Consider the following 115,343-nt stretch of genomic DNA (forward strand, 5'->3'; position numbering starts at 1 on the left):
GTCCACCACGCTCTGGTGAATGTGCATGGCGCTGCCCGGCTCGTCGCCGACCGGTTTGGCCATGAAGGTTGCCGCCACGTTGTGCTTGAGCGCCGCTTCACGCATGGTGCGCTTGAACACGGTGATCTGGTCGGCCAGGTCCAGGGCGTTGCCGTGACGGAAGTTGATTTCCATCTGCGCCGGGCCGTCTTCGTGGATCAGGGTGTCGAGGTCCAGGCCTTGCAGTTCGCACCAGTCGTAAACGTCTTCGAACAGCGGGTCGAATTCGTTGGCGGCATCGATGGAGAACGACTGACGACCGCTTTCAGCACGGCCCGAACGGCCCATCGGCGCCTTGAGCGGCAAGTCCGGGTCTTCGCAGCGCTGGGTCAGGTAGAACTCCATTTCCGGCGCCACAATCGGACGCCAGCCTTTGTCGGTGTAGAGCTGCAAGACTTTCTTCAGCACGTTGCGCGGCGACAGCTCGATCGGGTTGCCGAACTTGTCGAAGGTGTCGTGGATCACGATGGCGGTCGGCTCGATGGCCCATGGCACTACATAGACCGCATCGGCGTCCGGCTTGCAGACCATGTCGATGTCGGCGGGGTCGAGCAGGTCGTAGTAGATGTCGTCGTCGACAAAGTCCCCGGTTACCGTTTGCAACAACACACTTTCCGGCAGGCGCATGCCTCGCTCATGCAGGAACTTGTTGGTGGGTGCGATTTTGCCGCGTGCAATGCCGGTCAGGTCGCTGACGACGCACTCGACTTCGGTAATCTTGTGATCTTTCAGCCAAGTGAACAGCTGATCGAAAGGGACATTCATAAAGACCTCGTTATTGGTTTTATTAACGCCAGGAGAGGCCAGTTTCATCCGCCGGACACTTCCCCTGTAGCGCGTTGACGTCTATCTTGGGCGAGCCTCGCCGTTCCATCTATCCACTTTAAGCAGCACAAAGCGCACCAAAAGAGTGCGCAAGGTCGCCCATGACACACTGCAATTCACTACAGGTTCAAGCGTTCAGCACCGCCGATGTCGCCGAGCAAATCCGCGCCACGCCGGGCTGGACCCAGCATTACCAACAGATGTCGCCGGGGCATTTCGCAGGTCTGGTGCGCTATCTGGATTTACAGGGCGTGGAGATTTACGAGGAACACATGAACACCCGGGTCGAGCAGAATTTCAGCGCGCCCCAAGGCTCTCTGGCGTTCTGCTTCGATCGCAGTGACAACGCGCTGTATGTGTTGAATGGTGAAAGCCGCAACATCTGGATCACCCCGGAGAACTATCAGGAAATCGCCGTGGTGTTCGGCCCGGAGTTCGTGCAGCGCAACAGCCTGGACGTGGCTCGGCTGGAAGGGCTGTTCATGGCGCCGCTCAACTCGCAGCAGAACGCATTGTTTTGCCGTTGGCTGAGCGGCACGCTGACGCGTCTGTCGCAGACCTTCGATCCACCGACCCGGGAAGCGCTCACTCAGCAATTGCTCGATGACTGCCTGTTCATTCTCGACAACGCGTGCGTGTGCCTCGATCAAGGCGCGTTGCAACGCCGCGCCGGGGAACGGGCAATCATGAAACGGGTGGGGGAATGGGCGGCAGATACGCCGGAAGAACACCTCAATTTGCTGGAGTTGTCCCTGGTGGCGGGGGTTTCACTGCGCCAGTTGCAGCATGCGTTCAAGACCTACACCGGCATGGCGCCGACGCAATGGCTGCGTCTGCGCCGCCTGAACAGTGCCCGCCGTGAATTACTCAGCCGCACGCCCGCGCAGACCACCGTCGCCGAAGTGGCGATGCATTGGTCGTTCTGGCATTTGGGGAGGTTTTCCAGCAGCTATCGCGCGCTGTTCAAAGAGTTGCCCAGCGATACCCTGAAGCGGGCGAGCGCCGCGCAGCCTGGTGGCCAGCGGCGTTAGAGGGGGCGTCATCAGTGATGCCTTGATCAGCCTCTGACACGAGTGAAGGACAACGAGAGGAGTCTTTTAACCAGTCTTGCCATGGGTTTTTCTATTTCTTTGTGGATGAGGTAAGACACACCGATCATCACGGCGATGGTGCCCCATAGCAACGCGTGCGGGTTTATGGCCGGATAGGCAATGTTGAAAATCATAAAGCCGATCATTTGATGCAACAGGTAAAGCGGGTAAGTCAGCGCGCCTAATGCAGTCCAGTTCAATGCCCCTATGGCGCCGGTTTTGTTCGTCGCGATCAAAAAGAACGTCATGAAAAACAGCATGATCAAACTGCATACGATGAGCGGGCTGTATTCGGTTGAATATTTGCCCTCGAGCAATTCGGCCCATGCAATGGCGGTGTAATTGGCTAACGCCCATGCACCCGCCAATAGAAACACTCGTGTTTTGGTGACGCCCTTGGCCCATATGAGATAGAACGTTGCGCCGGCTATGAAATAAGCCGCGTAATCGGTAATCAGGGTCGAGCGCAGTTTTTCAAACGTGAGTATTTCTGCTGTGGCAGAGATCAGTAGCCAGAACACGAAATAAGTCTCTATTTTTTCTATTTTCTTGAAGCCCAACACAATCGAAATCATCAGATAGAACTGTATTTCTACAAACAGAGACCAGTAAACGCCATCGATCGCCGCAACGCCCAACAAGTCACTGAGAAACGTCATGTTGATCACGTATTGATAAAGGTCAGCCGTATATCGCGGCGGGCCAATGGCAAGCGTGAGCAAAAACGTGATGGTGCAGCACACCCAGAAAGCAGGGCAGAGTCGAACGATGCGGGATATAAAAAATACTTTGAGGTTGTTACTCGAAGCGGTCATCAGAATCACAAAACCGCTGATCATGAAAAACAGTTCGACGCCCAGGTAACCGTATTTGGCAGGCTCGGCCAATAGTGGGTAGGGCATTGTAGACATGTCGCCTTTTGCATAGCCGCGAAAAGCATAGTGAAAGAACACTACGGCAATGGCAGCCACAAAGCGCAGCAAATCCAACTCGTTCAGCCGGCGTTTGATCATTTAAGTGCGCTCCAGATTTGTTAGCGCGGTATGAAAACTAACCTCCCTGCCGATTGAAATGTGCCCCAGGGCGCGCGGCGCATCAGCCGTCGTACCTGATGGACTTCAATTGAAGGTGCAGCGGCACAAGCTTTGGAAACCCCAGCCTGGTGCGGTACTAGCGAGTGCGTTGCCACATGTACATGTAATCGACTTCGAAGGTGGAGGGCAGGTCGGCATCGTCGACCACACCGAACCATTTCCACATGGCCTCGCTGTCGAGGTTCACTTCCATCGGGAAGAAGAAATACAAGTTCTTCGATTCCCTGACCAGCACACCGTCGACGTACCAACGCAAGGTGTCGGGCTGCCAGTCGAAGCCGTAGACATGGAAAGCATCGGCCAGGCGCCATGGACTGATCCAGATGCTGCCATTTTCAATGTGCTCGTTGCTTTGCGGCGTGGCCCACAGGTGGGCATTCATGTTGTACGAGCGGTCTAAGGCGCCGTTTTTGGTCTTGCCGGCGATTTCGAAGATGTCGATTTCGGTGGCATTGTCCGCCATGCCCGTCCACGCCAGCCAGAATGCGCTGGAACCTGCGGAGTTCATGGGTTTGGCGCGCACTTCATAGTAGCCGTAGAACCCGCGTTCATTGGTTCGCACCATCGCTGAGGTGTAGTCCTTGAAGCCGAGTTTTACGTACTTCTGCGGCAAGGTTTCCTTGCGAAAGATAATGTTCAGGTTGCCATTCTCGACGATGGCATTGTCCGGCGTGTACAGCGCCGGTTTGCGTCCAAGCGACTCGTTGCCGATGCCTTGGTTGACGTGCCAGCGTTCGAGGTCGAGGGTGGTGCCGTTGAAGTCATCGGACAGTTTCGTGTTGAGCATCCACTGGCCGGCATTGGCCTGATCGGACAGCGGCAGTCTGGGGTTCATCCGGGTCGGCAAGCTGCCCAGTGGTCCGACACGGGTCCAGGTATCGGCTTGTTTGGGGACGGCAACGGACCATTTATCCGCCAGGTACTGAAAGGCTCGCTGGCGTTCTGCGAGAGAAGCAAATGCACGGTCGTACACCAGCACTTCGGCGATGTCGCCGCGAAAATTATCGGCATTGCCGACGGCGTTGCGCCCGACGGCATACGGACCAATCGGCACATCGTAAAGCTCAAGGACTGAAACGGTCGGCGCATACGCGCTGGTCTGCTCCAGGCTGATGGCGAAATTGGGCAGTACATTATCGTTTTGGGCGGTTTGCGCGCGTGAGCTGAACAAGCGTTGCCAGGGATCAACGTCAGGCTGTCCGGGCAACCGACGAGACACGATCAATACGGTCACAGGGCCTTTGGCGCTGCGGATGGTTTTACCCAGGAGTCCCGATACACCACTGAAACGCACCACCGTATGGCCATTCAGGGCGTTGGTTATCCGCTGTGGCTGCGATGCGCCATCATCGACAGAGGCGTGGTTGGATTTGCCGGATTTGTCGTTCCAGCCCTGGACATGGTTCTGCGCATCCAGGGTCATGGTCGACGCATCCGCCGCATCCAGCCACAGCACCAGCCCGGTGGTGGGAACGCCCGGCACTTGTGCGGCGTTGCAGGCCATCGAAATCGACAGCAGCAGCAAAATCAGCAGGGATCCTTTGACGATCATTTGACTGCAATCAGCGCTGAGATTTCGAATGAAGCTTGATACCCCTGCGGATTGCATGACTGCCACCGCCAGGCATCGACGATCATCTGATGAAGATCGCGTTGCGCGGTCCAGTTCAGCTCCCGCCCGGCCTTGCCGGGATCGGCCCAGCATTGGGCGATGTCACCTTCGCGTCGCGGTGCAAAGCGGTAGGGAATGGTGATGCCGGTGATGTCCTCGAAACTCTGGATGATTTGCAGCACGCTGTAGCCCGTGCCGGTGCCGAGGTTCCAGAAGTTTATGCCGCTGTTGTGCTGCAACACCTGCAGTGCCTTGAGGTGGCCGATGGCGAGGTCGACCACGTGGATGTAGTCGCGTACGCAGGTCCCGTCCGCAGTGGGATAGTCGTTACCGTACACCGTGAGTTCGGGCATCCGGCCAATGGCGACCTGCATCAGGCACGGCAACAGGTTGTTGGGGCGGCCTCTGGGATCTTCACCGATCATGCCGCTTTCATGTGCGCCAATCGGGTTGAAATAGCGCAACAGGCCGATGCTCCAGCGTGGATCGGAGTGGCACAGATCGGTGAGCAATTCTTCGATCATGAGCTTGGTGCGGCCGTAGGGGTTGACCGGTTTGCCGGTGCCGACATCTTCGGCAATGGGTATACGTGTGGGCTCGCCGTACACCGTGGCCGATGAGCTGAACACCAGTTGGAATACGTTATTGCGAGCCATTGCCTGGCACAGATCAAGCGTGCCGGCGACATTGTTGGCGTAGTAGTCCAGCGGTTTGCGCACGCTTTCTGCGACGGATTTGAGGCTGGCGAAATGCACCACGGCATCGATGTCATAGCGTCTGAAAATGTCGTCCAGCAAGTTCGCATCACGAATATCGCCCTTGATGAACTCCACCCGGGTCAGGGTCAGTTGTTCCAGGCGCGAAATGCACTCTCGCGAACTGTTGCACAGGTTGTCGAGCACCAGCACATTGTGCCCGGCATTGATGAGCGCCACGGCGGTATGGGAGCCGATGTAACCGGCCCCGCCAGTAATCAACGTAGTTTTGCGCATGGTGAGACCTTCCTGTTTCAGGGACTGAATTCAGCGGGTGGTAAAAACCGATTTGAATTCTTGCGGCCAGCGCGGGTGCATGACGCTATACGCCACGGCATAGCTCAGCGCGCCAACCACGATGTTGCAGATGAGGTGCAGGTAACCTTGAAAACCTGAGAGCGGTGACACGTACAACACGGTCGCTGCCATGACGAGCGAGGCAATCACACTGCGGTAATTGCAATCGAAGAACCGGCGCCAGCCGTAACCGATAGCCGCGTTGAGGCCGCGGATTTGCAACGGTGTGATGATCAGCATCCGCGCCAGCAAGGCGAGGGCCGCGGCCATGCCGCCATAAACGCTGCCCAGGCCGTAGACCAGTGCCAGCGCCAGCAGCGTGGTGACCACTTCAGCCTTGATGGTGAGGTGGCTGCGGTTGACCGCCACCAGTGCGGTGGTGGCGTACATGGCGGTGTTGCCAATGGCCGCCGCGCAGGCCAGCACTTGCAGCAGGGGAATGGCTTCGGCCCACTTGGCGCCGAAGATCAACAGGATGACGTCGCTGGCCGTGAGCGCGATTCCAAGGAACAGCGGCGTCAACAGAAAGCCGCTGACGGCGGTCGAGTCGTCAATGATCCCGAGCAATCGCGACGGCTCGGCACTGCGCCGGGAGAACGCCGGCAACGCATAGCTCAGCAGGCCGTTATAAATCGCGGTGCGTGGCAGGTCGATGATGCGCATCGCCATGTTGAACATGCCGACCGCGTTGGCGCCGGCCGCCATCCCAAGCACCACGTTGACCCCGCGCTGAAGGGTTTGTGAGCTCAGTGCGTTGATGGCAACCGGTGTACCGGCCCTCAACAGTTCGCGCAAGAACGGGCCGTCAATGTGAAAGGCAATGCGCCGCGGGTCTGCGCGCATCAATACGATGATGGACACTAATTCCATGATCAGCGCCTGGGCAATGACCGCCCACGCCCCGAACCCCCAAAGCGCGACAGCGATGCCGCCAACGCCGCCAAACACCTTGCCCAGTAACGTCCGTGACGCCAGCGTCTTGAAGTCACCGCTGCGGCGCATTTGCGCCACATAGACACGCGCCATCATGGTGAACAGGATTTTCACCGACGCCACCGCCGTCATCCATTGCAGCATCGGCTCGGACGTGTACAGCGTCGCCGCGCCCGAAATGACCACGATCGAAACCAGGCTCACCAGTACCGCCGCCCAGAAGGCGGTGCTGATGTGCTTGTCCTCCAGCCGCTCGAGTCGTACCAGCGGGTCTTCCAGCACCGATGAATAGATCAGCCCGATCAACTCGACGATGGCAATGATGATCGTGCCCACACCCAGCTCTGCCGGAGACAGCAGCCGGGCGTACACGACAAAGGTAATCATCGACAGGAAGATCAGGCCGAACTTCTCGGTGAAGATCCAGCCCAGGGTAGTGAGGCGACGGTTGGCCATGGCGAATACCGGTTCAATGAGCGGTGGTTGACGCCGTTGGCTTGCGCAATGTTTTGGCGCAGGCGTAGAGGTAGCGCAAGGTCGGTTTGCCGTGGTCGAAGAACAGGGTTTGCCAGGAGTGCTTGAACATCCGCTGGTACACGTCGATCACCTCGACATGCTCGCCGCCTCGGGAAAACGTATTGAGAAAGTCGGTGTGATTGGCCAGCACGAATTCGATCTGTTGCTGCTTGCTCAACCGCGCGGCGTAGCGGTCGAGGTACACCTCGATGAACCTGATCTTGTTCTGATAGTGCTTTTTCGGGTTTGCGGTCATGTTGCCGCTGTTGACCGTGCGTTCCAGCAGCACTTGCGGCACCGTGTGGATTTCCCAGTGCTCGGCGATTCGAGTCCACATGAAGCGGTCCTCACAGTAACGCAGGCCCGCATCAAAGCCCCCCAGTTCCATGATCACGTCGCGCTTGACCAGCGCCGCGGAGACGCCATTGAGAACGTTTGCGCGGATGAAATCGTAGAAATGCATGCCGTGCTTGAGCAGGTTGTCCAGTTGCCGCCTGCCGTCGCTGTAGTTGACCTGCGTATAGCAGTCGATCAGCCCGACCTTGCGCCCCTGATGAGTGAGCTCGTCATACAAGGCCAGTTGCAGCTCCAGCTTTTGTGGACGCCATTGATCATCGGCATCGAGCATCGCCACAAACGTCTCTTGAGAGTGCCGCATACCGTGATTGCGAGCGCTGGCCTGGCCTTCGTTGGCTTGCTGCAGCAGCGTCAGGCGAAACGGCGCGGCGAAGTCCCTGACCCGTTGCGGTCCGTCATCGGTGGAACCATCGTCAATAACGATGACGTGGTCGGGCAGGCGGGTTTGCTTGGCCAGGGACACCAGCGTTTGCTCGATGCTGTCGGCGCCGTTGTACATCGGGATGACCACGCACACTGTATGCGCTGAAGCGGGGGCTTGGTTTCGCACGGGTGTTTCTCCTGTTTTAAGCCTTGGGTTACGCCTTGGCGCAATCGCGCGCGAATGCCTGGCCGGACGGACGCTGGCGCAGGGTTGTCGGTGTTGATTCGGGGTAGGGCGCGTAGTGACGCCGAAAGGACAGGGCCAGGGTGCAGAACACCAGGAACTCGGCGGAGCGGTAGTTGGGAATCACGTACGCCACATAATTGGTGACGGCGAACAAGCCGATGATCACCAGGGCGCTGGCGCGAAACTGTGCCGCCTGGTTCGCCGTCACGGCGCGGTATTGCTTGAGCAGCGCCTCGCCCAGCAGCAGCACCAGGGCAATCAGCTGGATGACGCCGCCGCTGAGCAGGGTCTCCATGTAGCCGCTGTGTGCGTTGCCGATATAGCCCCAACGCGTGATGAACGCATCGGCGTCGGAACTGGCCCAGAAGGCGCCGAAGCCGTAGCCCTTGAGCCATTGCTGGTCGACAAAAGGCGCGAGCAGTTCCCAGATAAGCGTGCGGTCCGTCAGTGACGGATCTCGACCGGCCACCTCCAGCAGCCACGCAATGTGGTTGTAGAGCAACAGGCAAGCCAGCAGAAACACCAGCGTGCAGCCGAAGAACAGCCACTGCGAGCGGTTGAGACGCAAGCGGATCAGGGTGAGGAAGTACCAGTAGCTCAACGTACCGGAAACGATCAATGCCACGCCGGTTGCCGACTGGGCGAGCAGAACGGCGATCAGCGAAAAAAACGAGCAGAAGAGGGCCCAGCGGTTGCCCTGGCGAATCATTGGCAACAACAGCAGGATGGCGATCGCGTTGAGCCGTGCGCCGGCGTTTTTTTCGGTAAAGATCCCCTTGAATGCGCCGTCGCGGATACCACCGGATAAAAACGCGGTGCTCGGCATGACCACCGCGAGTATCAAGCCGATCAACGCCGCTACGCCGATGGCACAACCGAGCATGAAGGTGATTTTTTCCAGGGGATAGTTATAGGCAATGAAACCGGCAAAAAACACCACCCCGAGCATCGCGATGAACCGCTTGAAACTCAGCATCGGGTCGTAGGACCAGCCGATCGATGCGATGACACACAGCAAGAACACCAGCAGGAAAAAATTGCTGCGGTAAAAGGTTTTGCTCAGGAATACCTTGTTGCGGATGAAGAAGAACAAAGGCACCAGCAGTGTGATCAGGCCGCAGACCTGGTTGGCGACGTTGCCTTCGAGATCTTTACCGACGTCGCCGAAACCGGCTCCGCCACCCAGGCCGAGCAAAAACGTCAGCACCTGGATGTAAAACAGCACGCCGAACAGTGTGAAGCCATCGCGGAGCGTCGAGTATCTGACCTGGAGTGTGCTCATGATGTTTGGCTCCCGAGCAACGCGGCGAGGTAGGTCTGCACCGCGCTGGCATTCTTGAATCGGGCGGCGGCCTCCAGGCGCTCATGACGTTGCAGGTTGCGCGGAGTGGCGAGTTGTTGGGCAATCGCCTGCGCCAGCGCGATCGGGTCGTCGACGGCAACGAGCGGTGCAACCACACCACCGATCAGGATGTCCTGGGGGCCATGTGGGCAGCGGGTCGCGACCACCGGAGTGCCCGTGGACAAGGCCTCTACCAGCGCATTGGGACTGCCTTCGAAGCGTGACGACAGCACAAAGCAATCGGCCGCCGCCACTTCTGCCAGGGGATCGTGGGTGTAGCCCGGCAGGTCGACGCGATCGGCGACGCCTAATGTGAGTGCCTGTTCAAGCAATCGGACCCTGAGTGCGCCTTCACCAAAAATGATCAGGCGCACGCCCTTGTCCGGTAACGCGGCGAATGCCGTGATCAGGGTGTCGAAGCCTTTCTGCGGCGCCAGGCGACCCACGGCGACAATCACCGCACCGGATTTTTCCAGCAGCCAGCGGTGACTTGGCAGCCCCGGCGTCTTCTCGCGGAAGTTGTCGTCGAGTACCGGGTTGTCGGCCGTGGTCACATCCCGGTGGCGCGCAATGGTGGTATCGACCAGGTCCTGGGCGACACCGCGGGAGACGCAGATCACCGGGTTGGGAATCAGGCGATACAGCAGCGGTGCCACCAGATACGCGACCCGCACCATGAAGTCGGGGTTAACGTGTTTGTCATGGGAGAAGGCATTGCGCTCGCTGACATGCAGCCGTGCCAGGGTGCCGGACAGCATGGCAGCGGCGATCGCCACCACGTTGACGTGGGTGAGGGCCGCCAGTTGCGCATCAAAGCGATTGGCGCGAAGAAACCGCGCCAGTGCCGGCACCGCGCGAGAGGTGCGCGGGCTGCGCAATTCAACTTTTTTGACACGCGGGTCGAGGTGCGCTGCGTTGGGCCCGCCGCCGGTCAGCAGCAACAAGGTCACGTCATTGCCTGCGTCGACCAGTGCTGCGGCCAGGCGCATCATCATTTTTTCAGCCCCGCCGGCGCTGAGATCATGCAGGATAATCAGCAACTTTTTCATTGGTTCCATACCTGGTAATACGCCTGCGCCGCGTGCTGGCTGGTGTAGGGGCGAATGGCGTCGGTGAGCATTTTTTCGCTGGGCGCCACTTGCCCCCTTGATGTCAGGCTTCGCCGCATGCCATCGGCCAATGCCGGTACATCGTTGGCCTTGACCAACAGGCCCAGTTGGCCGTTGTCTAGCAGTTCCCTGGGGCCTGTCTCGCAGTCGCATGCCAGCACCGGCGTACCCAGCGCCAAGGCCTCGATCAGTACGGTCGGCATGCCTTCATGCAGGGAGCTGAGAATGAACAGACGTGCATGCCGGAGCAGGGGATAGGGGTTGCGCAGGAAACCGGTGAAGTGCACCCGCTGCCCGATACCCAGGCGTTGTGCCTGGGCGGTCAGTGCTTCGCGCAACGGGCCGTCGCCGGCGATCACCAGGTCCGGCAGCGCCTGGCGTTGCAGCGCCATGGCGTAGGCATCGAGCAACAGGTGAAAGCCTTTCTGTTGCGTTAGCCTGCCCAGGCCCAACCAGTAATCTGCGGGTAACCCGGCGGGCAGTGGCGCCTGTGCGGCTTGAAACAGCTGCTCGGTGATGACCGCGTTGGGGCAATAGCGCACTCGCTGCCGACCCCACGGCAGCAAGTCGACGAGGGACTGGCGCAAAGCCGTGGAGACTGTCACCACTTTGCCGCTGCCGCAGAGGTACAAGGCGTAGAGCAGGCGCAGGCTTGAGGGGCCGGTTTTCTGCTCGGTGCAATCGAGTGTCACGTGTCGGCTATAGATGACTTTGCAGGCAATGCCCAAGGTGGCAAACCAGGTGCAGACGTTGGCCTGCTCCTTGGCGGAAATGAGGTGGGTGACGCCTTCGTGACGAATCAGCCGGCGCAGTAGAACGATCGACCGGAGCAGGCCGACGATGCCGTTGCCGCCGCCGTTGTTATGGCGTTCTGCACCTGTAGTGTCCGGCGTCTCACCGTTCATGACGAAGAAGCTCACCCGCTGGCCATCCTTGAGAAATTGCTCGGATAACCGCTGCTGCACTCGCTCAACGCCGCCGCCGGAATTGAAATCCTTGAGAATGAACAGAATGTGCATGGTCATTCCCCAACGCTGATGGCGACTTTGTGCCGGGCGAGCATCGCCAGCAGGTGCAGGAAGTTGCTGGGGTAGTCGATGAAGTAGCGTTTGATCGTATGGGGTTCGCGGTACATCCGATAAAACGCGCGCATATGCAGGCGATCGATCACCGCCGGGTAGTATTGCCGCGTGGCCAGGGCTTCCTGGCGAATGAACCCGCCGCAGGTGAACGCCACACCGCGAAAGCCTGCGCGCATCGCGTCCTGTTCGAACTGCTCTTGCAACCCGGCACCCAGCCCGACGATCAGAATGTTTGCCTCGCTGCGGCAGATGTCGGCCTGAATGCCCTCGGCCTGGGACGCATCGAAGTAACCGTTGTGATAGCCGGCGATGGTCAGGTGTGGGTAGAGCGCCTTGATCTTGCTGATGAACAGTTCCAGTTCACTCTGCCGTGCGCCAACGAAATACACGCGTTTGCCCTGTTGCTCGGCGCTGCCGAGTACCTGGTCGGCAATGGACGTGAAGTCAAAGCTGACCCGGCCGATCGTGCGGCCTGTCACCCGCGACATGAACGTCGACATCAGCATGCCGTCGCAAAAGTAGGCGACCGAGCTCGGGGCTTTCTCGAAGAAACTGCCAATGGACGCAAAGTTGATGAAGGAATACGCCTGGTTTGCATCCAGCAGCTTCGGGGAAAATTGCCCGATCAATTCCAGCCTGATCATGGCGCCACTCCTTCTTGAACGACGGAAGGGGTCTGACGGCCCACGGAAATGTAGGTAAAGCCGCGTTTGCTCAAACGCTGCGGGTCGAACAGATTGCGGCCATCGAAGATCAGTGGTTGCTTGAGTTGCCGAGCCAGCAGGTCGAAGTCCGGCGCCCGAAACGATTGCCACTCGGTGACGATGATCAGTGCGTCGGCATTTTTCAGTGACGCTTCCTTGGTGCCCGCCAGTGTCAGGTCATCGCGCGAACCATAAATACGCTGGGCCTCTTCCATGGCTTTGGGGTCGAACGCCTGGACGCGGGCACCGGCCTGCCACAAGGCCTCCATCAGTACCCGGCTGGGGGCTTCGCGCATGTCGTCGGTGTTGGGTTTGAAGCTCAGGCCCCACAGGGCAAAGGTTTTGCCGCGTAGCGCGCCATCGAAGTGATCAAGGATTTTGTTGTACAGGCTGGCTTTCTGTTCCTGGTTGCGTGCCTCGACGGCCTTGAGCAACCGGGCGTCAATGTCGACGCTGGTGGCGGCATGTATCAGCGCCTTCACGTCCTTGGGAAAGCACGAACCTCCGTACCCCAGGCCCGGGTAGATGAACTGATAACCGATGCGTGGATCGGAGCCGATGCCGTGGCGCACCATCTCGATATCGGCGCCCAGCTTTTCGGCGAGGCTGGCCATTTCGTTCATGAAGCTGATCTTCGTCGCCAGCATGCAGTTGGCGGCGTACTTGGTCAGTTCGGCGCTGCGAACGTCCATCACGATGATCTTTTCGCGGCTGCGATTGAACGGTTCGTACAGTTCGCGCATGACCGCTTCGGCGTGCGGGCTGTCGGTGCCGATGATGATCCGGTCGGGGCGCATGCAGTCTTCGACTGCGCAGCCTTCCTTGAGAAATTCCGGATTGGAGACCACGTCGAACGTCAGGTCGCTGCGATCGTTATCGGCCAGTACCTGCTCGATGCGTGCGCGCACCAGGTCACCGGTACCGACCGGCACGGTGGATTTGTCGACGACGATCTGATGACGGTCCATGTTCAGCGCGATGGTCTGCGCCACGCTCAACACGTATTGCAGGTCCGCCGAACCGTCTTCGTCAGGCGGCGTACCGACGGCGATCAACAGCACGTCGCCATGGTGAACAGCGCTGGCCAGGTCTGTGCCGAACCGCAGTCGTCCGCTTTGATAATTTTCGCGCACCAGACTTCTCAAGCCTGGCTCGTAGATCGGCAGCGTGCCTTCCTTCAGCGCCTCCACCCTGGCCGTGTCGACATCGACGCAGAGCACGTTGTGCCCGACTTCTGCCAGTGCGGCGCCTTGTACAAGGCCCACATAGCCAATACCGAATACGCTCACATTCATGGTCAAACCTCAGGTCGTGGTGACAGTGATCTGCGATGGGGCGGGGGGTCAGTAGATGTTTTTCGAGAACAGCGTGAAGGGGGTCTTGATGAGGATTTTGATGTCGAGCCACAGCGACCATTGGTTGATGTAGTTGAGGTCCTGGGCGACGCGCAGCTGCATCTTTTCCACGGTTTCGGTTTCGCCTCGATGCCCGGTGATCTGGGCCAGGCCAGTGATGCCGGGCTTCAGGCGGTGGCGGGCCATGTAGGCGCGCACCTTGCCGGTGTAATAAATGTTGTGGGTCACAGCGTGCGGGCGGGGGCCGACCAGGGCCATCTGGCCGGACAAGACGTTGAACAGCTGTGGCAATTCATCGATGGAACTGCGGCGCAGGAAGCGTCCGAACGGGGTGACGCGATCATCGTCACGAGTGGCCTGGCGCACGTCGCGGTCGTCGTGCACGCGCATCGAACGAAACTTCCAGACCTTGATCACTTCGCCGTTGCAGCCGTGCCGGTTTTGCATGAACAACACGGGGCCGGGAGAGGTCAGCTTGACGGTAATCGCCACCACCAACAGCAACGGGCTGAGGACGAGAATGGCCATGGCCGCCAGGCTGCGTTCGAACAGGTCCTTGCAAAACAGACTGGCGGGGTGCGAGCTGAGCAGGCTCTCGTTGAGATAGATGGCCGGCATTCGCTCTATTTCAGAGATCGAATGGTTGAGCAGCACCATGCTGCCGAAATCCGGGATCCACACCACGTCGACATTCATGTCCAGCAGGTCGATGTAGAGCGCTTCGATGGTGGCGGCATGCTCCATGGTCAGCACGATGTAGACGCGCCGAACCTCCAGGCGCGTGAGGATTTCGCGAATCGCGTCAACGTGGCCGAGCAGCGGCAGGATGCTGGGCGCGGGGCCGCTGTCATGCTCGGTGGCGATGAATCCCAGCGCCAGCGCGCGGTTGGGTCGGGAGAGTTTTTTCGCCAGTTCATGGGCCGTCGGGCAGGTGCCGATGATCACTGAACGACGCCCGTTGCAGATCATCCTCGAGTGCAGTCGAGCGAAGTAATGCAGGGGCAGAAAACTGGCCACCTGGACCAGAAATCCGAGCACCGCCCAGGCCACAATGACCTGGCGCGAGTAAATCGCGCTGGTCTGGGTGATGAAGGCAATGGCCGCCAGAACGGCCAGCAGGATCAACCAGCCGGCCAGCAAACGGCCGATCCCGACCACCAGGCCATGACGTTTGTGGAAGACCTGCATCATGCTGTAGATCGGCACCGAGCCAAGCACCGTCAGGATCATCAGGGTGCGGTATTCGCTGGTCAGGCTGCCAACACGCCAGTGCACGAGCAGCATCAAAAGCGCAATGGTCAGCGTCATCGCACACAGCCACTGGCCCCAGAACGTAAGGCCTCGGCGGTGTGTCATGTGAGCGGTATAGAGCGGTGTCATGGGCTTGACCTCGAGGCAGAATGAATTCATCAGCGCTGATGGAGCGGACACGGCGAGGCTCCCGCAGGCTTTCCGTAGCTCGGCAGAGGTGAAGCGAACTGTTGTGATGGCAGTAAAAGACGTAGCGACAGACCAGGGCGGTCAGGCGTTACCGTGGGGCGAAGTCGTAGTCATAAAACGTTTTGGAATGGTGGTAGCCGTACTTGCGCGCCTTGCGCAGGTCTACCTGGTTGAGGACGGTACCGAACACCGACACCTGGCTTTGCTGCAACATGGCAATGCCTCTCTGCACCTGGCTGATCGGCGTGCTGTCGGCCTTGACCACGTAGATCACCGCATCCGAATGCTTGGCCAGCAACAGCGCGTCGCTGATCATCTCCGCAGGCGGGGAGTCGATAATGATGTGGCGGTAACGCGATTTCAGCGCATCGAGCATGCGCGCCATGCGCGGTGAACTGAGCAGATCCTGCGGCGGAGGCTGGCGTGCCGGGTTGAGAGAGTCAGCCGGGGAAGGCAGGCGCGGCGCAGAGAACAGATCCTGCGAAGGGGGGATGACCATCCCGGCTGGCAGCATGTCCAGATTACCGACCGTAACGATACAGTCTTCGAGCCTTGCGGTGCCGGCAATGACATTGGCCAGGCCCGGGCTGTCGGGTGGAAAGTCAAAGTTCAGCGAAAGGGTTGGCTGGCGCATGTCCGCATCGATCAACAGCACGCGCTCCAGTGAAGCGAGCGAGCTGGCCAGGTTGTTGGCGATGGTGCTTTTACCCTCACCGGCGACGGTCGACGTCACCAGCACTACCTGCGACGGCATTTCGCTGCCTTGCAACATCAGCCAGGTGCGCAGATTGCGAATGGTCTCGCTAAAGCGTGGGTTGTCGTTGTCTTCGAACAAACGTGCCAGTTGCCGACGGCTTTTTTTCCTCACCAACGGCACGACGCTGAGCAGTGGAATGTTAAGCGCGCTCTCAATCGTCTCATCGGTTTTGAAGGTATTGCTCAGGCTTTCGAAGAGCAGGGCCAAGGCCACGCCGATCACCGCAGCGATTAACCCGACGATCCCGACAATCAGTGTTTTACGGGGTTTGCTCGCTTCGGTTGGCACGATGGCCGGGTCGACGATGCGCACTTTTGTCGAGTCCATGTCGGCGGTGGCCGTGGTTTCTTTCAACCGGGTAACGAAGGTTTCATACAACGCGCGGGTGCTGTCGACCTCACGCTGGAACTCGCGCAACTGGAACTCCTTGCGGGCAATGTCCTGGATCTGCGCCTTGTTGCTGTTGAAGGACTGGCGCAGCGAGGCTTCGCTGGCGGAGGCGAGTTGGTATTGCCGTTCGATACCGGCCACCACTTGTTGCACCTGGAGTTGCAGGCTGGTGGTGGCGGTGCGCAGTTCTGACTGCGCGGACACCAGGCTCGGGTGTTTGGGGCCATAGCGCCCCGACAGTTCCTCGACTTTGGCTTGTGCCTTGGCCCGTTCAGCCTGGAATTGCTGGACCAATGGGTTACTCAAGACCGCAGGTACGCTGGAGAGTCGGCTCAGATCACCGTTGCTCAGTGACTTGGCCTGCCGGTACTCGCTTTCCGCTTCTGCGCGGTTGCGACGGGCGTCGACCATGCGATTGCCGGTCATTTCCAGTTCGTTGGCGCTGATGGTTGCGACCCCGCCGACGTCGACCAGGCCTTGCTCTTCCCGATAGCCTTGAAGCTTCTTTTCGGCCGCACGCAAGTTATTGCGCAGTTCCACCAGGCGTGTGTTCATCCAGGCCGTCGTGGTTTGCGAGGATTTCTCGCTGGTGTCGAGCTGGCTGTCGGTAAAGCCCTTTGCCAGCGCGTTGGCCGCCGCTGCTGCCAGAACAGGGTCCGGGAGCTCGACCTCGATTTCCAGCAACTGGCTCTTGCCGACGAACTTCACGCTGGTGTGCAGCATCAGGTTCTGGGTGACGATATTGAAGACGTCCTCTTCAGTTGGTGTTTCCTGCACCGGCATCAACCGCCCCAGTTCCGGAATCCATTGATCAATGTGCAGGTCGGCCAGCCATTTGCGCGGCGTGAACCATGGTTTCGGTTGCTGGCGCGGGTCGGTGATCGGGTTGGTGGTCAGGTCGAGCGTTTTCACCGCGCGTTCGGCGAGATCCCGTGATTGCAGGAGCGCCTGTTGTGTCTGCAAGTAATCGGTGGCGTTGCTGCCTGATTCCTTGACTTGCTGGAAGGACATCAGCGGTGGCGTTTTATCGTTGAACAGCAAGGTGGTGCTACCCACGTATTGCGGCGTGATGTTCGTAACCACGATGATCGCCAGCAAACAGCTGACCAGGACCAGCCATCCGATGCTCCATTTGGCGCGCCAGATCACCCTCCAGAGTTTCAGAAGATCAATCGTGTCCTTGTCTTCGCTGTACTGCTGATGCAGATGCGTTTGCAGAGGACGTTCGACGTAGGTGCTAGGGCTGTTGTCCATGATTAGAAAAAGCCTTGTGCAATGGAAATGGTATCGCCGGGGGCAATCGTGGTGTTGCGTGTCACTTCGTCGGTGAGTGTGGCGGCGCCATCACCGCGCACGATGGTCACGCGTTTGATCGAGGCCCGTTCGGTCAAGCCGCCACCCAGAGCGATGGCTTTCTCCAGGGTCAAGCCGGGTATGAAGGGGTAGTTGCCGGGTTTTTTCACTTCGCCGTTGATGTAGAAAGGGCGGTATTCGATCTGGCTCAAACTGACTTTCGGGTCGATCAGGTAACCTTGTTTCAGTCCGTCGACGATGATCTTTTCCACTTGGCCTGGGGTCAGTCCTTTCGCGGAAATCTCACCCAGAAAAGGGTAGGAAAAGGTGCCGGCATCGCTCAGGCGGATTTTTTTCAGGCTCAACTCCGGCTCGCCAAACACGATGATGCGCAAGACATCGCCGGCGGCCAGCTTGTACTGGGTGCCGGGGTCTGCTGCATAGGTATCGGGAAGAATTGCCAAGGTGAACAACAGGCCAAGAGTGAATGATTTCATGGCGAAACCCTCTTAAAGGCTGACGTTGAAGCTGATCTGAAAAACGTTGCGGGTAAAACTTTCGTTGTCGGCATCCGAGTCGTTATCGCGGTACCGATAGCCCATTTCGATATCCAGCCACCGGCGCATCGCATACACCACGGCCAGGTTGTAATCCTGCCGATCGTCCGTGCGGCTTTGGCCCTCGTAGACGTAACGGCCGAACCCGGCTTGTGCCACGGTGGTGATCCGCTCAGTCCAGCCATGACGCCAACCGACCTGGGTGAAGGTCGACTTCACGGCATCGGCACCGTCGTCGCCCTCGGCCAGGGCCTGACGGGCGACAAAGGTGAAGGTTGAATAGGTACGTGGTTTAAATTGCACATCCACTTGCCACGTGGGGTTGTCGAGGTCTTTGGATTCGCTGCTGTCGAAGTCCTTTTTCTCGTAACCGATGCGCACTTTACCGGTGGTTTTGGCGGTGATGTCCCAGACGGCACCGGCGAGTACGGCATTGGAATTACTGCTGCGCTGGCTGTTGGCTTGCAGGTAATCAAAGTTGGAGTAGTTGTATTCCAACAGGCTGCGGGTGTTACTGCCGATGCGGTGGTACCAGGTGCTGGTGACTGAGGTGGTATCACGTTCCTTGTCATCATTGACGCCATCGCCATTGTCATAGCGAAGCTCTGCGTAGTTAGCGCCGAAATCGATCTGGTTGTCCGCGCTCTTGGCGCCGTAGGTGTAGAGGCCACCGACCCGTTTGTTGTTGAGCTTGTCATTTTCGCCTTCGACCGCCGTCGATTCGGTGCGCTGCCATTTGCGGTATTCGGCTTCGAGGGCCAGGCGATGACGGTCAGTGAACTCCATGACGCTGTCCGCACGCACGCGCTGTGCCGTATTCGAGGCACTCGTATGCTCGTGATAGATGTACCGGGTGGGTTGCCAGGTCAATCGTGTGGCGCTGTTACGGTCTTCAGCCTTCAATTCGAAGGAGGGTGCCAGCTTGGTGATCATGGATTCCTGTACGTTGCTTTCCAACTCACGAAAGTTGTCGTCATAACTTTCTGCAAACAGGAAGGTTGGAGTGAAATCGAACCCATAAACATTAATGGGCTGTGGATTAATACTCCAGGCCATTCCAGGGTATAGAGAGGCCATGATCAGTGCAAAAGGGCAGCGTGACTTCAAGACCATTTTATAGCTCCTGGCGAAAAGCATATACGGCGAGTAATTAGTTATTTATATGAAGTGCGCGGTGTTGACGTTCGACAATGTTCAAGGGCACACAAACAGATTGTTCCCGATTAAGAAACTGCATCAGGATCATCACCCGTTCGGCACCTTGCGGAGCAATGAATACGCCCTCCAGTGGCGACAGCGGACCACTGATGAACTGCAAAGGTTCGCCGGGTTTAAGCGCCTCGTCCGCGCTCGATTCCGAGGACTCGATACAACGCTCACGCAAATGCTCGATGACGTGCTCTGCCACCGTCGCAGGACCATGATTGAATTCGACAATGCGACTGATACCCCGCGTGGAACGTATGGGTGCCCAATTGTCGTGACGGCTGAGTTGAATAAACAAATAGCCGGGGAACAGTGATTCCAGCACCCGCTGGCGTTTCCCGCGGATGACGCGTTCACTCATGAGTTGGGGATGGAAAATCACATAATTCTGCTGAAGCAGATTCAGGTGGGCACGCTCATCCTGGCGTGGCTTACATTGCAAAAGATACCAATTAGGTTGTTCCGGGCTGATAGATGACATGCTGGTAAACTCTGAAGTTGGCGAAGTTTAAACAGGCAGGGACTCTAATAGAGCCTTGAGATGTCAATCAGCAGATATCTGTTCTTATTATGGGGGCACGCAGGTGTGTATCAAAAATGAATCACAAAACGCTTCAGAAGAGTGCGCGACTTTATCGCGTGTCGCTATAAAGCGCATTTATTTGGCATACCCAGGGGTTAGATTTTCAAAGGTCAAAGCTACCGCTCGGTCTGCACATCGGACCGGTGAATAAGGAGTTTTACGAAATGCCTTTGGAACAATGGTCAGCAAGAAAAAGAGAACTCGTGACCTGTTCGAATAGACCTTGATAGTTATCGGCCAGTCTTTGCTGTCTGTCAAACGTTCCCAGTCAAAAAACACGCCATTGATCGACATCTGCTTTTTCAAGCTTGCAAGCTATTGTTTTAAAAGATTATCTTCCGCCCGTCTAATCGATAAAAACTTTTTCCATCGTTTGTAGTCGCTGTTGACGTGCGCACTTCCTTGGTCAATTACCCATAGTTGGGGATTGTTATGAGGTGTGGACCGCTCGCACTCGTAACGCTATAACTGTCCGCCTATCGAGTTGAATTGGAGCAGGGACTATGACCGTTCTTGTGACTGGCGCGGCGGGTTTCATCGGGTATCACACGGTCAAACGGTTATGTCTTGAGGGGCATGAAGTTGTTGGCATCGACAACCTCAACCCTTACTACAGCGTCGAACTCAAAGAGGCACGGCTCAATCAGTTGAGTGAACTGCAAGGTTTCCGTTTCCAGACCATGGACATTGTTGATAAGCCTGGGTTGATGGCGCTGTTCGAAGCCGAGCGGTTCACCGAGGTGGTGCATCTGGCTGCTCAGGCAGGCGTTCGTTATTCGCTGGATAATCCGGATGCTTACGCGCAATCGAACCTGGTCGGGTTTTTGAATGTACTGGAAGCCTGCCGGCATTATCGACCCGCACATCTGATCTACGCGTCGAGCAGTTCGGTGTACGGCGCCAACAGCAAACTGCCGTTCAGCGTCGATGACCCCGTCGAGCATCCGGTTTCCCTGTACGCCGCCACCAAGCGCGCCAACGAATTGCTCGCCGACAGCTACTGCCATCTCTACGGTCTGCAGGCCAGCGGGCTGCGTTTTTTTACCGTTTACGGGCCTTGGGGGCGACCGGACATGGCGTTGTTCAAGTTCACCGAAGCGATCCTCCAGGGCCGGCCGATCGATATTTACAACCATGGTCACATGGCGCGGGACTTCACCTACATCGACGACATTGTCGAGAGCATCGTCCGGTTGTGTCCGAAGCCGCCGGTGCCGGACGCGCAGGCCAAGGGCGTCAACCGGATCTTCAATATAGGGCGTGGCCAACCGATCGCGCTGCTGGATTTTGTCGACTGCCTGGAAGCGGCATTGGGCATGAAAGCCCAGCGTAACTTTTTGCCGATGCAAGCCGGCGATGTCCCGCATACGTGGGCCGATGTTTCGGCGCTGGCAGACTGGGTCGGTTTTTCACCGCACGTTGAGGTTGCAGCCGGCGTGGAGCAATTTGTGCGCTGGTATCGCGACTTTTATCAGGTGTGAGTTTCAGTTCAGAAGGTGGGCGGGGTGATCACCCAGATCACCACTGCATCGACCTCGCCGGGGTTGCCGTAGCGGTGCGGCTCCTGACTGGAGAAGCTGAAACTGTCGCCTTCACTGAGCTGGAAATAGCGTTCGCCAACCCATAACTCGAAGCTCCCCGACAGCAGGTAACCGGCTTCTTCGCCTTCGTGGCTATAGCTTTGCTGGCTGTAGGTGCCCGGTGGGAAACGCGAATGGAGCATTTCCAGCTGTTGGTTGGGTTGCGGCGTAAGTAATTGGTCGACGATGCCGTCTTCGTAATGCACGCTCAGGCGACTGTTCTTGCGCACCACCACGCCGTCATCCTCGGGCGCGGTGTTGGCTTCGCTGGCGAAGAACCACTGGATGGTCACGCCCAGGCTGCGAGCAATGTTGAACAGCGCCGGGATCGACGGGTAGGCGAGGTTACGCTCCAGTTGGCTGATGTAGCCGGCGGTGAGTTCGCTCTGTTGCGCCAGCTCCGCCAGGGTCATGCCCCGACGCTTGCGCAGGCCGCGAATGCGGGTGCCGAGGAAATGCGGTTCGGCGGCGCCGGTTGCGGGCTGTGACTTGCTGTTGTTGCTCATGGAAAATTCCGAACCGGGGGCTGAGCTGCGCCCCTGTAGGAGCTGCCGCAGGCTGCGATCTTTTGATTTTGCTTTTCAAGAACAAGATCAAAAGATCGCAGCCTGCGGCAGCTCCTACAGGGAGCGTTCATTTGAATGCAAAGCCCTGGAGTATAAACAGCCTTAAAGCGCCCACGCGACTTTCAGTCCTTCATAAATCGCTTCTTCGGCAGTGCGGGGCGCCAGGCAGTCGCCGATGCGGCGAAATTCCACCAGTCCTTGCAGCTCGGCACCCAGGGTATCCACCGGCTGATGGCCCTGGCACAACACCAGCGTATCGATATTTTCCAACAGCATCGGCTCGCCACTGGCGGTATGTTGCAGGTACACGGTGTTGTCGTCGCAACCGTACAACCGGGCGTATGGAGTAATCGGGATGCCCAGTTTGTGCAACTCACCCGCCAGTTGATCGCGCACGTACAGCGGCAGGTTTTCCCCGCAATGGGTGCCGTTGACCGCCAGTTGCACCTGATGCCCGGCGCGGGTCAGGCGCTCGGCGATGCCGGGGCCAATCCAGTCGCAGCGCCAGTCGACGACCACCACCGAGCGGCCGATCTGTACCTCGTCCCGCAGCACCTGCCAGGCATCGACCACCTGCAATTCGCCGCCGCGTTCGAACATCGGCCAGTAAGGTTCGGCGCCGGTGGCGATGATCACCATGTCCGGTTTTTCCTGCTCGACCAAGGCGCGGTCGACACGGGTATTGCGCACCACGCGCACCCCGGCCAATTCCATTTCCCGTTGCAGGTTGGTGCTGGCGCCACCGAACTCGCTGCGACGTGGCAGCAATTGCGCGAGCAATACCTGGCCGCCCAGTTGCGAGCTGGCCTCGTACAGCGTCACGTCATGCCCACGTTGTGCGGCGACGGCGGCGGCTTTCATGCCGCCGGGGCCGCCGCCGGCAATCATGATGCGTTTGCGCTGTGTGGTTAGTTGGCGTTCGCCGAAAATCAGCTCGCGACCGGTTTCCGGGTGCTGGATGCAGGAAATCGGCAGGCCCTTGTGGAAGTGCCCGATGCACGCCTGATTGCAGGCGATGCATGCACGAACGTCCTCGGCACGGCCCGTATCGGTTTTGTTGGGCATCTGTGGATCGCAAATCAGCGCGCGGGTCATGCCACAGACGTCGGCCTGGCCCCGGGCCAGAATCAGCTCGGCTTCCTGAGGTTGGTTGATGCGTCCGGTGACGAACAACGGAATGTCCAGACTCGCCTTGAATGTCCCGGCTTCCTTGGCCAGGTACGCCGCCTCAATCGCCATCGGCGGCACGATGTGCACCGCGCCACCCAACGAGGCCGACGTGCCGGCGACGATGTGCACGTAATCCAGTTGCGCCTGCAGCGACTGCACGGCGGCCAGGGATTCGTCTTCGGTCAGGCCCTCTGGGTCGCGCTCATCCGCAGAGATGCGCAAGCCGATGATGAACTGCTCGTCGGTCGCGCCACGCACCGCAGCGATGACCTCCCGCAGAAAACGCAAACGCTGTTCCAGCTCGCCGTTGTAGCCATCGGTGCGACGGTTGACCCGTGGGTTGATGAATTGCGCGGGCAAGTAACCGTGGCTGGCGACCACTTCCACACCATCGATCCCGGCCTGGTGCAGGCGTCGTGCAGCGGCGGCATAGCCGGCAACAATCTCGTCGATCATCGCTTGGTCGAGTGCCCGTGGCATCACCCGAAACCGCTCATTCGGCACATTCGATGCCGAGTAGGCCACGGCCAACAGGCCATCGCTGGACTCCATGATCTCCCGTCCCGGATGAAACACCTGCGACAACACCATGGTGCCGTGGGCGTGGCAGGTTTGCGCCAGTTTGCGATAGCCCTCGATGCATTCATCGTCGGTGGCCATCAACACATGCGAGGTGTACCGCGCACTGTCATGCACGCCGGCGACTTGCAGCACGATCAGCCCGACACCGCCCTCGGCGCGCGCCCGGTGATAGGCGATCAGTTGTTCGTTCACCAGGTTGTCCGTGGGCATCGACGTGTCATGTCCGCTGGACATGATGCGGTTTTTCAGGCGCTTGCCACGGATCTGCAAGGGTTCGAACAGGTGCGCGAAGGCGGGTGTCGGCATGGTGCGATTTACTCCAGGCAGTCTGCTCTTTGCAGGAGCGAGCCTGCTCGTTCCCACAGAGACATCAGGTTTTCGGTTGTTATTATTGGCCTATAGAAATTTACCCGCAGTAAAAAATCAACTTGTTTTTTTTACTTCCCCTTGCAGTAATTTCAGTTCGAGCCCGTTCCTGGGCCAAACCTCACAACAATAAAAAAGGGCTGCTCGGGCCTTGGGTCCGGTGGCACCTGCAAGAGGAACCATTGATGAAATCGCACATGCTCAAGCACGGTTTTTATCCCTTGGTGTTGTCAGTGGCCATGGGCCTTGGCAGCGCTCAGGCAGCATCGGATATGGTGGTGGTCGGCTACGGCGGCGCCGGACAAAAAGCCCAGGACGTGGCGTTCTTCCAGCCGTTCGCCGCGGTGGATCAAAGCAAGGTGATCCAGAGCGAATACAACGGCGAAATGGCCAAAATCAAAGTGATGGTCGACACCGGCAACGTCGATTGGGACGTGGTGCAGATCGAAGGCCCGGACCTGATGCGCGGGTGTGAGGAGGGCATGTACGAGCGGCTGGACTGGAACCGTTTGGGGCATGCCGACCAACTGATCCCGGACGCAGCGCAGGACTGCGGTTCGGCGGCGCTGGTGTGGAGCGTGGCGATAGCCTACGACACCGACAAACTGGCCAAGGCACCGACCTCGTGGGCAGATTTTTGGGACGTGAAGAAAACTCCCGGCAAACGTGGCCTGCGCAAGCGCGCGGTGTACAACCTGGAGTTTGCCTTGCTCGCGGACGGGGTGAAAACCGAGGACGTGTACAAAGTGCTGGGTACGCCGCAGGGGGTTGACCGGGCGTTTGCCAAACTGACTGAGCTCAAGCCATACATCCAGTGGTGGGAAGCGGGCGCGCAACCGCCGCAATGGCTGACGGCCGGTGATGTGGTGATGACGTCGACCTACAGCGGGCGCATCGCCGACGCTGCGCAAAAGGGCAGCCACCTGGGGCTGGTCTGGCCGGGTAGCCTGTACGGCATGGACTACTGGGCGATCATCAAAGGCTCGAAACACGTTGATCAGGCCCAGCGGTTTATCGCTTTCGCCAACCAGCCGGATGCCCAGGTCAAATACGTCGAGCAAATTCCCTACGGCCCGACCAACATGCAGGCTGCCGCACAACTCGATGACAAGCTGGCGCAATGGGTGCCCACGGCGCCGCAGAACCTCAAGGGTGCCTTGTCGATGAACGTGGGTTTCTGGGTCGACCATGGCGAAGAACTGGAAGAGCGTTTCAACGCCTGGGCCAGTAAATAAGCTCAACGTGGCTGGACCCCTCGAGGCGTCCAGCCTTACTGTCCGCCCAGACGACCAGCCTGGAGAACCCTGACAATGAACGAGATCGCGACCCACCTCGCCACCCCTCAACGCAGCGCCACCGAGCAGCGCCTGCGTGAAGAACTGGCGGCTTGTTACCGCTTGATTGCGCATTTCCGCATGACCGATTTGATCTTCACTCACATCTCGGTGCGCATTCCGGGCCCGGAACATCATTTTCTGATCAACCCATATGGGCTGATGTTCGAGGAGATCACCGCGTCGAACCTGGTGAAAATCGAACTCAATGGCCATGCCGTGGAACCGTCGCCGTACCCGGTGAACCCGGCCGGTTTCGTGATTCACAGCGCCATCCACGGCGCGCGTGAAGACGCGCAATGCGTGCTGCACACCCACACCAAATCCGGCTGCGCAGTGGCAGCATTGAAGTGTGGGTTGTTGCCGGTGAATCAGATTTCCATGGAGTTCTACGGTCGCGTCGCTTACCACGACTATGAAGGCGTGGCGCTGGACCTGAGCGAACAGCAGCGGTTAGTCGCGGACTTGGGCGACAAACCGGTATTGATGCTGCGCAACCATGGTTTGCTGACCGTGGGTGAAACCGTGAGCCAGGCGTTTTTGCGCATGTATTACCTGGAAAAGGCCTGTGAAATTCAGCTGGCAGCACAGGCGGCCGGTGAAATTGTTTTGCCGTCACATGAGGTGTGTGCACACACCGAGCGGCAGTTCAATGATCCGGGGCGGCCGTTGGATGACGGCGAGTTGAGCGATCCGGATGCGATGCAATTGGCTTGGGCGGCGTTGTTGCGGTTGTTGGAGCGGGCGGCTCCGGGGTATCGGGATTGATCTGAATTCTCGATAGACTGTGATGGCCAAATCGCTGGCAAGCCAGCTCCCACAGGGTGTGTGGTTGTAAACAAAATCCCCAAGCAACCGAGATCCTGTGGGAGCGGGCGTGCCCGCGATGCAGGCGAGGCGGTTTACCAGACTGACTGGAGATTCTGCCTGCTCTTGCTGTACAGTCGTTCAGCTCGTCGCTTGCCAGCGCGGGCCCTAATGATTGAATCCAGGAGCAGTCGCGATGAATCAGGAAGCCCGTTTTTCCCGCATGGAACCGGAGTTGCGCAAGGCCAACCTGATCGAGGCAACGTTGACGTGCCTCAAGCGCCACGGCTTTCAGGGCGCCTCGATCCGCAAGATTTCCGCTGAGGCCGGTGTTTCGGTCGGTTTGATCAGCCATCACTATTCCGGCAAGGACGAACTGGTTGCCGAGGCCTACATGGCGATCACCGGCCGCGTCATGACGCTGTTGCGCGATGCCATGGAGCAAGCCGCACCCAATGCCCGTGAGCGCCTGTCGGCGTTTTTCCGCGGTTCGTTTTCCGCCGAACTGCTCGACCCGCAACTGATCGACGCATGGCTGGCCTTCTGGGGTGCGGTGAAAACCGCCGAGGCGATCAACAAGGCCCACGATCATTCCTATGGCGAGTATCGCGGCATCTTGCGCAAGGTGCTGATGGAGCTGGCACAAGAGGAACACTGGGAAAACTTCGACGCTGATCTCGCCTCAATCAGTCTCAGCGCGTTGCTCGATGGCTTGTGGCTGGAGTCCGGACTCAATCCCGGCACCTTCACGCCCGAACAGGGCATCCAGATTTGCGAAGCCTGGGTCGACGGTTTGCAGGCCGGTGGCCGCCAGCGTTTTTGCATACAGACGAGTAGCTGTTGATCACCTGTTCAGCAGTGGCTACTCTCTGGCGCAGATGCAGCACCCCTCTAATAAGAAACATGCAGGACACCAGCAATGACTCCTCGGGTACTGATCGTCGATGACGATCCGCTGATTCGCGAACTGTTGCAGGCCTACCTCTCCCAGGAAGGCTACGAGGTGCATAGCGCCGCCACGGCGGAACTGGCCGAAATCTTCCTGGCCAGCCAGAGCGTCGACCTGGTCATGCTCGATATCCGCTTGCCGGGCAAGGACGGCCTGACCCTGACCCGCGAGCTGCGGGTGCGTTCGGAAGTCGGGATCATCCTGATCACCGGGCGCAACGATGAAATCGACCGCATCGTCGGCCTCGAATGTGGCGCCGATGACTATGTGATCAAACCGCTCAACCCGCGCGAACTGGTGTCCCGGGCGAAGAACCTGATTCGCCGGGTACGCCATGCGCAAATTCCGCAGCCGATCGCCGCCGCTTCCAAACCCGTCAAGCAGTTCGCCGATTGGGCGCTCGACACAGACCGCCGACGCCTGATCGATCCCTCCGGCAGTGAAACCCTGCTGACCCACGGCGAATATCAGTTGCTAAGCGTGTTCCTGCGCAACAGCGGCCACACCCTCAGTCGCGACCAGTTGATGGATCAGATCCGCAACCGCGAGTGGGTGCCCAACGATCGCTCCATCGACGTGCTGGTGGGCCGTTTGCGCCGCAAGTTGCACGACGATCCGGCCGAACCGCAACTGATCATCACCATTCACGGCGCCGGCTACCTGTTCACCGCCAGCCTGGCGGCGTGATTGCCTTGAGGCGATGGCTGTTGTTGATGTTGGTGTTGGCGGGCACTGCGCAGGCGGCGGAGAAGGTCCGTTACTGCGATTACCCGGTGTACCCACCGATTTCCTGGAGCGACGGCAAACAGGTTCGTGGTTTGGCGCCGAGCGTGGTGAAAAAACTGTTCGGCCAACTCGGCTACGAGGTCGAAATCGTGGTGCTGGGCAACTGGAAACGCTGCCTGCTGGATGCCGCCGAAGGCCGGGTCGATGTGGTGTTGGCTTACAGCACTGCGCAGCGCGAGCAAAGCATGGTGTTTTCCACGGTGCCGGTGCTGCGCGAAGAAGTGGCGCTGTTCGTCAATCGTCAGCACCCGGTGCAGTTCGAGCGCCTGCAAGACCTGGCCCGTTACCGCGGCGGATTGTTGTTCGGGGAAAGCTACGGCGTGGAGTTCGATCGCATGGTCGCGCAAAACAACAACATCGAATGGGTCTCCGACAGCCGCCAGAATTTCGGCAAGCTGATTCGCGGGCGCATCGATTTCATCACCCAGGAACGCCGCACCGGCCTGCTGTACGTCGAAAGCCTGGCCGGTGCGCAAGACATCGTCGCGTTGCCCACCGCCCTGAGTGTCGACTATCTGCGGGTCGCCGTTTCCCGCCGCTCACCGCTGGCTGAGCGCATGCCGCAGATCGATGCACAACTGCAGCGCATGATCGATGCCGGTGATATCGAGCGCCTGCTTAATGAAAGCGAAGTCACCTATCGCGACATGATCAATCTGCCGGCGAACAGCCGATGATTCGCGTCCGTCCCGGTGGACTGTTGCGGCGCCTGCTGCTGTTCATTCTGCTGTTCAGCCTTTGCTTCACTGTGCTCGCCAGCAGTGTGCAGCTGTACATCGAGTACCGACGTGAGATGCGTGAAATCGACGCGCGCATGGAGTTGATTCGCGCCGGGTACCTGGCGAGCCTGGAGCGCAGCCTGTGGGACCTGAACCAAGAGCAGTTGAATGTGCAATTGCGCGGGCTGGTGGATTTTTCCGACGTCGCACGGGTGCATTTGATCAGTAGCGATTTCGATCTGGTGCAAGGCAATCCGCAGCCGGTAGGGCCACTGCGCATCGAGCGATTCGTCCTGGATTACCAACCGCCGTCCGGCCCATTGCGCCCATTGGGCGAGCTGGAAGTCAGCACCGACCTGGGCGCGGTGTACCAGCGCCTGTACGCCAGCGGCCTGACTAGCCTGTTGTGGATGGGCGCGTTCCTGTGTGGCTTGGCGGTGGCGTTGTCCGGTTTGTTTTATCGTCTGGTGACTCGTCACCTGCAGGTCATGGCCGAATTTGCCCGGCGCATTGCTGGCGGGCAGTGGCAGGAACCGCTGCGCCTGGCCAAGAGCCGTAGCGACAACGAAGATGAAATCGACACGGTGGCCCACGCCCTCGACGACATGCGCCGCGCGATCCTGACGGACATCGAACGCCGGGAAACTGATCGTTTGGCGTTGCAAGACAACCGCGATGAACTGCTGAAGATGGTCGAGCGGCGAACCGCCAGCCTGATGCGCGCCAAGGACGAAGCCGAAGCGGCCAACCTCGCCAAGTCACGTTTCCTGGCGACCATGAGCCATGAATTGCGCACACCGCTCAACGGCATTCTCGGCATGGCTGAACTGCTGCGTGATGCACGCCTGGATGAGCGCGACGGCAAGCGGCTTGATGCCCTGCACAAGGCCGGCGAAGGCTTGCTGACCATCCTCAATGAAGTGCTGTTTTTCGCCAAGCTGGAGGAGGGCGCGAGCGTGCCGGAGCCGGTGGATTTCTCGATTCGCCAATTGCTCGACGAAGTGCTGACCTTGCTGGAACCGAAGGCGTTGGCCAATGACACGCTGCTGCATTGTCGAATCGATCAGCGCGTGGCCGAGCGTTATCACGGCGCCGAACAGTTCTTGCGCCAGGTCTTGAGCAATCTGTTGGCCAACGCGATCAAGTTTACCGAACACGGCGAGGTGAGTGTCGAGGTGGCGCTGCTCACACCGCCTGATGGCAGCCATGCAGACCTCATTCGGGTAAGCGTCACCGACAATGGCATCGGCATTGCGCCGCCAATGCAGGCGAAGATTTTCGAGCGCTTCACCCAGGCCAGCGAAGAAGTGGCGCAGCGCTTTGGCGGCACCGGGCTGGGGTTGGCGATCTGCAAACACCTGGTGGAGCAGATGGGCGGGAACATCGGTGTCACCAGCGAAGTCGCACGCGGCAGTTGTTTCTGGTTTGAGCTGACGCTGCAACCTGCGCTCGGCGTGGCGGCTCAGGTGCCGATGGTGGTGGCGGGACCGGCACTGAAGGTGCTGGTGGTGGAGGATGTGGCGCTCAATCGCGAAGTGGTCCAAGGCCTGTTGCAACGGGATGGCCATCAGGTGTGGCTGGCCGAGGAGGGCGAACAGGCGTTGGCGCAGTGCGCCGCGCAAACATTCGATCTGATCCTGCTCGACGTGCATCTGCCGGGCATGAGTGGTGTGGAGTTGTGCAAACGCATTCGCAGCCTTGACGGGCCGAACCGTACTGCACGTATTTTTGCACTGACCGCCAGCGTGCAGCCGGCGCTGGTGCGCAGCTATCTGGAAGCCGGTATGGATGGCGTGCTGGCCAAACCGTTGAAACTGGACAATCTGCGCCAGGCCCTGAGTGAACAGGCGCAGAGCGCGCCACCGATGCAGGACGACGACACCATGGACTGGCCATTGCTGCAAACCCATCGCGCCTTGCTGGGCGATCAAAAAGTACAGGGGCTTTTGGCGGTACTGCGCGATTCGATCCTGCAACATCGTGAGGCACTGCGCGAAGCCATTGGCGCCGATGACTGGACAGAGGCTGCGCACCTGGCTCATCGATTGGCCGGCAGCTGCGACTCGCTTGGCTTTCGTGCCTTGGCCAATGTGCTGCGTTTGCTTGAGGACGCGGCACGGATCAACGATGAAACCTCGGTGCGCTTGCTCGCGCCGCAGGTCGATGCGCAATGCCAAGGTTCGCTGGACACCCTGGAACACCTGTTGCAGCGCTGACGTACAAGTTTGTTACGACTTTGCACAACTTCGATCTTTACGTACAACGCGACCTTACATGGCTTTCCAATAATCGACGTAACCGCCGCAGCGCGGTCTTCGAAGCTTATTGGAGATAATAATAATGAATTGCCGTAAAGCTGATCCTTCCCCGCGCCGTGACGTCCTGTCATGCGCTGTCCGCCTCACTGACTATTGAGGTGCCGACATGAACGAAAACACTGATCGCAAAGGTATCCAGCTGACCCGCGCCCTCAAGAGCCGGCATATTTTCATGCTGTCGCTGGGCGGCGTGATCGGCACAGGGTTGTTCATGGGCTCCGGCGTGACCATCAATCAGGGCGGCCCGGTCGGGGCGATTCTGGCGTATCTGGTCGCTGGTTTCCTGATGTATCTGGTGATGGTCTGTCTGGGCGAACTGTCGGTACAGATGCCGGTGTCGGGTTCGTTCCAGACCCACGCCACTCAATACATCGGGCCAGCCACCGGGTTCATGATCGGTTGGGTGTACTGGATGAGCTGGGCGACCACCGTCGGCCTGGAGTTCACGGCTGCCGGCATGCTGATGACGCGTTGGTTTCCGGCGGTGCCGATCTGGTATTGGTCGGCGCTGTTCGTGGTGGTGCTGTTCGGCATCAACGCCATGGCGACCCGCGCGTTCGGTGAGGCGGAGTATTGGTTTTCGGGGATCAAGGTGGCGGCGATTCTTGGTTTTATCGTGGTCGGCGTGCTGGTGATTTTCGGCGTGATGCCGCTGAGCAGCGGCGCACCGGCACCGATGGCGAGCAACCTGATTGGCGATTCGTTGTTCCCCAACGGTTTGTCCGCGGTGTTCGCGGTGATGATGACGGTGGTCTACGCGTTCCAGGGTTGCGAGATCATGGGCGTGGCCGCCGGCGAAACCGATCAGCCGGAAAAGAGCATCCCTCGGGCGGTGCGCAACGTGGTGTTTCGCGTGCTGATTTTCTATGTGCTGGCGATCATCGTGCTGTCGGCCATCGTGCCATGGCAGCAAGCGGGGTTGATGGAAAGCCCGTTTGTGCAGGTGTTCGACATGGTCGGCATTCCCTACGCGGCCGACTTGATGAATTTCGTGATCCTCACGGCGATCCTGTCGGTGGGCAACTCCGGCCTATATGCCTCGACGCGCATTCTGTGGGCGATGTCGAAAACCGGCATGGCGCCGAAAAGCCTGTCACCGCTGAGCAAGCGCGGCGTGCCGCTGCGAGCGCTGAGCATTACGTTATGCTTTGCACTGGTGTCGCTGATGACCAGCTTCGTTGCCGCCGATACTTTGTTCATGGTGCTGATGGCGGTGAGCGGGATGTCCGGCACGGTGACCTGGATTGTCATCGCGCTGGCGCAGTACAAGTTCCGCAAGGCGTACCTGCGTGAGGGCGGCAAACTCAGCGACCTGAAATACCGCGCGCCGTGGTTCCCGGTCTTGCCGTTGATGTGCATCACGCTGTGCTGCTCGTTGTTTGTGTTCCTGGCACTGGATGAAACCCAGCGACCATCGCTGTATTGGGGCTTCGGGTTTATTGCGCTGTGCTATGGCGCGTACTTCCTGATCCACCGCAAACGGCAGGGCGTGCTGGCGCCGAGTTTGCCGACCGCGTAATTCCTTCAATCCCGCACATCCTTTGTGGAAGCCAGCCTGCTGGCGATAGCGGTGTATCAGTCAACTGAGATGTTGAATGTGATGCCGTCATCGCCAGCAGGCTGGCTCCCACATTTGTTTTTGTGGTGCCTGTGGGCAGTTGTTCGAAGTTGTAACAGCGTTAGCCGCCGGAACCCTGTCTTTTTATAAAAATCCTTTAAATACAAACTGATAGCTGATTTTTACAGCTGTTACAGCTTATTTCCTCGCGGATTGCCGCCTTACTGAACACTCGTTTAGTATGGCCTCAAGTCGCACCACCTCAGACCAATCACAATAATTCGAGGATTCGCATGACTACTCATGATTCTCTGCTCAGTCAGGTCGAAGCAGGCGTTGCCTGGATCACGCTCAATCGCACCGCTCAGCGCAACGCGCTCGACATTCCGACGCTGAAAAACCTGCATGCGTTGCTCGATACCTTTAACGCCGACCCAGCGGTGCGCGTTGTCGTGTTGACGGGAAGCGGCCGCAGCTTCTGTGCCGGTGCTGACCTCGACGAGTGGGCCGATGCCGAAGCCCGGGGCGCACTGGAAACCTATGGCTGGACCGAAACCGCTCACGCCCTGATGACCCGTCTGCACAGCCTGGAAAAACCGACCATCGCTGCCATCAATGGCACCGCCGTCGGCGCCGGGATGGATCTGACCCTGTGCTGCGACCTGCGTATCGCCGGGCAGTCGGCGCGCTTCAAGGCTGGATACACCAGCATGGCCTACTCGCCGGATGCCGGCGCCAGTTGGCACCTGCCACGGCTGATCGGCAGCGAACAGGCCAAGCGTTTGCTGTTCCTCGATGAGTTGTGGGGCGCCGACCGTGCGCTGGCAGCGGGCCTGGTTGGCGAAGTCTGCGCCGACGATCAATTGCTCACCGTTGCCAACGAACTGGCTGCACGCCTGGCTGCCGGGCCGACTTTCGCTTTCGCCCAGACCAAAAAACTCATGCGCGAAGGCGCCGAACGCAGCCTGCCGGAACAACTGCAAGCCGAACTCGCCGCCGGCCTGCTGTGCGGCCGTAGCGAAGACGGCACCGAAGCCTTGCGCGCCGCCATGGAAAAGCGTCCGGCACGCTTCATTGGCCGCTAAGCCCGCACCCACCTATCAGCACACGAACAACAGGTAGCCGCATGAATTTCCAACTGACCCAAGAACAAGAAATGTTGGTGGACTCGGTACGCAGCTTCGTCGAGAAGGAACTGCTGCCTTATGAAACCGAAGTCGACCGCGCTGATGAGGTTTCCCCGGAGCTGGCTGCGCAGATTCGCGGCAAAGCGATCGCCGCCGGTTTCTACGCCTTCAACATGCCGGAAGAAGTTGGCGGTGGTGGTCTGGATTATCTGTCCCAGGCGCTGATCGAACGTGAATTGTCGAAAGTATCCTGGGCCCTGCACGTGTTCGTCGCGCGGCCTTCGAAAATCCTCATGGCCTGCACTGGTGACCAGATCAACGACTACCTGCTGCCATGTATTCAGGGCGAGAAAATCGACTGCTTCGCGCTGACCGAACCGGGTGCCGGTTCCGATGCCAATGCCATCAAGACCCGCGCCGTACGCGAAGGCGACGACTTCATTCTCAATGGCAGCAAGCATTTCATTAGCCACGCCGGCCACGCCGACTTCGCCATTGTTTTCGCCGTGACCGACACCTACGAACACAACGGCCGCAAACGTAACGCGGTAACCTCGTTCCTGGTCGATCGCAACACCCCGGGCATGACCATTCGCCGTGGACCCAAGTGCGTGAGCAACCGTGGTTATCACACCTTCGAAATGTTCTTCGACGACTGCCGCGTTCCGGCCAACAAAGTACTGGGCGAAGTCGGCAAGGGTTGGGATGTGGCCAACGCCTGGCTGACCGCCGGACGCGTGATGGTCGCAGCCAACTGCGTCGGCCAGGCGCAGCGCGCACTCGACGTATCGCTGCAATGGGCGGCGGACCGCAAGCAATTCGGCCAGGCCATCGGCAACTTCCAGGGTGTGTCGTTCAAGCTCGCCGACATGGCCACGCAAATCCGTGCCGCTGAACTGCTGACCCTGCACACCGCCTGGAAAATGGATCAAGGCACCATGACCGATGGCGAAGCCGGCATGGCCAAGTTGTTCGCCAGTGAAGTGCTCGGTCGTGCGGCTGATGAGGCGGTGCAGATTTTCGGTGGCATGGGCCTGATGGATGAAAGTCCGGTGGAGCGGATTTGGCGTAACGCGCGAATCGAAAGGGTTTGGGAAGGCACTTCGGAAATCCAGCGCCACATCATTTCCCGCGAATTGCTGCGGCCACTGTTGCGCTGATCCGTCCGGAGAATGTCCATGTCCCAAACCATTCGCGACAACCTCAAGCGCATGCTCGCGCCGCAACACGTGGCGTTCGTGGGCGGCCGCAGCATGGCGCGCGCCCTCAAGCGCTGTGCCGAGGGCGGCTACCAAGGGCAAATGTGGCTGGTCAACCCGCAACACGACAGCCTGGAAGGCGTGCCGTGCGTGCGCAGCATTGCCGATTTGCCTTGTGGGCCGGACGCGGTGTTCATCGCCACCAACCGCGATTTGACCCTGACCTGCGTCGCCGAACTGGCCGCGATCGATGCTGGCGGTGCGATTTGCTACGCCTCGGGGTTCGCCGAAACCGGCGCCGAAGGCCAGGCGCTGCAACAACAATTGCTTGAAGCCGCAGGCACCATGGCCTTGCTCGGCCCCAACTGCTACGGCTTGCTGGATTACCTGCACAGCTCCGCGCTGTGGCCGGTGGCCCATGGCGGCAAAGCGGTTGAGAAGGGCGTGGCGGTGCTGACCCAGAGTGGCAACTTCGCTTACAACCTGTCGATGAGCGACCGCTCGCTGCCGGTAGCCTACATGGCTTCGGTCGGCAACCAGGCACAACTGGGCGTGGCGGAACTGATGGACGTGTTGCTCGACGAACCTCGGGTAACCGCCATCGGCCTGCACCTTGAAGGCCTGAAAAACGTTCCGGGTTTTGCCCGAGCTGCGCACAAGGCGTTGGAAAAGGGCATTCCGATCATCGCCCTGAAAACCGGTGTGTCGCAGATCGGTGCCGAACTGGCCTTGAGTCACACCAGTTCGCTGTCCGGTTCGGATGCGTTGTACGACGCGCTGTTCGACCGCCTCGGCGTGATCCGCGTCAGTGGCCCGGTGAGTTTTGTTGAAACCCTAAAAGCCGCGGCGTGCGGCAACTTGCCGGCGGGCAACAGCCTGATCGCGCTGGCCTGTTCCGGCGGCGATGCCGGGCTGATTGCCGACTACGCCGAACGCAATGAACTGAGCCTGCCGAAGCTCGACCAAGGGCAGGTCGGCGAACTCGCGCAAGTGCTGCCGAGCTACGCCAACCTGGTCAATCCGCTGGATTTCACCACGGCGATCTGGGGCGATGGCGAGGCGTTGAACCGCATGCTCGACAGCGCGCTGCGCACCGAGGCCGATGCCGCGATGCTGGTGCTCGACTATCCCGCTGAGTTCACTGGCGAGCGCAAGGAATGCGACCTGCTGCTGGAGTTGTATTGCGCAGCATTGAAGCGTCACGGCAAGAGCGGTTTTGTCACCTCGGCGTTCCCCGAATTGCTGCCGGCCCACGCACGCGAACGTCTGCACGCCCAAGGCGTGGCGGCCTTGCAAGGTGTTGAGGATGGTTTGGCCGCGTGGGGCCGCATCGCCGGTTACCAGCGTAATCGTCAAGCCTTGCTGGACTTGGGCGAATCGGCGCTGGTGCCGCTGTGCCCGCAAGCGTTGACCGCTGAAGGTGAGTTGCTCAATGAATGGGATTCCAAACAGGCATTGAAAGCGTTCGGCCTGCCAATCCCCAACGGTGTATTGAGTACGCCGGACAAGGCCCTTCAAGACGCCGAATCCCTGGGATATCCGCTGGTGGTGAAAGCCGTCAGCGCGCAGTTGCCACACAAGACCGAAGCCGGTGCCGTGGCACTGAACCTCAAGGATGGCGCTGCATTAAGCGCTGCACTGGAAAAAATGAGCGCAAGCATCGCCGCTTATGCGCCGGGCGTACCTTTCGATCAATTGCTGTTGGAGCCGATGGCCAAAGCGCCGTTGGCCGAGCTGATTGTCGGCATCAAGCGCGAAAACGATTTTGGCCTGGCGCTGGTGATTGGCGCTGGCGGGATTCTGGTTGAGTTACTCAAGGACAGTCGCAGCCTGTTGCTGCCGACCACCGACGGCGCCATCCGCAATGCCGTGCTCAGCCTGCGCAGTGCCCCGTTGCTGCAAGGTTTTCGCGGTCGTGAAGCGGCGGACCTGGAAGCGCTGGTCGCCGCCATTCGTGCGGTCGCCGATTACGCCTGCGAAAACGCCGCGCAATTGCTTGAACTCGATGTGAACCCATTGTTGGTCGGTGCCGATGGCACGACTGCGGTCGATGCGTTAATTCGTCTCGGCCATGCGTGAGGACCTGAACATGCAAAGCAAAACCTTGACCGGTGGCCAGGCGCTGGTGCGTCTGCTGGCCAATTACGGCGTCGATACCGTGTTCGGCATTCCGGGCGTACACACGCTGGAGCTCTATCGCGGCTTGCCCGGCAGTGGCATCCGCCACGTGCTGACACGTCACGAACAGGGCGCCAGTTTCATGGCCGACGGCTATGCGCGGGTCAGCGGGAAACCTGGTGTGTGCTTCGTCATCACCGGCCCCGGTGTGACCAACGCCGCCACCGGCATCGGCCAGGCGTACGCCGACTCGATCCCGATGCTGGTGATTTCCAGCGTCAACCACACCGCCAGCCTCGGCAAGGGTTGGGGCATCCTTCACGAGTGTCAGGATCAGCGCGCGATGACCGCGCCGATCACCGCTTTCTCCGCCGTGGCGCTGACTGCCGAAGACCTCCCGGAACTCGTCGCCCGTGCCTACGCAGTGTTCGACAGCGAGCGCCCGCGCCCGGTGCACATTTCGGTGCCGTTGGACGTGTTGGCAGCCCCGATTACCCGGGACTGGAGCAACGACGTGGTGCGCCGTCCGGGGCGTGGCCCGGCAGCCGCCACGGTGCTCGATGAAGCGGTGGCCAAACTCAACAGTGCAAAACGGCCAATGATCATCGCCGGTGGCGGTGCGCTGAATGCTGTTTCGCAGCTGCAAGAAATCAGCAGCCGATTGGCCGCGCCGCTGTTCACCAGCGTCGCCGGCAAAGGCTTGCTGCCTCCGGACGCGCCACTCAACGCCGGTTCATCGCTGTGCGTGGAGCCGGGCTGGAACTTGATTGCCGAAGCCGACGTGGTACTGGCCGTCGGCACCGAAATGGCCGACACCGATTACTGGCGCGAGCGCCTGCCGCTCAATGCTGAACTGTTGCGGGTGGACATCGATCCGCGCAAGTTCAACGACTTCTATCCGTGCGCCGTGGCATTGCATGGCGACGCGCAACAAACCCTCAGTGGCTTGCTTGAGCGCCTGCCGTCCAACGTGCGTGATGCCAGCGCCGCGATTGCCTCGGTGGCCGCGCTGCGTGAAGCGGTCAAGGCCAGTCACGGCCCATTGCAGTCGATCCACCAATCGATTCTCGAGCGCATCGCCGCCGAGCTGCCGGACAACGCCTTCATCAGCACCGACATGACTCAACTGGCCTACACCGGCAACTACGCCTTCGACAGCCTGGCGATCCGCAGTTGGTTGCACCCGACTGGCTACGGCACTTTGGGCTACGGCTTGCCGGCCGGCATCGGCGCCAAGTTCGGTGCGCCGCAGCGTCCGGGCCTGGTGTTGGTGGGCGATGGCGGTTTCCTCTACACCGCCCAGGAACTGGCCACCGCCGTGGAAGAGCTGGACAGCCCACTGGTGGTATTGCTGTGGAACAACGACGCGCTCGGGCAAATCCGCGACGACATGCTCGGCCTCGATATCGAACCGATCGGCGTACTGCCACGCAATCCGGATTTCGCTGCCCTGGCCCGTGCGTTCGGTTGCACCGTGAGCCAGCCGCAAAGTTTGGCCGAATTGCAAACCGACCTGCGCCACGGCTTCAAGCGCAACGGCGTGACCCTGATCGAACTCAAGCATGCCTGCGTTCGCTGAAATAACGTGACACCAGAATCTGTAGCAGCTGCCGAGGTACGAGGCTGCGTCGGGCTGCGAAGCGGCCCCCGAGGGCGGTCCTGCGGACACGCAACGCAGCCTCGTACCTCGGCAGCTGCTACAGGGATCCTGTTTATAGGAGCAAAGCCATGCGCTTTTCCGATCTGACTCAACGTATTGCCGGTGACGGCGCCGCCGCGTGGGACATTCATTACCGCGCCCTGGCGCTGCGCGAACAGGGCGAAGACATTTTGCTGCTGTCCGTGGGCGATCCGGATTTCGACACGCCGCAACCCATCGTGCAGAGCGCCATCGACAGCCTGCTGAACGGCAACACGCACTACGCCGAGGTGCGCGGCAAGCGTGCCCTGCGTGAAGCCATCGCCAAGCGTCATCAACAACGCAGCGGCCAATCCGTTTCGGCGGATCAGGTCACCGTACTGGCCGGGGCGCAGTGCGCGCTGTTCAGCGTGGCCCAGTGCGTACTCAATCCCGGTGACGAAGTGATCGTCGCCGAGCCGATGTACGTCACTTACGAAGCCGTGTTTGGTGCTTGCGGTGCTGTGGTCGTGCCGGTGCCGGTGCGTTCGGAAAACGGTTTTCGCGTGTTGCCCGAAGACGTGGCTGCGCGCATCACACCGCGCACCCGGGCGCTGGCCTTGAACAGTCCGCACAACCCGTCGGGCGCGAGTTTGCCACGCAACACTTGGGCTGCTTTGGCTGAGCTGTGCATCGGTCACGACCTGTGGCTGATTTCCGATGAGGTCTACAGCGAACTGCTGTTTGAAGGCGAGCATGTCAGCCCGGCGAGTTTGCCCGGTATGGCCGAGCGCACGGCGACCCTCAACAGTCTGTCGAAATCCCACGCCATGACCGGTTGGCGCGTCGGTTGGGTGGTGGCGCCGCCATCGCTGGCCGCGCACCTGGAAAACCTTGCGCTGTGCATGCTCTACGGTTCGCCGGACTTCATTCAGGACGCCGCCGTGGTGGCGCTGGAAAGCAACCTGCCGGAACTGGAAGCGATGCGTGAGGCCTATCGCCAGCGCCGTGATCTGGTGTGTGACTCCCTCGCTGATTGCCCCGGCATCCGCGCGCTGAAACCCGATGGCGGGATGTTCGTGATGGTCGACATCCGCGAAACCGGGCTCAGCGCCCAGGCGTTTGCCGATCGCCTGCTTGATCGCCACGGTGTTTCGGTGCTGGCCGGCGAAGCCTTTGGCCCAAGCGCCGCCGGGCACATTCGCCTGGGGCTGGTGGTCGGTGCTGAACCGTTGCGCGATGCCTGCCAGCGCATTGCCCATTGTGCCCACGAATTGATGGAGGCCCAGCTTCATGCTTAACCACAAGACACTGTTTATTGATGGCCGTTGGCAAACTCCGTCAGGGAAGGGGACTGCCGAGGTGATCAATCCGGCCACCGAAGAAGTCGCCGGGAGCGTGCCGCTGGGCGATGAGCGCGACGTCAACAACGCGGTCGCCGCCGCGCGCAAGGCCTTCGAATCCTGGTCGCGCACCCCCGCCAGCGTGCGCGCCGGCTACATCCGCGCACTGGCCGAGCAACTGCGCAATCGTGCCGACGAGATGGCATCGGTCATCACCGCTGAATTGGGCATGCCGGTGCAGTGGTGCCGCTCGGTGCAAGTGGACGGTCCGATCATCGGCCTTGAGCAATACGTCGAACTGGCCCACCTGATGGATGAAGTGCGCGAAGTCGGAAACTCGCTGGTGATCCGCGAAGCCGTCGGCGTCTGTGCCTTCATCAACCCGTGGAATTACCCGCTGCATCAATTGATCGGCAAACTCGCCCCGGCGTTGGCCGCCGGTTGCACAGTGGTGGTCAAGCCGAGTCAGGAAACACCGCTGCACGCGTTTTTGCTCGCGCAGATGATCGAAGCCATCGGCCTGCCGGCCGGCGTGTTCAACCTGGTCAGCGGGCCAGGTTCGAAAGTTGGTGAAGCACTGGCCAAACACCCCGACGTCGACATGGTTTCGTTCACCGGCTCCACCGGCGCTGGCGTGCGCGTGGCGCAAGCGGCGGCGCCTTCGGTGAAAAGGGTGTGCCTGGAACTCGGCGGCAAGTCGCCGCTGCTGATCGCTGAGGATGCCGACCTGGCTGCGGCGGTGCGCTACGGCGTGCAGGACGTGATGATCAATTCCGGACAAACCTGCACCGCGTTGACTCGCATGCTGCTGCCGGCCAATCGTTATGCCGAAGCCGTTGAATTGGCGCTCACTGAAACCCTGAGCCTGCGCATGGGCGATCCACTCGACCCGCAAAGTTTCCTCGGCCCGATGTGTTCGGCCGGGCAAAAACGCACCGTGCTCGATTACATCAAGGTCGGTCAGCAGGAAGGTGCGCGTCTGCTGTGCGGCGGTGACACGCCGGCAGCGTTTGAGCGCGGCTTTTATGTCAGCCCGACGCTGTTTGCCGACGTCGACAACCGCATGCGCATCGCCCAGGAAGAGGTCTTCGGCCCGGTGCTGTGCCTGATTCCGTACAGCGATGAAGCGCAGGCGATCCAGATCGCCAACGACTCGCCATTCGGCCTGTCCAGCGGTGTGTGGGCCGGCAGTGCCGAGCGGGCCTTGCACCTGGGACGGCAGCTGCGCGCCGGCCAGTGCTTTCTCAATGGCGCGGCGTTCAATTATCAGGCGCCGTTCGGTGGCTACAAACAATCGGGCAATGGCCGGGAGTGGGGGGAAGAAGGGCTGAATGAATTCGTTGAAGTGAAGGCGATCCAGGTGTGACCGTTGGCGATTCAAACGTTGTACGCACCGGGCCATGGCCCGGTGCTTTGCGTGGCTTTGAATTGGTATTCCATTAGCGTTTGATCAGGGGCAATGCAATGAGCGATAACAAAAACAAGATTACTCAAGCGAACCATGAACTCAGCTTCCCGCGCAGAGACTTCCTGAAGTACAGCGCGACAGCGGCTGCGGTGGCCGGGGCGTTCTCCATGGGCCTGCCGTTTGGCGCGTTCGCCGGCGAAGCCACCCCCAAACCTGGCGGCGTCCTGCGCCTGGGTCTGGCTGGGGGCAGCACCACGGATTCCAGGGACCCGGGCTCGTGGGCCGACACCTTCACCTTCGTCGGTTTCTCGGCGGTCTATAACACCCTCACCGAAATTGCCGTCGACGGCACGGCGATCCCCGAACTGGCCGAGAGCTGGACCTCAACGCCCGATGCACGTATCTGGACCTTCAAAATCCGGCCCGGCGTGACCTTCCACAACGGCAAAACCCTGGACGCCAATGACGTGGTGGCGTCGATCCAGCATCACCTGGGCGAACAATCCACCTCGGCGGCCAAAACCGTGCTCGGCGATGTCGCCAAGGTCAGCGCCAGTGGCAGCGACAGCGTGGTGTTCGAACTGAAGTCGGGCAACGCCGATTTCTCCTATGTGGTCGCCGATTATCACCTGGCGATCATGCCGAGCAAGGACGGCGTGCCTGACTGGAAGGCCGGCGTCGGCACCGGCGGTTATCGCCTCAAGGACTTCGAACCGGGCGTGCGCATGACCCTGGAACGCAGCCCGGACTACTGGAAACCGGGGCGCGCGCATTTCGCCAGCGCCGAACTGATCGCCATTGCCGACGGTGCAGCGCGGGTCAACGCGCTGGTCACCGGGCAAGTGGACGTGATCAACAAGGTCGACCTGAAAACCGTGGCGTTGCTCAAGCGCAACCCGAACCTGGTGATCGAAGAAACCAAAGGCGCGCAGCACTACACCTTCCCGATGCTGACCGACAGCCAGGTGTTCCAGAACAACGACGTACGCCTGGCGATGAAGCACGCAATCAACCGCGAAACCCTGTTGGCGTCGGTGCTTCACGGCTATGGCCTGGTGGGCAACGACCACCCGATCCAGCCGGGCAGCCGCTTCATCAACACGGCGCTGGAGCAGCGCACCTACGATCCGGACAAGTCGCGTTTCTACCTGAAAAAGGCCGGTATGGATTCGCTCAAGGTCCGCCTGCAAGCCTCCGACGCGGCGTATACCGGCGCGGTTGACGCTTCGGTGCTGTTCAAGGAGCAAGCGCGCGCGGCCGGGATCGACATCGACGTGGTGCGTGAACCGGCCGATGGGTTCTTCTCCAATGTGTGGATGAAGCAACCGTTCACCACCTCGTTCTGGTACAGCAGCCTGACGGCCGACCGCATGTTCAGCATCGGTTACGCCAAAGGCGCGGCGTGGAACGAAACCCATTGGGACAATCCGCGTTTTAACCAATTGCTCAACGCCGCCCGTGGCGAGATGAACGAACCGCTGCGCCGCGAGATGTACAACGAAATGCAGGGGCTGTGCCGCGACGAGGGCGGGGCGATTGTTCCGTTGTTTGCCAGCTCTGTGGCAGCGCGATCCAACCGCGTGGTGCACGGCGGGCAGACGGCGCCGTATGGCGAGCTGGATGGGTTGCGGGTGATTGAGCGGTGGTGGCAGGCGTGAAACTTCGACCTATCAACCCATGAAGATCCCTGTGGGAGCGGGCTTGCCCGCGATGGCGTCGTATCAGTCGACATAGATGTTGGCTGACCTATCGCTATCGCTGGCAAGCCAGCTCCCACAGTGGAATTTGCAATCTTCACCAGCGTGCCCAATTCAAGGAACCGCACGATGAGAAGTATTTTCAAGCTGTTAGGGCAGCGCTTGGCCTTGGGCCTGCTGTCGCTGTTCGCCGTATCGGTGATTATCTTTCTCGCCGTCGGCCTGCTCCCGGGCGATATCGCCCAGGCCATGCTCGGCCAGTCGGCCACCCCAGAAACAGTGGCAGCTTATCGCGCGCAACTGGGCCTGGATTTGCCGCCGCTGACCCGTTTCGGCCACTGGATCTGGCAATTGCTGCACGGCGATCTCGGCGTATCACTGGCCAACCAGCGGCCCATCGCCGAACTGGTTGCCAGCCGCTTGGGCAACACCTTCAGCCTCGCCTTGTTGGCGGCGCTGGTGTCCGTGCCATTGGCGTTGCTGCTGGGCATGCTCGCCGCGTTGTACCGCAACAGTTGGTTCGACCGCTTGCTCAACACCTCGGCCCTGAGCGCGGTGTCGTTCCCCGAGTTCTTTGTCGCTTACATCTTGATTTTGGTGTTCGCGGTGAAGGTCAACTGGTTCCCGAGCATTTCCAACCTGGCACCGGACGCCTCGCTGGGCACGATACTGGAACGCTCGGTATTGCCGGTGGCGACCCTCAGCCTGGTGGTGATTGCACAGATGATGCGCATGACCCGCGCTTCCCTGATCAACCTGCTGGCCAGCCCCTACATCGAAATGGCCCGGCTCAAAGGCATCAGCCAGTCGCGGATCATCTTCCGCCACGCGCTGCCCAACGCGTTGGCGCCGATCGTCAACGTCGTCGCATTGAACCTGGCGTATCTGGTGGTCGGCGTGGTGGTGGTCGAGGTGGTGTTCGTGTATCCGGGGCTTGGCCAGTTGCTGGTCGACTCGGTCGCCAAACGCGACATCCCGGTGGTGCAGGCGTGCAGCCTGATCTTCGCCGCGACTTACATCCTGCTCAATACCAGCGCCGACGTGCTGTCGATTGCCAGCAATCCACGCTTGATGCATCCGAAGGGGTAAGACCATGGGCCTGTTGAAACAGTTGTGGCGGGCGCCACTGAGCGCCAAGTTCGGGTTACTGATCATTGTGTTGTACATCCTGGTGGCACTGTTCGCGCCGGTGCTGGCGCCGTTCGGGGAAACCCAGGTGGTGGGTGAGGGCTTTGCGCCCTGGGGCGGTCAGTTCCTTTTAGGCACCGATAACCTGGGGCGCGACATGTTCAGCCGTTTGGTCTACGGCGCACGCAATACCCTGGGCATTGCGTTCCTGACCACGGTGCTGGCGTTCTTGCTTGGCGGCACGTGCGGTTTGATCGCGGCGATCAAGGGCGGTTGGGTTGATCAAGGGTTGTCGCGGGTGGTGGACATCCTGATGGCGATCCCGCAACTGATCTTCGCCTTGCTGATCCTCAGCGTGGTCGGCACCACGGCGACATCGCTGGTGCTGGTGATTGCGCTGCTGGATGCAACACGGGTGTTTCGCCTGTCCCGCGCCGTGGCGATGAACGTGGTGGTGCAGGACTTCGTCGAAGCCGCCCGGCTGCGCGGTGAAGGCCTGTATTGGCTGGTCACCCGCGAAGTACTGCCAAACGCAGCGGCGCCGTTGATTGCCGAATTCGGCTTGCGCTTCTGCTTCGTGTTCCTGTTCATCAGTGCGCTGTCGTTTCTCGGCCTGGGCATTCAACCGCCGACTGCCGACTGGGGCAGCATGGTGCGTGACAACGCCGTACTGATCACCTTCGGTGACATCAGCCCGTTGCTGCCCGCCCTGGCCGTGGCGTTGATCACGGTCAGCGTCAACTTCGTCGTCGACTGGATGCTGCACAAATCCAGCGGACTCAAGGAATGCTGAACATGACAACTTCAAAACCTTTGCTGGAAATCCGTGACCTGCACATCGAAGGTCATTACGAAGACGCCTGGCATCCGCTGATCAAGGGCATCGACCTGACCTTGCAACGCGGAGAGGTGCTTGGGTTGATCGGTGAGTCTGGCGCGGGCAAGTCGACGCTTGGCTTGTCGGCTATGGGCTACACCCGTGACGGTTGCCGGATCACCGGAGGCTCGGTGCATTTCGACGGCATCGATTTGCTCAAGGCCAAACCCGATGCCCTGCGCAAATTGCGCGGTTTGCGCATTGCCTATGTGGCACAGAGCGCAGCGGCCTCGTTCAACCCGGCCCATCGGCTGATCGATCAACACGTGGAAACCGCCGTCAAGAACGGCGGCATGAGCCGTGAACAGGCCATGCGCGAAGCGGTGGAACTGTACCGCGTGCTGCGCCTGCCCAATCCCGAAACCATCGGCCAACGCTATCCGCATCAGGTCTCCGGCGGCCAGTTGCAGCGGGTGATGACCGCGATGGCCATGGCCTGCCACCCGGACCTGATCATCTTCGACGAACCGACCACCGCGCTCGACGTCACCACGCAGATCGAAGTGCTGGCGGCGATACGCGATGCGGTGGCCACCTACGGCAGCGCCGCGATCTACATCAGCCATGACCTGGCGGTGGTCGCGCAAATGGCCGACCGGATCATGGTGTTGCGCCACGGCAAACTGGTCGAAGAGGCCGAAACCCGCAAGATGCTCGGCGACCCGCAGGAGGATTACACCAAGTCGCTGTGGGCGGTGCGCAGCTTCCGCACCGAGCCCAAGGCATTGCCACAGCAGGAACAGCCGCTACTGGAATTGCGCAAGAGTTGCGCCAGTTACGGCCACCAACCGGTGCTGCATGATGTTTCGCTGAAGCTTTATCGCGGGCAGACCCTGGCAGTGATCGGCGAGTCCGGCAGTGGCAAGAGCTCTACGGCGCGCTTGATCACCGGCTTGCTGCCACCGACGTATGGCGAGGTACTGTATGACGGCCACCCGTTGCCCGCGGACTTTCGTCAGCGCAGCAAGGAGCAACTGCGGCGCATCCAGATGATTTACCAGATCCCGGACACGGCATTGAACCCGCGCCAACGCATCGTCGATATCATCGGTCGCCCGCTGACCTTTTATCTGGGCCTCAAAGGCAAGGCCATGCGCGCCCGGGTCGCCGAGTTGCTGGAGATGATTGAACTGGACCCGGCAACGTTCATGGAGCGTCAGCCCCGGGAGTTGTCCGGCGGACAGAAACAACGCATCTGCATTGCCAGGGCACTGGCGGCCGACCCACAATTGATCATCTGCGATGAAGTGACCTCTGCCCTCGACCAACTGGTGGCTGAAGGTGTGCTCAAGTTGCTCAACCGCATTCAACAACAGCTTGGCGTTGCCTACCTGTTCATCACCCATGACGTCGCCACGGTGCGGGCGATTGCCGATGAAGTGCTGGTGATGCAACGGGGCAGGGTGGTCGACCACGGCTCGCGCAGCCAGATTTTCACGCCACCGCATCAGGACTACACCGGACTGCTGTTCTCCTCCGAACCGCAAATGGACCCGGACTGGCTCGACCGCTTGTTGGCCAGCCGCGGCACGAATTCAAACCCTACGCTGGAAAAAGTCTAAGGAGCCACCATGAAAGTATTGATCGTCCACGCTCACCCGGAACCAAAGTCCTTCACCGCTGCACTGCGCGATCAGGCGGTCGCCACCCTTGAAGCCCAAGGCCATGAAGTGCAGGTCAGCGATCTGTACAAAATGAACTGGAACCCGGTGGCCAGCGACGCGGACTTCTCGAATCGGGAGAATCCTGAGTACCTGGTCTATGCGCTGGAACAGCGTCTGGGCGTGAAAAGCCAATCGCTGGCTGCCGACATCCAGGCTGAACTGGATAAGCTGCTGTGGGCCGACCTGCTGATCCTCAACTTTCCGATCTTCTGGTTCTCCGCCCCGGCCATGCTCAAGGGCTGGATCGACCGAGTGCTGGTGTCAGGTATCTGTTATGGCGGCAAGCGTTTCTACGATCAGGGTGGTTTGGCCGGCAAGAAAGCGCTGGTGACAGTAACCTTGGGCGGGCGCGAACACATGTTTGGCGACGGCGCGATTCATGGTCCGTTGGAGGACATGTTGCGGCCGATTTTGCGTGGTACTTTGGCTTATGTTGGTTTCGATGTGCTGGAACCGTTCGTGGCCTGGCATGTGCCCTACATCACTGAAGAGGCGCGCCAGCAATTTCTGGTCGATTACGCCCACCGGCTGCAGCATCTGAGTGATGACCAGCCGCTGGCGTTTCCGAAACTGGCGCAGTTCGACGACAAGCTCTATCCACTGACCACAGCCTGACCGATCCACACCCCCTGTAGGAGCTGCCGAAGGCTGCGATCTTTTGACTTTGTTTTTAAAGCAAGATCACAAGATCGCAGCCTTCGGCAGCTCCTACGGGGTTGGGCGGTGTTTCCATCTCTGGTGTCACACCACAAATCCATGTGGGAGCTTTGCTGCAAATCCCCCACCATTGTTCTGAATACGCAAACACTGAAGTCGCCGAGAATGGAATTGTTGGTGCAGTGGCTGGCTTGTAGCCTCCATTACGCCGAACACCACGATCCGCCAACGGTCGGGTGGTGAACTACAATCTTTCAGGCGTGAATCACGCTCATTGCGGAGGTCATCATGAAAAGGTTGCCACCCATCGGCCTGTGCGTCGCTTTGTCGCTTTTCAGTGCCCAAGGCTGGGCACAATCGGTGGTGCCGATGAAAGGCCAGAGTTCGCAACAGACCCAGACAGACATCACCGAGTGCAATAACATCGCCGCCAGCCAAACGTCCTCGACCTCGTCGACACCGTCCGGCGGTCGAATCAAGGGCGCCGCGGCGGGCGCTGCTGCCGGCGCGACCGCCGCGCAGGTACGCGGGCGTCAGCATGACGAGTTTTATGATCGCGTCGATGACGACAACAAACAGGATTATCGCCAGGACCGCGCAAAACAAACCGCCGCTGCTGGCGCAGTGGTTGGCGGTTCTCGCCAGCGCCAGGACCGCCGCGAGCAGGAGAAAACCAACACCGCCAATACCGCCACGGCTTACTCCAGCTGCCTGCAAGGCAAGGGCTATCAAGTCAATCCCTGACAAAACAAGCCCTGTAACAGCTGGCGCAAGATCACACGATGCGGTGTATCAGTTTCATCGCGAGTGCAAGGTTTACGACTGCTCCACAGCCGAACGCAGGCTACGCCAGCTGCTACGAAAGCCAGCGCCTATCTTGTAGCAGCTGCCGAAGGCTGCGTTCGGCTGCGAAGCAGACGCCATCGGTGGCTGGACCATACGACTGCTCCGCAGCCGGACGCAGGCTGCTACGAAACTGTGTAGGAACGGGTTCGTTGTTCCAACAGATAGACCATCAGGCACGCATACAGCGTTACACCGATAAACAGCGCCATGCGGACCGCGAATGCAGTCTGTACGTCTTTGCCTGAGGTACTGTCCTGCACCGATTGGCCCAGCAGGATAATCAGGGTCATCAGGCTGTTGAGCGAGAACCCCGGGCTCAGGCGTCCGGGCTTCAGGCCGTAGAGCTTGCGCGCCACGATCAGTGCGAACAGCAGCATCCATAAAAAGAACATCCACAGGTGCACGAACAGGCTCAGCGCGTTCCAGAACAGGAAGGCCAGCAGGCCGCCGAGCAGGGTCGAACCGATTAGCTCGCGGGCGGCGTTGCGCGCGCTGGTCGTCTCGCTCTGCTGTCCGAGGTTGACGGCCTTGAGCACGATCGGCAGGTACGTGGTCGGATCGATCAATGCCAGCAAGAAGGCCGGGATTACGATCAGCGTGGCACGCAATGCCACCCGGTCGACTTCGCTCGCTGGAAAAATCGGCGGGGCGGGCGGCGGTGGGGCGTTGGCCGGTTCAGGGAATAGCCAATGGCTGAACATGCCGACGACCACGGCGAGAATCAGCCCTGCCACCATGGCCTTGATGACCATCACCGCAAGACCAAAATCAGCCACGCCCGCCGAAGAGATCATGGTCAGGCCGATCACCAGAAACGTCACGATCAGGTTACTGCCGCCGCGCAAGCCAAACCGAAAAACCACAAATAAACATAGGCCGATGACCAGCACCCCGCTGTTGGGGTAGTACCGTAGCAGCGGGATCATCAGCAGGCCGGTGCCGGTGGTCAGCATCGCCGCCAGCGCCAACACCACCGCGGCCTTGAGCGGTAGCGGGCGATTGGCGGACGCCAGCACCAGCGCGCACAACACCGGCGCCAGAAACGGGATCGGCAGCGCCAGGCCAAAACTGACCGCCAGGCACACGGCCGTGCCAGTGGCCAGGCGCAATGCACGCTGCGCCCTCGGCGTGCGTTGTGGCCTAGTAAACATACGACAGCCAGCTCATCAGTCGCAGGAACACCCGGCCCAGCGGGTTCAACAGGTTGCCTTCGGAAGGAAACGCCATCACTTCCGCCTGACCGCCCGCGCGAATGCCGCGGTTGTCACGCAGCATCGCCAGCGACTCCGGGGAAAACTCGATGATCACGGGAAAACGCTGGGCCGGACGCAGCCAGTCACGGCTGTTCTGCACGGTCGGCAGGCTGCCGGGCGCGGCGGGTTGGCCAACGCTGACGCCGTAGCCGATGCTGCGGATACGCCCCTGGAACACTTCGCCGGGCAGGGCATCGAGCACAATCGACACTGGCGTTTCGGGCTTGACCAGACCGAGATTGTTTTCGGTCATGTCGGCGCTGATCCACACATCGTGGATGGCAATCAGGGTCATGACCGGGTTGCCGGCAGCGGCAAACTGGCCGACGTCGGTGCGCAAGTCGGTGATCAGACCGGCCGAGCGGGCGTGGATCTGTGTATTGGAAAGGTCCAGCTCGGCTTTCGACAGCGCGGTGGCGGCGCTGCGCAACTGGGCGTTGTCTTCCTCGCTGCCGCCTTCGGTTTCACGGGCACGCTGGACCTCGGCGCGGGCGGCGGCAACCTTGCTGACGGCGGCTTCGCGGTTGGCGCGGGAGACTTCCAGCAGGCGCACGGAAATGGTCCCCGGGTCTTCGCGATACAACCCTTCAAGCCGTTGATTGTCCTGGCGCGCCTTGAGCTCATTGGCCTGCGCCGCGCGCAAATTGGCCTGGGCCGAGGCAATACCGGCAGTGCTCGCGCCGATCTTCCGGCGGGTGGACTCAAGGTCGGCACGGGCGCGGTCGACGGCAATCTGATAAGGCTGCGGGTCGATCTCGAAAATCACTTCCCCGGCCTTGACGTCCTGATTGTTGCGCACGTTGACGCGGACCACCCGGCCCGAGACTTCCGCCGCCACCGGGATCACGAAGGCACCCACCCGCGCTTGTTGGGTATACGGCGTGAAGCGGTCGGCCAGCAGATACCACGCCAGGCTCACGGCGATCAGCAGCAGCACCCACTTGATGCCTTTTTTGGTGGGGTCGGCGACCGGTTCGGCGGGCGGCGGGGAGGGCGCGTCGGGAGCAACGGGCGCGGCTTCACTCATGGGCTTTTACCTGATTGGGCAAAGGGGAGACGGGCTGGTCAGCGGAGGGTTCATTCAGCAGATCGCCCCAGTCGGTGCGTTGCTCCATTTGCTTGCGCGTGGTGGAGTCGACTTTGGCTTGTGCGCTGTACCAACCGCCGCCAAGCGCCTTGTATAGGGCAATCACGTTGCTCACCGCATCACCGCGACTGAGCAAGTAACTGTCCTGAAGTTCGAGCAGCGCGCGTTGTGCGTCGAGTACGCGCTGGAAATCCGAATAGCCTTCGCGGTACAGCGCGTTGGCCAGTTCCAGTGAACGTTTGGCGGCGCCTTCGGCTTCGCGCAGGATGCGTTCGCGCTGCAACGAGCGGGTCAAACCATTGGCCGCGTCATCCGCCTCGCGCGCGGCTTGACGGACCTTGTCGCGGTAGGACTCGATCAATTGCTGCAAGCGCGCATCCTGCACGCGCACGTTGTTGCTGATGCGGCCATAGTCGAACACGTTCCAGCGCAGGCTGGGGCCGCCGACCAGATCGAGGCTGCGCGAGGTGCCGCTCAAGGTGTCGGCGGACCAGACGATGCTGCCCAGTAATGTCAGCGACGGGTAGAAATCGGTTTCGGCGACGCCAATCAATGCCGACTGGGCGGCGACATTCAGTTCGGCGGCGCGCACATCAGGCCGTCGCAACAGCAGATTGGCCGGGACATCCTGCAGCACGGCGCGGTCTACCAGCGGGATCAGCCCGATGTTTTCCGCCATCAGCGGCAGCGCGCCAGGCGGGCGGCCGATCAACACCGCCAGCGCATTGCGGATACGTCCGATCTGGTCCTCAAGCACGGGGATGGTGCTCAAGGTGCCCAGGTATTGAGTCTTGGCTTGTTGCAGGTCGAGTTCCGGGGTCTGGCCGCTGTGGAACAGCTTCTCGGTGATTTCGTAATTGCGCTGTTGCTGGCGGGCGTTTTCCCGGGCCACCCGTAAGCGCGCCTCGGTGGTACGCAGGGAGAAATAAGTGTCGGCCACCTGTGCCCGCAGCAAGACCAGCGCATCTTCATAGTTGGCTTCGGCCGCGAAGTAGCTGGCATCGGAAGACTCGATTGCACGGCTGAACCGTCCCCAGAAATCCAGCTCCCACCCGACATCGAACCCGCCGCTGTGCTGCCAGAAATGGCTGTCGACCGGATTATTGCCGCCGTACTGCCGGCGATTGACATACAAGCTGTCAACGCTGACCTGTTGCAATTGCGGGTAGAGACCGCTTTGAGCGATACCCAATTGCGCCCGGGCTTCCATGACGCGCAATCCGGCGATTTTCAGGCTGGAATTGTGGGCATCGGATTCGGCGATCAACTGGTCCAGCGCCGGGTCGGAAAACACGTGCCACCATTGGCGGATGTCCGGGTAAACCGCGCGTTGGCTGGCATGTTCAAGGGCCGGGGTGTTCCAGTGATCGATCCACGGCTCACCGGGCGATTGAAAGTCCGGCCCCAACCGTACGCAACCGCCCAAGACGAGCAGGGCGGTGAGCGACAGTTGGCGGGTTCCTGAATGCATCGCGCGTTTTCCGACCAAGAAACATCACAGCAGCATAGACGCCTGAAAGGCAGCCGTTCTGATTCCATGCAGCGCTGCGCAAAAACGCCACCACTGTCGTAAAAACGACCTGTTTACGCTGAACGCGAACCCCCGTGACTTTTCTGTTGAACGAGTGTTCAGCTTGGTCTATGTTCGTTCCACCTTCTTTCCCGGCTGGTTGCGGGCTTGCGTTTCTTCTATTTGAACGAGGCACTGGCATGCGGTTTTCACCCTTTGTTGAGCGGATCTCAGGACAAGGCGTTGCCGCCTGGGATATTCACAATGCGGCGTTCGAAGCCCGCCGCAATGGTGAGGATGTGATCATTCTCAGCGTCGGCGACCCGGATTTCCCCACCCCGGATTTCATCACCGATGCCGCCATCCAGGCGCTGCGCGAAGGCGACACTCACTACACCGAAATCGCTGGCCGCCTGGCATTGCGCGAAGCCATCGCCGCGCGCTACGCCAAGCTGTTCGGGCGCGAGGTGCAAGCTGAAAACGTGATCACCGTGGCCGGGGCGCAGAACGCTCTGTTCGTGACGTCGATGTGCCTGCTCAGTGCGGGTGACGAGGTGATTGCTCTCGATCCGATGTACGTGACCTACGAAGCAACCCTCAAAGGTTCTGGCGCCACGCTGGTGCGGGTACCGTGCTCGGCGATGGATGACTTCCGTCTCGATGCCGCCGTGCTGGCCAAGGCCATTACCCCGCGAACCCGGGCTATTTTCCTGTCCAACCCGAACAACCCCACTGGCGTGGTGCTCAATCGCGAAGAGCTGCAGGCCATTGCAGACCTGGCGATCGCCCATGACCTGTGGGTGGTCGTCGACGAGGTCTACGAGAGCCTGTCTTTCGAACGCGAACACCTGAGCCTGGCAGCATTGCCCGGCATGGCCGAACGTTGCGTGGTCATCGGCAGCCTGTCGAAATCCCACGCCATGACCGGTTGGCGAATTGGCTGGATTGTTGCCGATCCTGCGCTCATTGCGCATGCCGAAACCCTGGTGCTGAGCATGCTCTACGGCTTGCCGGGGTTCGTCATGGAAGCCGCGCTCAAGGCGGTCGAGGCCCACGCCGAGGTGACCCACGGCATGCGCGACATTTATCGTCGTCGCCGCGATCTGGTGGTTGATGGCTTGGCCGACTGCCCGGGCATTGCTGTGCTCAAGCCTGATGCCGGCATGTTCGTGCTGGTGGACGTGCGTGGCACGGGTCTGACATCGCTGGAGTTCGCCTGGCGTCTGTTGCGTGAAGCGCGGGTTTCGGTACTCGATGCGGCGGCGTTTGGCGAGCCGGCGCAAGGTTTCGTACGACTGTCCTTTACCCTCGGTGAAGAACGACTGGCTGAGGCCTGTCAGCGCATTCGTGATTTCGTCCTGGTGTTGAAGGGCGAAGCACCACGGCCGGTGATCACCAGCGTAGCGACTGAGGCACAGGCCGAACCGAGCGCCGCGCGGACCATGATCGAAGTCGATCAGTTGCATAAACGCTTCGGCAATATCGAGGTGCTCAAGGGCGTGTCCCTGACCGCTCGCGAAGGTGAAGTGATCTCGCTGATCGGTGCCAGCGGCTCGGGTAAAAGTACGCTGCTGCGCTGCATCAACATGCTCGAAGTGCCGGATCAGGGGCGGATCCTGGTCGACGGCGAAAGCATTCATCTCAACCACACCCGCCCCGGCGCGCCGCTGGTGTCCGACACCCGGCAACTGGTGCGCATTCGTTCCAGCCTGGGCATGGTGTTCCAGAACTTCAACCTCTGGCCCCATCGCACGGTGCTGGAAAACCTCATCGAAGCGCCGACCCAAGTCCTGCGCGAAAGCAAGGCGGAAGCCACCGAACGGGCCGAAGCCTTGCTTGAGCGCGTCGGGCTGGCGGCCAAGCGCAACGAGTACCCGGCGTTTCTCTCCGGGGGACAGCAACAGCGGGTGGCCATCGCCCGGGCCCTGGCCATGCGGCCCAAGGTCATGCTGTTCGATGAACCCACCTCGGCACTCGACCCGGAACTGGTTGGGGAAGTGCTGCGGGTGATCCGCTCTCTCGCCGAAGAAGGCCGGACCATGATCCTGGTGACCCATGAAATGGCCTTCGCACGCGATGTTTCTTCCAAAGTCGCCTTTTTGCATCAAGGGCTGATCGAGGAAACCGGTTCGCCGGACGAAGTGTTCGTACACCCACGCAGCGAGCGTTGCCGGCAATTCGTCAACGCTCATCAAACTCGCTAACGCCTCATAAAAAGACGGGAAAACAACATGGGAAATCGACGTTTTGCAAACTGGTTGACCGGTGCAGCCTGCGTCATGCTGGCCGGTATGAGTGCGGCCCAGGCGCAGCCGATTCGCTTCGCGGTCGCTGCCGAACCGTATCCGCCGTACACCGAGAAACAAGCCAACGGTGAATGGAAAGGCTTTGAAGTCGACCTGATCCACAAGCTGTGCAGCGAAATGAAAGCCGAGTGCGAGATCAAGGAAGTGGCGTGGGACGGAATCATTCCGTCGCTGCTGGCGAAGAAGATCGACGTGATTTTCTCCTCGATGTCGGTGACCGAAGAACGCGAAAAACAGATCGCTTTCAGCAAGGCGTATTACGACTCGGTGATCGCGGTGGTGGGGCCCAAGGACGCTTCAGTGAAGAAATTCCCGGATGACCTCAAGGGCAAGACCATCGGCGTGCAGAACTCAACGGTGAGCGCCAGCTATCTGAAGACCTACTACGAAAAAATCGCCGACGTGAAGTACTACGACACCCAGGACTCGGCCAACGCTGACCTGATTGCCGGCCGCATCGACCTGATGATGGCCGACGGCACGGCCATGGCCGCTTTCGTCAAGACGCCGGATGCGAAAGACCTGGCTTACCTCGGCGCGGTGCCTTACGACCCGATCTTCGGCAAAGGTGTTGGCGCGGGCATGCGCAAGGGCGACACCGAACTCAAGGCCAAGCTCGACAAAGCCATCCAGGAACTGCTGGCGAGCAAGGACTATGACGACCTGTCGCAAAGCTATTTCGGCACGAGCGTGAAACCAGCGTTCTGATAACCAAGGCTGTACACAGACCCTGTAGCAGTGAGCCTGTTCGCGATGAGGCCATGACAGTCGACGTTGCTGTTGACTGAACCACCGCAATCGCGAGCAGGCTCGCTCCTTCAAAGGGCGGCGGCGCCTTCTGCCCGCCAACTGGAGACTGAAATGCCGGCAATGTTCGATTTGATCAATTTCAGCGAGCAAGGATGGGGCGGGGCGCTGCTCAAGGGGCTCTGGATGACCCTGCAGATTTCGGCCGGGGCCTTTGTGCTCGGGCTGGCGATCGGTTTGGTGGTGGCCTGCCTCAAGTTGGGTGCGCCAAAACCGATTGCGGCACTGGCTCGCGGCTACACCACGTTGTTTCGCGCGGTGCCGGAGTTGTTGCTGATCCTGTTGCTGTATTACGTCGGTTCCATGCTGCTCAATTCGCTGATGACTTCGCTCGGTTACGAGGTGGTCAATGTCAGCGGTCCGCTGGCGGCAATCGTGGTGCTGGGGCTGGTGCAGGGTGCCTACGCCTCGGAGATTTTTCGCGCGGCGATCCAGGCGATTCCCTATGGCCAGATCGAAGCGGCCAAGGCTTTCGGCCTGCACGGTTTCGGCCTGTTCCGTCGGGTCACGCTGCCGATCATGGCGCCCTACGCAATGGCGGGGATGGCCAACCTGTGGATCAACCTGATCAAGGACAGCGCCCTGATCAGCGTGGTCGGCACCAACGAGTTGTTGTACACCGCCAAACAAGCGGCGGGGTCGACGCGTCACTATCTGTTGTTCTACCTCACGGCCGCGGCGCTGTATTACGCGGTGACGCTGGTGTCCAACTACCTGTCGGGACGGCTTGAGCGACGCATTCGTCGCTGGATGCCCCTTGCTGACTAAACCGGCTGAGTAAATGAAATGATTCCAGCGTGGACAGTTGAATACGGATCGCTGTTGATCAGGGGGCTGCAAACGACCCTGTTGATCCTGTTGATTTCCAGCGTGTTGGGTTTCCTCCTGGCGATTTTGGTGGCGCTGGCGCGGATCTCGAAGAACAAAGTGATCGCCCGGGTCAGCCTGTTTTACACCAGCGTGACCCGCGGCACGCCGTTACTGATTCAGATCTACATCTTCTATTACGGGCTCGGCAGCCTGTTTGCGCAGTTCCCGCTGATTCGCGGCAGTTTCCTCTGGCCGTACTTGCGTGATGGTTACTGGTACATCGTGTTTGCCCTGGTGGTGTCGGTAGGTGCCTACGTCGGCGAAGTGATTCGCGGCGGCTTGCTGGCTGTGCCTAAAGGCGAGATGGAAGCAGCCTCGGCGTTTGGCATGACAGCCCGTCAATCGCTGTTGCGCGTGCGTTTGCCACGGGCGCTGCGTTTGCTGTTGCCAACCCTGGCCGGGGAAACCGTGATGTTGCTCAAGTCCACGGCGCTGGCCTCGACCATCGCTGTCATCGATTTGCTGGGGGCGGCCAACGTGGTCCGGGCGCAAACCCTGCAAGTGTACGAACCGTTGTTGTTGGTGGCCGGTGTCTACGTCTGCCTGACGTTCCTGATCGAAGCCTTGTTTGCCTTTGTTGAACGCCGGGGAACCCCGGTGCGCAGGTCTGCATGATGAATAAACCGTTGGTTGACCGCTCGCTACAAGGCATTGGCCTGTGCACGCTGGGCTACGCGTTCCTGTCGTTGCAGGACGCCGGCATCAAGTGGCTGGTGGCCGATTATTCGGTGGTCACCATTTTGTTCTGGCGTGCGCTGGTGGTCGCGGTGGCGTGTTTGCTGATCGGGCGTTTGTCACTGGTGCGCCGTGCGTGGCGCTCGTCCAGTCGTCGGCTGCTGGTCGTGCGCGGGTTGCTGTCGATTGCGGCGTGGCTGCTGTATTACACGGCGGCCCGTGACCTGACACTCGCGGAAATGACCACCCTGTATTTTTCGGCACCGATCATGGTCACGGTACTGGCCACGGCGATTCTCAAGGAACGCGTCACCGGTTGGCAGTGGTTCACCCTGATCATCGGTTTTGTCGGCGTGGTGATTGCCTGTCGCCCCAACAACCTGGCCGATCCCGTGCCGATTGTCCTGACGTTGCTGGCGGCGATGTGCTGGGCGTTCACCTATATCCAGTTGCGCCAGGTGGATGAACAGACGTCAGTGCTGGAGCAGATGCTGATCACCAACGTGGTGTTCGTGCTGTGCATGGCGGTCGCCTTGCCCTGGACCCACACCCCGACACCGACGCCGGCCTGGCTCGGCATGTTGGGGGCGGGATTGTTGGGTGGCATTGGTCAGTTCTTGCTGTTCGCCAGTTTCCAGCGCGCCACCGCAACCGTGTTGGCGCCGTTCGAATACACCGGGCTGATCTGGGCGTTTCTGTTGTCGAGCCTGATCTGGGGCACGCTCATGGATGTGTCGCTGATGATCGGCGCCGGCCTGATTGCAGTCAGTGGCACGCTGGCGATGATTTTCGGTCGGCACCCGTCACAGGACGTCGTCGGTGCTGAATGCTCCGTGTCGCAGCCCCTTTATCCAGCAACGGCAGATGTGGAGCCCGTTGGCCGGGGTGAAGGTCTCGGGGTTGAGGCACCACTCGATCCAGAGGCCGTCGAGCATCGCCGATAGACCGATGGCCGCCAGCCGCGTGTCGTGGATCACGAAACCTTCGCTGACCGCCAGGTCGCCGAGCAACTGGCGAAGCAGGTCGAGGTAGGCGCGATAGCTTTTTTCGTGGGATTGGCTGACGTGTTCGGAGTGTCGGATCAGGCTCCAGAACACCACCCACACGCCGAGCAATTGCGGGTCCATGACCCGCGAAGAAAAGGACCCGACCAGAAACGCATCGAGCTTTTCTGCCGGTGTGCCGGCCTGGCCAATTTCATGGAGCAGGGCGGTAGTGAGTTCGCTGGCGATTTTTTGGTATGTGTCGGCGATCAGGGCATCGATGCTGCCGAAATGGTGATTGAGCAGGCCAACGGACACACCGGCCTCGGTCGCAATACGCCGCACCGAAATGCCGGCGTGACCATCGCGGGCCAGGCAGCGAAGGGTGGCAGCAACCAGCAGTTCGCGGCGTTCATCAGGTTCAGCGCGACGGTTTTTCGGGGCGATGGTGGTCACAAAGAAGTCCTTGGCGGTGGTCCACGTGGGCGGAGCTTAGTTGAACGTGTGTTCAATCTCCAGCCTCGGCATTTCGGTTTTTACGTTCACGACGGGAGGACAATGGCATGGCGCAGGATATTTCGTTCAACGTTCGCAACAACAATGGCGACCCGGTGCAGGTTAGCGCCTGGCGTTTCGAAGGTGCCAGCGGTGGGCCGAAAGTGCACTTGCAGGCCGGGGTGCATGCCGATGAAATTGCCGGGATGCTGGTTCTGCACCGGTTGATGCAACGTTTGGCGGTGGCCGAGGCCGCGGGGCAGCTCAAGGGCACGGTGACTGTGGTGCCACAGGCCAACCCGCTGGGCATCGGCCAGTTTCGCCAAGGGCGGATCCTTGGACGTTTTCACGATGCCACCGGGCATAACTTCAACCGCGGTTTCGACCAGTCGGCTGCAATGGAGCAGCCGTCGACCAACGTCCAGGCGTGGCAAAAACAACTCGTGCATCTGGCTGCCCCGGCCGACGTGGTGCTCGACCTGCACACCGATGACGAAGCGCTGCCCTACATCTACGTGCACCGCAGCTTCTGGCCCCGTGGCCGAGAACTGGCAGCGGCGATGAAAATGGACGTGGCGATTATCTGGGATGACGGCGGCGACGGCTCTTTCGAGGAAACCATCATTGCCCCGTGGCTGCGTGAAGGAACGACCCAGGGCCGGATGGCCGCGACCCTGGAGCTGCGTGGGCAGGGCGACGTCAATGACCGTTTTGCCGAACAGGACGCCGATGGGCTGTATGCCTGGCTGTGCCGATACGGCGTTATCGACGAAGCGATGCCGGCGGCCGAGTGGCCCGTCGAGGTCAAGGACATGGCGCAGATGGAGACCATTCTCGCGCCGCAACCCGGTGTGCTGATCTTTGAAAAGAACCTTGGTGATGTCGTGGAGCAAGGCCAGCGATTTGCGCGAATCCTGCGCCGGCCCGGTGATCCGTCGTCGGAAGTGGTGTTGGTGGCCGAGCAAACCGGGCGCATGGTCACCCGCTATCGCGATCGATTGATTCCGCAGGGGGCCGTGGTGGCGAAGTTCACCGGCAGCCAAGAGTCGCGTAACTGGAGTGGCGGGTTGCTGGATCCGAACTAGATGACGCTCCCCGCTGTTTACGTTGATCAGCACCGGCACTCGCTGCGAATGCCGGTTAAGGGCATCTGACAACCGTTCATCGGTGAACTACGCTGCGATACGTACCCTTGGTGTGAATCATGTGAAGTAAGGATCTGACACATGCGGAGCAGGCTGCTCGCTGTATTGTTTACTGTTTTCGGCATGCTCTGGTCGCTGCAATTGTGGGCCGAAGACCCGCCAAAAGCGCCGGATACGCCCGCCGAGCTGAAGGTTGCCAACCGCAGCATCATGCTGTTTCGCGCGACCATCCTCGGTGAAGGCCCTGCATCGCGGGTCAAGCGTGCCAAAGCCGTCATCAGCGAAGCGCTCGATGATGCCGACGACCTCACCGTCACCCTCGAACCGATCGTCAAAAGCTACATGGTGCTGCTGGGTAGCCGGCGAGCCTTTATCGTCTCGCCAAAGGATTTTGACCCGACCCAATTCGACTCGGTACAGCAGGCTGCCGAAGCGGCGGCTGAAAAGTTGCGTCAGGTGGTGGCCGAAACCCAGGAGGCTCGCAGTCTGCGTTTGATCATCCGATCGATCGTTGCGGCACTGATCGCCACCGGCATTTATATCGGCTTGTTGCTGGGCATGTCCTATCTGCGGCGCAGACTGCTCAAGAAGCTGCCCGAGCTGATGCATCGCCACACTCAGGCCTTGAAGGTCGGGCGGGTGCCGCTGCTGGATGCCAATTACTTGTATCCGCTGGCCAGCCGCTTGCTGGAGTTACTGCGTTGGGCCGTCGTGTTATTGCTGACATATGAGTGGCTCGGCTTTGTCCTGTCGCGCTTTCCCTACACACGGCCGTGGGGTGAAAGCCTCAATAACTATTTATTGGAAGTTGCCGACTACTTGCTGCAAGGGATTGTTGGCGCGATTCCGGGGCTGGGTGTGGCGTTGGCGATTTTCTTTATCGCCCGTGGCGCCACCGTGTTCATGCGCCGGATTTTGCGGCGCATGGCCATGCCAGGCACCCTGAGCTGGCTGAACCATGAAACCCTGCAACCGACCCAGCGCCTGACATCCCTGGCGATCTGGCTGTTTGCCCTGGCCATGGCCTACCCCTATCTGCCCGGTGCGGGCACCGACGCTTTTAAAGGATTGTCGGTGTTGATCGGCCTGATGATTTCCCTCGGTGCCACCAGTGTGGTGGGGCAGGCGGCGGCGGGTCTGATCCTGACTTACACCCGAACCCTGCGCCCCGGCGAATTCGTACGCATTGGCGACTATGAAGGCACGGTGACCGAACTCGGCATGTTCACCACCAGCATTCGCACCGGTCTCGGCGAGGTGCTGACCTTGCCCAACTCAATGATCACCGGCACGGTCACCAAAAACTACTCGCGCACCGTGCAAGGCCCCGGCTATGTGGTCGACACCGTGGTGACCATTGGCTACGACACGCCATGGCGCCAGGTGGAGGCAATGTTGCTGGAAGCGGCCCAACGCACGCCGGGCATTCTCGAAGTGCCGCCGGCACAGGTGTTCCAGACCGCGCTGTCGGATTTTTATCCTGAATATCGACTGGTGGCCCAGGCCATCCCGAGCCAGCCACGCCCGCGCGCCGTGCTGCTGAGCATGCTCCACGCCAACATTCAGGATGTGTTCAACGAGTACGGCGTGCAGATCATGTCGCCGCATTATCTGGGCGATCCGCAACAAGAGAAGTGGGTGCCCCAAGACAAGTGGTACCCGGCACCTGCGCAAGAACCAAAGGAACCTTGATTCCGCCTGGACGGGAGTCCGCATCATGCTTGAGTTTGTGCTCCACGCGTTGCGGGCCGACCCGGAAATTGCGGTATTCCTGGCCATCGCACTGGGCGTTTTCATCGGCCGTATCCGCATAGGCAGTTTTCACCTCGGGTCGGTGGCCGGGGCGCTGTTGATGGGGTTGCTGATCGGCCAGATCGGCCTGGAAGTGCCGACCGGATTGAAATCGGTGTTTTTCGTGATGTTCATCTATGCCGTCGGTTTCAAGAGCGGGCCGGAGTTTTTCGGCAGCCTCAATCGCGGCACGCTGAAACTGGTGGTGCTGTCGGTGGTGCTGTGCGCGACGGCGCTGGGTTCGATCCTGCTGATGAACGCGATCTTCGATTTTGATGCCGGTTTTACTGCCGGGCTTGGTGCCGGTGCGTTGACCGACACGGCGATCATGGGCACCGCCACCAGTGCGATCAATCAATTGGCGATCGACACCGCCGCCAAGGCCGAACTCAATAGCCACATGGCGATTGCTTATGCGATCACCTACCTGTTCGGCACGATTGGCCTGATTGTTTTCGTCGGCAGCATTGCCCCGAAACTGCTGGGCGTCGACCTCAAGGCGTCGGCCCGCGAACTGGAACTGGAGCTGGGCATTGCCAAGGAAGAAGACGCGATCACCGTGCCCTATACCCGGATTGTCGTGCGCGCCCATCAGGTGGCGGACAACGGTCCGGCGGCGGGCCAGCGCATTGTTGACATCGAAGGCCAACACGAGTCACTGACGATCGAGCGCGTGGTGCGCGCCGGCCAGATCATCGAACGCGATGAAGGCTTCACTCTCATGGCCGGGGACATCGTCGGGGTATACGCCTTGCGCGAGGCCGTCGGCACGTTGACCCAATGGGTGGGACCGGAGATCGATCACCCCGAATCGCTGTCGTTTCCCACCCGGCAGGTGGACATTGTGCTGACCTCGCCGGAGTTCGCCGGCAAGACCATTCACGCCGCCCGAGACCGATTGGCCAACACCCGGCGCCTGGGTTGCTTCATCAACACCATTAGTCGCCAGGGCTATGAGCTGCCGTTACTGCCCAATACCGTTTTACGCCGGGGCGATGTGATCACCCTGACCGGGCGCACAGCCAGCGTCGACGCCGTGGCCAAGCGCCTGGGGCGGATTCGCGAGAACAATTACAAAAGCGACATTGCCGTGCATACGCTGGGCATGGTGCTGGGGTCGTTGCTGGGTTTGCTGTCGACCCACATTGGCATGATTCCGGTAGAACTGGGCATTGGTGGCGGGGTGCTGGTTGCGGCGCTGGTGATCGGTTGGTACAACTCACGCCACCCCGAAGTCGGCGCACTGCCACCGGCCGCGCAATGGGCGTTTTCCGAATTCGGCCTGACGGCGTTCGGGGCAGTGGTGGGGCTATTGGCAGGACCAGCGGCGTTCGCCGCCATGAAAGAACAAGGCCTGGCGCTGCTGCTGTCCGGTGCCGTAGTGACAATCTTGCCGCCACTGGTGGCGCTGTACTTCGGCCGTTACGTGCTGCGCCTGCACCCGATGATCCTCTTCGGCGCCCTGGCCGGAGCACAGACCGAAGCGGCGTCGATGAACAAGATCATCGAACAATCGGGCAGCAATACACCGGTGATTGGCTTTACCGTGTGTTATGCGATTTCCAATGTGCTGCTGGCGGTGTGCGGGCCGATCATCATTTTTGTGGTGGCGGGGTAGTCGCTCTTTACCACCCATCGCCCGTTGCTTACCAACCCACGTATTGGCGGGAAAAATCGACAACGGGTATCAACAGCGCTGCTTTCAAAACCCGCTTTCCCGCATGAACACCGCCAGCACATGCGTCGCACCATCGGCCAGCAGGCTACGGCGCTCTCCCTCTATTTTCAGATGACCACGGGTTTCTCGCTGGTTCGGCAGCGGTGCGTCCAGTTGAATCAACACCTGGAACACCGCTGTGCTGGGGATCAAGGCGTGTTCGGCCTGGGTGGTCGGCACCGGGCCGCCGAAGCGCGAGGACAACATGCGGTGCGACAACTGGCTGGCACGGGTGCTGCCGATTTGCACGACGCGGCCGCTGAGCGGGGTGGTCTGGCCGTCGGGGTAGAAACGCACAGTGTCGCCGGTTGCCATGCGGTGCACCTGGTCCTGTGCGACATAAGCATCGACCTGCCAACTGCGCGGATCGATCAGGATGCCCAGGGATTCCTGGCGACCGACCCATTGGCCTGGCTTCCAGTCCGGGTTGACGTCCATCCATAGTCCGGCAAACGGTGTTTGCAGGTTGAGCCGGGCGATTTCCGAACGCGCGGCGCGGGCTTCTTCGAATTGCACATTCAGGCGTTGGCGAGTCACCGCGTCTTCTGCCAGGCCGGAAGGGTCGGCTAGCAAGCCGGACAAGCGTGCTTCATAGCTGCGGGCATTCGCTTCGCTGCTGAGCACGCGAGAGGCGATGTCCGGTTCGTCGAGGACGATAAGGGTTTCCCCGGCCTTGACCGCACCTTCGGCGTGAATCGATTGCAGGCGCGCCGGGTAGGGCGCATAGACGCGCAGTTGGTGTTCGGCCCGCGCCACGCCGACGGCATCGATCTGCGTCCGCCAGGGAATCGCCAGCCCCGCCAGTAGCACCGCGAGCAACCCGTAGAACAGCAGTTTGCGCCGAGCCGGTACAGCCGCGCGATGTTGCCACCAGTGTTTCAACTCACGCACCACCGGCATGGCGATAAACCAGGACAGTTCGACCATGAACAGGATGATCCCCAGCAATTTGAAGAAGAACAGATAGACCGCCAGCGCGATCCCCAGAAACAGCACCAGCCGATACAGCCAAGTGATGATTGCGAACGTCACCAGCAAACGCCGTTGTCCGATCGGGAATGACTCCGGCCAGTCTTCCTGCAAGCCCAGCAAATTGCGCCGCAATGTGACCCTGGCCAGCGCCGAGGCGCGTTCATGCAGGTTGGGGAAGTCCAGCAGGTCGGAGAGGATGAAGTAGCCGTCAAACCGCATGAACGGGCTGGCGTTCAGGGCCAATGACAACAGCCAACTGGTGGTCGCCAAGTAGAGCAGGGCATTGCGCAATGCGCCCGGGTCACACAGCGCCCAGCCCAGGGTCGACAGCCCGGCCAGGGACAACTCGGTGACGATGCCGGCGGAGGCGATGGCCAGACGTTGCTGCGAACGGCTGAGTTTCCAGCTTTCGCCAGTGTCGGTGTAGAGCATCGGCCACAACACCACGAAGGCGATGCCCATGTGCCCGACCCGCAGGCCCAATCGGGTCGCGACCAAGGCGTGCCCGAGTTCATGCAGGGTCTTGGCGACAATCAGTGCGAGGGCGAAGCTGAACAGGCCTTCGGTGGAAAACGATTCCACAACGGCACTGGTAAAGGTGTCCCACTGTTGCAGGACCAGAATCACCCCGAGCAGGCTCAGGCAAAACACCAAGATCCCGGTGAGCGGGTGAAACAGCCAACCCAGTGCCCGGGCCAGATGCTGTAACGGCTGTTGTGGTCGCAGCAGTGGGATGCGGAAAAACAGGTAATGATGCAACCACCAGCGCCAACTCAGCCAACTGCCTTCTTCACCCTTGGCTTGCAACCGTGCGAGTGCCGCTGGTCCAGCTCGCAACAACTGGTGTTGTTCAAGGAACTGTTGAAAATCGAGGATCTGCTCGACGTCTGGCTTGAGCGCCGTGCGTTCGGCAATTTGCTGGCTGATCTGTCGAGGAGACTGTCCCCAGCGCAGCAGGCATTCGAACTCCAGCCAGCCAATGCGGTAGAAACGGTTGATCACCGTGTCCTGGATGACCCAGGCCGGTTCGCCGTTGCTGCCGTGGGCGGCTTCGCTCAGGCGCAAGTCTTCGCGTAACGGCGGCAGAGGCAGATCGGCCGGATCGAGCATTACCAGCCACTCCAGGCCCGCAGCGTCGCCAAGGGTCGGCGCAGCAAGTAATAACCGAGCATCACCCGGCCGCCATACAGCTTCGCGGTGCCGTGCAAGCCCAGCCGGGCATGTTCCGGTGTGCCGTCGATACTCGCCAGCAAGCGGTAGGCAACCACGCCTTCATCGCTGGGGCGGGCCTGGTAGCTGGTTTCGAGGATCTTGCCCTTGAGCGGCGTCAGCGGGTATGCCGTGAGAAACAGCGTCACTTCGGCACCGGGTTCTAGCGCGATGGCATCCGCCACGGCCAACTGAATCAGCATGGCCGGTTGGCTCGGGTCCGCCACCTGCATGATGCGCTCGCCAGTGACTACCGGTTTGCCCAGCCAATCGTTGGGGTCGCTGAACACTGCCACGCCACCCCGAGGCGAGAGAACTTTGGTGCGTTTGAGCTGCGCCTGCACCGCTGCGAGTTCAGCGCGACGTTGCTGGGCGCGGCCTTCGAGCAGGGTGAGTTCGCTTTTGCTTTGCGGGTTATCGAATGCCCGCTGGCTGGCAGCCTGCAATTCCGCATCGGCCACGGCCACTTCCTTGCCCAGCACTTCGGCGCGGCTGCGCAGGGTGGTTTCGTCCAGTGCAAACAGTGGCGTGCCCGAGTCGACGGGCTGATTGGGCCGGACCTGTATCTTTTCGATCACCCCATCGATGGGCGAACTGATGATTTGCGCCTGACGGGAGACGATTTCCGTGGGTGCCAGCGCGGTTTGCCGCACCGGCAGCAACAGCAGGGCACCGAGCACGATCAAGCCCAGCAGCCATTGCTTGCGATTGGGCCGCCAGCGACTGAAGCGCCGATGCCGGGTCAACGCTGCCCAGCAGTAACCCCAAGTGCTGACCAGGCCTTTGAGGTGCTGCCACAACACTGCGGGGGGCTCCTGATCGAGCAACAGAATCAACAAGCCCAGACGTTGCCCGTCACGGTTGTTGATCGGCACGCACCACAACCCCGACGGCCACCATTCGCCCCAGCCTTCGGCAATGTCCGCCGGTGCCCCGGACGTATCCTGCGCCAGCCACACCGGTTCGCTGTCGACCACTTGCGTGGCCACCCACCGGCTGGCACGCCGTAGCCAAACCAGGTACGGCGAGTCTTCACTGGGCCGCGACAAGCCGGACACGTTCAACAGCCCCAGTGACGACTCCCGTTGGGCAAAGACCAACGCCTGATGGAAGGCGAGTAGCGGATACAGATCGTTGGCCATGCTGAATGCCAGAGCGTTGAGCGAGTCAGCCGCCATCGCCTTGTCACGCAGGGCGTCGAGTTCGAGCAGTAAATGAGGGTGGGGCAGCGGCTCATTCATTGTCATGGTTGAGCACTGGTCTGGGCATTGTCCTGATTGAAGCGCGCAGTGCCGCTCATGCCGGCCATCAGGTCCGGGAATTTCTCATCGAGCCGGGCTTCCAGTTCAACGGTCTGGGCCACCGCGTCGACCCGCGAGTTGATCGCACTGACGTGGGCCGGGTAGGTGTTGCCGGTTTCATGAATGTTCACTTGCAATGGCAGGCCAGGCTTGAGGGACTTGAGCAGGTTGGACGGCACGTTCAGGCGAACTTTCAAGGCGCCGTCGCTGACCAGGTCGAACAGCGGCGTACCGGCTGTCACGGTCTGGTACGGTTTGACGTAGACCTTGGCCACGCGCCCGGAAAACGGCGCAAGTACCTGGCAGTAACCGCTTTGGGCCACGCCCATGGCACGGGCACCGTCGGCTTTCTGCACTTCGGTGTTGGCCATCGAGACCTCGATGTCACCGACCGCATTGAGCTGACGCAGCTGTTTTTTAGCCTCCAGGTTCTGTTTGGCCATGGCCAGTTCGGCGACGGCCACTTTGCTCCGGGCCTCGGCTTCGTTGCAGTTGAAACGGGCCAGCACATCACCTTTCTTCACTTGCTCGCCAAAACCGGTTTTCAGTTCGCCAAGGGTGCCGCTCATTTGGCTCGACAGCGTCGTTTCCAGTTCGGCGGCGAGCAATACGCGGATTGCGCTGGCGCTTTCAAGGGAGGGCGCCGAAGGTGCGTCTTCGGCATTGACCGGCAAGATCAGACAGGCCAACAACAGGGCCCGGGTACGGGACTCACGGGCGGTTTTGCGCATTCGGCATTCCTTGCTGAGAGATGAGCAGGCGCTGCTGCTCTTGTTGGTTCAAGGTGCGCTGGATTTCGCGGGCCAGAGTCTTGATGTCGTGTTGTTCGATTTCTGTCGGCAGGACATCCAGCCCCACGGAGTTGTACAAACGGCCCCATGCCGCCTGTGCGCTGGAGAACGCCGCTTCACGCTGGTAGCGTGAAAGCAGATAACGGCCCTCGGATCGAATCACCTCAAGCTCCGAACCCAATGCCCCGGTTTTAGCAGCCACGGCGTAGTCCAGCAGGCTGTGATCGACGCGAAGACTGTCTTCGGCGAACTGAACTTCCTGACGCGCCAGTTGGTAGCGCAGGGTACCGACCCGTACCTGCGTCAGGATCGCCATGGACAACGCCACGCGCCGGGTGTCGTCGGTTTCGCTCTGGGATTTTTCCGCCGCGTTGAGTGCCGGCAGTTGCAGCAAGCGCAGCAGGTTCATCGACACTTGCAGGCCGGTGCCCATCCAGTCGCTGTTATAGAGGTACTTGTTGGAATCGTACTTGTAGCCGAAATCCACGCTGACGTTAGGCCACAATTGCGCCTTGGCGATGTCCAGGTCTTTCTGATTGACCCGTTTGCGATACCACTCTTCCATGATTTCCGGGCGATGCTCCAGTGACAGCTGTTCGAGCTGCGCCATGCTTTGACGCACTTCCGGCAACGGCGGATCGGGCATCTCGGCCAAGACCATTTTCGACCCCGGAGGCAGCGACATCAGCGCGGCCAGTTCCGCCTGGGCGAATTCCAGGTCCTGGCGGCGCACGGTCAACAGGTAGATCGAGTCGAGGAGGGCGCGCTGGTAAGCGAGAATCTCCTGACGGGGCAACAGCCCACGCTGCTCCGCTTCCCGGGCAGAGGTCAGCGCGGTGTGGGTGCGCATCAACAGCTTGTCGACTTCGGGCATCAACCGTTGCGCGCCGAGCGCTCGCCAGTAGGCGTTACGTACGTCCTGCAGAACGTTTTGCGCCACTTTGCGTCGGCGTTCCTCGGCCATCAGGATCTGATCGGATTTTTGCTGGGTCCGGTAATAGGCCACGCCAAAATCCAGCAGGCTCCAGCTCAAGCCCAAGCCATACAGTTCGCGATAGCGTTCTTCGGAGGTCGAAGGGCGCAAGCTGACCTGGCGGTCCTCGATGCCGATTGACGTGCCACCGGAATCGTTGTTTCGCCCAGCGTAACCGGCCGAGGCCACCAGCCGCGGCAGCATCTCGTGGCTGGACACATCGCGCAGGTCGGAGGCCAGGGCGCTTTCCATCAGTTTGAGGCGGTAATCGAGGTTGTATTTCAATGCCCGGGCCGCGGCTTCATAAAACGTGATCGGCGCCGTGACGGGTTCCTGGCCGGAGTACATGCGTGTCTGGTCGGCAATGATGCGCTGGCGATTTTCTTCATCGGTCGACGGCTTGGGCTCCAGCGATGAGCACGCGCTGAGCAGCACGGCAGAGGCCAGGGCGGTACTGAGGAATCGGGTCGCGTTTTTCCGCATGTTCAATCCTTTGTGTTCTTCTAAATTATTCGGTTCGACCACTTCAGTTCCCCCGGTTACCCGTGTGCAAGCGTTGGGCGGCATTGCGCAATTGCGCACTGAACCCCCTCGGCGCGGGGCGTTGCTCATGATGTGCTTCAGTTTGTGCGGGGCCATGGGTCAGGTCGGCCGCGCCAGTGGCGAACAAGGACGGGTCGCTCAACAAGCCGTCGGCCGTCAGGCTGGTGCGACCCTGGCGACCGAGGATCCACAGCAGGTCGAGATCGCTTTCCAGTCGGCTTTCGCGCACGGCTTGGGCGACGAATTGTCCGGGAACCAGACCCAAACCATTGCCCAGCGAATCGCTGTTGAGTTCACCGACGGCGGCCAGCCGCAGATTGCTGCCGTCGACACCCCAGGTCGAAAGCTCGTTGATCTGCGCCGCGCGCTCGACCACGGGCGTGATGAAGATCGCCGGTTGTGGATCGGGGATCAGCAGGTTCCGCGCCTGGCTATTCGGGTCACGCTCGAAGTTATTGCCGCCCGGCGCAGGAATGAACGGCGTGGCGACGTCCAGATTGATCAGCAGCTCGGCCTGATCACTGGCGCCGTTGATGTCGTTGATCGTGTAAGTAAAGACATCCTGAAGGACTTGCCCCAAACCGGCGGCGGCCAACACCAGCGGGTTGTTCTGGTCGATGGTGTAGGTGAAGGCGCCGTCGGCGTTGAGCACCAGGGTGCCGTAGAGGCCGATGATCGGCTGACCGATCACGCCTGCCGTGCCACTTCCGCCTTCGGCCCCGGTGCGCACGGCCACCACTTGCAGGTTGTCGTTGGCGTCCACATCACCGTCGTTGGGCAATACATTCCCGGTGGCTTGCGGCGCAGGCGTCTGGTCGCTGGCGGTGACGCTGTCGTTCTGCGCCACGGGCGCGTCGTTGGCGCCCTGGATGACCACGGTCAACCGCGCATCCGACGTCGCCCCCGCCGTATCGGCCATGCGGTAGGTGAACGTTTCGCTGAGGGTGTCGCCAGCGGTGCGCAAGGCCTGGACCGTTGGGTTGCTGTTGTCGATCCGGTAGGTGTAGCTGCCATCGGCGTTGAGCACCAATTGCCCGTAACGCCCGATCAGCACCTGGCCGACCGCACTGGACTGGCCGGTTTCGCTGGTGACGCTCAACACCTGTTTGCTTTCGCCGTTGGCCACGCTGTCGACGTCGGTATCGTTGGCCAGCACGTTGCCCGTGGCATCGGTGCCCGGCGTGCTGTTGGCCACGCCGCCGGCTTCGAGTGCCGTGGAGCCATCGTCTTGAGCATTTGGTGTGTCATTGCGGCCATCGACGGTGATACGTAACTCGGCGAGGCTGGTGGCGCCCCAAAAGTCGACCACGGTGTAGCTGAACACTTCGTTGAGGGTCTGTCCGCTCTGGCGCAGGGCTTGAACCACTGCGAGGCTGTTATCGACGGTGTAGGTGTAGCTGCCGTCGGCATTGATCAACAGATCGCCATAAAGCCCACGCAATGCAGTCCCCACGGCACCGACCGTGCCGGTGTCGGCGAGGGTGCCAGTGCGGATGCCGATGATGTGCAGCGCGTCACCTTCATTGTCGGTGTCGTTGTCGAGCACGTTGCCACCGGGATCGATGCCCGGCTGTGTGTTGTTGACACCCCCGGCTTCGACGGCGGTGGCTTCATCAGGGCTGGGGATCGGCGCTGTGTTGCGCCCGCGGACAATAATGTGAATCTCTGCCAGATCGGTTTGCCCGCCACGGTCGGTGACCTGATAAGTGAAGCGCTCGTTGAGCAACTGCAACGGCCCCAAGGCCACTACCGTCGGATTGCTGGAGTCGACGTTGTAGGTGAAATTGCCATCGGCACCGATGATCAACTGCCCATACAAGCCATTGATCACGGTGCCATTGGTGTTGTCGGTGTTTGCGTTCACGGTAGACAGCGCCACGCCCGCATCTTCCCTGCCAAAGCGAATACCGGTGACTTGCAGGGTGTCGCCCTGGTCGACATCGGTGTCGTTGGGCAGCACATTGCGAATCGGATTGACGCCGTTACCGGAGCCGTCGTCGGCAACCGCAACGGCGGTATCGTTGCTGGCCACGGGGGCATCCCAGGCGCCGTCGATACGGATGCTCAACTGCGCGGCGTCGCTCGCACCCGCTGTGTCGCGCATCCGGTAGGTAAAGGTTTCCACTAGTGAATCGCCAACTTTCAGGGCTTGCACCGCTGCGAGGTTATTGTTCAGCACGTAGCTGTAGGTGCCGTTGGCGTTGATGGTCAGTGTGCCGTAGAGGCCGTTGAAAGTTTGCGTGACGCCGACGGCGGTGAAGGTGCCACCGGCCGCTTCAGTCCCACTGCGAATGTCGGTGACGATTTTGATGTCGCCGGCATCGACGTCGTTGTCGTTGGTCAGCACATTCCCAGCCGGATTGACGCCTGCCGTGCCATTGGCGGTGCCGCCGGCTTCCACGGCCACCGTGCTGTCATCGACCGCCAGCGGGTTGTCGTTGGTGCCGCGAATGGTAATGGTCAGGGTGGCGGTGCTGACCGCACCGGCTAGGTCGCGGATCTGATAAGTGAACGTTTCAGTCAGCGTGTCGACGTTGGTGCGCAAAGCCTGGACTTGCGCATTGGCGTTATCGACCACGTAGGTGTAGTTGCCGTCCGCGCCCAGGGTCAACGTGCCGTAAGCACCGGCGAAACCGCTGCCGATAACGCCTACCGCACTCCCTTGGCTGAGCCCGCTCACACTGATGACTTCACCATTGCCATCGACGTCGCTGTCGTTGGCCAGCACGTTACCGCTTGGGTTGATGCCCGGCGTGGCATTGGCCAGGCCACCGGCCTCGACGGCAGTGTTAATGTCATTTTGCGCGACAGGGGTGTCATTACGGCCCTGGATGCTGATGTTCAACGTGGCGCGATCAGTGGTCGCGGCGGCATCGATCACCTCATAGCTGAAGCTGTCGATCAGGCTGTTGCCGGCACGCAGGGCTTGAACTTCGGCCATGGTGTTGTCGAGCCGGTAGCTGTAGCTGCCATCGGCATTGAGGGTCAGCCAACCGTAGGTGCCACGCAATTCACTGCCCAGGATTCCCGCTGTACCGGTGCCGGCTTCAGTGCCGGTACGCACCGACGATACGGCGCGGGTTTCGCCATAATTAAAATCAGGTAAGTCGCTTGGCACCTCGCCGCCATCGACGTCTGTGTCGTTGTCCAGCACGTTACCGACGGGGTCCTGGCCTGGCTGATTGTTATTCAAACCACCAGCCTCGATGGCGGTACCGCTGTCATCGTTGGCGATCGGGTTGTCGTTCTGGCCTCTGATCAGCACGATGATTTCTGCGGTGTCGGTTTCCGGGGTCGCGCCAACGCCATCACTGACGGTGTAGGTGAATCGCTCCGACAACAGATCGACGCTGCGACGCAGCGCCTGTACGTCGGGATTGCTGTTGTCCACTTCGTACACATAGCTGCCGTCAGGGAAAATCGTCAGCGTCCCATAGAGCCCGGCCAGCACAGTACCGCCGAGGTTGACCGCGATAGGGGTGCCGGGATCTCCGGTAGCACCGACCTTGATCAGCGTGACGGTCAACGGGTCGCCATCAGGATCGGTGTCATTGGCCGTCACATCGCCTGAAGGATTATTACCCGGTGTGTGGTTATCGATGCCGCCCGCTTCGGTGGCGACGGCGATCACGTTTTGCGCCACGGGTGGATCGTTGACGCCGTGGACGGTGATGACCAGTTGCGCAGTGTCGGTCAGGCCCTTGGTGTCGGTGATTCGGTAAGTAAAGAACTCGCTCAGGGTCTGACCCGGCGCCAGTGCCTGAACGGCAGCGTTGGTGCTGTCGACGTCGTAGAAGAACGAACCGTCGGCGCCGATCCGCAGCGTGCCGTACAGGCCGACCACCACCGTACCGTTGGCTGAAGTCGTACCCGTGCTGACACCACTCAAGACATCGACAGCAGGGTTGTAGGCGGCTTCGCTTTTGTTGATCACACCATTGACCAGGAGTTGACTGCTGGGTTGATCGGCGGCGTCCACGTCCTGATCAACGCCATTACCGCCAGGCTGAGTGATCGGCCCGGGGCGGCTCGGGAACTGCACGACGTTGCCGGTCGGGTTGCTTTCCGAAGCCGTGCCATTGGTTGAAGCGGCTTGGGCCGAAGCTGCATCATCGCTGGCCACCGGGTTGTCGTTGGCCCCCTGAACCACGATGCGCAGTTGCGCGACATCATCCAGGCCACCGGCGTCGGTGACCCGATAGCTGAAGAACTCAATCAATTGTTCCCCGGCACTCAAGCGCTGCACCGTGGTGCTGCTGTTATCAATGACGTAGGTGTAAGTGCCATCGGGGTTGATGGTCAGCGTGCCGTAGAGCCCGGTCACGTTGGTGGCGCCGGCCACCGGAGTGAACGGTGCGGTACCGGCTTCGGCCACCGGGCGTATACCGGTGACGGTTTTGCTTTCGCCGTTGGCGAGGCTGTCCACGTCCGTGTCGTTGGCCAATACGTTACCGGTGGCGTCGCTGCCCGGCGTGCCGTCCGCGATGCCACCGGCCTCAACTGCAACGCCGTTATCATCCACGCCTTGCGGCGTATCGTTGGCGCCCTGAATGGTCACGGTCAAGGTCGCCCCGGAATGGGCGCCGCCCAGGTCGCTGAGGGTGTAGTCGAAACGGTCGGTCAACGTCTGGCCCGACAGGCGCAACGCCTGCACGGTCGCGTTGTTGTTGTCGACCACGTATTCATAGGCCCCGTTGCTGCCGATCAGCAACTGCCCATACTGGCCGTTAATCACCACCGCGCCGGTAATCGCTGTCTGGATGCCTGAGGCAGGGCCGACCGACACCAGATTCAACCGGTCGGCATTGGTGGCGATGTCGACGTCGGTATCGTTGGCCAGCACATTGCCGCGCGGGTCGATGCCGATCGAGGCGTTGTTGGTGCCACCGGCCTCGACGGCGATGGCCGTGTCGTTGACGCCAACCGGCGTGTCGTTGACCGCCGCCAGGATGATTTGCAGGGTGTCAGTGTCGATCAGTGCGTCGGTCGCCGTACCCGGAAGGCCATCGCCATCGGCGTCGCCATAATTGCCCAGGTCATTGCTGATGACGGTCAGTGTGTCGGTGCCGTTGAAGTTGGCGTTGCCCAGATAGCGCAGGCTGGCCAATGCCGTGTTGATGTCGGCGAAGTTGCCGGTCAGGGTCAGGTTCGCCGTATTGGCGCCGCTGACCGTAACACCTGGCACCGCGGCGCCGAGAAACAGCGTGCCACTGTTGACGCGCAAGATGACGCTGAGGGTGCGGTCGTTGACGTTCGGATCTCGGTCGACATCCACATCGGCAACGCTGATGCCGCCGATGTTCAGCACAATGTCCTCCTGGCCTTGCTGGGTGCCGGGGAGGGTATTGACTGGTGCGTCGTTCTGCTCGACATAACCGGCATTGGCCGCTTGCGTATCGGCATCGCCCAGGGTGATGGTGATCTGGCCCAACGTGCCAGCATCGGTATCGACCCGCACGCGCAAATCCCCCAGCGGCTGCGGGTAGCTGATCAGGCCGGCCGGTACGTCGATGCGGAACACACCCAGCGGCAACACGCCAAAACGGTACTGGCCGTTGGCATCGGTCACCGTGGTGAATTGCAGGTTGTCAGCCGTGGTGTCGAGCAAACCGTCGGCACCGGCCCAGGTGAGGGTCACGGTCTGGCCGGCCAGGCCTGCACCGTCGGGCGTGGCGCTGGTGGTCGGTGTCGAGGTGTCGTTCCACAAGGTGCCGGTGATGACGCCGAGCCCGGCGTTGTCGCGCAGGATGTACTGGTTCGGACCGACCGTGCTGCCGGTGCGCTCGCCATCGACCGCGCCGTCGGTGCCGACGCTGTTGCCGCCCCAACTGGTGAAGTCTTCGGGCAGGCTGCTCCAGGTCAGCGTCGCGTTGCTGCTGGCGACAATGCTGTCATTGGGCAGGGTGACCTGATAGCGGACTTGAATCTGCGCACCCACGTCCAATTGATCGAAATTGACGCTCAAGCCACCGGTGGTGCTGAAGCTGATACCGGCAGGCAGATTGCCCGGGCCGTACGTGGTGCCATTGAGGGTCACGCTGACCAATGTGTAATTGCTGCCACCGGCAAAGCTGTCGCTGACCTGCGCGTCGAACGCAGGCAGGCCGCCGTTCTGGGTGAAGCTGAGTTGTACTGTCGCTTGGCCTGCGGTGCCGGCAGGATTGGGGTTGAAGGCGACGATCTGTTTGTCCAGACCGCTGAAGCTCGGCTCGACGATACGCTCGAACACGGTATCGCTGACGGCTCGCCCAGCGCCACCGACAATCTCCAGCGCCGTGACACCCAGTTGTGCACCGGCAATGTTGCTGGCGACGTTGGTGACCCGAACGTTGAACTCGATGGAGATGCCTTCCAGGTCGTCGTCATTGCCGTTGCCGTTGACCACGTTACCAAGGTTGAAGGTCACCACCTGGCTGCCATCGGGGTTGGTGATGACGGTCAGGCGGCTTGGGTCGAACACGCCATTAGGTGCAAGCCCCGACAGGTCGGGCGTGATAGGCAGGGCCTCGGAGCTGTTTTCATTGCCGTCGATGTCCAGGGTGCCACCGACGATCAAGTTGGCGTCGCTGGTCAGCCCGCCATTGGAAATGAACGCGATGCGCAGCGCATTCACCAGCGCGTCTGGAGAAATGAACTGCAGGCCGTTCGCCAGGGTGATCTGGATCTGGTAGTTGGGGTTGTTGCCCTCCGGCACCAGAACAACGACCCGATAGCGGATCACTTCACCGACGGTCACCTGTTCCACCACCGCTGTGGTCGGCGCCGGAGCGGGGCTGTCCGGCAGGCCGCCGACCCGGGAGATTTCTATGGCCTGGGCTACCGGCACCACCAAGGTGGAAAGGTTGCGGTAATCGTTGAGGCTGCCGCCATTGAGCGTGCCGTCGACGCCCGTGCGCTCGCCGCTTTGTGTGCCGTCGAGGCTGGTCCACTCCACCGCGGCTACGTTGGCGAAGTTGGACTGGGAGGCCGCGGTGGCATTTACCACCCCGGTGATGCTCAGGACAATGCTGCCGCCCTTGGCGATGTCGATGTTGGCCCCACTGGCGGTACGCAACTGGCCGCCGACCAGCTCGAAGTCGACACCGCCATTGTTGGTGGCGCCGTTCTGATACAACACGCCGACCAGCGTTACGCCACTGAGTTGGGTCGGCAGGTTGTCGAGGAAACTGATGTCGAAGGCATTGAAGTCACTGCCGCCATTACCATTGCTGATGGTAATGGTGAAGCTGACGGTGTCGCCCTGGTCGTAGCCGCCGGTGCCGGCTGTGGAGGTCAGTACCTGAGTGACCTGCAAGGTCGGCTCGCGAACGGTCACGGTCGGCAGGCCGCCACTGGCGCCGATGTTGCGGTCCACAGCAACGTTGCCGTTAGGGGTATCGGAATCCGGGTCGCTGAAGGTCAATTGCGCATTGTTTTGCAGCAATACATTCGCCTGGTTGCTGATGACGTTATTGGCCACCAGTTGCAGGCGAATCACGAAGGTGTTGTTGCCGGCCTGGTTATCGGCGGAAACGCTGGACACACTGAACGTCCAGCGCGCATCGACACCATCGGCGCCGAGCGCGCCACCGACACCGGCAAAACCGCTGATCAGCACGCTGCCGGCGAAATCTGCACCCAATGCGCCGCTGCCGGCACGAGTGGTGATGATCTGGTAACCCAGGCCGCTGTTGAAACTGGTGTCCAGGCGCATGCCGGGCGGGATCAGATCATTGATGCTCAACGTCTGCGTGGTGCCCTCCGGCAAGGTGACCACGATGTCATAGCGCATGCTTTCGCCAATCACCAGATCGCTGCCAGTGGTGTGGGTGACGCTGGAGTCGCCGTTGTCCAGCGTGCCGTCGGCGAAGACTTTAGTGATGACCGGCGCGGCCACCTGCTGGTTGGCCAGGTCGGTGAGGTCGACGGGTGTGAAGTCGGTGCCGCTGTCGACGCTCGCGTAATTGCTCAGGGTGGCTGTGGATTGCAGCGTACGGCTGGCTTCAATCGAGCTGCTGACCACCACGTCGTAACTGATGACCACCACATTGGCGCCACTGGTGTCCGCTGTCGTGCCGCTGCGGCCGGCGAGGAGGGTGGCCTGGCCTCCAGCGTCGAGGAAGGTGACCTGGTTGCCGGTCACGCTGTAATCGGTGCCCAGCACCAGCAACGTGCCGTCCCCGCGATAAATTTGCAGGTTGGCTGCCGCCAGACTGCCGCCGACGAAGCTCAGGCCAGAGGGCAGGGTGATGCTGGTGCTGACATCGAATGCACCGCCACCGCCGGTGTTCTCAATGGCGGTGACCATCCGCAGGCTGTCACCCCCATCGATGTTGATGATGTTGCCGTCCACCGCCGACAGGTCGGTGACGCTGCCATTGAACGGCACGCCGCTGCTGCCCGGCGGATTCCAGCTGCCGGTGGTATTGCTGACCGTGCCGTTGGATCCCGAGACCACGCCGTGCTTGATGTTCAGCACAGGTTCGGCCACCGAGACAATGGCCACCACGTCGGAAGAAATCAGCGTGCGGTCGGTGAGGGTGGTTTGTTGGGTCGATTGCGCCAACACATCCAGGGAACGCTGGTCGGCAAACGGCTGGTCGCCGACTCTCACGGTAAAACGGACGACGATGCGACTGCCGGTCGTGGTGTTTGTGGCAAAGCTGCCGAAATCGAACACCACCGCGTTGCCATCGGCACTGGTGACACTGACGACCCCGCCGGCATTGGTGTTGCCGGAGCCAAGCTGCCACTGACCGACGTCACTGCCCGAGCCCCACGTCACGCCGGTCACGTTGAACAACGGCAACGGCAAGTAGGCGGTCAGTTTGAATTGCTCGTAATCGCCAGTGACCAAGTCATAACTGAGTTCGAAGGTCACTTCATCGCCGGGCCGCAGTTCGCCATTGGCCGGTGGTGTGCCGTTGTTGACCTCCACCAATTGAATGTCGACGTTGCTGGTGGGTATCGCACTGGTGGTGGCCGAATTATCGGTTTCGCTTTGGCCGGTGAGGTTGAAGATGTCTTGCAGCAACGTGCCGTCCACCGTGGCGGTGTTGCCCAGTTCGTCACCTTCGTTGATGTCCGAATGTGGGTCGCCCGATGGCGGTTTATAGGTTTGGCCAACGATGGCCGAATAACTGAGCACCGCCAGTACAGCGCCTTGCAGCGTGTCATCGAACGCCAGGTCACCGTTGAGCCAGCCACGAATGTTTGAAAACGCATTGCGCAACGACTGGGCAATGTCGAAAGCCATCGACGTGGTGCCATCGGCGTTGTTCACCACGGTGGTCACCAGCGTAATGGTCTGGGTCACACCGTTGATCGTCACGGTCAGGGTCGGGGTGCCGGTGAGTGCCTGGCCATCGCTGAGCTGATCGCGAATGATCAACTGGCCTTCGTTGAAGAAGTCCTTGCCGAAAGCGAAGTAGTCGGAAATCGCCAGGTTGAGGGTGTATTGCAGGGTATCGCCCGGCGTGATGCCGCTATGACCGATGTCCGTTTGCAGCGTCGCGGTCTTGAGCAGCGTGATCGACTTGGCGACGAACTCCGTGGTGAGGCCGGTACCGCTGAAATCGATGGTGGTGTTCGGTGCAGTGAGGTCGCGTGGGTCCAGCGGAACCCATTGGCCGGAGGCCGTTGGCGCGCCGAGGGTGATGGTGACGGCGTCACCGGTGACCGGATTGATGATCGGCTGGCCATTGGCGTCCACTTCCGGCACATAGAAAGCCACGACGGTATCGGTCGCGGCCGCCAGGTTGGCGTATTCCACCGTAAACGAGTTGATGTAAACGTCGTTGGCGGCAATCAGCACGGCGATTTGGGCGGCGTTGGTCACCACCGTGCCGTCGTGCAGGGTGATCGAGGTCAGCCGGCCACCGGCACCGGGCGTGATGGCGGTGACTTGTATGTTGTCCGGCAGCGGCTGGGTGACGATGACGTTGGAGAGCGTCTGGCCGGGTGCCGGGGTGACCGTCACCGTCAATGTGCGGCCGTAATTCGGCCCGGTCGCGGTTTCACCTTCCGGCGTGCTCAGCGTCTCATTGAAGGTAATGACTGTCGGATGCACCACGAAGGCGGCGGTCCCGGCCTGAATCAGGCTGGGATCGTTGGTCGGGTTATCCAGGGCATCGTTGCCAAACTGGAAGCCGCCGCTGGCCCGAAGGGTCAAGTCCGGGCTGCCGTCGGAAAAATTGGTGTCTGCCAGGTTGCTCAGGCTGGCGGTGATTTGAACCCCGATGACCGGCTGCTGATTGGTGACGCTGGCGAACGGCAATTCGATCACCACCAGTTTGTCGCCGGCACGCATGCCGTAGGCCGACGCGTTGATGATCAGGAAATTGCCATTGGCGTCCTTGGCCAAGGGATGAGTGGCGTTGCCGGCGGCATCGAATGTCACCGTGTGGCTGATCAGATTCTGCCCAAGATAACTGGCGGAGATGAAACCCACGCCGTCATCGCCATCCTTGCCGGTGGCGGGTATCGCCAGGTTGATAAAGGGCGCAAAACCCGTCTGCCCCGAGGTGTTGCTGAAATTTACTGTGAAATTGAAGCGATCGCCGAGCAACACATCGCTGCCTGCCGTGGGCAGGGTCACTGTAGGTGCAGCATCAGCCAGCAGGCCGTCGAAACTGGCCATGGCCGCGCTGCTGATGGCGATGGCCTTGTCGATATCGCCGACCCGGGTCTCCAGCGCCCAGTCACCGCCGGCCGTGGTGCTGCCGGTGTCATTGCTGGAGGCCGCGACATCGGCGCCGGTCCAGCGAGCCAGTTCGGTGACCAGGGTTTTACCGGCCACGCCGGCACCGATATCGCAGCCGTAGAGCTGGATGTCCGCGCCTTGGGTCAGGTTGTTGCGCCACTGTTCGAGGGTCTGGCCGAGTTGGTCTACGTTGTCCGAAGTAATCGTGCGATTGCCCAGGGTGAACTGCCCGGCAGCGCCGTGCGACATGACCTGAATCGAGTCTACCTTGCCCAGTTGCGCCAACGCTGCCGAAATGGCCGCCAGGCCGTCTTCACCGACATTGACCACAATGGCCGTCACGTTGCCGGGGAGTTGCGCCAGGAGCTGGTCGCGGTTTTCGATACGGCTGTCGAGCACCAATAACGTCCGGGCAGCCGATGGCGCCTGCTCGGTGGCCGCGTGGCCCTCCGTCGGGGTAGCGTGGGGGACTGCTGCATCAGCAGGCGCTGAAGCGGCCGGGTCACTTTGGTGCTGATCGGCGGCTGCGGAAGCAGCCGCTCCGTCGAACAGAATCCTCGGTTCCAGCGCAAGCGCCTGGCGCTGAGGGCGCAAATGGGAACCGAAAGCCGCAAACCGTGACTCTTGCATAGTGAGGCCCTCTGACTACGCGGTGAACCATTCCGTTGATACACAAGCCCACTACTGGACAGACTTAGCGTAGGAGTTTTCTTAGGGATTTCCAGAACCTGGAAGAACTTGCGGGAGAAAGGCCGAGGTTGGGTGATGGCACAGGACAAAGGCAAAAAGCCACTTTTGCGTGGGTGGATGATGGCCTCGACAAACCGATACGGGGGCTGTCCAGTAAAATGAGGGGCTTACTAACAGCCAAGGCGGACAAAGTCCGCCTTGGCCAATAAATCCGGCTCGAAGAGCCTGAAGTACGTGACGTCTGCAGCGATTGATTAACTACTTGGCTGTAATCACCGAAAGCTTGCTAATCCCGGCGCGCTCAATGGACGCCATGGCGCGGGCCACTTCGCCATAATTCACACCGTTGTCAGCCTGCAATTGCACACGCACTTCGGCGTCTTTGGTCTTGGCCGCTTTAAGGTTGGTCTCCAGCAAATCCGGCTGGATCTCGTCCTTGTTGATGAACACCTTGCCCTTGTCGTCGATGCTCACCACCAGCGGATCCTTCTGTTCCACCGGCGCCACCGCTTCGGTCTTCGGCAAGTTGATCGGAATCGAGTTGGTCAGCAGCGGCGCGGTAACGATGAACACCACCAGCAGCACCAACATGACGTCCACCAGCGGCGTGACGTTGATCTCGCTGAGCACTTCATCGCTGTCTTGAGTAGAGAAGGCCATGTCAGGAGGCCTCCTTGACTTTGTGCCCGGCGCCGGTGGTGCCGGTTTTAACGGGTACCGCCTGCAACTGGACACGGAATGCGTGTTTCTGCGCCAGGCTGTAGAAGTCGTGGGCAAAGTCATCCAGATCGGCGGCGGTCAGTTTCAGGCGACGCAGGAAGTAGTTGTAAACCAGCACTGCCGGCACCGCGACGGCAATACCGACGCCCGTAGCGACCAGGGCTGCGCCGATCGGCCCGGCCACGGTTTCCAGGCTCGCCGAGCCCGCCGCACTGATGCCTTTCAACGCCGACATGATCCCCCAGACCGTACCGAACAGGCCGATAAACGGCGACGTACTGCCAATGCTGGCGAGGATCGCCAGGCCTGTTTCCAGGGAACGTCGCTCACGCACAATCTGCTGGCGCAGGGCGCGCTCGAGACGGTCCTGATGATTGATCGACTGGCTGAGGTCGTTGGCCGGGTTGTCACCGACCTGAATCGCCGCATAACCGGCCAGTGCGACGCGAGCCGCCGCCCCCGGCTGGTTGTTGGCGAACTCGGCGGCTGATTCAAGGCTGGAAGCGGCCCAGAATTGCCGGTGGAATTTGCGGTCCTGCGCCTTCAGCCGGACGAACTGCAAGCCTTTGAGCAACGCCAGGCCCCAGGTTGCAACGGAGAAGAGGATCAACAGCCAGATAACGGCATGTTCGATGGATTCAAAGGGCGATGCGATAAGGTTCATGGTCTGTATTCTCTGATAGAGGGTGCTAAGTGGCGGTGCTCCTTTTGTGGGGTGGCCCGCTGTTGCCAGGTGTTTGGAATGCTGGTTGCTATTTGATCTTGAAGTCGATGGGCACGCTGACCCAGCCGTCCAGGGCGACGTCGCCTTGTTTGGCCGGGACGAAACTCCAGCGTTTGACCGCTGCCAGTGCGGCGTCATCGAGTTGATCGCGGCCGCTGCTTTTCTGGATCTGGATTTCACCGGGTTTGCCGTTGGCCAACACATGCACCCTCAGCAACACCGTGCCTTGCCAGCCACGACGCATCGCCACTGACGGGTATTCCGGCGCCGGGTTATGCAGGTAGCCGGCGTTAGCCGATGCCGGGGTAATCGGTTGCGGGGCAGGAGGGGCCGCAGGCGCAGGCGCGGCAACCGGTTGTGGCGGTGCAGGCGGTGCGGGTGGCTGCTCCACCGGTTTGGCCACCGGTTTCGGCGCGGGCTTGACCACCGGCTTGGGCTTGGGAATCGGTTTGGGCGGTGGTGGTTTCACGGCCAGTTCATCCTCCACTGGCGGTGGTGGTTCGACCACCGGCTGTAGAATCGGCTCGGGTGGTGGCGGGACCACCACCGGCGGTGCCGGCTGCGAGAACTCGATGGTCATCGGCGGAATCTCCGGTGGCACCACCGGCAGTGGTGGCGTCGGTGTCTGATTGACCCAGACAATCACCGCGCCATGCAGCACCAGCGCGAAAATCCCCAGCAGGACGACTTCGCGCCGACTCAACACACGCGTGGGCGTGCTGTGCAGACGCGACAACGCCAAGGGTTCCCGGAAGAGCCGCCCAAGGTTGAGCAATTCGCCGGGCCCTGGGCTCTGGAATGCCCGCGGTAGAATGGCGGGGCTCTGGACATTGCCCATTTACGTACTCCTGTAATTCTTCAGTTTTGTCACGTTTCGACGGATAACGTTGGCGCTCAATGCCCCACCAGTTCCTCTAGCAATTGCTCCTTGTAGCCTTGCAATACGCTTGAAGAACGGTCCCGTGGATGAGGCAAGTCGACGTTGATTTCGTGTTTGATCCGTCCCGGGTGAGCGTCCATGACAATCACTCGGTCTCCCAGGTACAACGCTTCTTCAATGTCGTGGGTGACCATGATCACCGTGCAGCGTTGCTGCACCCAGATGCGTTGCAACTCGTGCTGCAGGCGTACCCGGGTCAGCGCGTCGAGGGCGCCGAGGGGTTCGTCGAGCAACAGCACTTTGGGTTTGTTGATCAGCGCACGGGCAATCGCGGCACGTTGCGCCATGCCGCCGGACAGTTGGTGCGGGTAGGCGTTTTCGAAGCCTTCAAGGTTGACCAGGGCAATGTGCTCGGCCACCAGGCGATTCTTCTCGGCTGCGGACAACGGATGGTTTTTCAAGGCCAGGGCGATGTTCTGGCTCAGGGTCATCCACGGAAACAAGCGATGGTCCTGAAACACGATCCCGCGCTCCAGGCTGGTGGCGACGACACGTTTGCCGTCCAGCAAAATGTCGCCTTCATAATCGGCTTCCAGTCCGACGATCAGCCGCAGCAACGTTGATTTGCCGCAACCGCTGGCACCGACGATGCTGACGAACTCGCCGGGGCGAACGTCGAGGTTGATGTTGTGTAATACCGGCAGAGGATGGCCCTCGATCCGGTAAGCCTTGCTCAGGCCGCGAATGTGCAGCGCACCCGACTGCAATGGCGTGCTGTGGAGCGGGGCATGTTGGGCGATTGCGTTCATGGAATGGCCTTTCAACGAGTGTTGCGCCAGCGCAGCAAATGGCGGCTAAGAAGGGTGAATAGCAGGGTCATCAGGTAGCCACAGAGGCCGATGCACAGCACGCTGAGGACGATGACCTCCATGCGGGAGCCGGCTTCGGCGTTCATCATCAGGTTGCCCAGGCCGGCGCCGGAAGACAGAAACAACTCGCTGCCCACGGCCGTGACCCAGGCAAATGCGAGTGCGTGCAATACACCGGTGGCAATGCTTGGCAGGGCCGCCGGCAGCAGCACATGCCGGAACCGTTGCCAACGGCTCAGGACCAGCACCTGGCCGACTTCACGGTAACGCTGCTCGACATGGCTGAAGCCTTGATACGTGTTGAGGACCATCGGATAAAACGCCGCCAGGCTCACGATCAGCACCTTGGAGAACTCACCGTTGCCGAACCACATGGCGATCAGCGGAATCCAGCCGAGCATCGGCACCTGGCGGATTGAATGGAACAGTGGCCCTATCAACCGATTGGCCACGGCTGATAGCGCCATCAACACGCCCAGCAACACGCCGAAGAAGATGCCCAGCGCCAGGCCGGTGCTGGTGCGGGCCAGACTGGCCAACAGATTCACCAGCAGCTCGCCGTTGGCCAGCAATTCAATCAACGCCGAGCCAATCGCCGACAACGGCACAAATGCGTAAGCCCCGGCGGCGCCCTGGCGTGACAGATATTCCCAGGCGGCGATCAACAACAGTGGCAACAGCAAGCCGCGGGAATTGGCAAATAGTCGAGACATCAGCGGCTCCTAGCGGGTCTGCCAGCGGAACATCCGCTGTTCGAGTTGGCGAAAACTGAAGTCGAGTACGAAACCGATCACGCCTGTGACGACCACACCGACCATCACCACATCGATGCGCAACATTTGTCGGCTCATTTCAATCATTTGCCCCAGGCCACTGTCGGCGGCCAGCAACTCGGTGGCCACCAGCACCACCCAGGCGCGGGTCAGGCTGATGCGGAACCCGATGATGATCGGTGGCGCGGCAGCAGGCAGGGCAATCTCGCGGACGAACGTCGGCCAGCGCAGTCGATAGACGTCTGCCACTTCGAAGTAGCTGCGCGGAATGCCTTTGACACCTTCGCTGGCGGCCAGCGCCACCGGGAAGAACGCGGTCTTGGCGACGATGATGATCTTGAAGGTTTCATCGATACCGAACAGCAGCACGAACATCGGGATCAAGGCGATGCTGGGAATCTGGCGCAGGGTGTGGAACAGCGGCGAGCAGTAGATCTGGACGTTTTTCGAGAGCGCCATGAGCACGCCGAAAGCCACGCCCGACAGTGAGCCGATAGCGAACCCCAGACCAAGGCGCGACAGGCTGTTGAGCAGGTGTTCGAGCAACTCACCGCTGGCCGACAAGTCTTCGAAGGTTCGCCACACCTGCGCGGGAGGAACCAACAGGTTGCGCGGAAAAATTCCGGCCTCGGCCACCACCGCCCAGAGCAACAGCAGGGCAGCGGGGGAGAGGAGCCAGGTCAGGGAGGACAACAGTCGTTGGGTACGCATGGCAGGTCTTATGTCGGCGAAGTACGCAGGGGGTATCGCAAGAGCTGTGCCAGCCACGGTAGATATTGCCTGGACGTGATGACGCCATCGCTGGCAGGCCAGCTCCCACAGGACGGTGCAGGACCTGTGGGCGCCGGCCTGCCGGCGATGGCGTCGCCACGAAAACCGCGGATTGATGCCTGGTCAGCACCCACTGCTGCCAGAGCAACACCCCTCCAGCAACCTCATCAGAAGTCGTAGCTGACGCTGGTGTAATAGAAAGCGCCTTGCGCGCCTTCAGGGCTGGTGATCGAGTACTTCGGTACGCCGTACAGTTGCGCACCGTCAGCCTTGTCCGGATGGGTATCGAACAGGTTGATCGCCCCCAGCGACACCTTCAGGGTTTTGTTGAAGGTGTACGACAGGTCCAGGTCGGTCACCCATTGCGGGCTGTAGGTCTGGTCCAGGGCAGGGTTGGTCGAGTTGAGGCTTTTCCATTCGCCATACCGGCGCTGGGCAACCGTGACGCCCCAGCCGTCATACAGCCAGTTGGCACTCAGGATCAGCTTGGTTTCAGGTGTACCGTCTTCGATCAGGCCTTGGGTGGTGCGGCCGACAATCTGCGAACCCTTGATGTTGCCGACATCGCGCAGGGCGGTAATTTTGGTGTTGTTCTGGCTCACGCCGGCGTTCAGGTTCAGTTGGCCCCATTGCTGTAGGTCCAGCTGATAGTTGCTGGCAAGCTCTATCCCATCGGTGCGAGTGTCGGCGACGTTGGTGTAGAAGGCCGCACTCTGAATGTTTGCGTAGGGCGTACCGGCGAAAATGGGCGAGACCACTGACGCGGGCAATTGGTCGGAGAGCGTGATGCGGTTGTCGATATCGATGCGGTAGGCGTCCAGCGTCACCGAGGCATTGGCCAACGGGCGCCAGACCAGGCCCAGGGAATAGCTGGTGGATTCTTCGGGTTTGAGCGACTGGCCGCCCAGTAGCGCTGCCTCCGGGCTGTCCGCACGCAGGGTGCGTTGCTGCACTTCGACAAAGTTGCCACTGCCGGGTGGTTGCTCCACCACCTGCACGCTGAACGACGACAAACCGCTCTGAACCAGCGACGGCGCGCGATAGCCGGTGCTGGCCGTGGCTCGGGCGGCAATCTGCGGGGTGAAGTCATAGCGCAGGGATAGCTTGCCGTTGGTGGTGTCGCCGAAGTCCGAATAGTGCTCGGTGCGCACCGCGACGCCGGCCTGGAATTTTTCGGTGATCTGGCCTTCGACATCGATGTAGGCACCCAAGACATTGCGGTCCAGCGAGGCCGCATCGACCTGGGTGATGCCCGAGTAGTAACCCGGAATGCGCCGCCGCGTGACCGGGTCGACGGTATTGAAGAGCGGGCCGTTCTGCAATCCCGCGGCTTCACCTTCGCTCAGTTCATAGTTCTCCTGACGCCAGGCCAGGCCGGCTGACAGTGTCAGCGGCTTGAACAGCAGGTCGGTGGGGAAATCCCGCACCCAGTCCAGGGTCACGTTGGTCTGGTCGGCCTCACGTCTGCCGGTGTAGATTTTTTCCGGGCTGTCGGCACCCCAGCTGGGGTTGATCGCGTTACGGTCGGTGGAATCCAGGGTGTTGTCGCCATGGTTCACGGCGAAGTCGAACTTGCCCAACTGTTCGTCTTCGTAACGCACGCCGCCGGTCAATGCATAGTCTTCCAGCGAATAGCGCGTGATGGGCAGGCGTCCGTCCGGGAAGCGTTGCAATGCCGTGCTGCTGTAGTTGTTGCGCAAGGTGGTGGGCGGATCAAAGAAGCCTTCGGCGTCGGTGTTTTTGTGGGAGTAGGTGGCAAAGCCATAGGCGGTCAGACCTTCGCCGATGCCAACCTCACTGTTCAGCGCAAAGTTGTACTGGTCCGAGACATTGCCCGAGCCCCAGCGCCAGGTGCGATAGCGATTGTTTTGCTCGCGGGGCGTGTTGATGCTGGTGGAACCGGGATAAAAGATCCGGTTGTCCGGGTTGGTGTCACTGGCCGGGTCTTGGCTGCCGGCGTCGAAGCCCAGGGTCAGGAAGCCGTCGTTGGGCAGGGCGATGCCTTTCCAGCCGCTGAGTTTGCGCTGGATGCCGTCGCCCTTGTCGTAGCCGCCGAAGCGGTATCCGACGTTGCCTCCGTCGTCCTTTTCCTTGAGCACGATGTTGATCACACCGGCGATGGCGTCTGAGCCGTATTGGGCTGCGGCACCGTCGCGAAGGATTTCCACGCGCTGAATCGAGCTCAGGGGAATCAGGCTCAAATCGACGGCCGCCGCGCCACGGCCATTGACCAGGCTTTGGCGGGTGACGTTGGCGCTGGTGTGGCGACGTTTGCCGTTGACCAGCACCAGCACCTGATCAGACGCCAGGCCGCGCAACGATGCGCCTTGGGCGATGGAACCTGCAAAGGCCCCTTGGGGCGATTGCGGATACGTGAACGAGGGCGACAGTGCGGTGAGTGCGCCGGACAGATCGCTGGCGCCGGTCTGTTCCAGCTGCTCGCCGGACAGGACATCGATCGGCGCGGCGCTTTCCAGTGCGGTGACGTCGCTTCGGCGGGTACCGAGTACGACCACGGTGTCCAGGTGTTCGCTACTTGCGCCGGGTTGAGCGTCGGCAGCCATGACGGGCATGGCAAGGCTGCCAATGACCAGCGCGATAGCGCCGGCCAACGGGGTGTGATGGAACATGGGTAAATTCCTTTAAGGCGTATGAACACCTTGTAGGAGCTGCCGCAGGCTGCGATCTTTTGATTCACATCAAGATCAAAAGATCGCAGCCTGCGGCAGTTCCTACAAAGTTTGGCGTGGAGGCAGGATCAGAAGCGGCTGGTGACGCTCAGGCCTACGGTGCGCGGGTCGCCGTAGGTGATGACGTATTGGCCCAGGGTGCCGTTCGGACGACCATGCACCTGGTAGCGACGGTCGGTGACGTTGTTCACAAACCCCGTGACGCTGAGTTTTTCATCCGGGCTGAACCAGGTCAGACGAGTGTTGGCCAGCGTGTAGTGCGGTTGGCTGAGGGTCTTGTCGGCACTGCTCTGGCGATCGGCGAGGAAGTATTCCTTGTCCCGATAACTGACATCGCCACCGGCGACGAGCTTGCCCCCGATTTCCAGCGGGAACGTGTAATCGGCACCGAGCGCCACCACGTTGCGCGGTGAACGCACGAAGCTGTTGCCGCTGTAATCACCGGTCACGACACCGGTATTGGGGTTGGTGTTCTTGAAGTCGGTGTATTCGGTGTCGAGGAACGATACCGCCGCACGCAAGTGCAGGTAGTCGGTCGGCTGGGCTTCCAGTTCCAGCTCGGCGCCCTTGACCGTGCCCTTGGCGCCGTTGGTCAGCGCCGTGGTAAGCACGCCGTTGTTGACCGTCAGCAGGTTCACCTGAATGTCCGAGTAGTCGTAATAGAAAATGTTGGCGTTGGCCGTCAGACGGTGGTCGAACCATTCGGACTTGAGGCCGATTTCGTAGGCGTCGAGTTGTTCCGGATCCACCGTGGTCAGCTGCGAAAGGCTGGTGGACAGGCCGGTGTTGAAACCGCCGGAACGGAAACCGTGGGCATAGCGAAAGAACACGCGCACGTTGTCGTTGATCCGGTATTCCGGCGTCAGGTCATAGGTCCAGGCTTCCCAGGTCTTGTCTTCCTGACGATTGCCATTGGTGCCGACACCGGCCAGTGGCACCAGTGGGCCGTTAGCGGTGATGCGGGTCAGTTGGGTCAGGTCGAGGTCGATGTCTTTCTTTTCCTGGGTCCAGCGCAGGCCACCGGTCACGGAGAAGTTATCGGTGAAGTCGTAGGTCAGGTTGCCGAACAACGCGTAACTGTCGGTGGTGTGGTCGTAGCTCAAGTCACGAAAGTCAGTGGCGCCGCCAGTCTGGTTCGAGCCGGTGCCGTTTGGCGTCGGGCCTGGTGTAATCAGGCGCTGTGCCGAGCTGTCGAGGTCTTCGTGGAAGTAGTGCGCACCCAGCAGCCAGCGCAAGGTTTCCTGCTGCGGCGAGGCCAGGCGCAGTTCCTGGGAATACTGCGAGTATTTGTTGTCGGAGATTGCCGCGCCGTTGACCTCATAAGGCGTGTAGTCGGCGTCGCTGGTGGACTGCCCGCGAATGTAGTCGTAGGCACTGATGGACGTGAGGGTGTAATCGCCCAGATGCCAGTTCAGAGTCAGCGAAGTGCCGTCGTGATTGAGCTTGGAGTCTTCATTGACGTTGATGGCGATATCGCGCCCGCTGGGTCTTTGATAGCCAACATTGTAATAGCGTCCCTCGGTCAGCGAACCGTTGCTGCCATCACCTTTGTATTCTCGACTGTGGACCTTCAGCAACGCCTCAAGGTCGTCATTGACCTGAGCAAGAAACTGCAGGCGCACGGCTTTTTTGTTGACGTCGCCGTAGGTGTTACCGTCGACCAGGTTGTCCTGGAAGCCATCACGCTCTTCGGAATACAACGAGACCCGAGCGGCGAGTTTGTCATCCACCAGCGCTCCCCCCAGAGCGCCGCTGACGATGCGTTCGTTCTTGGTGCCAAACCCGATCGTGCCGAAGCCGTCCGTGTCGAAAGTCGGCTTTTTCGAGATGACGTTGACCGCGCCCGCGGTGGTGTTCTTGCCGTACAGCGTGCCTTGCGGCCCGCGCAGGATTTCGATGCGCTCCAGGTCGAACAGCGGACCGCCGCCGGCAATCGGCGCGTTCAGGTACACGTCGTCGGCGTAGATGCCCACCGGGTACACGGTCGCGGCGCCGGTATCACCGGTACCCAGACCGCGGATGTACCAACGTGGTCGTCCGTCGCCATCCGGGTTCTTGGCCGATGCGTTTGGTACGAAGGTGGTGATGTCGCCCATGTTACGCACGCCATCGGCAACCAGGGCGGTGCCCTGAACTGCCGACACTGCCACCGGAACCTCTTGCAGGGTTTCTTCGCGGTGCTGAGCGGTGACGGTCACGGTCTTGAGTGACGGTTCGGTGGTGGTTTTACTGCTGTCGGCTTCAGTGGTGTCTGCTGCCAGCACCCCCTCGCTGACGCCCCCGGCCAGTAACAAGGCAAGCCAGATACTCTTGGTGATCGGATTAAGTTTATGCATTTAAGTCTCCCCCAATAAAGTTTCACTAATGGGGATAGAGCAGAGATCGTGCCAAGAGATTTTTCTGGAGCGTTAGTTTTGTTATGTGGCTGTTTATAAAGGGTTTTAATGTTATTGAAAGTTCGGCTTCATCAGGTTTTTCAAGGGTTTTGTTAGTTGGATCCAGTCCGGACTAAAGCGCCTGCCAGACATTCAGCAGAAGTTGCTTGGCGAGTGTTGCTGTAGCAGCAGGAAGGGGGCGAGAGGGTGTTGCCAGGCAAGCAGTGTGTTTGTCTTTCGAACGCCATCGCCAGCAAGCCGGCTCCTACAAGGTTTGCGCATGACCTGAAGGAGCCGGCTTGCTGGCGATGGCGGTATTGCTGACGAAGAAGAACTCAAACCGCCAGGCGAGAGGTAGAGCCGATGACGTTTTCCAGTACGCTGAAATCGATCCAGTCGCGCACATCGAATCGCCGCGGGATAAAGTCCCAGCGATGCAGAAAATCGGTGAAATCCTGCAGCGCCTCGATGGAGCGGGTATCGAGGGTCGTGCGCAAACGCCTGTGAGCATCCTCACCGTAGGCCGCAGCTACCCAGTACTCGCTGGTGTTCAGCTCACGGGCCAGAAAACGCCGGGTTTCATCCGGATTGGCCCATGCCCATTGCTCTGTGCGCAGCACGGTATCGACGATTTTCACGCTGGCGTCGAAATGCTCATGCAACAGGTGAGTATCAACGGTCAGCGTCCGCGGCGTGCCGTTGTTCGAGCGAATCAGCGGGTCGGGGTGCGAGCCGGTATCGATCACCACCTGCAAACCGAATTCGTTAGCCAAGTGCACAGCGTGGGCGCCCTTGAGGAAAATCGCATCGATGTCGCCGCGCAACAGGCCGATCAGTTCGTTGTTGCGACGGCTGAAGCGCGTTACGCCGAGGCTGACTTCCGAGCCGTAGACATGCTGTTTCTGGTCATCGCTGTAGGTGCCGCCATAGGGGTAGTCCACCAGCTCAACATCCGACACCTCGAGGCCTTCGAGCTTGAGAGCGTTTTCCAGCCCGCGCAGGGCTTGGGCGCGGGTGAAGTCGATCTGCACGTTGGCCCATTTAGGCACGCCGAAGCGCCGGTTTTTCAGGTCGCGAACACTCTTCACGCCGCTTTCTGCGGTGGTCAGGATCAACTGCACCTCGTCGCTCCACGACAGCCCCAGCACTCGGGTCTGTACGCCGCTGGCGTAGGCCCAGATGGCCGGGATATTACCGCCATGACGCACGGAGTTTTTCAGGTGATGGTCGTAATGTGCTTCGCGAACTTCCCGTTCGCTGGACTCGCGCAGGGATTGAATATTGGTGCCGAACGGCAGAAAGGCTTCCGCCAGTCGACCGGATTGCACAGCGATGCCCAATCCCGTGGGAACAGGGCTGTGGGTGTACCAAAGCGTATCGAGTGGTTTGCTCATAAAGGCCTTCAGTTCGAGTCCATGAAACCTGGCGGGTTAGCCCGCCAGCGCGGTGTGTGTTTGCAGCAGCGCGTCCAGTGGGCGAGGGTCGATCCAGTCGCGCACGTCGAAACTTTGCGGGATGAAGCGCCAGCGATGCAGGAAGTGGGTGAAGTCTTGCAATGCAGCAATCGCTTGTTCATCCAGTTCGGTGCGCAGGCGCAGGTGAGCGTCGTTGCCATAAGCGGCGCTGACCCAGTATTCGCTGCTGTTGGTTTCGCGGGCCAGGTAGCGGCGCGTGTCTTCTGGATGGGTGTGAGCCCAATGTTCGGCGCGGCGTACGGAATCGAGAATGCCGGTGGCGATGTCGAAGTGGTTGTCCAGCAGGTTCAGGTCTACTGCCAATGTGCGAGGGGTGCCGTTGTTGCTGCGAATCAGCGGCTCGGGGTGCGAGCCGGTGTCGATCACCGTATGCAGGCCGAATTCATGGGCCTGGCGAGCGGCGCTGGCGCCTTTGAGGAAAATCGCATCGACCTCGCCGCGCAGCAGGCCGACCAATTCCAGGTTGCGTCCCTCGACCCGCTGCGCGCTGACCGGCGTGCCGTTCACAGTACTGACCTGCGGGTCGCTGAAGGTGCCTTCATAGCGGTAGTTCACCAATTGCACGTCACCGACCTGCAAGCCTTCCAGAATCAGGGCGTTTTCCAGCCCGCGCAGGGCTTGGGCGCGGGTGAAATCGATCTGCGCACCGGCCCAGTCGGGCAAGCCGAAACGGCGTCCCTTCAGGTCCTTGACGGTTTTGATGCCGCTGCCTGGAAGGGTCAGGATCAGTTGCACTTCATCGGCCCATGACAGACCAATAACGCGTGTCTCCCGTCCTTGGGCACGCGCCCAGATCGCCGGAATATTGCCGCCATGGCGCACGGAATTGCGCAGCGTGTGATCGAAATGCGATTCCCGCACCGCCTTGTCGGTGGATTCACGCAATGACTGCACCTGTGTGCCCAATGCGCCAACGGTGTCTTGCAGCCAGCCTTTTTGCACGGCAATGCCAAGCCCGGTGGGAACCGGACAGCGGGTGTACCACAGGGTGTCGAGGGGTTGAGTCATCAGAAATTCTCCCGCAGCGCTCAGGCGCTGGCCTTCAATTGAGTTGCCGTCTGGACGGCAGGGCGTTGGTGCACCAGCGGCAGGACTTCCTGCCCAATGCGCAGTGCTTCTTCCAGGTGTGGGTTGCCGGCGAGGATGAAGGTTGAGAAACCCGCGTCGCGGTATTCCACCAGGCGTTCGGCGATGTTCTCGTGGCTGCCCACCAGACCCACGGTCGGCCCCGGTTTAGCCTTGGCGAAACCCGCCCACAGGTTCGGGCCGATGATCAGGTCGTCGAAGCGGTCGATGTTCTGGTGGTAGGCGGTCTGGCGTGCGCCACCGACCGAATCGGAGCCGCTGGTGAAACCCTTGGCGACCACGCTGCTCTTGCCTTCGAGCTTGTCGAACTGGCGACGCAGATCTTTCCAAGCCAACTCTTCGGTTTCCCGGGCGAACAGGTCGACCCGCAGACCGAAGCGCACGCTGCGCCCCTGTTTGTCTGCCAGCTCACGTACGCGTTCGATGTGCGGCTTGAGCTTGTCGATGGGCTCGGCCCAGTTCAGGTAAACATCGGCGTGTTTGGCGGCCACATCCAGCGCAGCATCGGAGAACCCGGAAAAGTACACGCCGGGTTTGCGTTCGTTTTGCAGGCCGTGGGGCAGGGCACCGTTCTCCAGTTGATAGATATCGCCGTCATAGGAGAAGCGCTCGTTCTGCCAGAGGCCCTGAATGATGTCGAGGAATTCGCCCGTGCGCTTGTAGCGCAGGTCATGTTCCAGGTAGTCGCCGTTGGCCCGCTGACTGGCGGGGTTGCCACCGGTGATGATGTTCCACTCCAGGCGCCCGCGACTGAGGTTTTGCAGGATGGCGGCTTGTTGCGCGGCGTAGGCCGGCAGGGTCCAGGTCGCCTGGAAGGCGATGAGAAATTTGATCCGACGGGTTTCCCGGGCCAGTGCTGCTGCGGCGATCCATGGTTCTGGCCCGGTGGGCAGCAAGGCACCTTCGAAACCGGCCAGTTCTGCGGCTTTGGCGACTTGGGCGATGTAGTCGATGTAGGTGAAGTCGTCGGGTTCACCGTTGGGCAAGCGCCCGGGTGCGATGTTGCCGGGACGATAATGCGGGTTGCCGCGGTTGTGCTTGTCGGTGGTCAGTTGCGGACCATCGGTGCCCAGCGGCAGGCGCCAGAAAAACTCAGTGCTCATGGGGTGCTCCTGATTCAAGTACGCGTTGCGTCGCGCAGGTGCGAGGACGCCTTGTCAGGGTGGTTGCAACGGACATGCCATGCTCGGCGAGCCGGGTGATCGCCAACAGGGCTGGGGCTTTGACGGGGAATCGGGGAGAGATGGAAGGCGAGGGTGCTTCTGTAGCAGCAGTCCGTCAGCAATGGTTGCTCGGCGTGCAACAAGGAGCGTTCATCGCACGCGCATTTGTAGGAGCCGGCCTGCCGGCGATGAGGCCGCTGGTTTCTGCGCGGTTTTTGAGGACGCCATGGCTAGCAAGTCAGCTCCTACAAGGCGGTGTTGTGAACCCGATTCTGTGGGAGCCGGCCTGCCGGCGATGGCGGTTTCGATCACGCTGAAGCAGTGGCGACAATCTCATCAATGGACGAACCCGCCTCGGCACTGCGAAGGTACGTCTGGTACAACGCCGCATAAGCCCCACCTTGATCGATCAGTTGGCTGTGCGGCCCTTGCTCGACCAGGCGCCCCTGACGAATGACCGCGATACGGTCGGCATCGCGAATGGTCGCCAGGCGATGGGCGATGATGATGGCGGTGCGACCTTCGCAGAGCCGGCGAAACGCTCGCTGTATTCGGCGCTCGGTGTGGATGTCAACGGCTGAGGTCGCTTCGTCGAGCACCAGCACTGCCGGATCTGCGAGATAGGCGCGCACCAGGCAAACCAACTGCCGTTGGCCATGGCTCAAGTGCCCGCCCAGAGGCCCGACTTCGGTCTGGTACTGGTGTGGCAAACGTTCCAGCACTTCGTCCGCGCCCAGCTCCCGGGCCGCTGCAATCAGGCTTGCATCGTCAGCGTGGGGCGCTGCCAGACGCAGGTTGTCGAGGATGCTGCCGCTGAACAACACATTGTCCTGCAAGACCACGCCGACGTTACGCCGCAACTCATGCTGGGACAGGTTGCGAACATCAATGCCATCCAGCCTGACGGCACCCGACTGCACCTCATAGAAGCGCGTCAACAACTGCACCAGCGTGCTCTTGCCATGGCCTGAGGGGCCGACTATCGCCAACACCTCACCGGCAGGAATGTGCAGATCAAGATCGTTAATCACCGGCGATGCACTGTTGGCATCGTAGCTGAACCGCACTTGTTCAAAACTCACTTCGCCGCGGGCTTTGCCTATCCGTTGTGGCGCAGCGCTGTCATTGATTTCCGGGCGGGTGTCGAGCAGCAGGAAGATGCGCTGCGCCGAAGCCGAACCCGTGGCGTAGCGTTCGAACAGGTCCGATAGCTCCTGCAACGGCCCGAGGAACAGGAACACATAAAACAGGCTCTCCGCGATCTGACCCACGGTCACATCGGCCTGCGCCAAGCCGTAAGCGCCCACCAGCAACAGCACTGCCATGCCCGCCGAACTGAGCAAGGCGGTAAAGGGCGCGAACCAACCAGACCGCAAGCTGCCGCGAATCAGCGCGTGATTAAAGTCATCCAACAGTCCGCGATAGCGCCGCAGGTTGGGCGATTGCTGGGCACACTGCTGCAACATGCGCGCGCCGCTGACGCTCTCCACCAAATGCGCAGTGAAACGACTGCGGTTCTCCGCGACCTTGGCCCAGTTGCGCTGGGAGATGCGTTTGAAACTCCAGGTCGCCAGCACCAGCAAAGGCACGGTCGCGGCCAGGCTCAGAAAAAACCGTGGATCGATGCGCCAGAGCATCACCGACGCCAGTGCGCAGCGCAGCAAAGCCCCCAGCAGTTCGGGAGGCCCCTGAATCAGTAGCGGTTCGAGTGCATCGACGTCGCGGTCGACACGGGAAATGATCCGACCGGCCTTGGTCCGGTCGAAATAGCTGACGCTCAGGCTCTGGACGTGCGCAAACACCCGCACTCGAAGGTCATTCAGCACCCGGATCGCCGCACTGCCGGCCACGAACTGGGAGACCCCGGCGAGCAGGAATCGCCCCAGCCAACTGGCTGCCAGACCCAAGCCAAGCCAAAGCACGAGACGCTCATCGAGCAACCAGTGGTCGTTCTGTTGAATCAACCCACGGTCAAGCAATTCACGGACGAACCAAGGCCGAAGGAACACCGTGAATACCAGCAAAAGCTCAATGCCGATGACACCGGCAATGTGTCGGCGAATCGGTTTGAGCAGCGGCAACAGCCGACTGAACATGCTGCGGTCGAGGGCTTTTTTGGCCAGCATTTCTTCAATTTCGATATCGCTCAAGGCTTTGCCGGCGATTGGGTTAGCCATGGTCGATCCCTAGCAGGTCGCGATAATCAGTAGAGGTTTTCAACAGTTCGGCATGGGTACCGCTGGCGGCGATCCGACCGTCCTGAAGCATCAGCACGCGGTCCGCCAGGAGGATGGTCGAGAGCTTGCTGGAGATCACCAGCAAGGTGGTGGCCCGCCCCCGATCACGGCGCAGCTGACGAATGTTGTTCAGCACCTGGCGCTCGCTGATGGCATCCAGTGCGCTGGTGGCATCGTCCAGGCACAGGATGTCCGGCGCGCCAAGTAACGCGCGGGCCAGGCTCAGGCGTTGGCGCTGTCCACCCGACAGTGTCACGCCACGGTCCCCGAGTGGCGTGGCCAAACCTAGGGGCAGACGTTCAAGCACATCTTCAGCGGCCGCCAGGCGCAAACCATGACGTAACTGTTGATCGCTGGCGTACGGTGCCGTCAGGCGCAGATTGGCCGCGAGCGTGTCGGAAAACAAAAAGCTTTCTTGCGGCACCACATGCACCCGGCGCCGCAGTTCGTCGAGGTTCAACTGACGAATGTCCTGCCAGCCAGTCGTGTCAGAGCCGATCAGCAAGCGGCCGGAACTGATATCGCTCAGACGCGGCAACAGGCTTGCCAGCAGGCTTTTGCCGGTGCCGGTCGCACCCACCAGAGCAACGATCTCCCCCGGCTGCAACGTCAGCGAACAGTCACGCAGAATCTCTCTTCCGCCACCGGGAGCACTGACGCTGACGTGCTCCAGTTTCAGCCCCAGCGGCGAATCGGGCAGGTTGTAATCACCGCTGCGAATCGCGGCGGGTTCGTCCAGCAGTTGCCAGATACGTTCGGCACTGGAGCGGGCATCTGCAAAGGTTTGCATGACGCGGCCGATGCCTTCGATGCGAAACACCAGGGTGGTGGCGATCAGCAGTGAAGTGACCAGTTCACCGATGCCTAACCGGCCGGCCGCCACCAGATGAGCGCCGTACACCAGTATCCATACGTGTCCCAATGCAACGACGGCCTGGGGCAGGGGGATGCGCGAGCTGGAGTAGGCAAGGGCGTCGCGGGCGTGGTTGGCGAACACCGAGACTTGCGAGGCGAAGCGCTGAATCCGGCTGTGTTCCAGGCCAAACGATTTGATTACCCGCACTCCGCTGATGCCTTCGCTGAGGTCCTGATTGACCCGGTCATAGGCTTCGCCAACCGCTCGATCAAGCGTGACCAGACGCTCGGTCTGGCGTACGAAAATCCACAGGCCAAACACCGTCAGCAACAACGGAACCAGGCCCAGTAGCGGGTTGTACCAACTCAGCAGGCCGACGGTTGCCAGCACCACCAGTGGCGTCTCTACCACTTGGCGCCAGAAGCTGATGAGCGCATCACGCACCTTGTCGGCATCACGGGTGGTGCGCGTGATCATTTCACCCATGCCGTGCTGCCAGTGATAACCCAGGTGCAGCGTTTGTACCTGTTGCAGGATGCGCTCGCGCAGACGCGTCAGCAGTTCCTGGCTGAGCACCAGCGACAACACGCTGGCGGCGTATTGCAAGGCGCCACGGCCTACGGCCACCGCGAGCATCAGCCACAACCAGTACCAGCCGAGGCCGGCATCCAGGCTGCCATCGGCTTGGCGGATCACCGCGCGACCGGCGCTGACATCGTTGACCGCATGCCCGATCAGCCATTGCTGCCAGACCAACCCAAGGTTCACAGCAATGAACAGCGCCGCTACCAACGTGAAACGCCAGGGCATTTCCCGGTAAATCGCCAGGCTGCGCAATAGGGGGTGTTTTTCGATCATTTAATTGCTCTGAGATAGGTGCGACACCCGACAAACCTGTAGAAGCCGGCTTGCCAGCTCCCACAGGTTTGTCGGTGTTTTCAAATTCCGTTTGCAGGAGCCGCGTGAACCCGACTCATCGCCCAGGGCTGGTGGCACCCTGTTTTTCCTTGGCGTTGAGGATTGCGGTGTATTCGCCCGGATCGACACCATTGAGGTAGTAATTGCCGACGTGATGCAGGCGCCAGCGGATCGGGTCGTGGGTGGTGTGGACACGGGCATTGCGCCAGAAGCGATCGAGGTTCCATTTGCTCAGTGACGAGCTGGCGCCGAGCAGGGAAAAAATGTCGCTGGAGATCTTCAGCGAGGCCGCATCGGAATGGGCACGCGCGGTGGCCACCGAGAGAATCAGTTCGTCTTGCAGTGCCTTGTTGTCCGGGTCCAGTTCGTGTTGGTCGAACACCCGTGCCGCATCCCGCAGCAAGGATTGCGCGCCCCGCAAGGCCACGGCGTATTCGCCGATCTGTTTGATGATGTGCGGTTCCTGGTTGGCGTGATCGACGCCGCTTTCCACCCAGGGGCGGGCGTGGTGATTGAGGTATTGCACGGCGGCCGACAACGCGCCCTCGGCAATGCCGGTGTCGATGGCTGCGTGGAGAATCTGCGGGAAGGTCAGGCCTGTGCGTTTCATCGGTCCTTTGCGCTGCGAGACGAAGCCTTCGTCGAGTTCGATGTTGTCGAAGATCACCGTGCCGCTCACCGAGTTCTTCTGGCCGAAGGCTTCCCAGTCATCGACCAGGGTCAGGCCTGGGGTATTGCGGTTGAGCAGTACCCCGGCGCCGCCGTCGTCGCTGGCGGCGGTCAGGGAAATCCACTCGGCCAGGTAGGAACCGGTGGAGTAGAACTTGCTGCCATTGAGGATCAGCTTGCCATCGGCGCGACGCTCGACCCGGGTCTTGAGTGCGAACTTGTTCTTGCCGCCCACTTCAGCCAAGGCATTGCCGAAACGCTTGCCGGCCAACACGTCGCGGATCAGTCGGTCGCGAATCTCATCGGAGTACCCGGTGAAAATGCCCCGCAGCATGACGTTATGGATTTGCAGCAGCTGACCGACGCCACCGTCGGCAACGGAAATGAGCCGCACGGTTTCAACGATGGTTTCCACTGAAGCACCGAGCCCGCCAAACGCCTTGGGAACGCCAATCGCCGTCAGGCCGCTTTCGGACAACAGTTGCGCCTGGCGCTCGGGCAGTTGGCCGTTCCGGGTGGCATCGGCAGCGATTTCAGCAATCTCCAGAGCGATTTCCCTGGCCACGGCGATGGCCTGGGCTTCGCTTTGCAGCAATCGGATCGGGGCTTGCTCCTGGATGAGTTGGCCGGTGGGCTGATGTTCAACATTGCTCATTGCAGTACCTCTGATTATTGATCTGATGACCGTTTGCCCCCCTGTGGGAGCTGGCCTGCCGGCGATGGCATCGTCGAGAGCGGCGCAAGGCTCGATGACCAATCGCTGGCAGGCCAGCTCCCACTGGTTCGTCGGTGTTCCTCGGATGTTGAATGGGCCTTGAGCAAGTTCTGCGCCAAGGGCTTTAAAACCCGTGCGGTGCTGGGTCTGGCGCGGTGAAGGCGCGTCAGGTGCTGCTGGAGAAGCAGCGCGATGGCGGCGATTGCTCGACCAGCAGCAGTCGTCGCGCAACGCTGCTGGCAGGCCAGCAATTGAGAGGCCGGCATTTGCGCACGAAGGCCTGAAACCCTTTAAAACCAAGGCTTTCAGCTTTTGGCACGGGCACTGCAATAGCTCTGGCAACAGTCACCGCGACTGACTTCTAACCAGATGGAGCTGCCCATGACGCTTGCTGCCAAACAAACCCGACCCGATACCCAGGCTGAGCTGGATCAGATCTGGTTCACCCGATGCCCGGTGCCGACGGCCTCCGGAATCGCTTACAAACTCGGCTGGCTCAGCGATGAGTTCGCCGCCGATGGCCTGCCGGTTTCGACCTTGCAGGAGACCCGTCAACTGGGTCATCACCACTACGATCACGAACTGCCGGGGCTGTTTCGCGAAGGCGGAAACGTACCGGCACTGGCGGCGCGGGCGGCTGGTGCGCCAAGTCGTTTGATCGGCCTGACCTGGATCGAAGAATGGCAAACCATTCTGGTTCGTCCGGACTCCGGCATCAGCCGGCCGCAGGATCTAAAAGGCAAGCGTCTGGCGCTGCCCGCCTGGGGCGAGAGCCGTCCGGGGAGCATCGCTCGGGCCATGAGTCTGCACGGCTATAAAGGCGCGCTGAGCCTGGCCGGGCTGGGCTTCGATGATGTCGAACTGGTGGAAGTCGCCCTTCAGGATCAGGAGCGAGCGGCGAACCCACAGGAGGGTTTGCAACGACTGTGGTCGGGGCTCGATTACCTGGTACGCGGTGAGGTAGACGCGGTTTACGTCAAAGGCGCTTCCGCCGCCGACGCTGCACGTCGTCTCGGGCTGGTGGTAGGCATCGACCTGGACCTGATCGCCGAGCCGCGCTATCGCATCAACAACGGTACGCCGCGTCCGATCACCGTCCACCAAAGCCTGCTCGACAACCACTTCGACCTGGTGGTGCGGTTTCTCGCTCAAACCCTCAATGCCGCTGACTGGGCCGCCAATAACCGCGAGGCACTGAACGCCATTCTGGAAGAAGAAACCCGCGCCGGCAGCGCTGGGGTCGCAGAGGCCTATCGCGGTGAATTCCACACCACGCTGGCGCCAGATCTGTCTTCGCAGCGCCTTGAGTTTCTCGATACCCAGAAAGATTTTCTTTATCTGCACGGCTTCCTTGAACGCGACTTTTCGATCGCCGACTGGGTCGATCCGCGCCCGTTGCAAGCCGCCCATGAACTGCTGGCCAAGCGCCGCGCCTGAATCCGGAGAAATGCCATGACCATTCTCGTCAACGAAAAGCCAATCAACGAACAATTGATCAGCGAAGAACTTAAGAACTTTATCGACAAGGTGCTGATCGAGGCTGAAGAAGCCTTCACCGTGTTCCGTGAAACCAACACCATTACGGCCAATGGCACCGTCGGTTTCATCGAGCGAGTGCCGGGTCAGGAACTGCTGGTGTCGGTTAACTACGGCGGCCCATGGAATTACCGTAAACCGCTGCAAGCGACGGTCACCGATTTTGAAGGCAAGGTGATTTACGGCAAAGGCAAGGGCGGTTTGGGGCGATACACCAAGCTGTTCCAACAGCATGCCGACATCACCACCGTGTCCCATGTGCATTCGCCATACCTCGGTGCCTGGGCGCAGACCCATCGCACCCTGCCATTTCACTACGTGCCGGTGCAGCGCTATCAACTGGCCCGCGAGCTGCCGGTGTACATCGACCGGCGTCAGCCGGAAGTCGATTTCATCCTCGACAAGATCAAAGAGAACCCTTTCAACCTGGCCATTCTGGAAGCCAACGGCGGCTCCACCGTATGGGGCAAGCAAGGCTTGCGCGCCACCGCTGAATTCATCCTGTTGCTGGAAGAGGGCGCGCAACTGCAATTGCTCGCCGACGCCTTGGGCGGGTCCCGTCCTTATGGGCCGGGCGTTCTGACCCAGCAATGGAAAATGAGCGGCCTGTACGAACACGCCACCGAACTGGGCCTGGTACCCGCCATCGACCGCCGCGCCTGACCCGCCAATCCCCCGGTCAACACACCCTGTGGGAGCTGGCCTGCCAGCGATGGCGGCCTCAAGAATACCGCCATGTTTGCCGGCCTCATCGCTGGCAAGCCAGCTCCTACAGGGATCGGGTTTACGGCGGCCGATCGGTCGACACATAAACAAGGAACACGCCCATGGCTGTAAAAATTCTCTGGTACCTCACCACCCCCGACGGGCCTTACCCGTGGGAGCCGGAAGGCCGCTGGAAAACCGATTTCGAACATCTGAAGCAACTCGCCGTGGCCAGCGATCGCCTGGGGTATTACGGATCACTGCTGGGTTCCAGCCCCAACGAAAGCCTGGCGGTTTCCGCTGCGTTGATCGATGCCACCCAGCGCCTGCGTTTTCTGGTGGCGCAACACCCCGGCGAATTATCACCAGCGGTATTGGCCAAGTGGGCGCTGACATTCGATCAATTCTCCAACGGTCGCCTGTTGTTCAACGTCGTCAACGGCAACGACGCCGGCCTGGCAACACTTGGTGTGCATTACCCACACGATGAGCGCTATGACTTCAGCCTCGAATACTGGCGCGCCTTCCAGAGCTTCTACGCTGGCGACACCTCGGGTTATGACGGTCAATACGTCAAGCTTGCCCCTCGCGCACCAGCCGCTGCGCACCATCCACTGGGCGGTTGGCACTCACCCAAACAGAAACCAGGCATTCCGTTGTGGGGTGCCGGCACCTCAGGCCCCGGCGTTGCCCATTCGGTGCAGTTGCTCGACGTCTACCTGAGCTTCGCCAACACGCCCCCCAAACTTGGCGAGAAGTTTCGCAAAGTGGCGGCAGAGGCCGCGAAAATCGGCCGCGAACTGACCTTCGGCACGCGCCTGCAAATCATTGTCCGTGAAACCGAAGAAGAAGCCTGGGCCCACGCCGAAAAACTCTTGCAACGCACCTCGCTGCAAACCGCGCGCACGGCCATCGAACGGCAACTGCCCCCCGGCGAAACCCTGGACAACTTCCACAGCGACGACCCGCAAATCCAGCGCAACGTCGAGGCCATTCGTGCAGGTCGTCTGCCCACGGCAAGGGACCTGGAGATCTACCCCAACGTCTGGCTCGGTCCGAGCCTGTTCGGTTTCAACATCCTCGGCCCGGCCGCGGGTACTTATCTGGTGGGCAGCGCCGAGCAAGTCGCCGAGCGCATTCGTGAATACGAAGCCCAAGGCACGTCGGCATTCATTCTCTCCGGTTTCCCGCTGATCGATGAAGCGCACCGGGTCGCGGATCTTCTGTTCCCGTTGCTCGACCTGGATCACGGTTTCGAGGTGCCGCGCCTACGGGCCGATGCGCCTGCGCCACAACGCGCCAACGTGGTCGAGCGGGCCTGAGGAGTCAGTCATGAGCGAAGGATTTTCCCGGCGTACATTTCTCGGTAACGGCCTGGCGGTCGGTGGCGGCCTGATACTTGGCAGCAGTCTGCTCAGCGGTTGCGACAGTGGAGCAGCCGTCAGTGGCGCAGCAGCGTTGTCCAGCACGCCGGTGCAGGGCGGTCGTCTTCGGGTCGGCATTATCGATGGCGACCAGTCCGGCAACCTCGACGCGCACAAACCGGTGGGCGGCGGGATCATTCGCGGCTGGGCGTTGTACAGCAAGTTCTGGGAGTGGAACACCGATGTCAGCACGCGTCTGGCCCTGGCGGAATTTGCCGAGCCCAACGCGGATGCCAGCGCCTGGATCATTCGCATCAAGCCGGGGCTGGAGTTTCACCACGGCAAGAGCATTGGCGCCGACGACATGCTGTTCTCGATCTTGCGCCTGACCGACCCGAAACTGGCTTCGCCCTTTGCCGGACTGGTGGGGGCGATCGACCGAAATGCCCTGCGCAAACTGGACGAGCGCACCATTGAAATACGTTTCAAGGAAGGACAAAGTTTCTATCCGCTGGATGAGACCCTGATCAGTTTCGGCGGCATTGTCCCCACCGATTACGACCCGATCAGCAATCCGGTGGGTGCCGGGCCGTACAAGCTCAAGAGTTTCATTCCGGGCCAGCGTTCGCTCTACCAGCGCTTCGAAAACTACTACAAACCCGGCCAACCCTATGCCGATGAACTGGAAATCATCGAGTTCAAGGATCAGGTGTCCCGCGCTGCGGCGTTGCGTGCCGGGCAAATCGATGTCGCCAGCGGCGTGCAGGCCGAGCACAGTGCGCTGCTCAAGGCTGATTCGCGACTGAAGTTGTATGCGTCGCCGAGCACGTCGTTTACCGGGTTCAACTTGAACCTGGCCAAAGCGCCGTTTCAGGATCAGCGCGTGCGTCAGGCGTTTCGGCTATTGGCCGACCGTCGCGAACTGGTCGACCGTGGGCTCAATGGCTTCGGGCGGATCGCCAATGACCTGTATTCGCCCCACGACCCGACCTACAACCACAGCATTGCCCAGCGTCCGTACGATCTGGAACAAGCGCGATCACTCTTGCGTCAGGCGGGACAGGACGACCTGCGGGTGGAACTGACCACCACGCCGGGGCCGGGCGTCAATGCGGCGCTGGTGTTTGCCCAGCAAGCGAAAAAAGCCGGGGTCGAGATCAAGGTCACCCAGGTCGACGGCTCGGTGTTCAACGGCCCGCAACGGGAAAACTGGTTGATGTCGCCGGGCTCGACACCGGCACGCGGCTTTCTGGCGTCGGCGCTGCACAACGACGCGCCACAGGCCATTTACAACCGCAGCAATTTCCATGATGAGCGTTTCACTTCGCTGTACCGACAGGCACTGGCGCAGCCCGACCTGGCACAACGCAAGGTTCTGGTGCACGAGGCGCAAAGTATTCAACACGAGCGCGGCGGCTTGCTGATCTGGGGCTTCAACGACGTGCTGGATGCAGCCTCCGTCCGGGTCGGTGGACTAGCCCCGGAGCAGACGACGTTCGCCTCATGGCGCTTCGACGAAATGTGGGTGAACCATGCCTGAGCCGTCCTGCAAAACCCCGCGCACGCCGGCCTGGTTTTCCTGGTTCATCGGACGATTGGGCTACGGCCTGCTGACCGCCTGGGTGATCAGTCTGGTGGTGTTCATTGCCACGCAGGCACTGCCCTCGGACCCGGCGCGAGTGATTCTCGGCCCGGACGCGCCACTGGAAAGCATCCTCACGCTGCAAAAACAGTTAGGCCTGGATCGGCCGATTCTGGAGCAATACCTGCGCTGGCTCGGCCATGCGTTAAGCGGCGAGCTGGGGGTGTCGCTTGATTCCAATGCGCCGGTCGGCAGCATTCTGTTCGGTCGTTTCGGCTACACGTTGGCGCTGTTGGCAGGCGTGATTGCAGTGGTGGTGCCCGCGGCGTTATTGCTTGGCGTGTCGCTGGCCTTGCGGCGTGACAGTCGGCTGGATCGCTGGAGCCTGTCGCTGTTGATTTTCCTCAAGGCGACCCCGGGTTTTCTCTTGGCCATCGGTCTGGTGTTGCTGTTTTCCATGCCGCACATAGACGTGCTCCCGGCGGTGTCGATTCTCGATCCGGACAAATCACTGCTGCGCCAATTGCAATTTCTGGTGCTGCCGGTGCTGGCCCTGAGTCTCTCGGCCTTGCCGTACCTGACGCGCATGGTGCGGGCGTCGATGATCGAAGCGCTGGAGTCCGATTACGTTGTCGCCGCCCGGCTACGGGGGATTCCCGAGTGGCGAATCGTTTGGCGGCACACGTTGCCCAATGCATTGATTCCGGCGATCCAGGGCGTGGCCCTGACTTTGCGTACGTTGATCGGTGGTGCTTTGTTGGCGGAGGTGATCTTCAGCTATCCGGGCATTGGCACCTCGTTGAACTCGGCGATTCAAATGCGCGATTTGCCGATGGTTCAGGCCATCGTGTTGGTGATCACCCTGGGCGTGGTGCTGATCAACCTGTTCGCCGATCTGCTGACGGTGTTGCTGACTCCCAAACTACGGACCGCACGCCGGGTAACCATGATTCGGCGCAATCGCCGGGGCATCCAGCCCTGGTGGCGTCGCTCCCCATCCAAGGCGCCTTGAGAGGTGATGCATGAATGACTCCCGACGCTTGCGCTGGCAACCGTGGCTGGCGGAACCGCAAACCCGCAAGGGCACACTGATCACCCTGGCGGTGGTGATGCTGGCACTGCTTGGGCCATTACTGGCGCCGCACAGTCCAACGGCAATGGTCGGCTCGGTGTATGGCGCGCCGGTGGGTGCTGCATGGTTGGGCTATGACTTCCTCGGCCACGACGTGTTGTCGCGCCTGCTCAGCGGTGGCCTCTCAGTGCTGTGGATGTCGGTGGCGGCGGCTTCGATCGCATTGTTGACCGGCAGCACGCTGGGGTTGTTGGCGGGGTTTTCCCGACGGCGGCTGGATCAGTTGATCACCTGGTTGGCGGACGTGTCACTGGCTTTTCCCGACCTGATTCTGGTGCTGTTGATTGTCTCGATGCTGGGACGCGCGCCTTGGCTGATTGTGCTGACCGTGTCCATCGCTTTCACGCCGGGGGTGATTCGTCTGGCCCGTGGCAGCGCGGTGGCCGTGGCGGGGCAGGAGTTTGTCGAGGCCGCGCAGATGATGGGGTATTCGAGGCGGCGAATTCTGTTCAAGGAAATCCTGCCGAACATCCTTACGCCGCTGCTGGTGCACTTCGGCAACATGCTGACCTGGGGCGTGGGCATGCTCTCGGGCTTGAGTTTTCTCGGTTACGGCGTGGCGCCACCCACCGCTGATTGGGGGCTGATGATCAACGAAAATCAGGCGGGTTTGCTGGTACAGCCGTGGGCGGTATTGGCCCCGGCGATCCTGATCGGCATTTTTGCTTATGGCACCAATATTCTGGCTGAAGGCATCGGCCGCAGCAGTTCAAGGATCGGAGAGAAACAGCCATGAACGCCATTGCCGGGATCGAATCCCGTGGCCCTGTACTGACGAAGCAAGTGTTGCAGGTTCGCGATTTGCGGGTCGAGTTGCCGGGACAGATCGACGTGTTGTCCGGCGTCACTTTTGATCTTGAACGCGGAGAAATTCTTGGATTGGTCGGAGAGTCCGGTTCCGGCAAGACCACTCTGGCCACCGCCTTGCTGGCCCATGCCCGAAGGGGCGCGCGGATTGTTGGCGGGCAGGTCGAAGTGTCTGGTCGATCACTGTTGACGCTGGCGGGTGAAGACCTGCGTCGGGCTCGGGGCAGCCTGATCGGTTACGTGGCCCAGGACCCGGCGACCGCGCTGAATCCGGCACTGCGCATCGGCAGTCTGTTGCGGGAAACCCTCAGCGTTCACCAGGTCGAACTGGACCGCGCCGCGCAACAGCAGCGCATCGTCGAGACTTTGCGCGATGTCGGGCTGCCCGATGACGCAGCTTTTTTGCGACGCTTTCCCCATCAATTATCCGGAGGGCAGCAGCAACGGGTGATGCTGGCGTTGGCTTTTGTCTTGCGTCCGGTACTGATCGTCCTCGATGAGCCGACGACAGCGCTGGACGTGACCACCCAGGCCCACATCCTGGCGACGTTGCGTCGGTTGTGCAAAAGCCTGGGTGTGGCGGCGGTGTATGTGTCCCATGACCTGGCGGTGATCAAGGATCTGGTGGACCGGGTGATGGTCATGTACGCCGGGCGTATCGTCGAGGTGGCGCAGCGTGAAGTGCTGTTCCATCAACCGGCTCATCCCTATACCCGTGGCTTACTGGCGGCGATTCCCGATGTGTCGCAACGACGGGATTTACTGGCGATTCCCGGGCATGCACCGGCACCGGGACAGCGACCGCAAGGTTGTGCCTTCGCGCCCCGGTGTGGGCGTCGCGTTGCGGCGTGCTCGGTGCTCGAACCGCCATTGCAGGACCTCTCTACAGAGCAGCGTGTGGCCTGTCTGGCGCCGCATCTTCAGGCCTTGCAGCTGCGCGGCCAAACCTCGGTGTCGACAGCCATCGAGGCGTTGGAGCGCACGCCACTGCTGGAGATCAAAGACCTGAACGTGGCCTATGACCGTCAGGTTCTGTTCGATGTGTCGCTGCGTGTGGCTGCCGGGGAATGCCTGGCGCTGGTGGGTGAGTCCGGTTCGGGCAAGACCAGCCTGGCCCGTGCCATTGCTGGCCTGGGAGAAAACGCCGAAGGCGAGGTGCACTACGCGGGCGAGTTATTGAGCCTGTCGGCGCGACAACGTGACGGAGGGCAACGGCACCAGATTCAGTACATCTTCCAGAACCCGTATCGGGCACTGAATCCGCGGCAAACGGTTTACCAAACCTTGAGTGCGCCACTGGAGCACTTCTTCGGCATCAAGGGCACAGCCGCGCGGCAAAAGGTGGAAGCGGTGCTCAAGCGTGTGTCACTGCCGACCTCCGTGGCAGAGCAGTACCCTCACAGCCTGTCCGGTGGTGAGCGTCAGCGCGTGGCGATCGCACGGGCGTTGGTTTGCGAGCCAAAACTGTTGATCTGCGACGAAATCACTTCGGCACTCGACGTGTCGGTACAGGCGTCGATTCTGGCGTTGTTGCGGCAATTGCAAGGTGAGGGGCTGACGCTGCTGTTCGTCACCCATGACCTGGGCGTGGTTCGCGCCATTGCCGACCGGGTATTGGTGTTGAAATTGGGTCGTGTGGTGGAGCAGGGAAGGGTCGATCAGGTCCTGGACCAACCGCAGGCGGCATACACACGATCGTTGCTGGAAAATTCGCCGACGTTGTGGTGACGTCGACCTGCGAAGTGCCGGCCATGCAACAGCAAGATCGAAAGATCGCAGCCTACAGATGACTGTGTTCCCCTGTAGGAACTGCCGAAGGCTGCGATCTTTTGATTTACCGGCCTTACGCCACCCGCGCCTGACGACGGCGTGCTTCTTCGCGCACGGCCGGGATGATCCAGCGTCCGTAATCCACGGTGTCGTAGAGCGGGTCGTACCCTCGGTTAAGGAACGTCGTCACTCCCAGATCGACGTAATCGAGCAACGCCTGGGCCACGGTTTCCGGGGTGCCGACCAACGCGGTGGTGTCGCCGTAGGCACCGACGGCAGTGGCGGTGGGCATCCAGAGCGCACGGTCATGACGATCGCCCAGCGCTGCTGCGGCGAGCAGGCGTTCGGATCCGGTGCCCTTGATGCGTTTCTGCCAGGGGCTGCCGGCCGCAAACTGCGGGTTGGCCTTGATCTGTTCAAGGATTTGATGGGCGCGTTGCCACGCCAATTCCTCGGTCGCACCCAGAATCAATCGTACGGACAGACTGACACGCGGTGCCTCGACACCCGCTGCACTGGCGGCCGCGCGCAGCTTGCCGATCTGTTCGGCCACGCCGCTCAATGGCTCACCCCACAACGCATACAGGTCCGCATGTTTCACTGCGATCTGATAGGCAATGTCCGAAGACCCGCCAAAGGAAATCGGAATGTGCGGCTGCTGCAACGGTTTGACCGGTGAGAACGCGCCCTTGATGTTGAAGTATTTCCCTTCGAAGTCGAAAGGCTCCTCGGCGGTCCACGTCCGGCGGACGATTTCCAGGTATTCATCCGTACGTTTATAGCGTTCGGTCTTGTCCAGCAGGAAGTCACCTTCCTGAGGTTCGGCAGTGATCCCGGTGATGGCATGCAGGCGAATCCGGCCACCGCCGGTGGTGTGATCCAGTGTCGCGAAAGACCGGGCCGCGACTGTTGGGGCGGTGAGCCCCGGACGGTGAGCGATCATGAACCCCAACCGTTCGGTGTGAGCGGCGGCGTAGGCGGCGATCTGCAAACTGTCGGCGCTGCCCGGCCCGCTGGCAATCAGCACCCGGTCGAACCCTGCATGCTCATGGGCGCGGGCATGGTGACGAATGAACGCCAGATCGAAATCCGGACTGCGCACGCCCCGGGTCTCGGACCACTGGCGGGGGAAAATCATGCCGACGAATTCAATGGACATTGGAACACTCCTGTTGGCGGCCAGTGGTTTGGCCGCGGGCTTAGAACTGGTAATCCACCTGGGCCAGCAAGGTGCGGCCTGGCATGGGTTGCAGGAAGGTATTGGTAGACCCGGCCAGGCCGCTGACGAAGTTCAGCTCGTTGGTCAAGTTGAGCACGCGCAAAGTGGTGCTCCACTGCGGCTGGCGGTAGTACAGGGCCAGGTCGAGGTTGTATTCGTCGGGGATCTTTACGGTCTTGCTCAGGTTCAGATACCAACTGCTGGTCCACCAGCCGGACAGTTCGGCGCCGAAACCTGAATCGAAGCGGTAGTCGACGTAACCACTGGCGGTGTACTCGGGAATCTGTACTGCGTCGAAGCGTCCGGACGGCCGCTGGTTGAGGCTGTTGTTGTCGCCGAACACCGTGCCGTTGTCGGGAATGAAGCCTGCCGAGGCGAAACCGGCCTGGGAGGCAAATTCGTTGTAGGCGGTGAGTTTCGAAAGGTTCAGCGCTGTGCGCAGGTGATCGTCAGGCTGGTAACGAATGGTCGACTCCACGCCCTTGATCACCAGTCGCGCAATGTTGTTATTGCTGTCGGGGGATTGATCCCGTTCCTGCTTGAATGCCGCCAGGGTCATGAACAGTTGGTTGGGCACGGCTTCGACTTTCAACCCGACTTCGTGCAATACGCTCAGGCTTTCGAACGCCAGCGGGTTGAGCAGGTTGGCACCGGCACCGCTGCCCCAGCCCAGGCCGTTGGAGAAGAACCCGGTGTTGACCGCCAGCGAGCGATCGAAGGTGTAGTACAGCGTGCTGTTCTCGGTGGGCTTGATGTACGGACTGACCTGAAAGGCAAACAGTCGGTAGTTGTCACTGTCCTTGCGCGGGTTGCCACCGGCGAGCACGAACGGGTTTTCGATTTCAGCGTCGATCCAGCTGCGGCTGGCACCGATGTTCAGGCCGACACGCTCGCCCAGTTTCAGGTTGTGCTGGGTAAACAATGTCCGCGTGGTCCAGGTGCCTTCAGCGGTGTAAGGCGCGACGGATTCGGCATAGAGCCCGTGACCGGCCGGGTACATCGCCGGCAGATTCAGCCAGCCGTAGTAGTTGGAAAATTGCGGCACACCGGGCTGGCCGATCCAGGCACCGTTGCCACCGGCCGGGTTGGAACCGGTCAGCCCCAGCAGATCCCCTGGATTCTTGCCCGATGGGTCCTGAGTCAGGTCATAGGCGTTGATGGTCGAACCGAAGTTGTTGTTGGCAGCGATCGACTGGTTGAACTCGCGGCGGTAAATCAGCCCGGTATTGCTGTCATCCCGCAAGGTCAAACCGCCCAACTGCACTTCGTTACGCGAGCGAAACTCGAAGCGATTATCGAAAATATTGTCCTTGGACTGCACCTGGAAAGAACCGACGGCGTCGGTCATGTCCCGCGAGCGCTGGTAAAACGTGCTGTTGGCCAAGGTGATGGTCGGCGTCAGATCGGCTTCTACCCGCAGTTGCGTGGTGAAGCGCCGCGAGCTGTTTTCATCCTCGTCGCGCTGACCGGTTTGCGAGGACAGCGAGGTCAGGCCATTTCCGGCGAGCGACGGGTCATACACCCAGCCCCGCAGGCTGCCCGGGTTGGCGCGTGTGTTCGGCGAAGCGGACTGGAAACTGCCATCGACCACGCTGTATTGGCCCTGCGCGTTACGTTGGCGTTTGACCCAGCCAAGGGTCGGCGCATCCGCCGCACCGGACGCGAGTACCGGCGACCACAGGGTGTTGCCGTTCTGAATGATCGGCGTCGCGCGCCCGGCGTAATATTTGCCGCTGTCCACCAGCTCCTGGTTGGCGCGGTTCCAGCCGTGGGTGATGTTGTAGTCGTAGTAGTCGTCGTAACTGGCATTCCAGTCGACGCGCACGTTGTCGTTGCGCCAGGCGAGGGCGCCGTAGAACGCGTCGAAGTTGTTGTCGACGTTGTCGTAGAAATCTTCCTGGCGCTGCTTGGTAATGCTGATCCGGTAGGCCAGGTTGTCACTTAGCGGGCCGGTGTTATCAACGCTGAATTTGCTGGAATCACGGGATTCACCGTCCGGCACCCACGTGCCCAACTCACCGCTGAGTCTGGTTTTGAACTCATTGAAGTTTGGTTTTTTGCTCAGGTAATTGACGTAGCCACCACTACCGGACACCGAACCATAGGTCACTGAAGAGGGACCTGCGACGATGTCGGCACCTTCATAGGCGTTGAAGTTGGCCGGGTGCCGCACACCGTAAGCGCGCTGGCCGTCCTGGAAAACTTCAGAACCCTGGGCGCGAAATTGTGGGGCGATCCCGGCGTTCTGGCCGCCACCGCGGGTAATGCCCGGCGCGTATTTGACCAGGTCGTCAGCGCTGCGGATCGGGTCGTTCGCCAGTTGTTCGGCATTGACCTGCGTGATCGAGCGCGGGGTGTCGAGCACCTTGGCTTCGATGCCGCCGTAGACCGAAGACACAGGACGGGTGGGCAGGGCGTCATCGTCGGAATCGCCAGCACTGGCTTGAACAGTGACGGTTTGCAGTTGAGTGTCGGCGGCGAAGGTGGGTATTGAAAATGCCGATACCACCGCCATGGCCAGGGCGGAGCGTTTTACAGGCAAACGAAAGGCGATAGAGGGCATGACGAATGGGCCTCGCAAAAAAATGTAATGGGTATGGCAATGTCCCTGACACCCGGCAAAACCTGTGGGAACTGGCCTGCCGGCTCCCACAGGTAGCGGTGTCAGGCCGTGTCTTTCAACCAGAGCTTTTCAAAGCGCCAGGTGCTGAACAGCGACTCCTCGGCCTCCGCGCCGCCTACGCGGTTGGCCACACTGTCGAGCAGATCGGCGTAGCCCCAGATCAACATGCCGCCGCGTTCGTACTGGATCTGCTGGACCTGGTGGACCAGCGCCTTGCGTTTCTCCAGGTCGGGTTGGGCCATGGCCGCCAGAAACAGCTCGCTGAATTGCGGATCGTTGAAATGGGTCTTGTTCGACACGGCAAAAGGCGCGTCGGTGTGAATCGCACTGGCCAGGAATGGCGCGCCGATGCTGCCGCCAGTGCTCAGTGTCCAGTCGGTGCGCAGCGGGCCCTGGAACGTGGCCAGGTCGACTTGTTTGACCTTGAGCGTGACACCAATGCGCTTGGCCTGTTCGGCCAGCACCAAGGCTGAGGTCAGCCCCGGACCAGGTGTTGTCACCAGTTCCAGTTCAAGATTTTCATGCCCGGCTTCCTTGAGCAGTTGCGCCGCACGTTGTGGGTCATGAGGTCGCGGCCCCAGCGTGTGGTTGAAGGTCGGATCGCTCGGCGCATAAAGGTCGTTGGCTACTCGGCCCTGACCGTTGAGCGCCCGACGCACCAGTTCTTCGCGGTCGGCCAGCAGGCGAAATGCCTCGCGCACCCGTGGATCGCTGAACGGCGGTTTGTCGAGGTTCATGTCGAACGACAACCAGTTGCCGGTTACCGATTTGAGTACGGTGAGCCTTGGATCGCGCTGCAGCACTTGCAATTGCTCGGTGGGCATCACGTTGGCCATGTCGATTTGCCCGGATCGCAGGGCGGCCAGGCGCGAAACCTGATCCTTGAAATCGATGATTTCCAACTCGTCGGCGTAAGGTTTTCCGTCCTTGTAGTAGTTCTCGAAACGCGTGAACAACGAACGCTGGCCGGGAGTGAAACTTTTCAGTTTGTACGGGCCGGCGCCCACCGGGTTGGTCACCGGGTGATAGTCCACCGGCACGATCCCGCCAAAGTTGACCCAGGTTTCCGCCAGCGGCATGTAGCTGCGGCCTTCACGAAAGTTAAGGCGCACGGTGCGCGAGTCGAGTTTGACCAGGTTGTCGCGGTCCACCCAGTGCAACAGCGCGGCGTAGGGCGAGGCCAGTTGTGGATCGGTGAGACGGCGAATGGAGAACATCAGGTCATCGGCGTCGATGGTTTTGCCATGGTGAAACTCCAGGTCTGGACGCAGGCGAAGCGTCCAGCTGCTGGCATCGGCGTTCGGCTCGGCGAATTCAGCCAGGGCCAGGCGCGGCTGCATTTGCTCGTCCCATTCCCACAACTTGCTGTAGAGCGCAAAGCCGCGAACGATGCCGCTGCCGATGGGTTTGTGCGCGTCGAGGTTGCCGCTCTGGTTACCGTCGAGAATCCCCAGGCGCAGACGTCCGCCATAGCGCGGATGATTGTTAGCCGTGGTGCTGACGCTTGGCTTTTCGCTGCTCGGGCCGCAGCCAGCGAGCAGGCCGCCACCGAGCAGCAAACCGCCGCCAAGCAGCGCGCTGTGGCCGAGAAAACCCCGACGGCTGAACAATGAGTGATCGTCGCTCATGGCATCAGGCTCCGGCCGGACCGTTGGCGGAGCGCAACTCCAGCGGTGCCGGGGCAGGGCGGATCAGTTCGGCGCGCTCACTGCGAAAGTGCGGCAGGATGTGCTCGCCCAGGCGGTAGGCTTCTTCCAGATGCGGGTAGCCCGCGAGGAAGAACAGATCAATGCCGATGGCGTTGTATTCGCGTATCCGCGCCACGACATTTTCATAACTGCCCACCAGCGCGCAGCCCGGCGGAATACCGATGTAGCCGAAACCGGTCCAGACGTTAGGGTGAATGAAGAAATCATCGAAGCTTTGGGTCTCGGCCTTTTCTGCAAACCCGGTTTCGTAACTGAGTTTGCGCGCGGTGCGCAACCCGGCATGCGCCGCGACTGCCTTGACCGCGCCCCTGGCGATGCCTTCATCGAAGAAACGTTTAGCTTCAGTGCGAGCCAGTTCCTCGGTCTCCCGGGTGATCACATCGATCGACAAGCCAAAACGAATGTCGGTGCGCCCGTACTTCAGTGCACGCTCGCGGATATCGGCAATCAGCGCGGCAATTTCATCGGGATGCTCGGCGCGCATCAGGTAGAAGTCGGCGTGCTTGGCCGCGAACTCCCTGGCCGGGATCGATGAACCGGCGGTGCAGATCAGTGGCAGCTCGGCCTTCTTCAACGGCCCGCGCAAACCACCGCCTTCGGCCTTGTAAAATTTACCTTCGTAGTGGAAGTTCTCGTTATGCCAATAGCCCTTGACCACGTCCATGAACTCGATGGCGCGCTCATAGCGCTCATCGTGATCGCTAAAGTCACCGACCTGGCGCTGAATCGCATCCGAACCGCCGTTGATGATGTTCCACACCAAGCGATTGCCAGTGGCGCGCTGATAGGTTGCGGCTTGCTGAACCGCCACCCACGGCGTGTAGTGGTAGGGCTGGAATGCCGTGACGAATTTCAGCGTACGGGTTTCCCGGGCGAGCAGTGAGCAGACGGTCCAGGGTTCTTCACCCGAAGGGGCGTTGACCATCAGTGCACCGCCGAAGCCGTTGATCTCAGCGGCCTTGGCGATCTGCCCCAGGTAGTCGATGTAGGTGAAGTGGTCGCCCACGCTGAACGCCGAGACAGCGCCGGTGCTAGGGCCCCCGCGATGCCAGTCGCCACGGTTGCGCGGATCACCGGGGAGGAACTGGGTTTCGCCGTGAAGCGGCAGGCGCGTGAAGAATTCAATGCTCATGTCGAAGGCTCCGTTTCACTGCACGTTAGGGCTGCAGATCGGGGTGATCGGCTGGTCGTTGATGACCTTGTGCGCGAAAGGCACCGAGTCCTTGAGGGAGGCGTTGACCGTTTCGCTATGCCCCAGCCCTTTATAGAGATGGCCCTCAACCACGGAGCCGGTTTTGCAGGCGTCTTGCATCAGCGCGACCTGGGTCGAGGCTGCCGGGGTTTTATCTTCAGCGCCGGTGCCGATGAAAATCGGTTGGGCCAGTTTCAGCGTCGGGTAAGACACTTGCTTCTGCCACGCCGCGAGCTGGTCACCCTTGTAGTCCTTTTTGGCGTTTGCCGGGGTCAGGCCGACACCCACCACATCGCTGACCAGCGCCGCCAGGCAACTGGTGCGGGCCTGCTCGAACAGAGGCAGTGCTTTGTCGGTGTAGAAGTCCTTGGGGTTGATGCTCGGGTCGTACTGCTGCGCCGCTAGCAACGTGTAGAAGCCATAGGCGAGGGACGCGTCGACTTTGTTGACGTCCTGCTCACCGACGTTTTTCGCACCCACGGTGTAAATCACGCCGGTGCCGATGCTGCCTTTGACGCCGAGGTCCGGCGCATAAGTCGGCGCATAGGCCGCCGAAGCGAAGGCGCCGGCGCCCCCTTGGGACTGACCGACGATCAGCACTTTGTTCGCAAGCCCCGGAA

At 60.7% G+C, this 115,343-nt stretch carries 81 protein-coding genes and 1 pseudogene (2 of these 82 cut by a window edge); 36 read left to right on the forward strand and 46 right to left on the reverse strand.

The annotated features are described in order from the left end of the window. Positions 1–804 carry the 5' portion of a glutamine synthetase family protein gene (locus KVG88_RS01845; protein WP_150700350.1) on the reverse strand. The gene continues 555 nt to the left of window position 1, outside the view, so 804 of the gene's 1,359 nt are visible here — the first part of the coding sequence; its start codon is at positions 802–804; its stop codon lies off the left edge, out of view. 161 nt (positions 805–965) lie between these two features. On the opposite strand from KVG88_RS01845, the gene KVG88_RS01850 reads away from it, so the two are divergent. Continuing rightward, positions 966–1,895 (forward strand): helix-turn-helix domain-containing protein, encoded by a 930-nt coding sequence (locus tag KVG88_RS01850; RefSeq protein ID WP_217870116.1) that lies wholly within the window; start codon positions 966–968, stop codon positions 1,893–1,895. A 26-nt stretch (positions 1,896–1,921) separates the two neighbouring features. On the opposite strand, the gene KVG88_RS01855 is transcribed toward KVG88_RS01850, so the two are convergent. The 15 genes from KVG88_RS01855 to rfaH all read right to left on the reverse strand — a co-directional run bounded on the left by KVG88_RS01855 (position 1,922) and on the right by rfaH (position 19,845). Beyond that, positions 1,922–2,968 carry an acyltransferase family protein gene (locus KVG88_RS01855; RefSeq protein WP_150700352.1) on the reverse strand — a complete coding sequence of 349 codons (1,047 nt, stop codon included), beginning with the start codon at positions 2,966–2,968 and terminating at the stop codon, positions 1,922–1,924. Between the two features lie 157 nt (positions 2,969–3,125). Then, positions 3,126–4,601 carry a family 16 glycosylhydrolase gene (locus tag KVG88_RS01860; protein WP_217870117.1) on the reverse strand — a complete coding sequence of 492 codons (1,476 nt, stop codon included), beginning with the start codon at positions 4,599–4,601 and terminating at the stop codon, positions 3,126–3,128. Then, the gene (gene galE / locus KVG88_RS01865) at positions 4,598–5,653 is read right to left on the reverse strand and encodes a UDP-glucose 4-epimerase GalE (RefSeq protein ID WP_217870118.1); all 1,056 of its coding nucleotides are present in this window, start codon (positions 5,651–5,653) and stop codon (positions 4,598–4,600) included. Before galE ends, KVG88_RS01860 begins: the two co-directional genes overlap by 4 nt. Before the next feature lie 30 nt (positions 5,654–5,683). Continuing rightward, positions 5,684–7,102 carry an oligosaccharide flippase family protein gene (locus KVG88_RS01870; RefSeq protein WP_217870119.1) on the reverse strand — a complete coding sequence of 473 codons (1,419 nt, stop codon included), beginning with the start codon at positions 7,100–7,102 and terminating at the stop codon, positions 5,684–5,686. Positions 7,103–7,115: 13 nt separating this feature from the next. Further along, positions 7,116–8,069, reverse strand: a complete 954-nt coding sequence (locus tag KVG88_RS01875; RefSeq protein ID WP_150700356.1) for a glycosyltransferase family 2 protein — start codon at positions 8,067–8,069, stop codon at positions 7,116–7,118. Between the two features lie 28 nt (positions 8,070–8,097). Then, positions 8,098–9,411 carry an O-antigen ligase family protein gene (locus KVG88_RS01880; protein ID WP_217870120.1) on the reverse strand — a complete coding sequence of 438 codons (1,314 nt, stop codon included), beginning with the start codon at positions 9,409–9,411 and terminating at the stop codon, positions 8,098–8,100. Next, positions 9,408–10,520: a glycosyltransferase gene (locus KVG88_RS01885; protein ID WP_217870121.1), complete on the reverse strand. Its 1,113-nt coding sequence runs from the start codon at positions 10,518–10,520 to the stop codon at positions 9,408–9,410. Before KVG88_RS01885 ends, KVG88_RS01880 begins: the two co-directional genes overlap by 4 nt. Continuing rightward, positions 10,517–11,599: a glycosyltransferase gene (locus tag KVG88_RS01890; RefSeq protein WP_217870122.1), complete on the reverse strand. Its 1,083-nt coding sequence runs from the start codon at positions 11,597–11,599 to the stop codon at positions 10,517–10,519. The genes KVG88_RS01885 and KVG88_RS01890 overlap by 4 nt, the downstream gene beginning before the upstream one ends. 2 nt (positions 11,600–11,601) lie before the next feature. Further along, positions 11,602–12,306, reverse strand: a complete 705-nt coding sequence (locus KVG88_RS01895) for a WecB/TagA/CpsF family glycosyltransferase (protein ID WP_150700360.1) — start codon at positions 12,304–12,306, stop codon at positions 11,602–11,604. After that, on the reverse strand, positions 12,303–13,661 hold the full coding sequence (locus tag KVG88_RS01900; protein ID WP_150700361.1) for a UDP-glucose dehydrogenase family protein: 1,359 nt from the start codon (positions 13,659–13,661) through the stop codon (positions 12,303–12,305). Before KVG88_RS01900 ends, KVG88_RS01895 begins: the two co-directional genes overlap by 4 nt. Positions 13,662–13,709: 48 nt before the next feature. After that, positions 13,710–15,101 carry an undecaprenyl-phosphate glucose phosphotransferase gene (locus KVG88_RS01905; RefSeq protein WP_150700362.1) on the reverse strand — a complete coding sequence of 464 codons (1,392 nt, stop codon included), beginning with the start codon at positions 15,099–15,101 and terminating at the stop codon, positions 13,710–13,712. 148 nt (positions 15,102–15,249) lie between these two features. Next, positions 15,250–17,562, reverse strand: coding sequence for a GumC family protein (locus tag KVG88_RS01910; RefSeq protein ID WP_150700363.1), 2,313 nt, complete (start codon positions 17,560–17,562; stop codon positions 15,250–15,252). Between the two features lie 2 nt (positions 17,563–17,564). Further along, positions 17,565–18,098 (reverse strand): polysaccharide biosynthesis/export family protein, encoded by a 534-nt coding sequence (locus KVG88_RS01915; protein WP_150700364.1) that lies wholly within the window; start codon positions 18,096–18,098, stop codon positions 17,565–17,567. A gap of 12 nt (positions 18,099–18,110) precedes the next feature. Continuing rightward, the gene (locus tag KVG88_RS01920) at positions 18,111–19,295 is read right to left on the reverse strand and encodes an outer membrane beta-barrel protein (RefSeq protein ID WP_367616823.1); all 1,185 of its coding nucleotides are present in this window, start codon (positions 19,293–19,295) and stop codon (positions 18,111–18,113) included. A 13-nt stretch (positions 19,296–19,308) separates the two neighbouring features. Further along, positions 19,309–19,845 (reverse strand): transcription/translation regulatory transformer protein RfaH, encoded by a 537-nt coding sequence (gene rfaH / locus KVG88_RS01925; protein ID WP_150700366.1) that lies wholly within the window; start codon positions 19,843–19,845, stop codon positions 19,309–19,311. Between the two features lie 605 nt (positions 19,846–20,450). Here rfaH and KVG88_RS01930 point away from each other — a divergent pair. Beyond that, positions 20,451–21,428, forward strand: coding sequence for an NAD-dependent epimerase (locus tag KVG88_RS01930; RefSeq protein WP_217870124.1), 978 nt, complete (start codon positions 20,451–20,453; stop codon positions 21,426–21,428). A gap of 8 nt (positions 21,429–21,436) precedes the next feature. On the opposite strand, the gene KVG88_RS01935 is transcribed toward KVG88_RS01930, so the two are convergent. Beyond that, positions 21,437–22,033 carry a cupin domain-containing protein gene (locus tag KVG88_RS01935; protein WP_150700368.1) on the reverse strand — a complete coding sequence of 199 codons (597 nt, stop codon included), beginning with the start codon at positions 22,031–22,033 and terminating at the stop codon, positions 21,437–21,439. A 162-nt stretch (positions 22,034–22,195) separates the two neighbouring features. Beyond that, positions 22,196–24,151, reverse strand: coding sequence for an oxidoreductase (locus KVG88_RS01940; RefSeq protein WP_217870125.1), 1,956 nt, complete (start codon positions 24,149–24,151; stop codon positions 22,196–22,198). A gap of 245 nt (positions 24,152–24,396) precedes the next feature. On the opposite strand from KVG88_RS01940, the gene KVG88_RS01945 reads away from it, so the two are divergent. The 19 genes from KVG88_RS01945 to KVG88_RS02035 all read left to right on the forward strand — a co-directional run bounded on the left by KVG88_RS01945 (position 24,397) and on the right by KVG88_RS02035 (position 48,262). Further along, complete coding sequence (locus KVG88_RS01945; protein ID WP_217870126.1) at positions 24,397–25,446, forward strand: ABC transporter substrate-binding protein; 1,050 nt, start codon at positions 24,397–24,399, stop codon at positions 25,444–25,446. Between the two features lie 75 nt (positions 25,447–25,521). Beyond that, positions 25,522–26,313: a class II aldolase/adducin family protein gene (locus KVG88_RS01950; protein WP_217870127.1), complete on the forward strand. Its 792-nt coding sequence runs from the start codon at positions 25,522–25,524 to the stop codon at positions 26,311–26,313. Between the two features lie 235 nt (positions 26,314–26,548). Next, positions 26,549–27,196: a TetR family transcriptional regulator C-terminal domain-containing protein gene (locus KVG88_RS01955; RefSeq protein WP_150700372.1), complete on the forward strand. Its 648-nt coding sequence runs from the start codon at positions 26,549–26,551 to the stop codon at positions 27,194–27,196. 75 nt (positions 27,197–27,271) lie between these two features. Beyond that, entirely contained in the window at positions 27,272–27,988 is a 717-nt protein-coding gene (locus KVG88_RS01960) for a response regulator (protein WP_217870128.1), read from the forward strand. 5 nt (positions 27,989–27,993) lie between these two features. Next, complete coding sequence (locus KVG88_RS01965) at positions 27,994–28,764, forward strand: substrate-binding periplasmic protein (protein WP_217870129.1); 771 nt, start codon at positions 27,994–27,996, stop codon at positions 28,762–28,764. Continuing rightward, a complete protein-coding gene (locus KVG88_RS01970; protein WP_217870130.1) occupies positions 28,761–31,022 on the forward strand; it encodes an ATP-binding protein in 2,262 nt (753 codons plus the stop codon). The genes KVG88_RS01965 and KVG88_RS01970 overlap by 4 nt, the downstream gene beginning before the upstream one ends. Positions 31,023–31,230: 208 nt before the next feature. Beyond that, positions 31,231–32,643 (forward strand): amino acid permease, encoded by a 1,413-nt coding sequence (locus KVG88_RS01975; protein ID WP_217870131.1) that lies wholly within the window; start codon positions 31,231–31,233, stop codon positions 32,641–32,643. Between the two features lie 332 nt (positions 32,644–32,975). Continuing rightward, positions 32,976–33,767: an enoyl-CoA hydratase/isomerase family protein gene (locus tag KVG88_RS01980; protein ID WP_217870132.1), complete on the forward strand. Its 792-nt coding sequence runs from the start codon at positions 32,976–32,978 to the stop codon at positions 33,765–33,767. A gap of 41 nt (positions 33,768–33,808) precedes the next feature. Further along, complete coding sequence (locus KVG88_RS01985; protein WP_150700378.1) at positions 33,809–34,969, forward strand: acyl-CoA dehydrogenase family protein; 1,161 nt, start codon at positions 33,809–33,811, stop codon at positions 34,967–34,969. An 18-nt stretch (positions 34,970–34,987) separates the two neighbouring features. Beyond that, the gene (locus KVG88_RS01990) at positions 34,988–37,087 is read left to right on the forward strand and encodes an acetate--CoA ligase family protein (RefSeq protein WP_217870133.1); all 2,100 of its coding nucleotides are present in this window, start codon (positions 34,988–34,990) and stop codon (positions 37,085–37,087) included. Positions 37,088–37,097: 10 nt separating this feature from the next. After that, entirely contained in the window at positions 37,098–38,705 is a 1,608-nt protein-coding gene (locus KVG88_RS01995; protein WP_217870134.1) for a 5-guanidino-2-oxopentanoate decarboxylase, read from the forward strand. Positions 38,706–38,854: 149 nt separating this feature from the next. Then, entirely contained in the window at positions 38,855–40,045 is a 1,191-nt protein-coding gene (locus KVG88_RS02000; protein ID WP_217870135.1) for a pyridoxal phosphate-dependent aminotransferase, read from the forward strand. Further along, positions 40,038–41,453: an aldehyde dehydrogenase family protein gene (locus KVG88_RS02005; RefSeq protein WP_217870136.1), complete on the forward strand. Its 1,416-nt coding sequence runs from the start codon at positions 40,038–40,040 to the stop codon at positions 41,451–41,453. Before KVG88_RS02000 ends, KVG88_RS02005 begins: the two co-directional genes overlap by 8 nt. A gap of 98 nt (positions 41,454–41,551) precedes the next feature. Further along, a complete protein-coding gene (locus tag KVG88_RS02010) occupies positions 41,552–43,153 on the forward strand; it encodes an ABC transporter substrate-binding protein (protein WP_217870137.1) in 1,602 nt (533 codons plus the stop codon). Positions 43,154–43,321: 168 nt separating this feature from the next. After that, positions 43,322–44,281: an ABC transporter permease gene (locus KVG88_RS02015; protein WP_217870138.1), complete on the forward strand. Its 960-nt coding sequence runs from the start codon at positions 43,322–43,324 to the stop codon at positions 44,279–44,281. A 4-nt stretch (positions 44,282–44,285) separates the two neighbouring features. Beyond that, the gene (locus KVG88_RS02020) at positions 44,286–45,113 is read left to right on the forward strand and encodes an ABC transporter permease (protein ID WP_150700385.1); all 828 of its coding nucleotides are present in this window, start codon (positions 44,286–44,288) and stop codon (positions 45,111–45,113) included. Positions 45,114–45,115: 2 nt separating this feature from the next. Next, positions 45,116–46,759: an ABC transporter ATP-binding protein gene (locus tag KVG88_RS02025; protein ID WP_217870139.1), complete on the forward strand. Its 1,644-nt coding sequence runs from the start codon at positions 45,116–45,118 to the stop codon at positions 46,757–46,759. Positions 46,760–46,768: 9 nt separating this feature from the next. Next, a complete protein-coding gene (locus KVG88_RS02030) occupies positions 46,769–47,476 on the forward strand; it encodes an NAD(P)H-dependent oxidoreductase (RefSeq protein WP_217870140.1) in 708 nt (235 codons plus the stop codon). 330 nt (positions 47,477–47,806) lie between these two features. Further along, the gene (locus KVG88_RS02035) at positions 47,807–48,262 is read left to right on the forward strand and encodes a YMGG-like glycine zipper-containing protein (RefSeq protein WP_217870141.1); all 456 of its coding nucleotides are present in this window, start codon (positions 47,807–47,809) and stop codon (positions 48,260–48,262) included. 224 nt (positions 48,263–48,486) lie between these two features. Here the strand turns inward: KVG88_RS02035 and KVG88_RS02040 are convergent, their stop codons facing one another. From KVG88_RS02040 to KVG88_RS02050, 3 genes are read right to left on the reverse strand one after another with little or no spacing between them, the layout of a single operon-like run. Further along, positions 48,487–49,515 carry a DUF2955 domain-containing protein gene (locus KVG88_RS02040; protein WP_217870142.1) on the reverse strand — a complete coding sequence of 343 codons (1,029 nt, stop codon included), beginning with the start codon at positions 49,513–49,515 and terminating at the stop codon, positions 48,487–48,489. Beyond that, complete coding sequence (locus KVG88_RS02045; RefSeq protein ID WP_217870143.1) at positions 49,505–50,644, reverse strand: HlyD family secretion protein; 1,140 nt, start codon at positions 50,642–50,644, stop codon at positions 49,505–49,507. Before KVG88_RS02045 ends, KVG88_RS02040 begins: the two co-directional genes overlap by 11 nt. Next, positions 50,637–52,175 (reverse strand): efflux transporter outer membrane subunit, encoded by a 1,539-nt coding sequence (locus tag KVG88_RS02050; RefSeq protein WP_217870144.1) that lies wholly within the window; start codon positions 52,173–52,175, stop codon positions 50,637–50,639. The genes KVG88_RS02045 and KVG88_RS02050 overlap by 8 nt, the downstream gene beginning before the upstream one ends. Positions 52,176–52,414: 239 nt before the next feature. Between KVG88_RS02050 and KVG88_RS31230 the strand changes: the two genes are divergently transcribed. From KVG88_RS31230 to KVG88_RS02075, 5 genes are all read left to right on the forward strand, one after another. Further along, the gene (locus KVG88_RS31230) at positions 52,415–54,418 is read left to right on the forward strand and encodes an aminotransferase class I/II-fold pyridoxal phosphate-dependent enzyme (protein ID WP_217870145.1); all 2,004 of its coding nucleotides are present in this window, start codon (positions 52,415–52,417) and stop codon (positions 54,416–54,418) included. Positions 54,419–54,445: 27 nt separating this feature from the next. Beyond that, a complete protein-coding gene (locus KVG88_RS02060; RefSeq protein ID WP_150700393.1) occupies positions 54,446–55,228 on the forward strand; it encodes a transporter substrate-binding domain-containing protein in 783 nt (260 codons plus the stop codon). A 153-nt stretch (positions 55,229–55,381) separates the two neighbouring features. Continuing rightward, positions 55,382–56,095 carry an ABC transporter permease gene (locus KVG88_RS02065; RefSeq protein ID WP_075944585.1) on the forward strand — a complete coding sequence of 238 codons (714 nt, stop codon included), beginning with the start codon at positions 55,382–55,384 and terminating at the stop codon, positions 56,093–56,095. 18 nt (positions 56,096–56,113) lie between these two features. Then, a complete protein-coding gene (locus tag KVG88_RS02070; protein WP_217870146.1) occupies positions 56,114–56,812 on the forward strand; it encodes an ABC transporter permease subunit in 699 nt (232 codons plus the stop codon). Then, a complete protein-coding gene (locus KVG88_RS02075) occupies positions 56,812–57,816 on the forward strand; it encodes a DMT family transporter (protein ID WP_217870147.1) in 1,005 nt (334 codons plus the stop codon). Before KVG88_RS02070 ends, KVG88_RS02075 begins: the two co-directional genes overlap by 1 nt. On the opposite strand, the pseudogene KVG88_RS31010 reads toward KVG88_RS02075, so the two are convergent. Beyond that, positions 57,772–58,311: pseudogene (locus tag KVG88_RS31010) on the reverse strand (TetR/AcrR family transcriptional regulator); the annotation flags it as partial. The gene KVG88_RS02075 and the pseudogene KVG88_RS31010 overlap by 45 nt on opposite strands. A 107-nt stretch (positions 58,312–58,418) precedes the next feature. Between KVG88_RS31010 and KVG88_RS02080 the strand changes: the two are divergent. The 3 genes from KVG88_RS02080 (at position 58,419) to aspT (ending at position 62,904) form a co-directional block, all read left to right on the forward strand. After that, on the forward strand, positions 58,419–59,435 hold the full coding sequence (locus KVG88_RS02080; protein ID WP_217870148.1) for a M14 family metallopeptidase: 1,017 nt from the start codon (positions 58,419–58,421) through the stop codon (positions 59,433–59,435). Positions 59,436–59,576: 141 nt separating this feature from the next. Beyond that, the gene (locus tag KVG88_RS02085) at positions 59,577–61,187 is read left to right on the forward strand and encodes a mechanosensitive ion channel family protein (RefSeq protein WP_217870149.1); all 1,611 of its coding nucleotides are present in this window, start codon (positions 59,577–59,579) and stop codon (positions 61,185–61,187) included. A 25-nt stretch (positions 61,188–61,212) separates the two neighbouring features. Further along, the gene (gene aspT, locus KVG88_RS02090; RefSeq protein ID WP_217870150.1) at positions 61,213–62,904 is read left to right on the forward strand and encodes an aspartate-alanine antiporter; all 1,692 of its coding nucleotides are present in this window, start codon (positions 61,213–61,215) and stop codon (positions 62,902–62,904) included. Between the two features lie 84 nt (positions 62,905–62,988). Here the strand turns inward: aspT and KVG88_RS02095 are convergent, their stop codons facing one another. From KVG88_RS02095 to KVG88_RS02185, 19 genes are all read right to left on the reverse strand, one after another. Continuing rightward, positions 62,989–65,085: a site-2 protease family protein gene (locus KVG88_RS02095; RefSeq protein WP_217870151.1), complete on the reverse strand. Its 2,097-nt coding sequence runs from the start codon at positions 65,083–65,085 to the stop codon at positions 62,989–62,991. Further along, the gene (locus KVG88_RS02100; protein WP_217870152.1) at positions 65,085–66,431 is read right to left on the reverse strand and encodes an efflux RND transporter periplasmic adaptor subunit; all 1,347 of its coding nucleotides are present in this window, start codon (positions 66,429–66,431) and stop codon (positions 65,085–65,087) included. The genes KVG88_RS02095 and KVG88_RS02100 overlap by 1 nt, the downstream gene beginning before the upstream one ends. Continuing rightward, on the reverse strand, positions 66,428–67,216 hold the full coding sequence (locus KVG88_RS02105; protein WP_217870153.1) for an efflux RND transporter periplasmic adaptor subunit: 789 nt from the start codon (positions 67,214–67,216) through the stop codon (positions 66,428–66,430). The genes KVG88_RS02100 and KVG88_RS02105 overlap by 4 nt, the downstream gene beginning before the upstream one ends. Continuing rightward, a complete protein-coding gene (locus KVG88_RS02110; protein WP_217870154.1) occupies positions 67,197–68,732 on the reverse strand; it encodes a TolC family protein in 1,536 nt (511 codons plus the stop codon). The genes KVG88_RS02105 and KVG88_RS02110 overlap by 20 nt, the downstream gene beginning before the upstream one ends. Positions 68,733–68,775: 43 nt before the next feature. Then, the gene (locus tag KVG88_RS02115) at positions 68,776–80,103 is read right to left on the reverse strand and encodes a cadherin-like domain-containing protein (RefSeq protein WP_217870155.1); all 11,328 of its coding nucleotides are present in this window, start codon (positions 80,101–80,103) and stop codon (positions 68,776–68,778) included. Positions 80,104–80,421: 318 nt separating this feature from the next. Beyond that, positions 80,422–80,823, reverse strand: a complete 402-nt coding sequence (locus KVG88_RS02120) for an ExbD/TolR family protein (RefSeq protein WP_150700401.1) — start codon at positions 80,821–80,823, stop codon at positions 80,422–80,424. Between the two features lies 1 nt (position 80,824). After that, positions 80,825–81,547, reverse strand: coding sequence for a MotA/TolQ/ExbB proton channel family protein (locus KVG88_RS02125; RefSeq protein WP_150700402.1), 723 nt, complete (start codon positions 81,545–81,547; stop codon positions 80,825–80,827). An 88-nt stretch (positions 81,548–81,635) separates the two neighbouring features. Beyond that, entirely contained in the window at positions 81,636–82,445 is an 810-nt protein-coding gene (locus KVG88_RS02130) for an energy transducer TonB (protein WP_217870156.1), read from the reverse strand. 56 nt (positions 82,446–82,501) lie between these two features. Next, positions 82,502–83,296 (reverse strand): ABC transporter ATP-binding protein, encoded by a 795-nt coding sequence (locus tag KVG88_RS02135; protein ID WP_217870157.1) that lies wholly within the window; start codon positions 83,294–83,296, stop codon positions 82,502–82,504. 11 nt (positions 83,297–83,307) lie between these two features. Beyond that, the gene (locus tag KVG88_RS02140; RefSeq protein WP_217870158.1) at positions 83,308–84,069 is read right to left on the reverse strand and encodes an ABC transporter permease; all 762 of its coding nucleotides are present in this window, start codon (positions 84,067–84,069) and stop codon (positions 83,308–83,310) included. A gap of 9 nt (positions 84,070–84,078) precedes the next feature. Then, a complete protein-coding gene (locus KVG88_RS02145; protein ID WP_217870159.1) occupies positions 84,079–84,840 on the reverse strand; it encodes an ABC transporter permease in 762 nt (253 codons plus the stop codon). A 227-nt stretch (positions 84,841–85,067) separates the two neighbouring features. Further along, the gene (locus tag KVG88_RS02150; protein ID WP_217870160.1) at positions 85,068–87,530 is read right to left on the reverse strand and encodes a TonB-dependent receptor plug domain-containing protein; all 2,463 of its coding nucleotides are present in this window, start codon (positions 87,528–87,530) and stop codon (positions 85,068–85,070) included. Between the two features lie 128 nt (positions 87,531–87,658). After that, positions 87,659–89,926, reverse strand: a complete 2,268-nt coding sequence (locus KVG88_RS02155) for a TonB-dependent receptor (protein WP_217870161.1) — start codon at positions 89,924–89,926, stop codon at positions 87,659–87,661. Between the two features lie 374 nt (positions 89,927–90,300). Continuing rightward, positions 90,301–91,359 (reverse strand): ABC transporter substrate-binding protein, encoded by a 1,059-nt coding sequence (locus tag KVG88_RS02160; protein WP_150700409.1) that lies wholly within the window; start codon positions 91,357–91,359, stop codon positions 90,301–90,303. 36 nt (positions 91,360–91,395) lie between these two features. Then, positions 91,396–92,448 carry an ABC transporter substrate-binding protein gene (locus tag KVG88_RS02165; RefSeq protein WP_217870162.1) on the reverse strand — a complete coding sequence of 351 codons (1,053 nt, stop codon included), beginning with the start codon at positions 92,446–92,448 and terminating at the stop codon, positions 91,396–91,398. Positions 92,449–92,468: 20 nt separating this feature from the next. Further along, complete coding sequence (locus KVG88_RS02170; protein WP_150700411.1) at positions 92,469–93,629, reverse strand: LLM class flavin-dependent oxidoreductase; 1,161 nt, start codon at positions 93,627–93,629, stop codon at positions 92,469–92,471. 368 nt (positions 93,630–93,997) lie between these two features. Then, a complete protein-coding gene (locus KVG88_RS02175; protein ID WP_217870163.1) occupies positions 93,998–95,866 on the reverse strand; it encodes an ABC transporter ATP-binding protein in 1,869 nt (622 codons plus the stop codon). After that, the gene (locus KVG88_RS02180; protein WP_217870164.1) at positions 95,859–97,640 is read right to left on the reverse strand and encodes an ABC transporter ATP-binding protein; all 1,782 of its coding nucleotides are present in this window, start codon (positions 97,638–97,640) and stop codon (positions 95,859–95,861) included. Before KVG88_RS02180 ends, KVG88_RS02175 begins: the two co-directional genes overlap by 8 nt. A gap of 115 nt (positions 97,641–97,755) precedes the next feature. Beyond that, positions 97,756–99,024, reverse strand: coding sequence for an acyl-CoA dehydrogenase family protein (locus tag KVG88_RS02185; protein WP_217870165.1), 1,269 nt, complete (start codon positions 99,022–99,024; stop codon positions 97,756–97,758). 441 nt (positions 99,025–99,465) lie between these two features. Here KVG88_RS02185 and KVG88_RS02190 point away from each other — a divergent pair, with 441 nt between their 5' ends. The 7 genes from KVG88_RS02190 to KVG88_RS02220 all read left to right on the forward strand — a co-directional run bounded on the left by KVG88_RS02190 (position 99,466) and on the right by KVG88_RS02220 (position 107,938). Next, entirely contained in the window at positions 99,466–100,521 is a 1,056-nt protein-coding gene (locus KVG88_RS02190) for an ABC transporter substrate-binding protein (protein WP_217870166.1), read from the forward strand. 15 nt (positions 100,522–100,536) lie between these two features. Beyond that, the gene (locus tag KVG88_RS02195) at positions 100,537–101,283 is read left to right on the forward strand and encodes a class II aldolase/adducin family protein (protein ID WP_150700417.1); all 747 of its coding nucleotides are present in this window, start codon (positions 100,537–100,539) and stop codon (positions 101,281–101,283) included. A gap of 164 nt (positions 101,284–101,447) precedes the next feature. After that, complete coding sequence (locus KVG88_RS02200) at positions 101,448–102,647, forward strand: LLM class flavin-dependent oxidoreductase (RefSeq protein WP_217870167.1); 1,200 nt, start codon at positions 101,448–101,450, stop codon at positions 102,645–102,647. 10 nt (positions 102,648–102,657) lie between these two features. Continuing rightward, positions 102,658–104,229 (forward strand): ABC transporter substrate-binding protein, encoded by a 1,572-nt coding sequence (locus KVG88_RS02205; protein WP_217870168.1) that lies wholly within the window; start codon positions 102,658–102,660, stop codon positions 104,227–104,229. Further along, positions 104,222–105,283, forward strand: coding sequence for an ABC transporter permease (locus KVG88_RS02210; RefSeq protein WP_217870169.1), 1,062 nt, complete (start codon positions 104,222–104,224; stop codon positions 105,281–105,283). Before KVG88_RS02205 ends, KVG88_RS02210 begins: the two co-directional genes overlap by 8 nt. 10 nt (positions 105,284–105,293) lie before the next feature. Next, positions 105,294–106,139 carry an ABC transporter permease gene (locus tag KVG88_RS02215; protein WP_150700421.1) on the forward strand — a complete coding sequence of 282 codons (846 nt, stop codon included), beginning with the start codon at positions 105,294–105,296 and terminating at the stop codon, positions 106,137–106,139. Continuing rightward, positions 106,136–107,938 carry a dipeptide ABC transporter ATP-binding protein gene (locus KVG88_RS02220; protein ID WP_217870170.1) on the forward strand — a complete coding sequence of 601 codons (1,803 nt, stop codon included), beginning with the start codon at positions 106,136–106,138 and terminating at the stop codon, positions 107,936–107,938. Before KVG88_RS02215 ends, KVG88_RS02220 begins: the two co-directional genes overlap by 4 nt. 115 nt (positions 107,939–108,053) lie before the next feature. Here the strand turns inward: KVG88_RS02220 and KVG88_RS02225 are convergent, their stop codons facing one another. The 5 genes from KVG88_RS02225 to KVG88_RS02245 form a co-directional block, all read right to left on the reverse strand. After that, complete coding sequence (locus KVG88_RS02225) at positions 108,054–109,139, reverse strand: LLM class flavin-dependent oxidoreductase (protein WP_217870171.1); 1,086 nt, start codon at positions 109,137–109,139, stop codon at positions 108,054–108,056. 40 nt (positions 109,140–109,179) lie between these two features. Beyond that, the gene (locus tag KVG88_RS02230; RefSeq protein WP_217870172.1) at positions 109,180–111,762 is read right to left on the reverse strand and encodes a TonB-dependent receptor plug domain-containing protein; all 2,583 of its coding nucleotides are present in this window, start codon (positions 111,760–111,762) and stop codon (positions 109,180–109,182) included. A 101-nt stretch (positions 111,763–111,863) separates the two neighbouring features. Continuing rightward, positions 111,864–113,450 carry an ABC transporter substrate-binding protein gene (locus KVG88_RS02235; protein WP_217870173.1) on the reverse strand — a complete coding sequence of 529 codons (1,587 nt, stop codon included), beginning with the start codon at positions 113,448–113,450 and terminating at the stop codon, positions 111,864–111,866. Positions 113,451–113,454: 4 nt separating this feature from the next. Continuing rightward, the gene (locus tag KVG88_RS02240) at positions 113,455–114,663 is read right to left on the reverse strand and encodes an LLM class flavin-dependent oxidoreductase (protein ID WP_217870174.1); all 1,209 of its coding nucleotides are present in this window, start codon (positions 114,661–114,663) and stop codon (positions 113,455–113,457) included. 15 nt (positions 114,664–114,678) lie between these two features. After that, on the reverse strand, positions 114,679–115,343 hold the 3' portion of the coding sequence (locus KVG88_RS02245) for a lipase family protein (RefSeq protein ID WP_150700427.1). Its footprint extends 559 nt past the window's final position; 665 of the gene's 1,224 nt are visible here — the last part of the coding sequence; the start codon falls outside the window, past its right edge; it ends in the stop codon at positions 114,679–114,681.

The sequence above is a fragment of the Pseudomonas azerbaijanoccidentalis genome, from assembly GCF_019145495.1.
In the GTDB taxonomy this organism is placed as follows: domain Bacteria; phylum Pseudomonadota; class Gammaproteobacteria; order Pseudomonadales; family Pseudomonadaceae; genus Aquipseudomonas; species Aquipseudomonas azerbaijanoccidentalis.

What these genes read in the sequence shown, in the direction of transcription:
- KVG88_RS01850 (WP_217870116.1), top strand. Translation starts at nt 966, where the DNA reads ATGACACACTGCAATTCACTACAGGTTCAAGCGTTCAGCACCGCCGAT.
- KVG88_RS01855 (WP_150700352.1), bottom strand. Translation starts at nt 2,968, where the DNA reads ATGATCAAACGCCGGCTGAACGAGTTGGATTTGCTGCGCTTTGTGGCT.
- KVG88_RS01860 (WP_217870117.1), bottom strand. Translation starts at nt 4,601, where the DNA reads ATGATCGTCAAAGGATCCCTGCTGATTTTGCTGCTGCTGTCGATTTCG.
- galE (WP_217870118.1), bottom strand. Translation starts at nt 5,653, where the DNA reads ATGCGCAAAACTACGTTGATTACTGGCGGGGCCGGTTACATCGGCTCC.
- KVG88_RS01870 (WP_217870119.1), bottom strand. Translation starts at nt 7,102, where the DNA reads ATGGCCAACCGTCGCCTCACTACCCTGGGCTGGATCTTCACCGAGAAG.
- KVG88_RS01880 (WP_217870120.1), bottom strand. Translation starts at nt 9,411, where the DNA reads ATGAGCACACTCCAGGTCAGATACTCGACGCTCCGCGATGGCTTCACA.
- KVG88_RS01885 (WP_217870121.1), bottom strand. Translation starts at nt 10,520, where the DNA reads ATGAAAAAGTTGCTGATTATCCTGCATGATCTCAGCGCCGGCGGGGCT.
- KVG88_RS01890 (WP_217870122.1), bottom strand. Translation starts at nt 11,599, where the DNA reads ATGCACATTCTGTTCATTCTCAAGGATTTCAATTCCGGCGGCGGCGTT.
- KVG88_RS01895 (WP_150700360.1), bottom strand. Translation starts at nt 12,306, where the DNA reads ATGATCAGGCTGGAATTGATCGGGCAATTTTCCCCGAAGCTGCTGGAT.
- KVG88_RS01900 (WP_150700361.1), bottom strand. Translation starts at nt 13,661, where the DNA reads ATGAATGTGAGCGTATTCGGTATTGGCTATGTGGGCCTTGTACAAGGC.
- KVG88_RS01905 (WP_150700362.1), bottom strand. Translation starts at nt 15,101, where the DNA reads ATGACACCGCTCTATACCGCTCACATGACACACCGCCGAGGCCTTACG.
- KVG88_RS01910 (WP_150700363.1), bottom strand. Translation starts at nt 17,562, where the DNA reads ATGGACAACAGCCCTAGCACCTACGTCGAACGTCCTCTGCAAACGCAT.
- KVG88_RS01915 (WP_150700364.1), bottom strand. Translation starts at nt 18,098, where the DNA reads ATGAAATCATTCACTCTTGGCCTGTTGTTCACCTTGGCAATTCTTCCC.
- KVG88_RS01920 (WP_367616823.1), bottom strand. Translation starts at nt 19,295, where the DNA reads ATGCTTTTCGCCAGGAGCTATAAAATGGTCTTGAAGTCACGCTGCCCT.
- rfaH (WP_150700366.1), bottom strand. Translation starts at nt 19,845, where the DNA reads ATGTCATCTATCAGCCCGGAACAACCTAATTGGTATCTTTTGCAATGT.
- KVG88_RS01930 (WP_217870124.1), top strand. Translation starts at nt 20,451, where the DNA reads ATGACCGTTCTTGTGACTGGCGCGGCGGGTTTCATCGGGTATCACACG.
- KVG88_RS01935 (WP_150700368.1), bottom strand. Translation starts at nt 22,033, where the DNA reads ATGAGCAACAACAGCAAGTCACAGCCCGCAACCGGCGCCGCCGAACCG.
- KVG88_RS01940 (WP_217870125.1), bottom strand. Translation starts at nt 24,151, where the DNA reads ATGCCGACACCCGCCTTCGCGCACCTGTTCGAACCCTTGCAGATCCGT.
- KVG88_RS01945 (WP_217870126.1), top strand. Translation starts at nt 24,397, where the DNA reads ATGAAATCGCACATGCTCAAGCACGGTTTTTATCCCTTGGTGTTGTCA.
- KVG88_RS01950 (WP_217870127.1), top strand. Translation starts at nt 25,522, where the DNA reads ATGAACGAGATCGCGACCCACCTCGCCACCCCTCAACGCAGCGCCACC.
- KVG88_RS01955 (WP_150700372.1), top strand. Translation starts at nt 26,549, where the DNA reads ATGAATCAGGAAGCCCGTTTTTCCCGCATGGAACCGGAGTTGCGCAAG.
- KVG88_RS01960 (WP_217870128.1), top strand. Translation starts at nt 27,272, where the DNA reads ATGACTCCTCGGGTACTGATCGTCGATGACGATCCGCTGATTCGCGAA.
- KVG88_RS01970 (WP_217870130.1), top strand. Translation starts at nt 28,761, where the DNA reads ATGATTCGCGTCCGTCCCGGTGGACTGTTGCGGCGCCTGCTGCTGTTC.
- KVG88_RS01975 (WP_217870131.1), top strand. Translation starts at nt 31,231, where the DNA reads ATGAACGAAAACACTGATCGCAAAGGTATCCAGCTGACCCGCGCCCTC.
- KVG88_RS01980 (WP_217870132.1), top strand. Translation starts at nt 32,976, where the DNA reads ATGACTACTCATGATTCTCTGCTCAGTCAGGTCGAAGCAGGCGTTGCC.
- KVG88_RS01985 (WP_150700378.1), top strand. Translation starts at nt 33,809, where the DNA reads ATGAATTTCCAACTGACCCAAGAACAAGAAATGTTGGTGGACTCGGTA.
- KVG88_RS01990 (WP_217870133.1), top strand. Translation starts at nt 34,988, where the DNA reads ATGTCCCAAACCATTCGCGACAACCTCAAGCGCATGCTCGCGCCGCAA.
- KVG88_RS01995 (WP_217870134.1), top strand. Translation starts at nt 37,098, where the DNA reads ATGCAAAGCAAAACCTTGACCGGTGGCCAGGCGCTGGTGCGTCTGCTG.
- KVG88_RS02000 (WP_217870135.1), top strand. Translation starts at nt 38,855, where the DNA reads ATGCGCTTTTCCGATCTGACTCAACGTATTGCCGGTGACGGCGCCGCC.
- KVG88_RS02005 (WP_217870136.1), top strand. Translation starts at nt 40,038, where the DNA reads ATGCTTAACCACAAGACACTGTTTATTGATGGCCGTTGGCAAACTCCG.
- KVG88_RS02010 (WP_217870137.1), top strand. Translation starts at nt 41,552, where the DNA reads ATGAGCGATAACAAAAACAAGATTACTCAAGCGAACCATGAACTCAGC.
- KVG88_RS02015 (WP_217870138.1), top strand. Translation starts at nt 43,322, where the DNA reads ATGAGAAGTATTTTCAAGCTGTTAGGGCAGCGCTTGGCCTTGGGCCTG.
- KVG88_RS02020 (WP_150700385.1), top strand. Translation starts at nt 44,286, where the DNA reads ATGGGCCTGTTGAAACAGTTGTGGCGGGCGCCACTGAGCGCCAAGTTC.
- KVG88_RS02025 (WP_217870139.1), top strand. Translation starts at nt 45,116, where the DNA reads ATGACAACTTCAAAACCTTTGCTGGAAATCCGTGACCTGCACATCGAA.
- KVG88_RS02030 (WP_217870140.1), top strand. Translation starts at nt 46,769, where the DNA reads ATGAAAGTATTGATCGTCCACGCTCACCCGGAACCAAAGTCCTTCACC.
- KVG88_RS02035 (WP_217870141.1), top strand. Translation starts at nt 47,807, where the DNA reads ATGAAAAGGTTGCCACCCATCGGCCTGTGCGTCGCTTTGTCGCTTTTC.
- KVG88_RS02040 (WP_217870142.1), bottom strand. Translation starts at nt 49,515, where the DNA reads ATGTTTACTAGGCCACAACGCACGCCGAGGGCGCAGCGTGCATTGCGC.
- KVG88_RS02045 (WP_217870143.1), bottom strand. Translation starts at nt 50,644, where the DNA reads ATGAGTGAAGCCGCGCCCGTTGCTCCCGACGCGCCCTCCCCGCCGCCC.
- KVG88_RS02050 (WP_217870144.1), bottom strand. Translation starts at nt 52,175, where the DNA reads ATGCATTCAGGAACCCGCCAACTGTCGCTCACCGCCCTGCTCGTCTTG.
- KVG88_RS31230 (WP_217870145.1), top strand. Translation starts at nt 52,415, where the DNA reads ATGCGGTTTTCACCCTTTGTTGAGCGGATCTCAGGACAAGGCGTTGCC.
- KVG88_RS02060 (WP_150700393.1), top strand. Translation starts at nt 54,446, where the DNA reads ATGGGAAATCGACGTTTTGCAAACTGGTTGACCGGTGCAGCCTGCGTC.
- KVG88_RS02065 (WP_075944585.1), top strand. Translation starts at nt 55,382, where the DNA reads ATGCCGGCAATGTTCGATTTGATCAATTTCAGCGAGCAAGGATGGGGC.
- KVG88_RS02070 (WP_217870146.1), top strand. Translation starts at nt 56,114, where the DNA reads ATGATTCCAGCGTGGACAGTTGAATACGGATCGCTGTTGATCAGGGGG.
- KVG88_RS02075 (WP_217870147.1), top strand. Translation starts at nt 56,812, where the DNA reads ATGAATAAACCGTTGGTTGACCGCTCGCTACAAGGCATTGGCCTGTGC.
- KVG88_RS02080 (WP_217870148.1), top strand. Translation starts at nt 58,419, where the DNA reads ATGGCGCAGGATATTTCGTTCAACGTTCGCAACAACAATGGCGACCCG.
- KVG88_RS02085 (WP_217870149.1), top strand. Translation starts at nt 59,577, where the DNA reads ATGCGGAGCAGGCTGCTCGCTGTATTGTTTACTGTTTTCGGCATGCTC.
- aspT (WP_217870150.1), top strand. Translation starts at nt 61,213, where the DNA reads ATGCTTGAGTTTGTGCTCCACGCGTTGCGGGCCGACCCGGAAATTGCG.
- KVG88_RS02095 (WP_217870151.1), bottom strand. Translation starts at nt 65,085, where the DNA reads ATGCTCGATCCGGCCGATCTGCCTCTGCCGCCGTTACGCGAAGACTTG.
- KVG88_RS02100 (WP_217870152.1), bottom strand. Translation starts at nt 66,431, where the DNA reads ATGACAATGAATGAGCCGCTGCCCCACCCTCATTTACTGCTCGAACTC.
- KVG88_RS02105 (WP_217870153.1), bottom strand. Translation starts at nt 67,216, where the DNA reads ATGCGCAAAACCGCCCGTGAGTCCCGTACCCGGGCCCTGTTGTTGGCC.
- KVG88_RS02110 (WP_217870154.1), bottom strand. Translation starts at nt 68,732, where the DNA reads ATGCGGAAAAACGCGACCCGATTCCTCAGTACCGCCCTGGCCTCTGCC.
- KVG88_RS02115 (WP_217870155.1), bottom strand. Translation starts at nt 80,103, where the DNA reads ATGCAAGAGTCACGGTTTGCGGCTTTCGGTTCCCATTTGCGCCCTCAG.
- KVG88_RS02120 (WP_150700401.1), bottom strand. Translation starts at nt 80,823, where the DNA reads ATGGCCTTCTCTACTCAAGACAGCGATGAAGTGCTCAGCGAGATCAAC.
- KVG88_RS02125 (WP_150700402.1), bottom strand. Translation starts at nt 81,547, where the DNA reads ATGAACCTTATCGCATCGCCCTTTGAATCCATCGAACATGCCGTTATC.
- KVG88_RS02130 (WP_217870156.1), bottom strand. Translation starts at nt 82,445, where the DNA reads ATGGGCAATGTCCAGAGCCCCGCCATTCTACCGCGGGCATTCCAGAGC.
- KVG88_RS02135 (WP_217870157.1), bottom strand. Translation starts at nt 83,296, where the DNA reads ATGAACGCAATCGCCCAACATGCCCCGCTCCACAGCACGCCATTGCAG.
- KVG88_RS02140 (WP_217870158.1), bottom strand. Translation starts at nt 84,069, where the DNA reads ATGTCTCGACTATTTGCCAATTCCCGCGGCTTGCTGTTGCCACTGTTG.
- KVG88_RS02145 (WP_217870159.1), bottom strand. Translation starts at nt 84,840, where the DNA reads ATGCGTACCCAACGACTGTTGTCCTCCCTGACCTGGCTCCTCTCCCCC.
- KVG88_RS02150 (WP_217870160.1), bottom strand. Translation starts at nt 87,530, where the DNA reads ATGTTCCATCACACCCCGTTGGCCGGCGCTATCGCGCTGGTCATTGGC.
- KVG88_RS02155 (WP_217870161.1), bottom strand. Translation starts at nt 89,926, where the DNA reads ATGCATAAACTTAATCCGATCACCAAGAGTATCTGGCTTGCCTTGTTA.
- KVG88_RS02160 (WP_150700409.1), bottom strand. Translation starts at nt 91,359, where the DNA reads ATGAGCAAACCACTCGATACGCTTTGGTACACCCACAGCCCTGTTCCC.
- KVG88_RS02165 (WP_217870162.1), bottom strand. Translation starts at nt 92,448, where the DNA reads ATGACTCAACCCCTCGACACCCTGTGGTACACCCGCTGTCCGGTTCCC.
- KVG88_RS02170 (WP_150700411.1), bottom strand. Translation starts at nt 93,629, where the DNA reads ATGAGCACTGAGTTTTTCTGGCGCCTGCCGCTGGGCACCGATGGTCCG.
- KVG88_RS02175 (WP_217870163.1), bottom strand. Translation starts at nt 95,866, where the DNA reads ATGGCTAACCCAATCGCCGGCAAAGCCTTGAGCGATATCGAAATTGAA.
- KVG88_RS02180 (WP_217870164.1), bottom strand. Translation starts at nt 97,640, where the DNA reads ATGATCGAAAAACACCCCCTATTGCGCAGCCTGGCGATTTACCGGGAA.
- KVG88_RS02185 (WP_217870165.1), bottom strand. Translation starts at nt 99,024, where the DNA reads ATGAGCAATGTTGAACATCAGCCCACCGGCCAACTCATCCAGGAGCAA.
- KVG88_RS02190 (WP_217870166.1), top strand. Translation starts at nt 99,466, where the DNA reads ATGACGCTTGCTGCCAAACAAACCCGACCCGATACCCAGGCTGAGCTG.
- KVG88_RS02195 (WP_150700417.1), top strand. Translation starts at nt 100,537, where the DNA reads ATGACCATTCTCGTCAACGAAAAGCCAATCAACGAACAATTGATCAGC.
- KVG88_RS02200 (WP_217870167.1), top strand. Translation starts at nt 101,448, where the DNA reads ATGGCTGTAAAAATTCTCTGGTACCTCACCACCCCCGACGGGCCTTAC.
- KVG88_RS02205 (WP_217870168.1), top strand. Translation starts at nt 102,658, where the DNA reads ATGAGCGAAGGATTTTCCCGGCGTACATTTCTCGGTAACGGCCTGGCG.
- KVG88_RS02210 (WP_217870169.1), top strand. Translation starts at nt 104,222, where the DNA reads ATGCCTGAGCCGTCCTGCAAAACCCCGCGCACGCCGGCCTGGTTTTCC.
- KVG88_RS02215 (WP_150700421.1), top strand. Translation starts at nt 105,294, where the DNA reads ATGAATGACTCCCGACGCTTGCGCTGGCAACCGTGGCTGGCGGAACCG.
- KVG88_RS02220 (WP_217870170.1), top strand. Translation starts at nt 106,136, where the DNA reads ATGAACGCCATTGCCGGGATCGAATCCCGTGGCCCTGTACTGACGAAG.
- KVG88_RS02225 (WP_217870171.1), bottom strand. Translation starts at nt 109,139, where the DNA reads ATGTCCATTGAATTCGTCGGCATGATTTTCCCCCGCCAGTGGTCCGAG.
- KVG88_RS02230 (WP_217870172.1), bottom strand. Translation starts at nt 111,762, where the DNA reads ATGCCCTCTATCGCCTTTCGTTTGCCTGTAAAACGCTCCGCCCTGGCC.
- KVG88_RS02235 (WP_217870173.1), bottom strand. Translation starts at nt 113,450, where the DNA reads ATGAGCGACGATCACTCATTGTTCAGCCGTCGGGGTTTTCTCGGCCAC.
- KVG88_RS02240 (WP_217870174.1), bottom strand. Translation starts at nt 114,663, where the DNA reads ATGAGCATTGAATTCTTCACGCGCCTGCCGCTTCACGGCGAAACCCAG.